The sequence below is a fragment of the Priestia sp. BR_2 genome, from assembly GCF_041954005.1.
Taxonomy (GTDB): Bacteria; Bacillota; Bacilli; order Paenibacillales; family Paenibacillaceae; genus Paenibacillus_AQ; species Paenibacillus_AQ lautus_A.
In genome coordinates, this window is record NZ_JAVFHM010000071.1 from 57,672 (window position 1) to 146,171 (window position 88,500).

At 49.0% G+C, this 88,500-nt stretch carries 82 protein-coding genes, 1 tRNA gene and 1 other annotated feature (1 of these 84 cut by a window edge); of the genes, 20 read left to right on the top strand and 63 right to left on the bottom strand.

The genetic code is table 11. The features are described from left to right. Positions 1-2,141, bottom strand: partial view of a DEAD/DEAH box helicase family protein gene (locus RB298_RS01655; protein ID WP_486045422.1) — the 5' portion only. Its footprint begins 661 nt before the window's first position; only the first 2,141 of its 2,802 coding nucleotides appear in the window; the start codon lies at positions 2,139-2,141; its stop codon lies off the left edge, out of view. A 151-nt stretch (positions 2,142-2,292) separates the two neighbouring features. Continuing rightward, positions 2,293-2,736, bottom strand: coding sequence for a GNAT family N-acetyltransferase (locus RB298_RS01660; protein ID WP_486045424.1), 444 nt, complete (start codon positions 2,734-2,736; stop codon positions 2,293-2,295). 132 nt (positions 2,737-2,868) lie between these two features. Here RB298_RS01660 and RB298_RS01665 point away from each other — a divergent pair, with 132 nt between their 5' ends. From RB298_RS01665 to RB298_RS01675, 3 genes are all read left to right on the top strand, one after another. Then, positions 2,869-3,297 (top strand): EamA family transporter, encoded by a 429-nt coding sequence (locus RB298_RS01665; protein WP_486045426.1) that lies wholly within the window; start codon positions 2,869-2,871, stop codon positions 3,295-3,297. Between the two features lie 144 nt (positions 3,298-3,441). Beyond that, a complete protein-coding gene (locus tag RB298_RS01670; RefSeq protein WP_486045428.1) occupies positions 3,442-4,206 on the top strand; it encodes a class I SAM-dependent methyltransferase in 765 nt (254 codons plus the stop codon). A gap of 58 nt (positions 4,207-4,264) precedes the next feature. Then, positions 4,265-4,489, top strand: a binding site (T-box leader). Positions 4,490-4,547: 58 nt separating this feature from the next. Then, entirely contained in the window at positions 4,548-6,410 is a 1,863-nt protein-coding gene (locus RB298_RS01675) for an arginine--tRNA ligase (protein ID WP_192569337.1), read from the top strand. 84 nt (positions 6,411-6,494) lie between these two features. Here RB298_RS01675 and RB298_RS01680 read toward each other — a convergent pair whose 3' ends face one another. The 3 genes from RB298_RS01680 to RB298_RS01690 form a co-directional block, all read right to left on the bottom strand. Continuing rightward, on the bottom strand, positions 6,495-6,935 hold the full coding sequence (locus tag RB298_RS01680; protein ID WP_096775385.1) for a hypothetical protein: 441 nt from the start codon (positions 6,933-6,935) through the stop codon (positions 6,495-6,497). Positions 6,936-6,996: 61 nt separating this feature from the next. After that, the gene (locus RB298_RS01685; protein ID WP_096775384.1) at positions 6,997-7,461 is read right to left on the bottom strand and encodes a GNAT family N-acetyltransferase; all 465 of its coding nucleotides are present in this window, start codon (positions 7,459-7,461) and stop codon (positions 6,997-6,999) included. 272 nt (positions 7,462-7,733) lie between these two features. Beyond that, positions 7,734-7,807: transfer RNA gene (locus RB298_RS01690), tRNA-Arg, on the bottom strand. 159 nt (positions 7,808-7,966) lie between these two features. Here RB298_RS01690 and RB298_RS01695 point away from each other — a divergent pair. Continuing rightward, entirely contained in the window at positions 7,967-8,263 is a 297-nt protein-coding gene (locus RB298_RS01695; protein ID WP_015733988.1) for a magnetosome magnetite crystal formation protein family, read from the top strand. 50 nt (positions 8,264-8,313) lie between these two features. Here the strand turns inward: RB298_RS01695 and RB298_RS01700 are convergent, their stop codons facing one another. The 3 genes from RB298_RS01700 to RB298_RS01710 all read right to left on the bottom strand — a co-directional run bounded on the left by RB298_RS01700 (position 8,314) and on the right by RB298_RS01710 (position 10,825). Next, complete coding sequence (locus tag RB298_RS01700) at positions 8,314-9,795, bottom strand: copper amine oxidase N-terminal domain-containing protein (RefSeq protein WP_375120617.1); 1,482 nt, start codon at positions 9,793-9,795, stop codon at positions 8,314-8,316. Positions 9,796-10,092: 297 nt separating this feature from the next. Next, entirely contained in the window at positions 10,093-10,458 is a 366-nt protein-coding gene (locus tag RB298_RS01705) for a hypothetical protein (protein ID WP_036662602.1), read from the bottom strand. Between the two features lie 52 nt (positions 10,459-10,510). Beyond that, a complete protein-coding gene (locus RB298_RS01710) occupies positions 10,511-10,825 on the bottom strand; it encodes a hypothetical protein (protein ID WP_096775382.1) in 315 nt (104 codons plus the stop codon). A 162-nt stretch (positions 10,826-10,987) separates the two neighbouring features. Here RB298_RS01710 and asnB point away from each other — a divergent pair, with 162 nt between their 5' ends. Continuing rightward, the gene (asnB, locus tag RB298_RS01715) at positions 10,988-12,832 is read left to right on the top strand and encodes an asparagine synthase (glutamine-hydrolyzing) (protein WP_096775381.1); all 1,845 of its coding nucleotides are present in this window, start codon (positions 10,988-10,990) and stop codon (positions 12,830-12,832) included. 74 nt (positions 12,833-12,906) lie between these two features. Here asnB and RB298_RS01720 read toward each other — a convergent pair whose 3' ends face one another. From RB298_RS01720 to RB298_RS01730, 3 genes are all read right to left on the bottom strand, one after another. Further along, complete coding sequence (locus tag RB298_RS01720) at positions 12,907-13,539, bottom strand: XTP/dITP diphosphatase (RefSeq protein ID WP_015733983.1); 633 nt, start codon at positions 13,537-13,539, stop codon at positions 12,907-12,909. A 4-nt stretch (positions 13,540-13,543) separates the two neighbouring features. Continuing rightward, on the bottom strand, positions 13,544-14,302 hold the full coding sequence (rph, locus tag RB298_RS01725) for a ribonuclease PH (protein WP_015733982.1): 759 nt from the start codon (positions 14,300-14,302) through the stop codon (positions 13,544-13,546). Positions 14,303-14,417: 115 nt separating this feature from the next. Next, entirely contained in the window at positions 14,418-15,476 is a 1,059-nt protein-coding gene (locus RB298_RS01730) for a GerMN domain-containing protein (protein WP_486045433.1), read from the bottom strand. Between the two features lie 166 nt (positions 15,477-15,642). Here RB298_RS01730 and RB298_RS01735 point away from each other — a divergent pair, with 166 nt between their 5' ends. Then, on the top strand, positions 15,643-16,206 hold the full coding sequence (locus RB298_RS01735) for a phosphatidylglycerophosphatase A family protein (RefSeq protein ID WP_015733980.1): 564 nt from the start codon (positions 15,643-15,645) through the stop codon (positions 16,204-16,206). A gap of 368 nt (positions 16,207-16,574) precedes the next feature. Here RB298_RS01735 and RB298_RS01740 read toward each other — a convergent pair whose 3' ends face one another. The 7 genes from RB298_RS01740 to RB298_RS01770 form a co-directional block, all read right to left on the bottom strand. Then, complete coding sequence (locus tag RB298_RS01740) at positions 16,575-19,019, bottom strand: glycogen/starch/alpha-glucan phosphorylase (protein WP_096775378.1); 2,445 nt, start codon at positions 19,017-19,019, stop codon at positions 16,575-16,577. A gap of 37 nt (positions 19,020-19,056) precedes the next feature. Next, positions 19,057-20,160, bottom strand: a complete 1,104-nt coding sequence (gene glgD / locus RB298_RS01745; protein ID WP_486045436.1) for a glucose-1-phosphate adenylyltransferase subunit GlgD — start codon at positions 20,158-20,160, stop codon at positions 19,057-19,059. A gap of 13 nt (positions 20,161-20,173) precedes the next feature. After that, the gene (locus RB298_RS01750) at positions 20,174-21,355 is read right to left on the bottom strand and encodes a glucose-1-phosphate adenylyltransferase (RefSeq protein ID WP_096775376.1); all 1,182 of its coding nucleotides are present in this window, start codon (positions 21,353-21,355) and stop codon (positions 20,174-20,176) included. Between the two features lie 442 nt (positions 21,356-21,797). After that, positions 21,798-22,820 (bottom strand): MBL fold metallo-hydrolase, encoded by a 1,023-nt coding sequence (locus RB298_RS01755; RefSeq protein ID WP_486045438.1) that lies wholly within the window; start codon positions 22,818-22,820, stop codon positions 21,798-21,800. A 632-nt stretch (positions 22,821-23,452) separates the two neighbouring features. Next, complete coding sequence (locus RB298_RS01760; RefSeq protein WP_486045440.1) at positions 23,453-25,180, bottom strand: proline--tRNA ligase; 1,728 nt, start codon at positions 25,178-25,180, stop codon at positions 23,453-23,455. 372 nt (positions 25,181-25,552) lie between these two features. After that, positions 25,553-25,858, bottom strand: a complete 306-nt coding sequence (locus RB298_RS01765) for an ArsR/SmtB family transcription factor (RefSeq protein ID WP_009591630.1) — start codon at positions 25,856-25,858, stop codon at positions 25,553-25,555. 4 nt (positions 25,859-25,862) lie between these two features. After that, positions 25,863-26,909 (bottom strand): flavin-containing monooxygenase, encoded by a 1,047-nt coding sequence (locus tag RB298_RS01770; protein ID WP_486045442.1) that lies wholly within the window; start codon positions 26,907-26,909, stop codon positions 25,863-25,865. 245 nt (positions 26,910-27,154) lie between these two features. Here RB298_RS01770 and RB298_RS01775 point away from each other — a divergent pair, with 245 nt between their 5' ends. From RB298_RS01775 to RB298_RS01785, 3 genes are read left to right on the top strand one after another with little or no spacing between them, the layout of a single operon-like run. Further along, positions 27,155-27,406, top strand: coding sequence for a FeoA family protein (locus RB298_RS01775; protein ID WP_015733973.1), 252 nt, complete (start codon positions 27,155-27,157; stop codon positions 27,404-27,406). Then, positions 27,403-28,149 carry a FeoB small GTPase domain-containing protein gene (locus RB298_RS01780; protein ID WP_096775371.1) on the top strand — a complete coding sequence of 249 codons (747 nt, stop codon included), beginning with the start codon at positions 27,403-27,405 and terminating at the stop codon, positions 28,147-28,149. The genes RB298_RS01775 and RB298_RS01780 overlap by 4 nt, the downstream gene beginning before the upstream one ends. Beyond that, the gene (locus RB298_RS01785; RefSeq protein ID WP_009591592.1) at positions 28,100-29,485 is read left to right on the top strand and encodes a nucleoside recognition domain-containing protein; all 1,386 of its coding nucleotides are present in this window, start codon (positions 28,100-28,102) and stop codon (positions 29,483-29,485) included. Before RB298_RS01780 ends, RB298_RS01785 begins: the two co-directional genes overlap by 50 nt. 195 nt (positions 29,486-29,680) lie before the next feature. Here the strand turns inward: RB298_RS01785 and RB298_RS01790 are convergent, their stop codons facing one another. The 7 genes from RB298_RS01790 to RB298_RS01820 form a co-directional block, all read right to left on the bottom strand. Continuing rightward, complete coding sequence (locus RB298_RS01790; RefSeq protein WP_096775370.1) at positions 29,681-30,565, bottom strand: carbohydrate ABC transporter permease; 885 nt, start codon at positions 30,563-30,565, stop codon at positions 29,681-29,683. Positions 30,566-30,578: 13 nt separating this feature from the next. Further along, positions 30,579-31,460, bottom strand: a complete 882-nt coding sequence (locus RB298_RS01795) for a carbohydrate ABC transporter permease (protein ID WP_090910779.1) — start codon at positions 31,458-31,460, stop codon at positions 30,579-30,581. Between the two features lie 95 nt (positions 31,461-31,555). Beyond that, positions 31,556-32,875 (bottom strand): extracellular solute-binding protein, encoded by a 1,320-nt coding sequence (locus RB298_RS01800; protein WP_096775369.1) that lies wholly within the window; start codon positions 32,873-32,875, stop codon positions 31,556-31,558. Positions 32,876-32,987: 112 nt separating this feature from the next. Further along, a complete protein-coding gene (locus tag RB298_RS01805; protein WP_096775368.1) occupies positions 32,988-33,776 on the bottom strand; it encodes a response regulator transcription factor in 789 nt (262 codons plus the stop codon). After that, a complete protein-coding gene (locus tag RB298_RS01810) occupies positions 33,751-35,544 on the bottom strand; it encodes a cache domain-containing sensor histidine kinase (RefSeq protein WP_486045447.1) in 1,794 nt (597 codons plus the stop codon). Before RB298_RS01810 ends, RB298_RS01805 begins: the two co-directional genes overlap by 26 nt. Positions 35,545-35,723: 179 nt before the next feature. Then, positions 35,724-35,996 carry a hypothetical protein gene (locus tag RB298_RS01815; protein ID WP_096775366.1) on the bottom strand — a complete coding sequence of 91 codons (273 nt, stop codon included), beginning with the start codon at positions 35,994-35,996 and terminating at the stop codon, positions 35,724-35,726. Between the two features lie 278 nt (positions 35,997-36,274). Beyond that, complete coding sequence (locus RB298_RS01820) at positions 36,275-36,499, bottom strand: helix-turn-helix domain-containing protein (protein WP_006208732.1); 225 nt, start codon at positions 36,497-36,499, stop codon at positions 36,275-36,277. A gap of 289 nt (positions 36,500-36,788) precedes the next feature. Here RB298_RS01820 and RB298_RS01825 point away from each other — a divergent pair, with 289 nt between their 5' ends. From RB298_RS01825 to nagA, 3 genes are read left to right on the top strand one after another with little or no spacing between them, the layout of a single operon-like run. Next, a complete protein-coding gene (locus RB298_RS01825) occupies positions 36,789-37,664 on the top strand; it encodes a MurR/RpiR family transcriptional regulator (protein ID WP_096775365.1) in 876 nt (291 codons plus the stop codon). A gap of 3 nt (positions 37,665-37,667) precedes the next feature. Further along, on the top strand, positions 37,668-38,396 hold the full coding sequence (nagB, locus tag RB298_RS01830; protein WP_096775364.1) for a glucosamine-6-phosphate deaminase: 729 nt from the start codon (positions 37,668-37,670) through the stop codon (positions 38,394-38,396). Continuing rightward, entirely contained in the window at positions 38,393-39,580 is a 1,188-nt protein-coding gene (gene nagA / locus RB298_RS01835) for an N-acetylglucosamine-6-phosphate deacetylase (RefSeq protein ID WP_486045450.1), read from the top strand. Before nagB ends, nagA begins: the two co-directional genes overlap by 4 nt. Before the next feature lie 95 nt (positions 39,581-39,675). Here nagA and RB298_RS01840 read toward each other — a convergent pair whose 3' ends face one another. From RB298_RS01840 to RB298_RS01910, 15 genes are all read right to left on the bottom strand, one after another. Next, complete coding sequence (locus RB298_RS01840) at positions 39,676-40,746, bottom strand: sporulation protein (protein WP_375120633.1); 1,071 nt, start codon at positions 40,744-40,746, stop codon at positions 39,676-39,678. Between the two features lie 183 nt (positions 40,747-40,929). Further along, the gene (gene rfbB / locus RB298_RS01845) at positions 40,930-41,916 is read right to left on the bottom strand and encodes a dTDP-glucose 4,6-dehydratase (protein WP_096775361.1); all 987 of its coding nucleotides are present in this window, start codon (positions 41,914-41,916) and stop codon (positions 40,930-40,932) included. 6 nt (positions 41,917-41,922) lie between these two features. After that, the gene (gene rfbC / locus RB298_RS01850; protein WP_096775360.1) at positions 41,923-42,480 is read right to left on the bottom strand and encodes a dTDP-4-dehydrorhamnose 3,5-epimerase; all 558 of its coding nucleotides are present in this window, start codon (positions 42,478-42,480) and stop codon (positions 41,923-41,925) included. Between the two features lie 171 nt (positions 42,481-42,651). After that, positions 42,652-43,827 (bottom strand): ATP-grasp domain-containing protein, encoded by a 1,176-nt coding sequence (locus tag RB298_RS01855; protein ID WP_096775359.1) that lies wholly within the window; start codon positions 43,825-43,827, stop codon positions 42,652-42,654. Beyond that, positions 43,824-44,975 carry a DegT/DnrJ/EryC1/StrS family aminotransferase gene (locus RB298_RS01860; RefSeq protein WP_375120635.1) on the bottom strand — a complete coding sequence of 384 codons (1,152 nt, stop codon included), beginning with the start codon at positions 44,973-44,975 and terminating at the stop codon, positions 43,824-43,826. Before RB298_RS01860 ends, RB298_RS01855 begins: the two co-directional genes overlap by 4 nt. Before the next feature lie 9 nt (positions 44,976-44,984). Beyond that, the gene (locus RB298_RS01865; RefSeq protein WP_096775357.1) at positions 44,985-46,022 is read right to left on the bottom strand and encodes a glycosyltransferase family protein; all 1,038 of its coding nucleotides are present in this window, start codon (positions 46,020-46,022) and stop codon (positions 44,985-44,987) included. Between the two features lie 22 nt (positions 46,023-46,044). After that, the gene (locus tag RB298_RS01870; protein ID WP_096775356.1) at positions 46,045-47,247 is read right to left on the bottom strand and encodes a glycosyltransferase; all 1,203 of its coding nucleotides are present in this window, start codon (positions 47,245-47,247) and stop codon (positions 46,045-46,047) included. A 1-nt stretch (position 47,248) separates the two neighbouring features. Further along, positions 47,249-47,512, bottom strand: coding sequence for a hypothetical protein (locus RB298_RS01875; RefSeq protein WP_041621943.1), 264 nt, complete (start codon positions 47,510-47,512; stop codon positions 47,249-47,251). 22 nt (positions 47,513-47,534) lie between these two features. Beyond that, positions 47,535-48,869: a glycosyltransferase family 2 protein gene (locus tag RB298_RS01880; RefSeq protein ID WP_096775355.1), complete on the bottom strand. Its 1,335-nt coding sequence runs from the start codon at positions 48,867-48,869 to the stop codon at positions 47,535-47,537. Beyond that, positions 48,866-49,630, bottom strand: coding sequence for a GT-D fold domain-containing protein (locus RB298_RS01885; RefSeq protein ID WP_255250584.1), 765 nt, complete (start codon positions 49,628-49,630; stop codon positions 48,866-48,868). The genes RB298_RS01880 and RB298_RS01885 overlap by 4 nt, the downstream gene beginning before the upstream one ends. 346 nt (positions 49,631-49,976) lie before the next feature. Beyond that, the gene (locus RB298_RS01890; protein WP_096775353.1) at positions 49,977-51,104 is read right to left on the bottom strand and encodes a CgeB family protein; all 1,128 of its coding nucleotides are present in this window, start codon (positions 51,102-51,104) and stop codon (positions 49,977-49,979) included. 40 nt (positions 51,105-51,144) lie between these two features. After that, complete coding sequence (locus RB298_RS01895) at positions 51,145-51,852, bottom strand: sugar phosphate nucleotidyltransferase (protein ID WP_375120638.1); 708 nt, start codon at positions 51,850-51,852, stop codon at positions 51,145-51,147. Positions 51,853-51,880: 28 nt separating this feature from the next. Further along, a complete protein-coding gene (locus RB298_RS01900; RefSeq protein ID WP_096775351.1) occupies positions 51,881-52,609 on the bottom strand; it encodes a glycosyltransferase family 2 protein in 729 nt (242 codons plus the stop codon). A gap of 12 nt (positions 52,610-52,621) precedes the next feature. Continuing rightward, a complete protein-coding gene (locus tag RB298_RS01905; RefSeq protein ID WP_255250583.1) occupies positions 52,622-53,638 on the bottom strand; it encodes a glycosyltransferase family 2 protein in 1,017 nt (338 codons plus the stop codon). 118 nt (positions 53,639-53,756) lie between these two features. Then, entirely contained in the window at positions 53,757-54,563 is an 807-nt protein-coding gene (locus RB298_RS01910; protein WP_375120639.1) for a glycosyltransferase family 2 protein, read from the bottom strand. 186 nt (positions 54,564-54,749) lie between these two features. On the opposite strand from RB298_RS01910, the gene RB298_RS01915 reads away from it, so the two are divergent. Next, positions 54,750-55,151 (top strand): CHRD domain-containing protein, encoded by a 402-nt coding sequence (locus RB298_RS01915; RefSeq protein WP_096775348.1) that lies wholly within the window; start codon positions 54,750-54,752, stop codon positions 55,149-55,151. Between the two features lie 130 nt (positions 55,152-55,281). On the opposite strand, the gene RB298_RS01920 is transcribed toward RB298_RS01915, so the two are convergent. The 3 genes from RB298_RS01920 to RB298_RS01930 form a co-directional block, all read right to left on the bottom strand. Continuing rightward, positions 55,282-56,307, bottom strand: coding sequence for a glycosyltransferase family 4 protein (locus RB298_RS01920; RefSeq protein ID WP_096775347.1), 1,026 nt, complete (start codon positions 56,305-56,307; stop codon positions 55,282-55,284). A gap of 186 nt (positions 56,308-56,493) precedes the next feature. Further along, entirely contained in the window at positions 56,494-57,402 is a 909-nt protein-coding gene (locus tag RB298_RS01925; RefSeq protein ID WP_096775346.1) for a glycosyltransferase family 4 protein, read from the bottom strand. Between the two features lie 15 nt (positions 57,403-57,417). Beyond that, positions 57,418-58,383, bottom strand: coding sequence for an NAD-dependent epimerase (locus tag RB298_RS01930; RefSeq protein WP_096775345.1), 966 nt, complete (start codon positions 58,381-58,383; stop codon positions 57,418-57,420). A gap of 179 nt (positions 58,384-58,562) precedes the next feature. On the opposite strand from RB298_RS01930, the gene RB298_RS01935 reads away from it, so the two are divergent. Together RB298_RS01935 and RB298_RS01940 are read left to right on the top strand one after the other, a co-directional pair. Next, positions 58,563-59,576, top strand: coding sequence for a glycosyltransferase family protein (locus RB298_RS01935; protein WP_096775344.1), 1,014 nt, complete (start codon positions 58,563-58,565; stop codon positions 59,574-59,576). A gap of 116 nt (positions 59,577-59,692) precedes the next feature. After that, positions 59,693-60,970, top strand: coding sequence for a nucleotide sugar dehydrogenase (locus tag RB298_RS01940; RefSeq protein WP_096775343.1), 1,278 nt, complete (start codon positions 59,693-59,695; stop codon positions 60,968-60,970). Positions 60,971-61,238: 268 nt separating this feature from the next. Here RB298_RS01940 and RB298_RS01945 read toward each other — a convergent pair whose 3' ends face one another. From RB298_RS01945 to RB298_RS01990, 10 genes are all read right to left on the bottom strand, one after another. Beyond that, on the bottom strand, positions 61,239-62,540 hold the full coding sequence (locus RB298_RS01945) for a UDP-glucose dehydrogenase family protein (RefSeq protein ID WP_096775342.1): 1,302 nt from the start codon (positions 62,538-62,540) through the stop codon (positions 61,239-61,241). 42 nt (positions 62,541-62,582) lie between these two features. Next, positions 62,583-63,290 (bottom strand): glycosyltransferase family 2 protein, encoded by a 708-nt coding sequence (locus RB298_RS01950; protein ID WP_255250582.1) that lies wholly within the window; start codon positions 63,288-63,290, stop codon positions 62,583-62,585. 233 nt (positions 63,291-63,523) lie between these two features. Then, complete coding sequence (locus RB298_RS01955) at positions 63,524-64,207, bottom strand: PIG-L deacetylase family protein (protein ID WP_096775340.1); 684 nt, start codon at positions 64,205-64,207, stop codon at positions 63,524-63,526. Positions 64,208-64,424: 217 nt separating this feature from the next. Continuing rightward, positions 64,425-65,009, bottom strand: coding sequence for a GNAT family N-acetyltransferase (locus tag RB298_RS01960; protein WP_375120643.1), 585 nt, complete (start codon positions 65,007-65,009; stop codon positions 64,425-64,427). Further along, positions 65,006-65,236, bottom strand: a complete 231-nt coding sequence (locus RB298_RS01965; protein ID WP_009591683.1) for an acyl carrier protein — start codon at positions 65,234-65,236, stop codon at positions 65,006-65,008. The genes RB298_RS01960 and RB298_RS01965 overlap by 4 nt, the downstream gene beginning before the upstream one ends. After that, the gene (locus RB298_RS01970; RefSeq protein ID WP_375120644.1) at positions 65,233-66,648 is read right to left on the bottom strand and encodes an HAD-IIIC family phosphatase; all 1,416 of its coding nucleotides are present in this window, start codon (positions 66,646-66,648) and stop codon (positions 65,233-65,235) included. Before RB298_RS01970 ends, RB298_RS01965 begins: the two co-directional genes overlap by 4 nt. A 392-nt stretch (positions 66,649-67,040) precedes the next feature. Next, positions 67,041-68,222, bottom strand: coding sequence for a phosphotransferase (locus RB298_RS01975; RefSeq protein ID WP_096775336.1), 1,182 nt, complete (start codon positions 68,220-68,222; stop codon positions 67,041-67,043). A 221-nt stretch (positions 68,223-68,443) separates the two neighbouring features. Further along, positions 68,444-69,169 (bottom strand): WbqC family protein, encoded by a 726-nt coding sequence (locus RB298_RS01980; RefSeq protein WP_096775335.1) that lies wholly within the window; start codon positions 69,167-69,169, stop codon positions 68,444-68,446. Positions 69,170-69,195: 26 nt separating this feature from the next. Continuing rightward, entirely contained in the window at positions 69,196-69,747 is a 552-nt protein-coding gene (locus RB298_RS01985) for a GNAT family N-acetyltransferase (protein WP_096775334.1), read from the bottom strand. Position 69,748: 1 nt separating this feature from the next. Beyond that, positions 69,749-70,966 carry a glycosyltransferase family 4 protein gene (locus RB298_RS01990; protein WP_096775333.1) on the bottom strand — a complete coding sequence of 406 codons (1,218 nt, stop codon included), beginning with the start codon at positions 70,964-70,966 and terminating at the stop codon, positions 69,749-69,751. 246 nt (positions 70,967-71,212) lie between these two features. Between RB298_RS01990 and RB298_RS01995 the strand changes: the two genes are divergently transcribed. From RB298_RS01995 to RB298_RS02010, 4 genes are all read left to right on the top strand, one after another. Continuing rightward, the gene (locus RB298_RS01995) at positions 71,213-72,061 is read left to right on the top strand and encodes a hypothetical protein (RefSeq protein ID WP_096775332.1); all 849 of its coding nucleotides are present in this window, start codon (positions 71,213-71,215) and stop codon (positions 72,059-72,061) included. Beyond that, on the top strand, positions 72,049-73,665 hold the full coding sequence (locus RB298_RS02000) for an adenine nucleotide alpha hydrolase family protein (RefSeq protein WP_486045463.1): 1,617 nt from the start codon (positions 72,049-72,051) through the stop codon (positions 73,663-73,665). The genes RB298_RS01995 and RB298_RS02000 overlap by 13 nt, the downstream gene beginning before the upstream one ends. Before the next feature lie 24 nt (positions 73,666-73,689). Further along, the gene (locus RB298_RS02005) at positions 73,690-74,625 is read left to right on the top strand and encodes a glycosyltransferase family 4 protein (RefSeq protein ID WP_486045465.1); all 936 of its coding nucleotides are present in this window, start codon (positions 73,690-73,692) and stop codon (positions 74,623-74,625) included. 296 nt (positions 74,626-74,921) lie between these two features. Further along, positions 74,922-76,538, top strand: a complete 1,617-nt coding sequence (locus RB298_RS02010) for an asparagine synthetase B family protein (RefSeq protein ID WP_486045467.1) — start codon at positions 74,922-74,924, stop codon at positions 76,536-76,538. A 366-nt stretch (positions 76,539-76,904) separates the two neighbouring features. On the opposite strand, the gene RB298_RS02015 is transcribed toward RB298_RS02010, so the two are convergent. The 9 genes from RB298_RS02015 to RB298_RS02055 form a co-directional block, all read right to left on the bottom strand. Continuing rightward, the gene (locus tag RB298_RS02015; protein WP_176502485.1) at positions 76,905-78,077 is read right to left on the bottom strand and encodes a glycosyltransferase family 4 protein; all 1,173 of its coding nucleotides are present in this window, start codon (positions 78,075-78,077) and stop codon (positions 76,905-76,907) included. A gap of 134 nt (positions 78,078-78,211) precedes the next feature. Then, complete coding sequence (locus RB298_RS02020) at positions 78,212-79,300, bottom strand: aminoglycoside phosphotransferase family protein (protein WP_486045469.1); 1,089 nt, start codon at positions 79,298-79,300, stop codon at positions 78,212-78,214. A gap of 185 nt (positions 79,301-79,485) precedes the next feature. After that, positions 79,486-79,782, bottom strand: a complete 297-nt coding sequence (locus RB298_RS02025; RefSeq protein ID WP_096775329.1) for a hypothetical protein — start codon at positions 79,780-79,782, stop codon at positions 79,486-79,488. A gap of 20 nt (positions 79,783-79,802) precedes the next feature. Beyond that, positions 79,803-80,105 carry a hypothetical protein gene (locus RB298_RS02030; protein ID WP_015733940.1) on the bottom strand — a complete coding sequence of 101 codons (303 nt, stop codon included), beginning with the start codon at positions 80,103-80,105 and terminating at the stop codon, positions 79,803-79,805. Further along, a complete protein-coding gene (locus RB298_RS02035) occupies positions 80,102-80,416 on the bottom strand; it encodes an alpha-helical endospore appendage domain-containing protein (protein WP_009591657.1) in 315 nt (104 codons plus the stop codon). The genes RB298_RS02030 and RB298_RS02035 overlap by 4 nt, the downstream gene beginning before the upstream one ends. A 35-nt stretch (positions 80,417-80,451) precedes the next feature. Then, positions 80,452-80,793, bottom strand: a complete 342-nt coding sequence (locus RB298_RS02040) for a nucleoside-diphosphate sugar epimerase (protein ID WP_096775328.1) — start codon at positions 80,791-80,793, stop codon at positions 80,452-80,454. Between the two features lie 84 nt (positions 80,794-80,877). After that, positions 80,878-81,582, bottom strand: coding sequence for a glycosyltransferase family 2 protein (locus RB298_RS02045; protein WP_277748257.1), 705 nt, complete (start codon positions 81,580-81,582; stop codon positions 80,878-80,880). Positions 81,583-81,934: 352 nt separating this feature from the next. Then, positions 81,935-82,516, bottom strand: a complete 582-nt coding sequence (locus RB298_RS02050; protein ID WP_486045473.1) for a WIAG-tail domain — start codon at positions 82,514-82,516, stop codon at positions 81,935-81,937. A 72-nt stretch (positions 82,517-82,588) separates the two neighbouring features. After that, entirely contained in the window at positions 82,589-83,734 is a 1,146-nt protein-coding gene (locus RB298_RS02055) for a glycosyltransferase family 4 protein (RefSeq protein WP_096775325.1), read from the bottom strand. 276 nt (positions 83,735-84,010) lie between these two features. Here RB298_RS02055 and RB298_RS02060 point away from each other — a divergent pair, with 276 nt between their 5' ends. Then, a complete protein-coding gene (locus RB298_RS02060; protein WP_486045475.1) occupies positions 84,011-85,114 on the top strand; it encodes a YheC/YheD family endospore coat-associated protein in 1,104 nt (367 codons plus the stop codon). 52 nt (positions 85,115-85,166) lie between these two features. On the opposite strand, the gene RB298_RS02065 is transcribed toward RB298_RS02060, so the two are convergent. Continuing rightward, positions 85,167-88,406, bottom strand: a complete 3,240-nt coding sequence (locus tag RB298_RS02065) for a DUF5704 domain-containing protein (RefSeq protein ID WP_375120913.1) — start codon at positions 88,404-88,406, stop codon at positions 85,167-85,169. Between the last annotated feature and the right edge of the window lie 94 nt (positions 88,407-88,500).

The window sequence follows — 88,500 nt, forward strand, 5'->3', positions numbered from 1 at the left end:
ATCAAAGGCTTAGGAATACGCTCCCGATCCACCGTCAGTTCCTCCGTCATGGAGCTGTGAAGGGCAATCGCCGAATTCCATCGCTCCTTCAAAAGATGCCGCTGCCTCGCCCGCTCCCATGTGTCGCGGTTATAGGCGCTGATGCTTTCTGCGGTTTGGTTTTTCCGAAGATCAAGTCCCATGCGCTCCATGCCCGACTCTATGGTTTGATGCGAGATCGATAGACCGACGAGAGATCGAAATCTGCGCGCAAGCGAGCTCAAATCCTCGCCCCCATCGATTTGGGCGGTATCGACGCATGCCAGATGCCAGATCGCTCCGGCCTTATACGGGTTCCCGCGTTGGGCCCGAATCGCCCGTCCCCGCATCTGGTTGGACAACATGAACGAGCCTACATACGATGCCATGATCAAGGAATTGATCCCGGGAGCATCCCATCCCTCGCCCAGGAGAGCCGCCGTACCGATCAGCACCTGAATGCCCCCCTCTGAAAACACCTCCGTTATAATGGCGACGATAGCCGAGCGATTTGCATCGCGAACATCCATCGTTACATAACGGCCGTCATGGGCAAGGGGACGTTCCGACAAGCGGAGGCCCCGTCGATCGGCGCAAGCCCTGGCCAAAGGCATAGCCGTCACCGGGAGCACCACAAAGGAGCCTGTCAAAATACCGATGGGCAACTCGCGATCGCCCCGTGACCCGCTTTTCTCCGCTAGCTGCCTGCGGATCAGCTCAAAAATCGGAACAACGCCGAGCCGATTCAGCGGCTTCTCGTCGTCCGCATCCTTCGGCAGGTCCTCCTTGCGGATATAATCGGTCAAGATCACCATCCGCATGCTCTCCCCCAGCATGGAGCGCTCGAATTCAAGAATGCGACCGATGCCGTGCAATTTCGAGACGCTCTGGACCAGCATTTTATCAATCGCAGGCGTCGATCTCATATACACCTTCCGCCGTTCAATCATCCCCAACCGGCTGAGCCTCTTCTGCAACGCCTTTAACTCCGGCAGTCCGCGATCAATATGGGCGTCTTTATACAGCATGCCGCCAAGGAGCTCCTCCAGCCACTCCTCCGTAAAGTCGGGCGCTTCCTTCTCTTCCATGCCGAGCAGCTTCACCCCCTCCTTCCAGATCGGCCGATTGGCCGCTCGCAGATAGAGCACCATGCTGGAGTAATACCCCGGGGAGGACAAAATGTCCTCCATGTACGCCTCGGACCGTGTTATCCAGGGGTGATGTACGATCAAATCCGCCAAAAACTCATCTCGGACCAACTCGTCTTTGACCTGTTGTGCCTGCATTCGAAATTCCCGCAGTTTAGCGGCCTCTTCATGAGTTGGCCTTGTCAGGCTGATATAATCCTGATGGGGACACAACTCCCCATGGCGAACCAGCTCGGGCACGCTGATCTCCTCGTCGATAGGGCCGCAAAGCTCGATATACCGCTGCCACTCCCTCGGATTGACATCGTATGGCGGAGTGGCCGTAAGCGCAATCTTGGTCGGCTCGTCCAGCATCTCGCACAGCTGCATGGCGCTTTGCCACCAAGACATTCGAAGATGATGCGCCTCGTCAAAAATGAGCGTATGATATCCCTGCTGCTTCAACAGTTCCAGAGCTTCTTGAGCCTCGGTGCCGTCCGTGATATCGTCCTCGCGGTCATCGTCCCTCCCGGCCGGTTCAGCCTCAGCGTCTTCCATGCCCGTATCCGAAAACTCCTGATTCTCATCACCGGTTTGGTCCGCTTGCACCATCCCCGCGATGATCTTCTTCTTCGCAGAAGTCGGCTGCCCTGCTGCACTAATCAGGCTGTGTAGGGCTTGGTAGGTCGTAATCGTCACCAATGCCGGTCGCTTGAGCGAGGTCGAGACCCACTCCGGCTGGACATCTTCGTCAAGAAACAGCTCCACCAGACGGCTTGCCCATTGCTGTTTAATGGTGATGGTGGGAGCCAATATTATCGTCGGGCGATTAATCCGAAGCATGACCTCCAGTCCAAGAACGGTCTTCCCCGAACCGGGCGGCGCCACCAGATGCAGTTGGCGATTCTTCAGATGATGGTCAAGCCCGTGAAGCACGCGCTTCTGATAGGAGCGCCAAGGATAGCGAAACGACAGGTTGCTCGGAAAAAACTTCATTGACTCCTCCAGTTTAGCTGCACTCCCTTTTTCATTGGATTGGTTAAAACATACCGTCTATCGATGTTTGTTCTTTCACCCAAAGATAGGCTGTGTTTCGAAAATACTATACTCGCGATTATCGTGGACTCGGCTGGGCCGATCTATGACATTACCGCAGCTGCATATGAATAAGCGGAAACGGCTTTCCGGTACCGTCGAGCTCCGAACGGCCGATCTGCACGAATCCGTATTTTTTATAAAAAGCGTGGGCCTTGGGGTTCTGTTCATTCACATCCACTTGAAGTCCGGGCCCCTTCAGCCGTTCGGCATGCCGGATCAATTTCGTTCCCGTCCCTTGGCCGTGGTGCAGGGGATCCACAAACAGCATCTCGATTTTGGAGCCGTCCAGTCCGATAAATCCAATCGCTTCCTGTTCCGTATTCAAGCATATCCAGATCTCCACGGACCTCAATGCCCCGCTTTGCATCATGCCATAATAGAAACGGATATCTTCCTCCGTCAGAAAATCGTGCGTTTGGGATACGGCACGAAGCCATAATTCCACCAGCTGATCATGGTAAGCTTCTGTATAAGCCGCGATATGATGTGTCATTTTTCATCCAGCCCTTTCCAAGTCGTTCAATCCTTTGAACATTCATGAGATCCTTCAAATTGCTCTATACTATTATAAAGGAATCCGCTACATTAATCAGAAACTTTATCTTGTCGAAAAGGAGAGGTACGCATGCCATTATGGCTTGTATACGCATTGCTGTCGGCAGTCACGGCGGCACTTGTGGCCATTCTCGGAAAAATAGGCCTGCAAAACATCGATGCCAATTCGGCAACGGCCATTCGCTCCGTCATTATGGCCCTGTTTCTGCTGGGGGTCGTAGCGGTTCAGGGGAAATTCTCGGAGCTCGGAGAAATTCTGGTTCAGAAAAAAGCACTCAGCTTTATTGTGCTCAGCGGCATCGCGGGCGCGTTGTCCTGGCTGTTTTATTTTCTGGCGTTAAAATACGGCAAAGTATCGCAGGTAGGTCCTATCGATAAATTGAGCGTGGTTATTGCCGTGATCCTGGCCTTTGTGTTTCTGGGTGAGAAGATCTCCTGGATTAACGCAGCCGGCGTTGCACTCATTGCCGTTGGCGCGCTTCTTGTTGCCGTTAAATAGTCCTCTACATAAAACCGCTGACAAAGCGGCTTTTTGTCCTCTCTCTTATTAGCTAAACCTATCAGCGTTATCGAATTTATATATTTCTAATTATAAGCCGATCATGTCACAATGAGGATAAATCATGCATGGAGGGGTGTTGTTATGTCAGAGCAAGTATGGAAACCTTACGATTACGATCGACAGCTATCGTTTGTATCTGCTTATGGAAAAGGAGCTGCAGAGCTGCTGGCGCCTCAACCCGGAGAACGGATTCTCGATCTGGGCTGCGGAACCGGCGACTTGACTCATGAAATATCCAAATCGGGCGCACATGTAACCGGCATGGATTATTCCAGCGAGATGATTGAGCGGGCCAAAAGCAAATATCCTGGACTTCCGTTTCTGACCGGGGATGGCGAGAACTTCGAAACCGAAACGCCATACGATGCCGTCTTCTCAAACGCGGCCCTGCACTGGATGAGGGATGCTGAAGGCGTGGTACGCTCCGTACATGGAGCCCTTAAGCCCGGCGGCCGATTCGTTGCCGAGTTCGGAGGCAAAGGGAATATTGACGGCATCTACCAAGCCTTGAAAACCGTGTTCGCCGATCATTATGGAATCGATGCGGACGCCCGGAATCCGTGGTATTTTCCTAGTCTTGGGCAGTATGCCAGCCTGCTTGAAGCCCAAGGGTTCCGCGTGCATCTCGCCCATCATTTCGACCGTCCCACGCGATTGTCCGAAGGCAAGGACGGCATAAAGCATTGGCTGCTGCATTTTGGCGATTGCTTTTTTGCCGGATTCTCGGCTGAATCGAAGGACGAAGCGATCGCTCGCATCAGCCTAGCTGCTCAATCGACGCTATGGCAAGAGGATGCTTTCTGCGCGGATTACCGGCGCCTGCGAGTATTTGCAGAAAAGATTTAGCCATTGGGGGGTTGCTTTTCTAAATAGAATGGTTATAATATGAAAAAACTTGAGAATATTATTTTCGTTGATTGGGAGAGTAACTGCACTGACTTTAGTCCAAGCGAGCCGGGAGGGTGGAAACCGGTACAAAGTCGGCCGTGAAGCGGACCCAGGAGATGGCCTTCCGAAGCACCATGCTGTAGGGAGCCCCGGCTTACGCCGTTATCGTATGAAGGTGGTTAGACCCTTGCGGGGTTTAACAACAAGAGTGGTACCGCGAGCACAAGTCCTCGTCTCTTTTGGAGATGAGGGCTTTTTTGGTTTTCCGAGTCGTTTTATTTTTTAAAGGGGGATTTACCGTGTTAAGTCATAAGATTATTTCGAGCCTTCAACAAGCCGTGAACCAGGTCTGCGAAGCTTACGGCACCAAACTGCCGGAGTCCACTCCGATCCGGATCGAGCAGCCTGCCAGCATGGAGCATGGGGATTACGCAACCAACGTTGCGATGCAGCTTGCGAAGGTGCTCCGCAAGGCTCCCCTGCAAATCGCCGAGCTGATCCAAGCCGAGCTCGAGCAGGACGCATCCTACAAACAGCTCGTCCGCTCGACTGAGATTGTCGCTCCGGGCTTTATGAATCTGCGCATCGATTGGGAGTATTGGGCGAGCCACCATTTTGAACTCCCCCCGGCAGCTAACGAAAAGATCGTCATTGAGCACACGTCCATCAACCCGAATAAGTCCGCCCATATCGGGCATCTTCGAAATTCCTGTATCGGAGATACGCTCGTGAGATTGATGAGGAAGCTGGGTTATGAGGTCGAGGTGCATAATTATATCGACGACCTGGGCAATCAGCTGGCGGATACGGTGGTCGGCTTGCTCCACACGCCGCTGACGAAGGAGCATGCCCGGTTCGGCGATTACTGCTGGGACGTGTATTCAAGCACCAATAAAGCCTACGAAAGGGAGCCGGGGCTGGTTCAGCATCGGACCGAGGTTCTGCACGCATTGGAAGAGGGCAATCAGAACCTTTCCTGGATCGGACTGCTCGTTGCCGAGCGAATCGTTAAGGAGCATCTTGAGGAGATGAAGCAGTTCGGCATTGAATACGATCTGCTTGTATGGGAGAGCAGCATTGTTAGGGAGGGATTCTGGGCGTCCGCGTTCGAGCTGTTGAAGAATACCCCGCTTTTCCATCAGGAAACCGAGGGTAAACTTGCAGGCTGCTGGGTGCTCAAGCAATCAGGAACCGAAGCCGGAGACGAGGCGGAGTCGGACCACAGCATCGATAAAGTGCTGGTGCGCTCCAATGGCATCCTGACTTACACCGCCAAGGACATCGCCTACCACTTGTGGAAATACGGCGTGCTTTCCAATGATTTTGTATATAAAAAATTCACCGACGAGGTTTGGACGACGAGTTCGCACGGCGAGGAGCGTTCTTACGGCAAAGCGGACATGGTCATCAACGTCATTGATTACAGGCAGCAGTACCCGCAGGCGATGGTGAAGCAGGCTTTGGAAGGCCTGGGCTTCCAACAAGAGGCTGAGAAACTGCGCCATGTCAGTTACGGCGTCGTCTCGTTAAGCCCTTCCGCTGCAGCGGATCTCGGCATCGATACTTCCGACGGTAAGGCATCCTATGCGATGTCCGGACGTCAGGGAATCGGGATCAAAATCACCGAGCTTATTCATCAAGTAGCCAAGGTCATCGAGGACACCCGATCCGATAAAAACGGTTTGTCCAGCCATGCGATCGCAACCGCCTCCATCCGTTACTACCTGCTTCGCTTTGCACTGCAAACAGAGGTAGTGTTCGATCTGAAGCAGGCCACTGAAATATCGGGGAATACGGGGGTGTATTTGCTCTATTCCTACGCGCGTGCACTCAGCGTGCTTAATAAGGCTCAAGAAGCCGAGGTTACGCCGTCTGTGCCTGCCCGGTTCCCTGCCATGGAAAAAGCGGAACATGCGCTGCTGCGGCATATCAGCACCTGGCATGATACCTTATATGCCGCCGGACGGGATCTATCTCCTAGTGCCATTTGCAACTTCACCTATGAGCTGTGCTCCCTGTTCAACAATTTTTACTCGGCATGCCCGATTCTGAAGGCGAAGGAGGAAGTGCTCCAATTCCGCGTATGGCTCACTTCCTTATTCAAGAACACCCTTGGCGAAGCGCTGGAGGTGCTGGGTTTGCCTACTCCGAGCCGGATGTAAATTCACTCTGATGAATGAGCGGATCATGCCTAATAAAAAAGCCACCGTACTATTATGTTGATCAAGTACGGTGGCTATCTTATTTTATTGCAATCCTCTGACGGTCAATCTGACCTGAACGCCGTCTGACGCCGGCTCTTCCTGCAGGGTCCAGTTGACAGCCAGCGCTTCCTTCAAGCGAGCCAACTGCTCCTTCTGGAGCTTCAATCCTTCAATGATGCCCTCGCCCACGCTGAAATCGGATTCCGAGCTGATGCGGAAGGCTTCCTCCAGCCAGATCTTCAACCCGTTCCGGGTATTAAACGTAATTTGGTACCCCTCGCTAACGGCTTTCTCCAAATCTTCCCCATGCTCTTTTGCGTAAGAGAATAATTCCTCATAGTGAAAATGACCGTTATTGGCGATCTGGAATCTCTCTGCGTCTCCTGAGCGCACAGCCTCCAGCAGATCGGAAGAAGTCAGCCCCGATTTTCTGGCATGCTCCAATAGAATGGCGGTATTCTGTGATATTTTAGTAAGCTGCATGCTCGATGCCTCCTCGATAGGGTTCGTAAAATATTTTTTCTTCTATTATAAGACCAAATGGCTAGGATGTCAGACTCTTCTCAAAACATAAACTATATTCGCACCCGATGTATTCGCCAAACGGTTCAATCTGGGCATACCCCAGCTTCTTGTAAAAATGAACGGATTCCTTCTGCGGTTCGCCTGTTTCCAGGCGCGAGAAACGATAGCCCCGCGTCTTCGCTTGTTCTTCCAGAAAGAGCAGGATCCGGGAAGCTACTCCCCTATTTCGATACGGGACATCCACGAAAAACCGTTTAATTTCAACCGATTCTGCATCCAGCGGCCGGATGGCTCCGCAGCCGACAGGCTGGCCATCATGGTAAGCCACCACGAATAGCGTTTCGTTTACTTTGGGATCGGCCAGATCCAGCCCGAATATCCCTTCCGCCGGGTATAACGTCGATAAGTAATCGTCCAGCTTCGCGATGAGCTCCTGAAGATCCTTGTGAGTCTCTCTTACCAAAGTCATAGTGATGTCATTCATCCCATGTATCCCTCCACTGTTCTAATCGTGTCACGAATACCTTTCTTTTTGCAAGAAAACCTTCAGGCCGACATCCTAACGAAGCATAGGCGCAGGCGAACCCCCAATTGGGGTTCTCATCCTCACGGGACGTTTCGTCCCAGTCGGGATGCGGCCTTCCAGGCCGACTGCGAAGTATTCCTACCGAAGCGTATGCGCAGGCGAACCCCAACTCGGGGTTCTCATCCTCACGGGACGTAAAAAACACCGTCATATGACGGTGTCTTTTTTTACGTCCCAGAAGGGATTCGAACCCCTGACCGACGGCTTAGAAGGCCGTTGCTCTATCCAGCTGAGCTACTGGGACATGTATGTATGAAAATGTTTTAAACAGTAACGAAGTATATTATATCGCATCTTTTGTTTTTTTCAAAGTACTTTTTTTCGGGTTGATCTCCTAACCGAATCAGGAGCCTGCTTACTGGGTAATATGTAAACATGAGAATGACTTCAGGAGCGTGATACCATGAGACAGCTTTTATCCTCTTTATCGTATTTCAGCATCTTCTTTGCACCGTTTATCCTCCCTGTCCTTGTATGGATTCTATCTCCGGACGCCTATGTGGCCAAGCACGCACGCCGCGCCCTGTTCTCCCATCTGTTCCCCGTTATAGCAGCGATCCCGTTAATCTACATGGCCGTGACCTCGGGCTCCTTCGGTTCCGTCATCGGATACCTCATTCTGTTCGGCATCATCTATTTCGGGGCTTTTGTGTATAACGTGATCATGGGCATTCAGGTGCTGAGGGAGCACGCTTATTGAACTTACCCCATAAAAAAGGACCATGCGCTTACCGCATGGTCCTTTTCGCATTATTTGGTCGTAATCAATACCATTTTCTCATTGCCGTCCCATTTCACTTCACAGCCCAGCGCGGATGCCACGAAACGCAGCGGTACCATCGTGGTGCCCTTCACCATCCGTGGCGCCGAATCCAGCGTGACGGTCTTCCCGTTAACGACCGCTTGCTTGGAGCCCATCTTCAGCTTGATTTGGGTCGAGTCTTTGGAGGAGGATACGCTTTGCGTCTTTTGGTCCCATTTGACCGAAGCATCGAGGGATTCGAAGATCGGACGCATAGGCACAAGAACGCTTCCTCCGACCATCACCGGCGACTGCGCATAAGATTGGAGCTGGCCGTTGATTTTGATGCGGATCGGCGCTTCTCCGATTTCTCTGCCGGATTGGTCATAATATTTCAGCTTCACACTTTTGACCCGAGTATCGTAATCAATGCGCAAGGTCGTCGTTTCATTGGCGGTCATGAACATGGAGTCCGTATCGGTTCCCAAGGAGCGTCCCTTCGCATCGTACGCCGTCGATTTCACGGTAATCCGTTGCGACACATCCCCGTTCTCCACGCCGATCGTAATGACAAGCTTGTTGTTGATGGTCGTTCTGCCCTCGGCTATGATTTTAGGCGTCTGGCTGTTGCCTGTCAGGAACACCTTCAGGTCGCTGATGGCTTTGCCGCCTTCCAGCTCGGCCTGGAAATTCGCGATTTCGTTGGATGAAAGATACCCGGACGTCGTGTTGACCTCCAGAACCTTGCCGCCGGCGTTGCTGCCGACAACGATGACGCCGGCCTGCCCGCCTTTATTCCGGTTTTGAATCGAACCGGTAACGATAAGCTTTCCGTTCTCCAGGCGGCTGCCGGATTGCAGCAGCTTCACGGCATCTTCAACCGGATCAACGACCGATACCTTTACGCTCTTGATCAGCTTCGCTGCTTTAAGCTCTACGACGAAGGTGCCGACATCGCTGCCGCCAAAGTAGCTGTCCGCCGATGTCACTTCGACCGCTTTGCCGGAAGCATCATACCCTACGGCGAGCATACCCACATTGTGCCCGACCGTAGAATTCTGCACGACGCCAGAAACGTTGACCACGCCGTTGCTCGTATAGTATCCGGATGCCAGCAGCCGCGCCTGATCACCAGCCGGTCCTGCCGGGAGCACTTCCACCCGCTTGACGCTGCTGCCGCTGTCAAGGTCCACTTCATATGTACCGATTTCGTCGCTCATCATATATTCGGAATCACCGACTGCCTCGAGCGCTTGGCCGTTTGCATCGTAACCGACAACATAGAATCCCGCTTCCGCTCCGGTTCCTCCGTTGCGAATGTCCGCCGTCACGCGCATCTTGCCGTTCACGAGCTCATGAGACGATTCAAGAACCGTAACGTTCTGCGTTGCTTCGGCGCTTGCCGGCATTTGCACGGATCCCAAGGTAAGCGACAACGCAAGGAATCCCGCTCCCCATAGCTTGACGATATGTTTATTCCATCTGCCCAATTCCAATCTCCCCTTGTTCATTATGTTAGTAGATGACACTAATCCAACATTATAGGGAGGATTCTCCAGTAATCATATAGAGGAAAAGCCCTATTTGTATCTATTTCGTAAACAAGGATACCGGATGGTCCATACTCCCTACCGCAGCGAAATCGAAATCGACAAGAAACCTATCTTTGTTCGACCTTTTTTGCAGAACTGCGTAAAAACCCCATGCAATCTTTCATAGATGAACCTGCACATGCAAAAAGAGATCTGCCGATGGTATCCGGTCAGATCTCTTCGTTCGTCAAAGCTCTAGAAATATTGAGGGCCTTCGCTGAGCCGCTGGTTCAGCTGCTCATATAGCTGGCCTGTCGAAAGCAGCTGCTGCTTGAATGCATCGCGGTCTTCCTCTGCCGTGGACTGAACGTTGTTCTCGAATGCTTCGTCCGTGGCATCCACAAAAGCATCATGCATGCTGTTGTCGAACCAGTCCACCTCCATGCTGGCGTTGCTGCGGACAATTTTCACCAGCTCGTAGCCTCCCAATGGGGAAGATGGCGTCAGATAAGCCAGCAATGCGCTTTCTCCTTCCGCGGCAGGATAGACTTCTACCTCTGCGCACGGGGCGCCGTTTACTTCCGTAATCCGGCGGATTTTTGCATCTCTGATTGCATACATCATACATTCTCCTTCATCAAGATGTACTGGGACAGCACGATCCTTCATATTTTCATGTCAAATCGGAGAGCAGCCGCAGCTCTTCCATTTGCTGGCGCGTAGCCGGCGTACCCAATTGATAAATGGTTCGATACACCTTGTCCAAGGAAGATTGAAACAGGGCGTTGGCGCTTTGTTGCGGCGTATCCGGCCAAGGAAACATGTAGCCTGTAGCTTCTTCGTCCTTCTCCTGCATCATATCCAGTTCAATCCGAACTTGATCGGCCTCTTCAGGCGTTGCTTCGATCTCCCATTCATAAGCGCTCGCTCCCTGCTCGGTCAGCACGGACCGGCTCTGCACGGAAACATAATAGGTTGACTTCTCCATGGACGCATCTCTCCTTCTCTTTGATATTCGTCCTCTTTCTTAGTTTTCGTAAAAGGACAGACATTTTATGCCTTCCTTCGGCATATATCTGTATCACTTTGGCGACGTAGGATGAAAAAGAGTGGACAGCGTATGACAAAGACAAAGAGAGGATGAACCGTCATGTGCGGAATAACCGGTTTTATACAATGGAGCGGCGATTTGACGCAGGACTCGCAGCTGCTGGTAAAAATGACAGAAAGTTTGGCTCACCGCGGACCTGACGGATCCGGCACCTGGATTTCCAACCCGTGCGCATTCGGTCACCGAAGACTCAGCGTGATCGACCCCGAAAATGGCGCTCAGCCGATGATCATTCATCAGGAAGAGGAAGTCTATGCCATTGTATATAACGGGGAATTATATAATGCTGCGGAGCTTAAAGACGAATTGGTACGACGCGGTCATCGTTTCAATACCAAATGTGACACGGAAGTTTTGTTAGTCTCCTATATCGAATGGGGCCCCGAGTGTTTGGAGCGCCTCAATGGAATATTTGCTTTCGCTATTTGGGACAGCGTCCGGGAACAGGTATTTTTGGCTCGGGACCGGGTGGGAGTGAAACCCCTGTTCTACAGCTATATTGACGGAACGCTTGTATTCGGCTCGGAACCGAAAGCGTTGCTGCAGCATCCGAAGGTGGAGCCCGTCGTAGGGGCCGAAGGGCTTGCGGAAGTATTTATTATCGGCCCGGCGCGTACCCCTGGACATGGCGTCTACAAGGACATATCGGAGCTCCGGCCCGGCATGGCCATGATCTTTAACCGGGAAGGCTTGCGCAAGTATACTTATTGGAAGCTGGAAAGCAAACCCCACGAGGATGATGCCGACCAAACGGCAAGCTTCCTTCGCGATCTTCTCCGCGACACCGTGGAGCGTCAGCTGGTCTCCGACGTACCGGTCTGCTCCCTGTTATCCGGCGGGCTCGATTCCAGCGCGCTTTCCTCGCTGGCCGTCGATTACTACAAGCGGACGGGCCAAGGACAAGTGCACACCTACTCCGTGGATTATGTGGACAACAACAAACACTTTAAGTCCCATTCCTTCCAGCCGGGAGCGGATGCGCCATGGATTAAACGGATGCACGAGGAACTGGGCACGAACCACCATTGGATCGAATTCGACACGCCCGAACTGGTAGAAGCACTGGATGTCTCCACGCAAAAACGGGATCTTCCGGGCATGGCCGACGTGGATGCTTCCTTGCTTCTCTTCTGCCGCGAGATTAAAAAAGGCGCAACCGTCGCCATATCCGGTGAAGCCGCTGATGAAATATTCGGCGGTTACCCTTGGTTCCACCGGGAAGAAATGCTCAATTCCGGTACCTTTCCGTGGTCCGTCGCGCCGGATATGAGAGCCGGGCTGCTGTCTGCCGAAATCCGGGACTGGATCAAGCCGCTGGAATACCTCGGGGACCGCTACTCCGATGCGGTAGCCGAAGTGCCTAAGCTGGACGGGGAGACCGGGCAGCAGGCCAAAATGCGGATCATGTCTTACCTCAATATCACCCGCTTCATGCCAACCCTGCTTGACCGCAAGGACCGGATGAGCATGGGCGTTGGACTGGAAGTCCGGGTACCCTATACCGATCACCGCCTAATCGATTACGTGTGGAACATCCCTTGGAGCATCAAAACGACAGGTGACCGGGAGAAGGGCATTCTGCGCAAGGCCCTTGAAGGCGTGCTGCCGGATGACGTCCTGTACCGCAAAAAAAGCCCGTATCCGAAAACCCATAATCCGAACTATCTGGCGGCCGTCAAAGCGCAGGTGCTGTCCATTCTGGATGACTCTTCTTCGCCGCTCCTGCCGCTCATCGATACCGCCCGGATCCGGGAGCTGGCATCTTCGCCTGATGCTTCCTCCAATCTGCCTTGGTTCGGCCAATTGATGTCAGGTCCGCAGCTGTTTGCCTACCTGGCCCAGGTTCATTTCTGGCTCAAAGAATATAACGTATCCATCCGTTAAGTCCTTATGGACTGCGACAAATCAAAAAAAACCATACCGGCACATGCCGGTATGGTTTTTTCGCGAATGGTATATCAATTAAGCGCCTGCAGGTCCGCTACAAGCTTTCGCAGCGCTTTTCCCCTGTGGCTGATCTCCTGCTTCTCCTCCAGGGAAAGCTCGGCCATCGTCTTCTCATGGCTTGGCAAATAGAAGAGCGGGTCATACCCAAAACCACCCGCTCCGGCAGGATCCGAAGTGATCCAGCCTTCAACGTTCCCCTCCGCCTCGAGCTTTTCTCCCGAGACCGGATCATACAGCACCAGAACACAGACGAACCGGGCCGGACTTAGCAGGGGCTGCTCAGTGTCCTCGCCGAGCCTTAACCGTTCGAGCTCGCCGAGCAGCTTCTCGTTATTGTCCTCGTCCGCGCCATGCTCACCCGCATACCTGGCGGAATAAACGCCGGGCGCGCCGTTCAGCGCATCCACACACAATCCGGAATCATCGGCCAGCACAGGCAATCCCAGTGCGTCACCGACTTCCTTGGCTTTTTTGAATGCATTGGCTGCGAAGGTTGCTCCATCCTCAACGACGTCAGGCAGATCAGGGTAATCGTACATGCTCTTTACATCCGTGCCGAAAGCAGCAAAAGCATGCGCGAATTCCTTGACTTTCCCCTGATTGCGTGTAGCTACAATGAGTGTATCTCCAAGTGTCAGTTTCATGGAATCAGACTCCGGTGCTCGCATTCACGGAACCGATCTTGGCCGCAATCGGGCCAAGCGCCTCCTGCTGACGCTCGATAAGCTCGCGGATCCCCTGTTCTCCCAGCTCCAGGATCTGATCCAGCTCCTCGCGGGAAAACGGGCTCTCTTCGCCGGTTCCCTGAACCTCAACGAATTTGCCGCTTCCGGTCATGACCAGGTTCATGTCCACCTTCGCCTTGGAATCCTCTTCATAGTTCAGATCCAGCAGCGCCTGTCCGCCGGCAATGCCCACGCTAATGGATGCCAGGTAGTCCGTGATCGGGAATACCGCTAATTTATGTTGTTCTGCAATTTTATTTACAGCTATGGCTAAAGCTACAAATGCTCCTGTAATGGAGGTGGTCCGCGTTCCGCCATCCGCCTGGATTACATCGCAGTCCAGCGTAATCGTCCGCTCGCCAAGAGCATGCAGATTCACAACAGACCTGAGCGCTCTGCCGATCAGCCGCTGAATTTCCATCGTCCGGCCACTGAGTTTACCGCGATTGGCTTCCCGTTGGTTGCGGGATTGTGTTGCGCGGGGCAGCATTGAATATTCAGCCGTCACCCAGCCCTTTCCTTGTCCTTTCAGAAACGGGGGAACTTTCTCGTCCACGGTTGCCGTAATCAGCACCTTGGTGTCTCCCATCTCGATGTACACGGAGCCTTCCGCATATTTATTCACATGGGTCGATAAATTCATCGGTCGGAGCTCATCGCTCTTACGTCCGTTAGATCTCATGTTTTCTGCCTCCTACTTCTTATCGCAATCCTGATTAGCATTCCCTATTCTACCAAAGTGCAGGCACAAAAGCACCTTTTGCGGGGGAAATTTCCCAAAGCTGGCGGAGAATCGGTCAGATCGAGATTTCGTTGATGAACTCCGGACGGCTGACGGGCTCGCTATAATTTCGGCTATCCGTTCCAACCACCTCCGTGAGATCGTTCATCCGGATTTTCACTTTGGCATCATCCGCATTCTCGGCTACGGTAAGCACGACGGCCTGCAGCAGCTCGGTCGGAACCTGCTCTCCCTGTTCAAACATGCTGTCCTGAAGCGATACGGTTACGGCTCCGTCCTCCCCTTTTTCAACCGCCGCAACGGTGGTGTCATCCGGGATGACCTCAACCAGTCCGTCGCCATACTGCGGTCCGCGAATCAGCTCGTTTAAGGCCGCCTTCACCGCGTCTTGTCCGGTTGGAACAAGTCTTGTGACCGGCACGTAGTACTGAATGCCTTCCGGCGTCACCGACGAGAAATAGACCGTGACCGGTGAAGAGTTCGTGTACAAGGCATCATCCGCTTTTTGAAGATTGATTCCCATCGAACGTGAAAGCGGACGGTCCAGCGGCGTGTGATTGACCGGCATTTCCGTCAGTTTGACGCCGTCCACCCATACCTGCATCTGCTCGATGCCTTCATGTCCTGTCAGCGTCCACGTCAACGCCTCCAGGATTCTCCGTTCATCTGCCGCTTTATATTCCGCAAATGATTTATTGAATTCGACGACCGCCAATTTGCTCTCCGGATCGACTGTCACGTTATGGACCTGCGTACCGGCAGGCAATACCGCCTGGAAGCCCTGTGGAACATAGCCCGCGTAACGGCCTCCGTTCACCAGCACTTCAAGGGATTCCTTCACCACGCTGGCGCCCTCCACCTTCGGAATGCCCAAGGTTACAGGTGCCAGCATCCCCCGTGCATCCGCAAGATATACCGTTGTCTGCATGCCGATGTCTCCTTGAGCCGCCGTGGATCCGGCCGTGTTCAGCATCTGCTTCTCCACTTGCGCAGGCGGCGGGTCAATCGCTTCCGATTGCTTCCCGGATAACATGCCGCAGCCGGACATCACGATCGGAACAGCAAGCAGCCCGGCGGCGGAAAGCCTGCGAAAAGTACGTGGATTACGTTTCATGTATTGTTCCTCCCTAACATTTTTTTGTACAGGTTGTACTCCTATGTATACGAGCCCTTTCCAAAAAAATAACTCTCAGTTTTGCCCTTTCTGGACAAAGGGGTGCGGAAAAAGTACAATCGTCGTAAGCATCTTCATCAACCACGAAAATGAGGTGAGTTCCATCATGGCAGAAAACGATTCAAACATTCCATACAGCCTGAACAGCAAGAAGGTAGCGGAAGCGACACGGAGCCTGCTGCATAAGCGTGGAATCAAGTTGGAGGAAATCGCGGAGCTGGTGATGATCCTTCAGAAAAAATACTACCCGAATTTGACGATGGAAGAGTGCATCGAGAACGTGGATGCCGTACTCAGCAAACGTGAAGTGCAAAACGCGGTGTTAACCGGCATTCAATTGGACATTTTAGCCGAGGAAGGCAATCTCATATCCCCGCTTCAAGAAATGCTCGCCAATGACGAAGGGTTATACGGCGTGGATGAAGTCCTGGCATTTTCCATCGTTAACGTGTACGGAAGCATCGGCTTCACCAATTACGGGTATATCGACAAACTCAAACCCGGCATTCTTGAGCAATTGAATGATAAATCAAGCGGCCGCGTACATACCTTTCTCGACGACATCGTCGGCGCGGTTGCCGCAGCCGCCAGCAGCCGGATCGCCCATCGCAAGCAAGCCGACCGGGAGATCGAGCTGTACGGTACGACCGAAGAGCTTCCAAAAGAATAAACCACTTCAAAAAGGGAGATTCGCTCAGCGTGCGAATCTCCCTTTTCCTGCCTTCCGGAAGAGTGCGGCTTATCCGCAACCGCAACCTACCATTTTCGAACCGACGGGCTGATTTCAAAGAATCATAGACGATAGCAGGTAGAAGCGCAGCCGGGATTCGGACCCGAAAGCTGAGTTTCTTCCTTTATAAGAAGGCTGGTCACCGCATGTAAAATCGGGCTGCCCCTTCACATCAATCGGTAAAATCTATCTAGTCATTTTTACGAGTCTCGATCATATGTTATGTTGAAGCACAATCCAATAGAGCACCTATGGAAAGCCCCGCCATTTCTATGACGAGGTTCTTTTATATGCATCGATATCGTAGACTATCCCTTCAGGCCAACCTTCACAGGCGAAACATTCCAGATGTCGGATGCATAGCGGTGAATCGTATTATCGCTCGAGAAATGTCCCGAGTGCGCGATATTGACGATCGACTTCTCGGTCCAGGACCGGGCATTCAAATAAGCATCATCAATGGCCGACTGGGTTGCGACATAACTGGCAAAGTCCTCTAACACAAAAAACTCGTCATTATGGTCCAGCAGGGACTGCAGGATCTGCCCAAACTCCAGCTCGTGGCAGCAGAACGGGCCCGAGGAAATCAACTGATTCAGCACGCGGGCGATTCTCGGGTCCTGCTCATACCGCTCCCTGGATACATAAGCTCCCGTCCTGTAATACGCTAACACGTCCTCCAGCTCCAATCCGAAGAGGAACATATTCTCTCTGCCGAGCAGCTCGAACATCTCCACGTTAGCCCCATCCAGCGTTCCGATGGTCAACGCGCCGTTCATCATGAACTTCATGTTTCCCGTGCCGGAGGCTTCCTTGCCGGCCGTGGAAATCTGCTCGCTTACGTCGGCTGCCGGAATAATCTTCTCCGCGAGTGAGACCGAATAATTTTCAAGAAACAGCACCTGAAGTTTGTCATTGACCTGCGGATCCTTATTCACGACATCCGCAACGACGTTAATGAGTTTGATGATGCTTTTGGCCAAATAGTAACCCGGTGCTGCCTTGGCGCCAAAAATAACGGTACGGGGAACGCGATCCATGCCCGGCTGATCCTTAATCTCGTTATACACATGCATGACGCGTAAAATATTCAGCAATTGCCGCTTATAGCCGTGCAGCCGCTTCACGTGCACATCGAATATGGAATCGGGATTGACCGCGATCCCTTGTTTATTCGCGATATAATCGGCAAGCCGCTCTTTATTGCTCCGTTTGATCCGCTGAATGCCCTGCTGGAAGGCGGAGTCGTTCCTCAGTCCCTTGAGCTGAATTAACCGACGCGGATCCGTAATCCATGAATCGCCGATACCATCGCAGATCCATTGACTCAGGCCGGGGTTGCTGTGCATCAGCCAGCGCCGGTGGGTAATCCCGTTCGTTTTGTTGCTGAAACGCTCCGGATACAGCTCATAGAATGGTTTCATGACCTGCGTCTTCAGCAGCTCCGTGTGCAGCGCGGCCACGCCGTTCACGTGATAGCTGCCCACGATCGCCAAATTGGCCATGCGGATCTGGTCGCTTTCCAAGATGGCGAGCTGGGAGATGCGCTCATGATCGCCAGGATAACGGTCCAGCAGCATGCCGCAGAAGCGCTTGTTGATCTCTTCGATGATCATGTAAATGCGCGGCAGCAGCTCACGGACCATGCCGGCAGGCCATTTCTCCAACGCTTCGCTAAGCAGCGTATGGTTCGTATAGGATACGGTACGGCTCGTGATGTCCCACGCCTCATCCCAGCCGAAGCCCTTGTCGTCGATCAGAATTCGCATCAGCTCCGGAATCACTAAGGTCGGGTGGGTATCATTGATATGAATGGCAACATGTTCGGGAAGCTCATGATAGGTTTTGCCCAGCTTGTCGAACGTTCTAAGAATGCTCTGAACGCCGGCCGAACAGAGGAAGTACTGCTGCTTGAGGCGAAGGAGCTTGCCTTCGTATGCCGAATCATCCGGGTACAAAAACTCCGATATCGATTCGACCGAACGGTTGTATTCCAAAAATTTATAATAGCTGTTATGATGATGGGCCGAACGGATTCTGGATATATCCGAGGCGGACTCGGCGCTCCACAGCCGCAGCGTGTTCACCTGCCCCTCGCAGTAACCGATGACCGGCACGTCATAAGGCACGGCCAGGACCCGTTCGTAGTCCGCCGTGCGAAACACGGTCCGCCCCTCCTGCACGTCCACCTCCACGCGGCCCCAGAAGCGAACTTCCACCGCCTTGTCTGCCCGACGTTCTTCCCAGACGTTCCCCCGCTGGAGCCAGTTGTCGGGCAGCTCCACTTGATGGCCGTCGATGATCTTCTGTTCGAACAGGCCGTACTTATACCGGATGCCGCAGCCATGGCCTGCATAGCTAAGCGATGCCAACGAATCGAGAAAACACGCTGCAAGGCGTCCGAGCCCCCCGTTGCCTAGGCCCGCGTCCGGCTCCTGCTCCTCGATCTCATTCAAATTCCATCCCAGTTCCATAAGGCCGCTGCGGACCATATCCAGCACGCCCAGGTTCAGCAGATTGTTGCCCATCAGCCGGCCGATCAAAAATTCAAGCGAGAAATAATACACCTGCTTCTGCCCGGTATCCCGGTATATCCGGTTGGCATCGGCCCATTCCCGTCCGACATATTCCCGGATCATGCCGCCGATGATTTTGTAAACATCCTCAGCCGTTGCTTCCTCAAGTCCCTTCCCCAACCGACTCACCAATTGCTCCATAAAGACCTGCTTGAATGTTTCCTTGTTGTTAAACAAAAGAAAGTTCCTCCTGACGGATCGTTTTATTTTAGGATCAGATCGAAATGTCCTTGGCAATGACAAAAGGTTTGCGAAAATCGCCTTGGAGCTTATGATCGCGAGAGATGAACACATCTTTATCGAGTATGACGTTCTCGAGCCTTACGTTTTCGCCGATGACGCATTTTTGCATAATGATGGAGTTATGGATGCTTGCGCCCCGCTTCACCTGGACCCCGCGGAACAGAATGCTGTTCTTCACTTCCCCGTCGATCTGGCATCCGTTGGCAACCAGCGCATTGCTTACATCGGCCGAATTCAGGTATTTGGCGGGAACCTCGTACTTGATCTTGGTGTGGACCGCCTGCTTGCGGAACAAGCTGTTATACGCCTTCGGATTCAGGAGGTTCATGCTCGTGCGGTAATAGCTTTCCAGGGAGTTGATCACTGCGTGATATCCGAGGTATTCATATCCCGCAATGTTCAGCTTGTGCCGGTTTTGCATGATCGCGTCCCGAAAAAAGTTGTTGCCGCCATGGGCGATGCAATGATCGGCCATCTCGAGAAAGCGCGATTTCTCCATCACGAACATCTCCATGTATACCGCATCATGCTTGTGTTCATAATGAATGTCCGTGACCATGCCGTCCTCGTCAACTTCCAGGCGGGCGCAGGAACGATGCTCCTCCCTCGGTGCATTCACCCTGGTATACACGAGCGTTACGTCGGCGCCTTGCTCCAGATGGTACTCGTACACCTCGTTCAAATCCACCGTGCTGATATGCTGGCTGCCGGAATGCATGATAAACTTCGCCGCCCCCCGCTCAAAAAAATCGAGATTGTTATAAATATGCCGCAGCTCGCCGGCGGACACATCCGTTTCATCGTTCCAATCCGGCGGAAGTATGAACAGGCCGCCCCGTTTGCGATGCATATCCCACGGCCGGCCTTCGCCCAGATGATCCATCAAGGAGCGGTATTTCCTGCGAACGAACAGGGCGATATCCTCAATGCCCGCGTGCATCATATTGGACATCACAAAGTCGATCAGACGATACCTTCCCGCGAAAGGGACGGCGGCCCCGCACCGGTAATACGTCAATTCACTCAGCACATCCCGTTCATGCTCCAAATTTATAATACCCATGAGTTCTCTCATCTGCGCACCCGTCCTAACCTTGATTATTGTGGGACGAAGACGATTGAAGCAGCTTCAGGACGTCTTCATCATGACCGCTTACAAGCACAATCTGGGATGGATCTTCCGGCGGCGGACCGATCCGGGCATGATCTTGAATGACCATGTCCTCGGTCACGATCGCCCGGTGAATGCGAACATGGCTGCCGATGCGTACCTTGGGCATGATGACGGAATCGGTAATGACGCTGCCTTCCCCCACCTCCACGCCATAAAAGAGGACCGAATGCTCGACCTCGCCGCACACGGTGCAGCCTTCGTTGATCATGCTGTTCCGGACGACGCCGTTCGGAGAAATATACTCTGCCGGCTGATTCGGATTCCGGGTGTATATGCGCCACAGCGGATCGTTCAGATCCAGCTTGGGCTGCTCGCTCAGCAGATCCATATTGGCTTCCCACAAGCTCTCGATGGTGCCGACGTCCTTCCAGTACCCTTCGAACGGATAAGCATACAGCGTTTTGCCGTCCGCGAGCATCCTCGGCAGAATGTCGTTGCCGAAATCATGGCTCGTATCCGGAAGGTCCGCATTGTGCAGTAAATAAGAACGCAGCAGCTTCCAGCGAAACAGATAAACGCCCATGGAAGCCGTTGTGCTCTTCGGATGCGCCGGCTTCTCCTCGAACTCGAAAATCCGGTAGTCCTCATCCGTGTTCACCATGCCGAACCGTTTCGCTTCGTCCAGGCTTACTTCGATGACGGAGATGGTGCAATCGGCATCTTTCTCCTTGTGGTAAGCCAGCATGCGGTCGTAATCCATCTTATAGATGTGATCACCCGACAAAATCAAAACGTGCTCGGGATCGTACTGGTCGATAAACTTGAGATTCCGGAAGATCGCATCCGCCGTCCCGCGGTACCAGGTCGTCCCGTCCTCGCGTTCATGCGGCGGGAGCACGAAAACGCCCCCATTCAGCCGATCCATATCCCAATCGCTTCCTACGCCAATGTAGGAATGCAGAACCAGAGGCTCATACTGGGTGAGTACCCCGACCGTGTCGATTCCCGAATGGGAGCAGTTACTCAGCGGAAAATCAATGATCCGGTATGTACCCCCAAAATAAACGGCCGGTTTGGCCAGCGTCTTGGTCAGGCCCTTCAGCCGTTTGCCTTGACCTCCTGCGAGCAGCATCGCGACTACTTCTTTTTTCTTCATGACAGATTCTCCTTTGAGGGGCTTAATGAGATACGAATCCTATAACATGAAAATTGCAGAGTGAACCAAGGGAACGCTTCGATACGAAAAATGGCGGGTGGATCATGGTGATCAGTGTTAAAGAAAAAAGCGCTTGAGGGAATGCCTTGCCAAACAGCAAAGGTACATCAACTATATGCGGGGTAGAGAGAAACTCTGACTCGAATGAGGGAAGGCCGCCCCCATCTTAGGTATCGCCTGCCTTCTCTTCTCTAAAAAAGGCCCTGGCGACACTTGCCAAGCATCCTGATCGCGGCCGTTACGCCAGCAGCCTAAGGGCCACTTCAAAATATCGGATGCTCCATTATGTAGCCTTCTGAATCTATTAAACAAAAAACCGCCCTTTCTACGCATGATGGAAGCCAACGTACAAGCAGACGGTTTTATTCATGTCTTGATTATATCAGGAATGCGGCGGTTTCCGTACAGAAAAATAGCACATTCCGTCCCCGGTTTCGATCATCGCGGCTTCTCCGCGCCGGGCCAGCTCGGCGAGATGGGCCAGCGCTTCGCACATGGCGAAGCGCAGCTGGTGGATGCCGAGCTTATCGCCGAAGAGGGCGGTGCAGACCTCGTAGGCGGTGAGCCGTCCGGCAGCGCTCAGCATGCCGGCGATGGTGGTCAGGCGCTCCTCGTGATGGAGGAGGAGCGCGTCGATCCGTTCACGGAAATGCGTGAACGGGTGGCGGTGTCCGGGATAAGCCGTCCGGACATGCAGTTCCCGCAGGCGGCGCAGTCCTGCAAGAAAGAGTGCCAGCGGCTCGGCGTCGCTGCCGGGCACCAGGCTCACGTTAGGCGAGATTTGCGGCAGCACAGCATCGCCGCATAACAGGACGCCGCTGTCCGCATGGAAGAATGACAGATGCCCCGGAGCATGGCCGGCCGTTTGCACCGGCATCCAGATCCGGTTCCCCATCCGGAACGGCAGGTCCTCCCCGATGAACGAGATCTCCGGCTGCGGCGTGACTTGGGGAAAGAAGCTGTTCAGATGCTCCGGCAGCAGGGCAAGCTTGGTTTCCGGCATGCCATGCTGCCGAAAGAACGCGGGGAGCGCACGATCCATCGAGGAATCCGCTCCCCACATCAGCATCGCTTCCCGATGCGCCCGCTCTGACATCCACACCTTCGCGCCCGAGCGTTCCTGAAACCACCCGGCAAGCCCGTAGTGGTCCGGGTGATGATGGGTCAGCACGACGGAGACGATGTCGCTGAACTCCATCTCCAACTGCTCCATCGCCGCCAACCATTCCCGCTCCGAGGAAGCCGTGCGCGGCCCCGGATCGATGACGGTCACCCCGTCATCTCCCCGCAGCACATAGCTGTTCACCCATCGTAACGGGTTGGACAGTGCAATTTTCACCTGACTGAGCTGATGCTCTTCTATATAATGAATATCCGGGCTGGAGCCCTTCTCTTCCTGATTCATCGTAGATGTAACCTCCGTCCGCAGTATGACTTATTATCCGACTCCTTCATCATAAGCTTGTAATCGGGATATGTATAGAAGGCTGCGGTGGTTTGTTTGCTCGCCTTGCCGAAGTGTCGGTTTCACGGAAAGATAAGGTGTCAGGGTAGCAGCAATGTTAGTACAAGGATTCAATGATTGATGTGAGCGGGTTACTATGTCTCATTAAAGGACGCTGCGCGTACGTATCGTTCCTCCAATCGCTGTTGCCCTCGGATTTTTCTTACTGTATATATCTATTGTAAAAATCCGATGGCAAAGGCGACCGCTGCCGCTTTTCCGGAATCGATTCGTCCGCTCCGCTGCTTCGTGCTACTTCATCATAATGCGTTAAACATCTGGTCGGCTCCTTATGGCTTATTAGCAAACGAACCATCTTCATAAACGAAAAATCATCCCCTAAGGTCATACAACCTTGGGGATGCCTTCTCCATTTACGGAAACCGTAGGTTCTCTAGAGCTAGCTGCGTACGCTCCATTATCCATCCTGTAAGTCGTTATTAGAGACTTGAAAGATGTGCACAAGTTCATTCCTTCTCATCATCCTTCAATTTCATGAATACTTGGCCTCATACTTAGAGGCTCCACAGCATTCACTTCAGCTGACGGTCTGCCTCCTCGCGGGAACGCTGGATTGCTTCCTCGGCAGGCAAACTGATCTTGATTCCATCCTCGCCCATCCATTCAACCTCCCCCGAAGCCGCACCGCGCCCGACGATGATGCGCAGCGGAGCGCCCGCAAGGTCGGCATCCTTAAACTTGACCCCGGCCCGTTCGTCCCGGTCGTCCAAAAGAGGCTCAAGACCAGCACCGCTCAGCTCGCGGTAGATGTGCTCGGCCAGTTGCATCTGGGTCTCATCCTTCACCGCAACCGGGATGATGTGGACCCTGAACGGAGCGACGGACATCGGCCAGACCAAACGTCCATCCGAAATTCGCTGTTCGGCAATGGCCGCCATGACGCGGGAAACGCCGATACCGTAACATCCCATGATCAGAGGTTTTTCCCGGCCGTCGGCATCCAGGTACTTGCCGTGCATGGCGTCACTATATTTGGTTCCCAGCTTAAAAACATGCCCGAGCTCAATCCCGCGATGAAACTGCAGCGGTGCTCCACAGCGCGGGCAAGGCTCTCCTTCCGTCACATTCCGGAAATCGCCGACGTAATCCAGCGAGAAATCAAGTCCCGGGCGGACCCCCTTCAGATGGGTGTCCTCCAGGTTCGCACCGGTAATGCCCTCCGCCATGGCGGCCACTTCATGATCGACCATAATCTTTAGTTGTAAGCCAACCGGTCCCGCAAACCCGACAGGTGCTCCTGTCGCCTGTTTGACCTCTTCGGCACTCGCCATTTCCGCAGCTTCTGCTCCCAAGTAGGACTTCACCTTGGTCTCGTTTGCTTCCCTGTCCCCACGGACAAGCACTGTAACCAGTTCACCGTCCACGCGGTAAATCAGCGTCTTCATCAATTGCTCCGCACCGACCTGGAGGAAATCCGTCAGTTCCTGAATGCTCTTCACTCCAGGAGTGAATATGCGCTCCATAGCTGAGCTGCCGCCGGTTTTTACGGAATCCCGCATGGCATCAGGCTCTCCCGGAGCCGCAGACTCCGCACGTTCCAAATTCGCCGCATAACGGCAATCGCTGCAGGATACAACGGTATCCTCCCCTATGTCGGCCAGTGCCATGAATTCATGGGTCTCCCCTTGTCCGCCAATCGCGCCGGCATCGGCTTCCACCGCCCGGAACATCAGACCGCAGCGGCTAAAGATTCGCTCATACGTGTCATACATGTTCCGGTAGGACGCGTCCAGTCCCTCCCAGTCCCGATCGAAGGAATACGCGTCCTTCATCAGGAATTCCCGGCCCCGGAGCAGACCAAAACGAGGGCGTCGCTCATCCCGGTATTTGCTCTGAATCTGGTACAGGTTGACCGGCAGCTTCCGGTACGAGGAAATCTCCTGGCGTACGATGGACGTAATCACTTCTTCATGGGTTGGTCCAAGCACGAATTCACGGTCATGGCGGTCATAGAGCCTGATCAGCTCCGCGCCGTATACGTCGTATCTGCCCGATTCCTTCCACAGCTCGGCGGGCTGGACAGCGGGCATGAGAAGCTCCTGCCCGCCTGCTGCGTCCATTTCCTGCCGGATGATCGCTTCGATCTTCCGCAAGACCCGCCAGCCCAGCGGCAGGTACGAATAGATCCCTGCCGCCGTTTGACGGATATATCCGCCGCGGAGCATCCATTGATGGCTCAGTGCTTCCGCCTCGGACGGCACATCGCGCATCGTGGTCATCAATAATTGGCTTTGCCGCATCTTCCTCATACTCCTTCTTCTACTATCCATGAATAAGCACCAGCCGCACGCAAAAAAAGCACATTCGCCTCCTAGGGACGAATGTGCTCGTGGTACCACCCTGATTCCATCTTGCAGACCGTCTGGACGCTTCTAGCAAGATGCTTCATGCGGCGGTAACGGGCCAAACCGGCGCCGCTTGGTTACGGCGGGCAACTACAAGGTAGGAAGAATGCAGCCTGGCGGGGAGAAGCCTTTCAGCCGTGGGCTTCCTCTCTGTCTCGCCGAATCTTGCATTCTCATGTCCTTGATGATGGTTATTCACGGAATTTCATTTTCCAATACATTACAGCCGTGCGGCCGGAATGTCAAGCCTCAATAGGACGGGATGTTCTAATGAGCGATATGGTCCAGCACCTGCTGCAAAATCCCGATAACATGCTCATCTTCATACGTGTAATAATATATATTTCCGTCCCTTCGGTATTTGACCAGTCTCAAACTGCGCAGATAGCCAAGCTGATGGGATACCGCCGACTGACTCATGCCAAGCACCTCGGCAATATGACCGACAGGGCATTCTTCCTGTGAGAGCAAATGAAGAATCCGGATCCGCGTCGGATCCGAAATGGCCTTCAGGAGTCGTGACGCTTCCATGGCCTGGTCTTCGTGCAGCAGCTCATGGTGTTCTTTTTCCATAAACTTATCCCCTCTTCTCCATAATGGCTTGAACGATTTGGCGGGCATCCCGTGAAACTCCTGCCAGCAGCGCGGAGCCCCGATGCGTCTGCCAAGGCAAGCCTACATAATACAGCCCCTTCACCGGACTGATGCCGCGTGTATGAATAAGTGCCTTCTTGCGATCCAACGCTTGCTCTATATGAAGCCAATCATAGCCGGCAGCAAAGCCGGTAGCCCAGACGATGTTCCGGACCTTTAACGCCGTCCCATCCTCGAATCGCATGCCGGAAGCGCCGGCACCAACGGCTCTCGTTTTCAACACCACTTTACCGCACTTGACCGCTTGTTTCAATTCATATCCGAAAATCGGGTCCCCCATGCCCCTCAGCTTGCGTCCCACCCAGGAGGAACTGCTGGCTGAGAGAACGCCGAGCCTGTCCAGCCACCAGAACATCCCCTTCCCCCAAAGAGCCATTGGCAAATACCGCGGCGGCTGCCCAAGCGCCAAATACGTCTCCCGGTCCCCGGACAATTCCACCGCGATCTGCGCCCCGCTGTTTCCGCCGCCAACGACAAGCACATCGCCCTCTTGAAGCTGGGAAGGCCTCTTGTACTCGGACGAGTGCAGCTGGAGAACATCCCCCGGAACAGAGGCTGCAAACGCAGGGATTCTAGGCTGCTGAAACGGTCCGGTTGCGATAATAAGCGCCTTGGTATGGAAGCTTTTGCGATCGGTATCGACGATAAACATTCCACCTTCCTTGCGGACCGATGTTACATTCGTCGCGAACTGAATGGGCAGCCTGAACCGTGCCGCATAGGATTTCAAATAGGAAGCCACTTCATCTTTATCCGGGAACCCGTGCGGTTCCCCCTCTAAAGTCATCCCATATAGCGCGCTATGCGTTCTGGGCGTGAACAATTTCAGGGAATCATACCGCGTCTTCCAAACCTCCCCCGCCTCCGATCCCCGATCCAGCATCAGAAACTTCATCCCCGCCTGCTGCAGCCAATAGCCGGATGCCAATCCCGCCTGTCCCGCTCCGATTACGATAACATCCCAAACCATATAGGAATCCCCCTTATTTATATGAGTAATTGCTCATATATAAATATTAAACGCATCTTGCTTCCCTTTCAAGCATAAAATGGAAGTTCCAAGGGAAGCTGCATGGGGACCATCCGCATGAAACCGGAATAAATATCTGATGAATCCAGTTGACAATACACTCATTCGGTCATACTATAGGCATAAAGTTGCTTCAAGGAAACAATATATGCTCGGCCCAATTTATTAGGGAGAGGTTAAACTTTATGGATGAGACAAAACATCGGCAGCATCTGCATCAGGCAGCTCTCGGAGAGCGATTTTTGATTGAACAGGTGGATATCCGCGGCGAACATAAACGGCGGCTTCTGGACCTCGGTTTCGTTCCGGGTTCCGTCATCGAAGTGTTGAAGGCCAGCCCGCTCGGAGATCCTACCTCTTATAGAGTAGCAGGCACCGTCATTGCGTTAAGAAAAGAAGAGAGCCAGTTAATATGGGGTAAGGTGATATCATCATGAGAACGTATACCGTCGCGCTGGCGGGCAACCCGAACACGGGAAAAAGCACGCTTTTCAATGCGCTCACCGGCTTGAAGCAGCATACCGGCAACTGGTCCGGCAAAACGGTCAGTCTCGCGAGCGGCCATTACGAATACAAAGACGCCCGCTTCCAGTTCATCGATCTGCCCGGGACGTACTCCTTGTTCTCCAACTCAGCCGATGAAGAAGTGGCGCGCGATTATATTATTTTCGAGAAACCGGACGTCACCCTTCTGGTCCTGGATGCAACCGCGCTGGAGCGCAGCCTTAACCTGGCCCTTCAAGTGCTGGAAATGACCGACCGCGTCATCGTTTGCCTGAATCTGATGGACGAAGCGAAGAAAAAAGGAATTCAGGTTAACGCGCGCAAGCTGGCGGATCAGCTCGGCGTTCCCGTCATTCCCATATCGGCCAGAAACAACGAGGGGCTGGACGTATTGTCCGAACAGCTGCTGCTGATGTCCTCGGGACAGACTCCGACCAAGCCCTACCGGATGAAATACAACGAACAGCTGGAGGCGCAAATTTCGGGATTAGAGTCCCAATTACGAGACGTTGTCGGGGACGAATATCCGGCCAGATGGCTAGCCATCCGCTTTCTCGACGGAGACCGCAAGCTGATTGCGACGTTGAAAGAGAGATTAAAGGCCGCGGATAAAGGGGGGATTTCACTTGGAACAGCTAAAGCGCTTGGAAGCTCTAACAGCGGCCATTCCTTCTGATCAGGTTGAGGATGTCCGGGAAGACATCGTGGGCGAGTTATTCAAAAAATCCCGGGAGCTGTGCAGCGACGCCGTCACCGTGACCAACCGGGAGCTGCTGTACCGTTCCGAGCGGCTGGACCGCATCTTCACCTCCAAGCTGTGGGGATTCCCGATCATGCTGGCCATGCTCGGCGTTATTTTTTACTTGACGATCGCCGGGGCAAACGTGCCCTCTTCCATGCTGGCCAGTTTCTTTGGCTGGGTTGAAGGATACCTGACCATGGCTTTTCAGGCCATCCATGCTCCCGACTGGCTCCATGGCGTGCTGATACTCGGGTTGTTCCGGGGAACCGCTTGGGTTGTCAGCGTGATGCTGCCACCCATGGCCATCTTCTTCCCGGCCTTCGCGCTTCTCGAGAACTACGGCTATTTGCCGCGGGTAGCCTTTAACCTGGACCGACTGTTCAAAAAAACGGGAGCGCACGGCAAGCAGTCCCTCACCATGGCGATGGGATTCGGCTGTAATGCGGCCGCCATTATGTCGACCCGGATTATCGAATCGCCGCGGGAGCGGATGCTCGCCATTCTGACCAACAACTTCGTGCCCTGCAACGGTCGTTGGCCGACTTTGATCCTGCTGGCTTCCTTGTTCATGGCGGCCGGCTTTTCGGGAGGAGCCCAGACGCTCGTGACCGCCTCCGTTGTCATGGGCATGGTGTTGATCGGCGTCGTTGTCACGCTTACGGTGTCATGGGGATTATCGAAGACGGCATTGAAAGGCGTTCCTTCCCACTACACGCTGGAGCTGCCGCCATACCGCAAACCGAAAATCCTGAATACCATACTCCGGTCTACGCTCGACAAAACGATTTATGTCCTGCGCAGAGCCATCATCGTCGCAGCGCCCGCAGGCGTGCTGACCTGGATTTTGGCCAATATCTACGTCGGGGATTCCAGCATCCTGATTCACTTTGTAAGCTTCCTTGACCCGTTTGCACGCGCGCTCGGACTTGACGGCTTCATTCTGATGGCCTTTATCATCGGGCTTCCCGCGAACGAGATCGTGCTGCCGATCCTGCTGATGGGATATTTGGCAACAGGCTCCCTGACGGAGGTGGAGGATATGTTTGCCCTCAAGCAAATCTTCCTGGACCAAGGCTGGACCTGGCTGACCGCGCTGAACATGATGCTGTTCTCGCTGCTCCATTACCCCTGCGGAACCACGCTCGTCAACATCTGGAAGGAAACGAAAAGCGCGAAGTGGACGTTCCTGTCCTTTGCCATTCCGACGGCCATCGCCATCGGCGTGACCTTCCTGGTCGCCCAGGCGGCGCGGGCATTGGGATGGGTTTAAACGACAGGCTTCGGCAGGCAAAAGTTAGTTTCATCATGTACGGGGCATCCGCAAGGTTAATCCAACCTTGCGATGCTTTTTTTATGGCAAGCGGCCCTGCAAGCCAATCATTATGCAATAGAAAACGAGCCGCTCCAAGAAATCCCTTGAAACGGCTCGTTTTTTTTATCCGAATATTAATGAGTTCGATGAATCTTAACCTTTAACAGAACCCGCTGCAATGCCCTCCACGATACGATCGCTAAGGAAAAGGAACATCAGCAGGATCGGCAAAATGCTGATCATCAGGGTTGCGCCGATAGCGCCCCAATCGGTCGTGTACTGACCGATAAAGTTCTGGACGCCGACGGTCAGCGTCTTGAACATATCCGAGCTGATGAACGTGTTCACGAAGATAAATTCGTTCCAGTTATAAATCATGTTAATGATGGCAGTCGTCGCCAGCACCGAGCCCGTCATCGGAAGCACGATCCGGAAGAAGACCCGGTGTACCGAACAGCCGTCCATGACCGCCGCCTCTTCCACTTCCTTCGGCAGCGTGTAATAGAATCCGAGCAGAATCATGATCGTGATCGGCATATTGAAAGCCACGTACGACAATATCAAAGAAACCGGATGATCGGTCAAACCGACCTTGTTAAAAATGCTGAACAGCGGAATCAATGTGGAGTGAACCGGAATCATCATGGCCACCATAAACAACCCGAGCACGAATGAGCTGCCCTTCCATTTCATTCTCGTAATCGCGAAGGTGACGAGACTTCCCAGAATGACCGTAAGCGCAGTCGCGACAACGGTGATCCACACGCTGTTCAGAAAATAAACGCTGATGTTGCCGGCGCTCCATACCTTCTCGTAATTCTCCCAGCGCGGATTCATCGGAAGGGACAGAGGCGGAAGATCGAATACTTCCTGATTGTTTTTCAAAGAGAACAGCAGCAGCCATACGAGCGGGAACAGCTGGAATACGGCTACGCCGATCAGCACGATGTACAACAGCGCGTATCCAATCCTGCCTCCAGCTCCGTTTCCGGAACGGGCGCGCCCTTCTTGGAGCTGTCCTGTGGCTCCGGATATCATGAAGCATCCCTCCTTATGAATATTGGATCGTTTCTTTCGATGCCGTTAATTTCCGAATGACCCACGTTACGATCAGACAGATCACAAGCAGGAAGAACCCGATCGCGCTGCCGTAACCGAAATCATAAGCGCGGAAAGCCGTATGATACATGTAGGACGCCATGACTTCACTCGCGCCGTTAGGCCCCCCGTCCGTCATGACGAAGATGAGGTCGAAGTATTTCAAAGAACCTACCACCGCCAGCACGATCGTTACCTTGATCACTTCCATGATGAGCGGAAGCTTGATTCGGAACGCTATTTGGAAGGAGGTTGCCCCATCGATTTTAGCTGCTTCAACCAGCGAAGCCGGGATATTCTTCAAGGCTGCATAATAGATCAAGATATAAAAACCGGCATACTGCCACAAAATCGGAATAAACAATGCAAATAATACAAGCGACGGTTCGGCAAGCCATGCGGGCGGGTTCGTGATCCCGATGGACTCCAGGAAGCTGTTCACGATCCCGTTCGTCGGGTGATAGATGCGCAGCCAAAGCTGCGCGATGGCAACGGAGGACAGCAGCATCGGAATGAGATAGATTTTGCGGAACAGGTTGGCGCCTTTGATCTTGGAGGCCAGCACCATCGCCACGGCCAGGTAAATCATCAGGCTTGCAGCCGAGAATACGGCTAACAGCAGGGAGTGCCATGCACTGTCCCAGAACTTGCCGTCCGAGAGCAGGGCCTGGTAATTATCCAGCCCGATAAAGGTCATCGCACCGATTCCGTTCCATTCGTTCAGTCCGTAATAGGCGGTTAGCATGATCGGAATATACACGACAGCCATGATCACAAGCAGTGCAGGCAGAACATACAGCGCGATGATTTTTTTGTTGGACATCACTTTATCCAAAGTGTCCGACTCCTTTCTTCCTATGGTCTTGAGGAAAGATTTACCCGGCATCGCTGCCGGATAAATCGCATCCTGTTTCATCGTTGTCCCGAGTCTTAGTTCCCTTTGGATATCGCTGCGTCATGCTCTTCGGAGAATTTCTCAGGTGTGACGGCTTTGCCGAAGAGCGCCTGGATCATGTTCAGATGCGTTTCGGCGGCATTCGCCTGCATTTGAACATCCGCGAACAAGGTAATGCTGCTAGCTTTGTTCATTTCATCGAACAGATCGATGTACAGCTGTGGAAGCTCAAGCGCCGAGGTATCCACCTTGGTTGCCGGGATGACGCCGGCACCCGTTACCGACTGCTCGCCCCACTTGGTCACGAAATACTCCACGAATTTCTTGGACTCTTCCTTCACCTTCGAGTTTTCGCCGATGAACAAGCCGACGCCCGGTCCGCCTACCCAGCTGTTAATATCGCCCTTGCCGCCTTCGACGGTCGGGAATTTGAAGAATCCGACGCTGTCGCGGAATTCTTGCGGAATCTCTTCATTCGTCGTGAAGTTCGGCAGCTCCCAGGTACCCATCATGTACATGGCCGCTTTGCCGTTCAGGAATTCCGACTTCGCTTCCTCGTTGGACAAGCCGTTGAAGCCTTTGACAAACGCGTTGCCATCGACCAGCGATTGAACTTCGGCGGCTGCCTTGACGAGCGATTCGTCCTTAAACGAGCCAGAGCCGCTGATTGCACCGGCCAGCGTTTCTTGTCCGCCGATCCGGTCTGCCAGGTACATGTACCAGAGCGAACCGGTCCAGCGATCCTTGTTGCCGAGCGCGATCGGAGCAATTCCGTTATCGGACAGCGTTTTCACGACCGTCTTGAATTCTTCGTAGGTTTGCGGAATCTCCAGGTTGTGTTGTTCGAATATCGCCTTGTTGTAGTAAACCGGAGCGATATTGAACTCGAGTGGAAGCGCATACGTTTTGCCGTCAATCGCATAAGCCTCGGTCGTGCCCGCCACGAACTTGTCGCCCAGCTGGCCGTCCAGCAAATCGTCGACCGGTGCAAACAGGTTGCCTTCCACGTACGGCTTCAGGAATCCGGCTGCCCAGGTCACGCCTACGTCCGGAAGCTCGTTCGATGCGGAAAGCACCTTCAGTTTGTTTTTGTATTGCTCATTATCCAGAACTTCCTGTTTGATCGTCACGTTTGGATTCTCTTTTTGATATTCTTCGATGATCTGATTCACGATTTTGTTCTGTCCCGCGGAGACGCCCGCCGGCCACAAGTGCATGAAGTTTACCGTAACTTTATCGCCTTCGCTAGCGCCGCTGCCCGATTCTCCCGTGCTGCTGCTGTTCGATCCGCAGCCGGCTGCAACCAGAGCGAGACACAATGTCAAAAGCAGAACCGTCCATTTTTTATTGAACACGTTTACAACCCCTTTTCTAGTATGCTGTTCGCGTTATGAAACCGCTTTAATCAAATTTTATCAGTGAGGGGAAGATTGTATAAGGTCATAATGATTGGGACTAATTCCACTTTTATTGGATTTCCTCTCCGTTATCGGATACGCTTTGGCGATATTGGCTCGGGCTTACTTCCTCAAGGTCCCGGAACACTTTCACGAAATATTTCGCCGTCTGGTATCCGACCTTCTCCGCAATTTCCGAGATCGGCAGCGGCGTCCCCGCCAGCAGTTCCTTGGCCCGCTGCACCCTGCGGCGCGTCAGATACTCGCTGAACGTGAGCCCGGTCTGCTCTTTGAACAGCACGCTGAAATAACTGGAATTCAGATGAAGCACCTCCGCCACTTCCTTCAGCGATACCGGTTCCTGAAGATGCTGATCCACGTACTTCAGAGCTTCCTGCACCTGGACGCTGTATCCCTTATCCTGCTGTGCCGCCTCCAGCAGCTTGGGGTCGACCAGTTTCTCCATCCGCTCAATCCGATCGATCTTTTCCCGCCGTTCCAGCGCCGATTCAACCGCGGTTACCAGCTTCCGCTTATCCAGCGGCTTCAGCAGATAATCCACGACCCCGTATTGCAGCGCTTTGCGGGCATAGTCGAACTCCGAGTAGCCGGATATGACGATAATGACTGGCGGATGCTCCAGTTCATGCAATCGCTCAATCAGCTCCAGCCCCCCGATTTCCGGCATGCGGATATCCGTTACCACCAGATGCGCCACCTGCTCCTGCAGCCACTCCAGCGCGTCTACGCCGCTTGCAGCCGTCACGATTTTGCATCGGCCGGACGACCACGCCTCCAGGGTCTTTCTTACCCCTTCCCTCGTTCTTGGTTCATCATCCACGATCAGTATCGTTTTCATGCTTTTCCCCCTCCCCGTCGATAGCCGGGAAATCGTTCGGTATTTGAAATGAAATGGTCGTCCCCTGACCGACCACGCTGTGAATGCGCAGGCCGGCCTGCTCGGAAGCGTAATACAGCCGGATTCTCTGCTCGACATTGGCTATGCCGACGCCGCTTTTTTTAGCGGATTCCGCATACCCTTTTTCCATGGAGGAATATAACGAGGCTACGGTCTCCTCGTCCATCCCGGGCCCGTCGTCGGCAATCGAAACAACCGTGTAGCCCGGTTGATCGGAGGCTTGCGCGCGCACAATGACGGTGCCTGGCCCCAGTCGCTGCTCAACGCCGTGCAGGATCGCATTTTCCACGATCGGCTGGATCAGCAGCTTCGGAATCGGCACGTTCTTGCTGGCTTCGTCCGCCTCGATTCTCCAGGATAACCGGTCGAGCATCCGCATTTTCATAATCATCAAATAACGTTCGGCATGATCCAGCTCGTCCCGCACCGATACCCATTCATCCTCGTCTTTGCGGTTGATGACGTAGCGGAATAATCCCGACATGGCGACCACGATCTGGGCCAGCTCTTCTTCGCCTTGATCGTCGAGCGCCCAGTAAAACGCTTCCAAGGTGTTAAAAAGAAAGTGCGGATTGATCTGAGCCTGCAGCGCTTTAAGCTCCGTCCGGCTCTGTATGATCTCCTTCTGGTACACGACCTCGATTAATTCGTTCAGGGAATCCACCATCTGGTTATACGAATTGTTAAGCTCATTGATCTCCATCGTCTTCGAGGTGACGGCAATGGGCTTCAGCGTTCCCAGCCTCACGCCGCGCATGGCTTTGATCAAATTCAGAATCGGCCGGATGATCATCGTCGTCAGAATAAAGCTCAAGATCAGAAACAGCAGCGCACCGACGGCTCCGGATACGATAATCGCGGTCCGCAGCACCGATATCCCTTCGGTCGTATAGTCTACTGGCGTCAGGATGACCAAATTCCAGTCCGTTGCCGCAGACTGCCTCTGTACGGCGATATAGTCCTCGTCGCCGACCGTAACGGTCTCTCCTTCGCGGTGCAGAACCGCCTTCGAATCCACCGCCGTCGCAAAATCCGACGAGATTTCATGGCCCGCCTGATCAAACAGCCCCATCGTTTCACGCGAATCGCCGCCCATGCCGCCGGCAGAATCCGTCAGCGCAAAATAGTCCTTCTCCAGCTTCACGAGGAGGTACCCGCCATGCACAAAAGAATGGTCGATCAGCCGGATTCGGCGTACCGCTACCACCACGTCCGGATCCCGGGGATCTTGGCCGAACCATACCAGCTTCCCCATGCCCTTGTCAGCCGCTATAATCCAATCGACCCCGACCCGGCTGGTCAAACTGCCTTCGTCGAGCGGGAACAGCCGCCGATAATCCGTTGTATACAATTCAAGCGACCGGATGCCCGTAGCGTATGCCTCATACTTGCGCACTTCCTGCTGCAGGGACTGCCGTTCTCCGAACGTAATCGGATGACCTGCGGTCTCCTGCGCGAGATAACGCTGAACCGTTGCGTTCGTGGACACTTGGGCCGTCAGCGTATCCACCTGCTTAAGCAGCGCATCCAACTTGCCCGTGGCCTGCACGGCCGTCTGCTGGATATGCTTTTCGGCGCTGTTGCGCAGAAGGGCGGAAACCTGGTCATATACAAAAACCCCGACTAATGCCAACACGATGATCATCACCAGCATAAACCCGAGGAAGATTTGATTCCGCAGCGTATTCAGCCTGCCAAACCTGTTCACGTTCTTACCCTCCCTTTCGCTTGGAACTGTAATTCACTATACACAATCTTGAAGAAGTTAGGGAGTCCTCGCTCATCTGCAGGGGCGGAAGCCATATGTACTTTATTACTATAAAAAGAGGAAGTGCGGGCAGGTTATTTTTCCCTCGCACTTCCTCTTATATACCGCTGAAACTTCCGCTATACGGGATACAATTCCTGATGACGACCCAGCTCCTTTTTGCAATCGGTGCACAGCCCTCTTACGGCACCGGAATCATCCGCATAAAAGGTCAACGGGCGCTTGCGGCGGCACTTGCTGCATGCTTGTCCACGCTGCCCGCTGCTCGTTCGCGTTTTGGATTTCAGCTGGATGACATTGCCCTTTCTTCCGCTGCTTCGCTTGCGTCCAAACCCAATCAATACCAAGAGGACCAAAACGGCCCCGGCCGTAATCCCGATCATCCACCCCATGTTTATTCCACCTCCGACATGTGCAGGCTATTTGTACAAAACAGCTACAAAACGAAATGCAGGTTTGCATTCCAAGCTCGACCCAAACGATCGTACTGCCTCCAATACCAACTGCGAACATTTTACCATATCTTCATTGTTAATAGAGGTTCCTGCTCATTATCCGTCACCATCGATAACCGGATTCTTGGAGCCAAAACACAAAAAAGCCTTCTCACTCCCGAGCTAACGGGAAGGAAGGCTTTCGCTGTGCTTTCGTTCATGCAACCGGCATGGTGTCAGATCTTCAACTCACCGAGTTTTATCAACTCAACGACAGCTTGCGAACGGCCCTTGACGTTTAATTTCTGCATGACATTGGAGATGTGGTTACGCACCGTCTTTTCGCTAATAAACAACTGCCCGGCGATATCGCGAGTCGTTTTGTCCTGCACAAGCAATTCAAACACTTCGCGTTCACGGTGGGTTAACAAGAACTTGCTGTTATGGTCGGTCCCCTTCAATGGTGTCACCCCTCCTTGCCCGGGTATGTGTGGTCTAACAAGGTTAAGGGATACAGTCAACTCATCTTATGTCAGATCAGGGGGGAAGGTGCGAAAGAGGCGAATAAATTGGGCGTTTGGCCCGTATCAGCGATTTTTATCCTTGCTTCCCACCGCTTGTTGGTCTATGATGGGGGTGTAAAAATTATTTTCTTCATTTTTTCATATTTTTAAAAATAATTTTCAGAACGGAATCCCATTCGTTATGCCCAGGCAATAAGCTCACCGGGAACCTTGAAGGAGGCTTGTGATGACACCAATCTTGCATATTATTTCTGTCGAAAAGGAAGGTCTGCCCCGTCAGGAACGACGGCTCGCGGAATTCATTTTGACAGCCCCATCCGAGATTGTGCATATGGGCATTAAGGATCTTGCCGATCAGTGCGAGGTCAGCGCTGCCACCGTAACCCGTTTTTGTAAGAATTTTCAGTGTAAGGGGTATCCTGATTTTAAGCTCAAGCTTGCGGCCGAGATCGCTCATGCCGAAATGGCCTCGCGCACGGGAAACACTCGCTATCAGGACATCGTGGCGGGCAACCCGCTGGCAGGGATCGTCGAGGCGATCGAATCCAATCATCTGACTTCCATCCGGGATACGACGGAGCTGCTTGATCTGGGTCAGCTGGAGCGCGCCGTGGATGCCCTGTGCCGCGCGAAACGCATCGATCTGTACGGCGTGGCGACCTCTTCCATCGTGGCGCAGGACTTTTACCAGAAGCTGATCCGGATCGGAAAAAACTGCACCGCTTTTGCGGATTCCCATATGCAGATCACGTCAGCCTCCACACTGACCTCAAGCGATGTGGCCGTTGCCGTTTCTTACTCCGGCGAAACGCCGGAGACCATCGATGCATTGGCCTGTGCCAAAGACGCCGGCGCCTTCACGATCAGCATCACCTCTTACCGGAGCAGCGCGATCTCCGCCCTCGCGGATATTACGCTGTATTCATCGTCGCTCGAGGAAGGAATGCGCCGGGGTGATATGGCTTCGCGTATCGCTCAGCTTCACATTATAGACATCCTGTTCATGGGAATGGCCAGCCGGGACTTCTCCACGTATGTCCCCCGACTGGAGCAATCATATCTTAATGTTCAAAATTATCGCAAAAGCCGAGGAGGACAATAACCAATGAATATTTACACATTCCGCGACGAAGAACAATTCGTGCAAACAGGCGCTAACCTGATTTCCAGCCTGCTGCACACCAATCCGCGCGCAACGCTGGGACTGGCTACGGGAAGCACGCCGGTTGGGCTCTATGCCAAGCTGATTGAAATGAACCGTCAGGGGCTGGTCAGCTTCGCCCAAACCACGACATATAATCTGGACGAATATGTTGGCCTTCCGGAGAATCATCCCGAGAGCTACCGCACTTTCATGAATGAGAAGTTCTTCAATCATGTCGACATCCAGTTGGATCGCACCCATGTGCCGAACGGCAATGCTGCCGATCCGGAAGCAGAATGTCTGAATTACGACAAAATGCTCGAAGAATACGGCCCGGTTGATCTTCAGCTCCTCGGCCTTGGACATAACGGACATATCGGTTTCAACGAGCCTGGCGAATCCTTAAGCGGCGGTACCCATGTGGTTGAGCTGCAAGAAAAAACACGCAACGCGAATGCAAGATTCTTCCCAACCCTGGACGATGTCCCGACGCACGCGATTACCATGGGCGTTGCTACCATCATGAAGGCCCGCCAAATTCTCCTGCTCGTTCGAGGAGAGGATAAAGCGGAAATTGTACACCGCGCATTGACGGGGCCGATTACCACAGAGTGTCCGGCATCGCTGCTTCAATGTCATCCGAACGTTGTCGTCCTTCTGGATCAAGGCGCAGGGAGACTGCTGGTATGAGCAGCGAACGCAAAGATTCGGTCCAATTGTTGTACGGTCAAGTCTTGACGCCAGACGGCTTCTGTTCAGACGGCGTGCTGGCGATCCAAGGTGAGGACATTGCTTACGCCGGCGATGTTTCCGGGCTTCCCGCCGAGCTTAAACAGGCTGCAGCGGAAGTGATCAAACAACCCGACGGCTACATTATTCCCGGATTTATTGATATCCACGTGCACGGCGGCAACGGCGAAGATTTCATGGATGCAAGTAAGGATGTCCTGGATAAAATCACGTCGTTCCACAGCTCCCAGGGAACCACGTCCATGCTCGCCACCACGATGACGGCGCCGAAGGCAGCCATCGACCACGTTCTTCGGGAAGTTAACGACTACCGCAGCCAAGGCATGCCTTATACCAAACTGGTAGGCGCACATCTGGAAGGCCCTTTCATCAGTCCGAAATGGCCAGGCGCACAAAATCCGGAGCATATCGTCCATGCCAATATCGACTGGCTGGAAGAATGGGTGTCCACATACCCGGATCTGATCCGCCAGGTGACCCTGGCACCGGAACGCGAAGGAGCGCTGGAGGCCATCTCCTGGCTCAGCAGCCACGGGATCGTGGCCGCACTGGGTCATACGGATGCCACCTACGAGGAAGTGGAGGCGGCCGTTGAGGCAGGACTGAGCCATGGCGTGCATACGTTTAATGCGATGACAGGACTGCATCACCGCAAGCCTGGCGTGGTGGGTGCGATGCTGGGCGATGATCGCCTAAGCTGCGAAATCATCGCCGACGGCATCCATGTTCACCCGGCTGCCATTCGGATTCTGGCCCGCATGAAACAGGACGGCAACCTGATTCTGATCACCGATGCGATGTCCGCTACCGGAATGGCTGACGGCGAATATACGCTTGGCGATTTGCCGGTCGTTGTCGAGAACGGCATCGCCACGCTTAAGAGCAACAGGGATAGCCTGGCTGGGAGTACGCTGACGATGATCAAAGGATTCCAGCTGCTGGTCCGAGAGGTCGGTTTGAGCATTGAGCAGGCCTCCCGGGTCGGAAGCCTGAATCCTGCCAGAAAAATCGGCATCGATGACTGCACCGGATCCCTTGAGTCCGGCAAACTTGCCGACGTCCTGGTGCTCTCCAGCGACCTGGAGCTGCAAGGCGTTTGGATTCAAGGAGTACGCAAGCATTAATCCGCTACCTTAACACGCATTTCAAATAAGCAAAGGAGCTGCCTTAGTTAGGATGACTTCAATCCTAATGGGCAGCTCCTTTTGGTATAAGGGTTTTACCGGCTGTTACGATTGCCGCCAAACCAGCCGTCGTCCGTATCGTTCTTCATCAAGTTGCCGCGGGTATCGTTCATGCCGTCGCGACCGCCGAGATTCAACGGGAAAACGCGGTTGATCCAAGAGCCGAAATCGCGCGAAAGCGTTCCAACCGTGTTCGCCGCATTCCCGTCCGTTCCAAATCGATTGGCATGCTGATAAAATTCCTCATCGGAGGAAACATAAACTTGGCTGATATGCGGAGCGGTCTTGCGAATTTTGCTCGTAATTTCCTGACGAAGGTGCTGAGGCACTTCTTCACGATTGTTGCTCATGATGCCCATATTATTATTGTAGGTCCCATAAGGAACGCCATTGATGCCTGTTCCCATGTACGTGTCGTTGGTTGCGCCGTTTGTTCCGGTAAAGGTATTGGTACGCGTGCCGTTCGTTCCCATAAGACCGTTCGTGCGCGTGCCGTTTAACGTATTATAATTGCTTCCGCCAAAGCCGCCATTGGTTGTCGTTCCGTTCACCCCGAAGCCGCGGTTATCGGCATTGCGGCCGAGGCCTGTCGTATTGTCTACCGCACGTCTGGTGTCATTGGCCATACCACGGAGAAGACCGACGCTGCCCGTGCTCGAAGTGCCGAAGGTACGGTTTCTGACATTCGTTGTATTTGTGCCGTTCATCGTGCGGTTCGTACCGTTCATCATGCCGTCAGCGGAACGATTCGCCCCAGTGCTCATGCCTGTCACGCGACCGTTGATGTTGTTGGTGTTCATGCCGTCCCTGGACAGCGAAACATAGGCATTGCGGTTCGTTACGAATACATGGGCAGATCCTACGCCGCTGATATCCGAGACTTTTTTCGACAGCGCCTTGCTGTATTTCAGGTTGGACAAGTCATGCTGCTGCGTGCTGCCGACGTTCTGGTTGTTACGTACGGAATTCACGCCGATACGGCCACCGTCCACATTGTTCGTACGAGTCGTGTTGCCGTCGTTGGCGTTACCGCACCCTGCTACTGCAGCCATACTGAGCAGCAGTGCCGTGGAGACGGTCAGGTTGAGGGCTTTGGATTTAATCATGATTCATCCTCCATCTCTATAATGAATGTAATAACATCGTATAGGATGACCTCGGGACAAAGGCGGTATGCTGAAAGGTTTTAACATGGAGAAAAATGCGCTACAGGCCATTTATGCACAAAAAACGCCGATGGAATCATCGGCGATCATTTTAACTAATCCATTCAATTAAAGAAGTCCTTCTTAATGACCGCTGTCTGCTGACTTTTCAAGCACTTGTTCCACCCAAGCCAGGTTCTTCTGATACCATCGAATCGTCTCACGAATGCCGCTTTCGTAATGATATTGCGGAGTCCAACCGAGTTCCTTCCTTATCTTATCTGCATTTATCGCATAGCGGCGATCATGTCCGGGACGATCTTGGATATGCCGAATCAAGGTTTCGGGTTTGTTCAGTTCAGACAGGATCGTTCGAATAACCTGCAAATTATTCCGTTCATTATGTCCTCCGATATTATATATTTCGCCGGCGGCTCCATGACGCAATACCAGATCAACAGCTCGACAATGATCTTCCACGTACAGCCAATCGCGAACGTTCAAACCGTCGCCGTATACCGGAAGGGGCTTGTTATGCAAAGCATTGTAAATGATTAGCGGTATTAGCTTTTCAGGATACTGATATGGGCCGTAATTGTTTGAACAGCGCGTGATATTGATCGGCAATCCAAACGTCTCATAATAAGCTCGAACCATCAAATCGGCGCCTGCTTTGCTTGCAGAATACGGACTGTTCGGTTGAAGCGTTGATTCTTCGGTAAATAGGCCAGTGGCTCCCAGCGTTCCATAGACTTCATCAGTAGAGACCTGGACAAACTTGCCGACTCCATACTGCCTCGACAGGTCGAGGAGCGTCTGAGTTCCTGCCACATTCGTCAAGACAAACAATTCAGGCTGCAAAATGCTGCGGTCGACATGGGATTCAGCCGCAAAATTAACGACCGCATCAACCCCCTCCTTAAAGAGAGGTTCTAAAGCTGCACGGTCTCTGATATCCGCTTTCACAAAACGATATTTAGGATTCGTCCGTACTTCGCTCAGATTTCCTGAATTGCCGGCATACGTTAGTTTATCCACATTAATAAATTCGTCATTCGGATGTTGAGACAGCATATATCGTATAAAGTTACTGCCTATAAATCCCGCACCGCCTGTGACAACGATCTTCATGCGATCTCACCCCTCGTATATATAGTTATTTTCTGCCAAAGCCAATCGAGGATGCTTTGAATCTTTGTCTGAGAGAACAGGTTTGTTCACAGGCCAATCGATATTGAGATCCGGATCGTTCCAGGCTATTCCTCGATCATGCTCTGGCGAATAATAGGCATCGACCTTGTATATGACCTCCGTATCGTGAACAAGGGTACAAAAACCATGAGCAAATCCTTTGGGAACGAGAAGTTGAATGAAATTGGCTGCGGATAAGATAAAACCTTGCCATTGTCCATAGGTAGGGGAGCCCGACCGAATATCAACGACCACATCATAGATCGCCCCGCTTACAACGCGGATCAATTTGGTCTGTCCCTCGGGAGACAGTTGGTAATGCAGCCCTCTAATAACACCTGCCTCACGTGACATCGAGTGATTGTCCTGAATAAAATGGTCGTTAATGCCGCATCCTTTAAGAACTCGATCATTGAAACTTTCCATAAAAAATCCCCGATGGTCTTGGTGAACGGTCGGTTCAATCCGTTTCACGCCTTGGAGCTTTGTATCCGTGATTTTCATCTGCTGCCTCCGGTACATGGATTTGAGAGAGCTTTACCGAAAAGATCGGTTGCCGCTCTCTCGATTATTTATATGTCTAATCCCCAATTAGGTTATAGGCAATAACGCTCCCCAATGCAAAAATCCCGATCGCCGCTGCAGATCGAGATTTCGCAATGATATATATAAGATCTAACCTAAATCGATTCTTATCTTCTCTTTAACTTCTTCCAGCAGGCTCAGCACTTCTTCCAAACGGTCCCCTTTCACGATGATCTGGCCGATTCGGTCAGTGCCAACCCTGAATTTATTTACCTTCTCACCTATATGATAATCAAATGATATTTGAATAATATTCTCATGCAGTTCATTCCCGTTCTCAAGTCCAGTAATATCCCCATCTTTATCGGAGATCAGTAATTCACACGCACAAGGCTGTGAAGTATGAGAGGGAAATGACGGATTCATGCGAAGAGCAGCCTTGATGATCTGCTCATAGTAATCGAATCCATAGAAAGTGGACACCAGTTCGGGCAAACATGTAGCTCCTGCTCTGCCTCCGATTTCAAGTACATACACATGCCCGTCTTTCAAAATAAAATCCGCATTGATTGCGCAATGATTTAATTCCAGCGCTTCGATACTTTGTTTCAACTGGGAAAACAGATCTTGCTGCACTTCTTCGGGCAATTCATATGGGACATAATGACCGATGGGAACACCGGTATCCCCATAAAAGACGAAATCCCCGTGCGGCATGATGAATTGAATTTGGTTATCGTAGACGAATGCCTGTGCGCCAAACTCGGTTCCTTCAATAAACTCTTCAACGATGAAAAAATCCAGTTTCGTATCCTTGCGCACGGTTTCAAATGCGTATTCCACATGGGCCATATCGGCAACCTTCACAATGCCCTTGCTTGCTCCCCCGTCCACTGCCTTAAAGATAAGCGGCGGCGACAATACTTCGAAAGCGCTGTAAGCTTCCTGCAAGGTTTGGACTTTCAGAAATCGTGCCGTTCGTACGCCATGTTTCATAAAAGCCTGTTTCATCTTCCATTTATTGGAGGAGAGTAGAGCGGATTCATAACTCAATCCGCTTACTCCCAATTCATCCACGACTCTGCCGATCGACTTGACGGCCACGTCCGTACCCGTTGTACAGATTCCATGAATTCCTTCATGCCGGGCGATTTCGACAATCCTATCCATATGGGTCGTATCCTCGTAGTAAACCTTGTCTGCCTTGGCAAACCCGGGATAGTTTCCTTGACGGCTCACCACAATAACGTATAATCCCATTCTTTTCGCGGTTTCAATTAATGGGAGCTGGGAGATTCCCGCACCTAGAACCAACAGTTTTCTCATGGCTTAAACTCCCTTATACGGGTTATGATCCGATCCAAGTCCTCCTCCGTAATGTTCGGATGAATAGGAAGGGTCAGAATTCTTTTCCAGATCTCCGAGGAGAGCGGCACGATCGCTTTGAGATGCAGGTAGCTCGGATGCAGATGGCACGGATAATAATGGACGCCCGTCGCGATATTGTGTTCCTGCAAGTGTCCAATCATACGGTCCCTCTGGCTTTCCTTGCTGAATTTAACCTGGAACAAATGCCAGGAGCTTTGAGCATACGGCTGTTCATGAGGAAGTTCCAGCCATTCCAAATCCTTCAGTTCGGATTGGTAACGGGCCGCTATTTCTTTTCGTCTCCCGTTCAATTGGCTTAGCTTATTTAACTGAACGAGCCCGATGGCAGCCTGCATGTCGTTCATATGATATTTGTATCCTACGTCATCAACGAAATACTGCCATGCATACACCTTCTCATGTGACGATCGTATCCACGTATCGCGGGAAATGCCTACCCACCTCTTCTCACGCAGCTTACGGTTCATCCACTCGGTATTGCAGGTGATTGCGCCGCCTTCACCACTCGTCAAATTTTTGACGGCATGAAAGCTGAAGCAGGTAATATCGCTGATGGAGCCGATCTTTTTGCCTTTATATTCCGCGCCGCATGCATGCGCAGCATCTTCTACTACCTTGATTCCATTGGCATGCGCCAACTCATGGATGGTATCCATATCGCAGGGATGCCCGCCCATGTGAACGACGATAATTGCCTTGGTTTTATCTGTTATCTTCCGCTTGATATCTTCCGGCGATATGTTCATCGTATCGGGTTCAATATCCGCAAAAACCGGCGTTGCTCCCACATAGCTAACCGCATGGACAGTGGATATGAACGTGATGGAAGGCACGATGACCTCGTCACCCGGCCCAATACCCAAAATGTCCATGGCCAGATGGAGCGCGGCCGTACCAGAATTGAGCGCAACCGCGAAACGGCTGCCGACATACTTGGCAAATTCCTGCTCGAACTGTTCCGTTTTGGGGCCAAGTCCAAGCCATCCTGACCGTAAAACATCTGCCACCGCGTCGATCTCCTCTTGACCTATACTCGGTTGAAGAACGGGTATCAGCTTATGGTCCAAGTGAACCTCTCCTTTCATAATCCCACGTTATTCCGACATTAGAATTTGTGAACGCCATCGTTCGGCGCAAGCTTCCACTGAAAAATTCGCCCATGCTACTTGTTCCGCACGCTCCGCGATGCTCTGCCGTAGTTCCGGCTGTTCGATCAGTTGGACCATGGCTTCGTACCAATCATCGCTCTCACCGGATACAATCAGGCCGTTTTCCTTTCCGGCAACCCATTCATCGTAGGCCGGAGAAGATGTATAGATGCCCGGAATCCTGCAAGCGGAATATTCGCGAAATTTATTGTTGCTTTTGCAATCATGCAGCAGCGTTCGCTCCAACGGCGCTAACCCGATATCCCAGTTGGAACGGTAAAGGCGCTTCAGAAAGTTTTTATAGTTCTCATCGTAGGATTCCGTAAACACCTGCGGCTTCTCCCTGAGTTCATCGGGAACATACCCGCAGAACTCGATTCTGAGTTTATCCCCGTACTTCCCAATGATTTTATGCAATGCCCCGATAACAGGTTCAAAAGCCACTTGTTTTTTTCCGCCTTCATACCCGATTACGACTTTCCCTTCTTCTTTCCGGTTCTTTTTCAAACCGGAAAAAACGGAGAAATCAACGCTTCCCGGAAAATAGATTATTTTTTGGGGACTAAAATGCGTTTCAAGATGTTTGGCAAAAAAACTGGAAGCAACCTTTACGCTTTGGGCGTTTTTCAGAAATTTAACATACGTCTTTCTTCGTGAAGAATCATGGTAATATCGTCCCATATCCGAGCCCGGAGACATCGCGATAAAATGGTCGTCGATCACGTACACCGTTCTTTTTCCCATCTCCCGGGCCATCTCCAGATACTTATAAGCTTCGGGCTGAACCGTTCGGAAGAAGAGGACGATATCCGCTTCAGCCAGCCTTGATCTGTCCATCTCATCATCGGATCTGACGTCAAAGTCGCAAACTCCCATCTTCTCCAGATGGCGGAGGGGCTGCTCAATGCCGATTTTATAGGAAGCGATTTTTTCCGATCCGACGATGAGTACGTTTATATCCCCTCTTTTCCCTCTTTTCCCCATGTTCCCGCTCTCTCCCCCGATTTTACGTTTTGAATATAAATTTCTTCCAATTATCGATGCATGTCTGTAGCGAAAAATGCTGCCGGGCTGCCCTATGCGCATTCTCCTTGATTCTCTGCCGCATCGTCGGATCTTCAATCATGGCCTTGATTCCCTCATACCAATGCTGCTCGGTATGCTCAACCAAGTAGCCGGTTTCGCCCTGCTCGACCCAATGCGTATAAACAGGAGACTTCGAGTATATGCCCGGGATGCCGCAGGCACCGTATTCACGGAATTTGGTATTCGTTTTCCCCTTGTTAAATGAATTGTTGGCAAGCGGCGCTATCCCGATGTTCCAGTTGCTCTTATTAAGCTTTTTCATAAACTCCTTGTATTCCATCCCCCCGCCTTCATATTTGACGCTTGGATGATCAGCCAGCGAAGGCGGAAGGTAGCCGTAAAATTCCAATCTCACGAATCCCCCGTAATAATCCAAAATTTTGTTCAACGCTGAAATGACGGGAACGAAATCTTCCTCTTTGTCCCCTCCTGCATAACCGATAACCACTTGCCCCTGATCCTTAACCGACTTCTCGTTCCGGTCCAGCCACTCGAAATCGATGCTGGCAGGGAAGTAAATCACGTGTCTATTGTACCGCTCATGAATATAGGTGCCGAGATCAGGTGCATCGACTTTAATGATTTGCGTGTTTTTCAAAAACTTAATAAACGTCTCTCGACGGATCGGATCGTTATAATATTCGCCCACCGGAGTTGTTGGCTGAATCTCCAGGAAATTATCGTCAATAACATAGACCGTCCTTTTATTCAGCTGATGAGCCAGCTCTAGTAATGCATAGGCCGCCGGTTCCACATTACGAACGAATACAATCGTGTTCGCGGCCGCAATCATTTCGTGGGTCACGTCGGTTTCCAGTTTCACGTCGAATTGCAGGTTCTCTTGTTTATTCAGCGTTTGGAGGGGCTGGATAACGCCGATTTCAAGCGACGGTATCATGCCTGCCGCGATAACCAGAACGTCCATCTTGGGCAGGGCCGTCTCGATGACGGCAACAGCGTGTTGGGACCTTTTCTGGGCATCGGCGCGCCCTTGAGCGAGCCCTTCCTCTTTTCCCCGCTGGAAACCGTCTAAACTGCCCTTTTGATATGCGCTAAGACGAACAGGATGGTGTTTTCGTTTTCCAGCTCGCTTTCGAGGCCTTATTTTTTTTCTTAAAGCCATCTTATCCTTCTCCTTTATAAGCTTCTTGATGACCGGCCTCCATACCCTCCGCATAACCAACGTTAAATCCTTCGTTATACGCTTTATCAAACCCCGCATCATAGGATTGATTGTATTCGGCAGCCGTTTGTCGAGGAGCTATTCTTCCTGGACCTTTTCTTCTCTTTCCCCCAAAAACTCGATTCGCCCCCTTCCCTCTTAAGCCTCTTCCACGGATTCCTTTTCTCTTCAACGCAGCACCGCCATTTTTTTTCCTTGCTCTCATCCGTCTCACCCTTTTCTCTTAATTAAATGTTATCCGCCTTGATCACCGGAGGAGAAATGATTGGAATTTCCTCCCCATGTTGCTGGATTTCGTGCTCGTTCACTAGCAGCGGCTCGTAAAAATCAAGGCGCCAAGCCGCTAAGACGAGCCGATTCAGGAATCGCTGCAGCCGATTCCCCTTGTACTGATAAACGCTGCCGTTCTTATGCTTGATCAGTTTGCCTTCTTGCTCCCAAGATTCCGTGGATGGAAAATACACAGTCCTCATACGCCCAACGGCTTCCTCCGCAGCCATGGGATCCCCAAGCGGCCAGCAGCGGAGATCAACCTGTGAAACCCGTACTGCCTGAATGCCGACGGCTCCATGAACCGGGTGCCTGATTCCGTTCTCAATCCAATAGATTACCGAGTCTGCCCCTGTCACGAAGACACACGTCGGATACATATCAACGGTCCGCAGCTTCATGTCCCGGTTCAAGCTCCGCTGCCACTTCAGGGACAACATCTCATGAGGATCTTCCCACTTGCTGGAGTAGAAAGTAAGATTATTCGCATACACTTGTTCGAATCTGGAATTTAACGTCTTCATGCTGACGCTGCCATAATGGTGAATAAACGTATCCTTGGCGATAATGAGCTGCATTCCAAGAAGACGGGCACGCAGCCCATAATCGTCATCTTCACAGTTGCCGATCTCAAAGCCCTCGTCAAAAAAACCCAATCGGTAAAAATCATCACGCCGGATCAACATGCAAAAACCTGTCAAGCGTTCTGTAACGGTCCAGCTGTGCGCATTAGAGTGATTGTATGATTTGGAGAATTGCTGCATCTCGGCGATATCGTGGTAGCTGACATGAATAAGTTGCTCTCCGCTGATATAATTTGTCACCGGACCGACAATCCCGAACTGCGGGTCGCTGTGCAGACAGACGAGCAAATTCGAGAGCCAGTTGGTCGTTACAACGGAATCATTATTTAAGATCATCAACGTTGTTCCTTTTGCCATCATCAGTCCCTGATTTACAGCCCCTGCAAAGCCTAAATTTTCTTCATTGATTCGATAGCGGAGCCCTTGGGAAGATTTGAGGAATTCCGCAGTTCCGTCATCGGATGCATTATCAATAATAATGAGTTCATACGGGGTGCCGGTATATTGAGCGATACTTTCAATGCATTCTTTTAAATAAGGAAGCTGATTATAGGTCGGTATAATGATACTTGTACCCTCAAAAACATTCCTGAATTGGGATATTCCCATATGCCGCCCCCGGCTGTATCCATCCTTGTAGCCGGAATGGAAGCCTTTGTTAAACCCGTCGTTGTAACCGTCCGTTTTATGATGGCTGATGCGGTTCATAAGGTTGCTTCCCCGCTTGCTAAGGAATCAGCCAGATGCCCGAAATCGATAGCGACCTTTCCGAGCTCGGAGGCAATTCGCTCTGTAATGATAACAGCCGGAATGCCGGCACCCACCAGCGCGATGTCGAATGGATGCCCTCGAATTTCATCCATGATTCTGGGAATATCGTGGATTCCTTCCACGGGGGCGACCGTGCCCGCCACCTTGATTCCGCGGCCTGACAGCACCCGTGAAAGACCGGGAGCGGAATTGCCCACCACGAGAACTCGACGTCCTGCAAGGATCCCTCCCAGTAAACCTTCCAAATGCAATGCATAGTTGACCGTCGATAACGTTAGTTGCAACTTTCGATAATCAATGCCATGGGCTCTAAAAACAGAAAAGCCCAGTGGTTGAAAGTTCGGCAATCTTAGTTTGGGAATGCCAACGATATCGGCCTTTCTCACGGAGGCTGCCAACATATCTCTTGCTTTTAGATCAGGTAAACGAACACCGGCATAACTTAAAAAATGTCCTTCTTTGCGCACTTCGTCCATGTTCAAAACCAACTCCTGCGCAAGCGTAAGCAGTTCCCCATCCCCTAAGCGGATAACGGACAACGGGGAGCTTGAATCCAAAGCTTCGTTAAGCCTCCTTGCGACCTCCGCCGCGCTTAGAAGACGATAATACCGAGAACTCATTTGCTCCATACCAGCTTCGATAATCTGGCGAACCGAAATTTCAGGAAGAATCTCTAGCTCCGGGAGTATCGAGTCCACGATCCCTTCTCCTCCTTCATATAATCCCTTCGAGTAGTCCTCTCCCGAGCTTGGTTTTGCCATCGTTTCGGGTTCCGAATGCTGCGACCTCATCATCGCCTGGTCGTAGCCGGTATCAAAGCCTTCATTAAACGAAGCTGCCGCTTGCTCCAGCAATTTCTGGGTACAGTCGCTTGGCGTTTGGCCTTTTGTTCTCTGAAGAATAACTTTTCGCTTATGTCGCCTCTTTACCGGCCTGTGTCTTCTTTTCTCTAAGTGCTGCCGTATGATGATCACCCCGTCTTACGCACAATATATTCTTTGGAACTCATTAGGAAACGGGTATAACAATCCAATTTGGCTTGACTCAAGGAAAAATGATACGAAGCATCGTGCTCAATCGTTTATGGTAGGTATGATCCTTTCTCGTTCTCATCAAGCCGTTTAAAGCAATTCGCTGTCGCTCTTCCTCATGACGCAAGTAATAGTCGATTTTATCCATCAGTTCATCATAAGAGCCGTAGGTTTCTATTTCCGTACCAGGGGAATATAACTGATCCATATCGTGGCGGATATCCGATAACTGAAGCGTGCCGCAGCCGGATATTTCAAACGTGCGGGGATTGACGGAAAGCGCCTTTACCTTTCTGCTGTTGGCGTTGATTGTATCGTCATCGGAAGAACGGTGATGGTTGATGACGATCTTGGCTCCATTGTAGTACGTTGCCGTGTCCTCCGGCGTCATCCAATCGCCGAGCTTAATCTTGTCGGACAGCTGGGCGTAATGTTTCATCCGGTCCCACCACCATCCGGAAATGACGACTTTTTTATTATTCAATATCGGGGCCAGATGATCCATTAACTCCACTCTGTTCCAATAGGCCGTTCCGATAAAACAAATATCGGTCTGATTGGAGGTCGGCACATGCTTCGGATAAAATACGTTCGGATTGACTGCAAAAGGCAAGTAATACACATGCTGACAACCTAAATCGCGATAAAATGATACGCAGTTGGATTCAAGCGTAAAGATATAATCGTAACGGAGAGCGATCGAAACCGTCCAGTCCGTATAGTACGGGTCATCCGTAAACCAAATGGCCGTTTTAAATCCGCTATCCCGGAGCGATTTGAGCGTATCGGCTTCCAAAACGACACCGTTTAAAGCAAGTACTAGGTCCGGCTGGAATTTCTTAGCCAAAAGGACGATATCTTCTGAAGGGCTCGCAACCGAGAGACTTCGAACCAGTCCCTTTAATGCGTCAGTCACCGCCTGATCCAGCGCAGGATAAGGAACGCCAATGCCTGCAGTGACATAAAGAATACGGAGATCGCGGACCTGCTCCTCTTCCTTGGGTAAGGACCTTATTACCGCATCGGAAAAACCGAGCCTGTATCCCTCTCTCCGTCCCACTGAATAACCTTTTCTGTATCCTTCCAGCTGGGCGGATTGCTCTCCCCCCTGAAGCAGCAAATGCTCATTCATTGTTCTCATGCGGTCAGGCCTCCGGATTTATTCATTCCCGAAATAGGGTTCACCACAATCGCCCACTGGCTTGGTACAGGGACTGGAAGGTTCCGGCGTCCGTCCACCATCCGTCTAATATGTCATAGGTAAGCTGCCCCTTCGATGCATACACATTGTTCACGTCGGTGATTTCCAATTCGCCTCGTGCCGATGGTTTTATGGTTCGGATCGTTTCAAACACCGTCGAATCATACATATAAATACCGGTTACGCAATAATCGGATTTAGGCTCCTCCGGCTTCTCTTCGATCATGACGATGTTGTCTTTCTCCAAGACGGGAACACCGTATCTCTTCGGATCATGAACTTTCTTCAGAAGCACGCGCGCCCCAGTGGCCTGTTTTTCAAAAGCTTGCACAAAGGTGATTAGTTGATCCTCAAACAGATTATCGCCAAGAAGCACAACGAACTTTTCGCCAGGTGTTATGAACGGTTCGGCAAGGTACAATGCTTGGGCAATTCCCCCGGCTTCTTCCTGGACTTTAAATGTGACGCTGACTCCCCATTCTTTTCCGCTGCCGATCAGGTCTATATATAAACCTGCCGATTGCTTGCCGATCACGATGAGAATTTCCTCGATGCCCGCTTTTTTGAATTTCTCGATTCCATGACATATCATCGGAACCTTCCCGACAGGCAGCAGATGTTTATTTATGACTTTGGTCAATGGATAAAGCCGGGTACCCGTACCTCCTGCCAGAATGACGCCCTTCATATAATCCTTCCTTTCGCAAAATAGATGATTATACATAGATCGTTGGATCGACGCCCCATTTATCCATGAATTTTTGTTTGTTTGTATCGATAAGATGCTTCACTTGACTCATGTCCTGCTTGGCAAAACTGGCACTCCCATGATGAAAAACGAAAACATCGCCCGCGATCCTGAACGTATATCCCGCATTCCTGGCCCGGTAACAATAGTCATCGTCTTCAAAATGACCTGGTGAATATCGTTCGTCCAGCAGTCCGATGCGATCCATCAATTCCCGTTTAAACAGGAAACATAAGCCTACGATTCGATCCACTTGAAGCCACTTACTGGCATCCGGCTCATTCAGCTGGTTCGACATCTCTTCTAAGCTGGTATAAGGCATATCGATCTGTTGTTTTCCGCTTGCATAGTTGGTAAGCGGCCCGACGATTCCGATCTTGGTTTCGCTGTTCAAACAATTCAACATATTCTGCAACCAGTTGCGGGTGACGATGACATCATTATTCAGCAGGAGCAGCGTATCGCCGGTTGCAATTTTCAAACCCTTGTTGCATGCAGCTGGAAAGCCAATGTTGTTTGCCAATGAAATGAAGGTAATCCCCTCCTGACGGCAGATGTCAACGGTACCGTCGGAGGAACCATTATCAACAACGATGATCTCGTAAGGCTCATTCGTATGGCGTTTAATCGAATAAATGCAATCCTTTAGCAGCTCCCTGCCATTGAAAGTCGGAATAATGATGCTTGTTTTTTTCATAGCTACCACCTTCTAAACCTTGGTTAGCTGCCTTTGTCTAATCTGATCCATAAAAGATAGCCGCGGCCCCTTTATGTCGAATACCGTTTTGAGAGCTTCGATGTGGTCTCCGATGATCAAATCGGCAACTGCATTTTGTTGTCCGACATTTCGAGCTCGGAGCCGATTTTTCGTAATGACGTCTACGCTGGCCGGTGCATTTATTTTCAAACCCTTTTCAAGGGCAATGACTTGCGCTTTCGGTGGGACAGATAAATTGGCGTATCCGATGATTTGGGCAGCCTCCTTCCTCATCGCGTGAGGTACCGCGGTAAGCGAATTGGCTTCGAGATCCGCCCTGCCCATGGATCGGTTAATAAACTCCTTCACTATGGTTACGTAGTCTCTGTTGGTAAACATTCCGATCAATGGAGAAATATCATTTAAGGCAATATCGCTACCCTGTTCAATGGCATCAATGAAAGGTACGAGATGCTCTGCTAATATCGGAACATCTCCATCAAGGAACAGCAGAATTTCAGAATCGGCTAACTTCGCCCCGACCGCTCTGCCAACATCGTGTCCCAAAGCTTGTTGGTAGTGTACAATGATGGCTTTCGATTGGTTTCGGATCATTTCAAAGCTTTCATCGGTGGATCCGTTCACCACAAAAATGATTTCATGAAGCGGCAGCCGATGAAGCTGCTCCAGCAATTTTATAATCGTGTCTTTCTCGTTCATCACCAAGACGATCGCCGCTACCCTTTTGTCCGTCGGCAGGAGAACGGCATTTCCTAGAAATATTCCGGAATGCTTACTGTGTCCTTCCACAAATTTGGACGCCGCTGCGTGGTAAACCGTCCATGGCAGCGGTTTGACTGAATGGTACCAGCGATTCCAGCTCTCGTTCACTTTGATATGGGGGGGGGTATCCGCCGTTGTTGAAGCTTCATGGGCCGCTTGCTGATAACCGGCAGCATAAGCTCTCTCTTTCCAATTGTCGACCGCTTCGTTTGAAATCCGACGATTCTTGAAAATAAGAGCCCCCAATTTATGACCGCTCCGTTTTCTCTTGGTCCTAGCTCTTTTATTTATGGGTTTCATTGCTCTCCTTAAAGAACTTGAGGCGGGTATCATACCTCGTCTCCGCTTTCTTCGCACCATCTCATCACCACACGCTTTCTCTTTTTCGTGCGAGATCTGATCGATTCCCCCGCATGCCGGATTGAGAGATTAACCAATTTATTGCCTCCAAATGGTCCCCCACAATCAGGGTTTCAAGGGGATCATTCCCTCTGGTTCTACCCCTCCTGGGATTTCTTTTTCCTACATCCACGTAATGAATCCCCCGTACCTTCAAGCCATTATAAATGGCCATGGCTTGAGCTTTCGGAGGAACGGCCAAATTGTCGATACCAATCAGATTTACCGCTTTTCGGCTCATTGCATGTGGAATGGTTGTAAGTGAAGCTCCTTTCAAATCGGGATTGGATACCAAAATGTTTAACGTATGCTTAGCAAGGATAACGCTGTGAACGTGATGTTTATCGGTCGGACCCAAATACTTGTTCAAAGCCACGTCCACCCCCTCTTCTACGGCTTTTGTCAAAGGGGTCATATCACTTGCTTTGATTACGATGTCTGCATCGGTAAACAGCAAGATGTCTCCTCTAGCCGCTGCAGCGCCGATACTTCGTCCCACGTCATGACCGAGCGGAAACGGCAGGTGGATCACCCTCGCTCCGGTGCTCTGAGCAATTTCTGCCGTACCGTCCGTTGAACCATTGGCAACAACGATAACCTCTGTGTTGGCGTGCACTTGGCTGGCTTGCCGAATGACTGCCGCAATGGTCTTCGCTTCGTTCATGGCAGGAATGATGACGGATACCTTAGGAAACTCGGCATTTATGATCGGGGACAAGGATCCTCTCCTCTTTTTTCTGTTAAAGGGACTCGCAGGACTTCGTTTCGACATGTTTCTCACCTGCCAAGTTGGGATTAAGAACACTTCCTCCTCATTTTATGTATAGGTTTATTTACTGTAACGGCGTTCGTACCTTACACCGAAATAAAATTGGGTTGAGCTAATGGACCAATAAACATACCAACTCTATCGAAATTGAATAAACTAGAGCATCAAAAAGGAAGGAAGTGAAGACCTATCAGAACATTCAGGGCATCATTATTAGGTAGAAACGAGGTACCACCTGTTAGAACGATAGCCTTTGGAAATACGGTTTTTCGGGTCAACAGAACGGGTACCCAACTTCGGTTCAGACTTGTGGTCAATAATATTAGCCGTGTTACCCAAGCTCATATTCATCTCGGAAGAGTCGGAGAAAACGGTCCCATTGTCGCCTTTTTGTTCGGGCCATCAAAATTCGGTATCACCGTAAGACGGGGAGTCGTCCAGGGAATATTGACGAATCAGGATTTGATCGGTCCTCTGCAAGGCAGAACGATTCGAGATCTGATCCGTGAATTCGAGCGTGGCAATGCCTATGTGAATGTTCATACGATCCAAAATCCGGATGGTGAAATTCGCGGGCAAGTCCGCCGATAGGTTAATAGTGTAAGAGTATTGCCCTGTGAACAACAGCTCCATTATGAAACATGTAATTCACAAGCCAAGCATATTCATGTGGTATAATAACAGGCCGAGCAGTTTAACTGCCCGGCTTGGTTTATGAAACTTATGAAAGTTTGGATAATATCTTCAAGTAACGATTTGCATATTTCTCTTCATTAAATTCCTTTCTTATTTTTCGTAGACCATTTTTTTGGAGCGTATCACGTAAACGTTGGTCAGTTATTACTTCTTTGACATACCGAACAGAATTGTCAATATCTCCAAGTTGGTAAAGCAAACCATTTTGTCTATGCGTAATGATCTCATTTTTCCCAGGTACATTGGAGCTTACAATTGGAAGCGCACACGCCATTGGCTCAAGTATGTGATTACCTAATCCTTCTCTAGTAGATGTCGATAGTATGCAACCTCCTGTATCTCTTATCATAGAGTAAACTTCCGGCATATAATGATTTGGTACATGGCTAATTACTTTAAGAACATTCTCCAGTCCTTTCCGAGAGCTTTTTCTGAGTAATCTCGGATATTCTCTAGTTGTATCTCTATTGCAAATGATCCAAGGCTCTATAATTTCTGTTTTTCTCAACTTTGCACAAATTCGTACAAATTCCCGCCAGTTTTTACTGCGTTCAATCCTTCCAACATATGCGATAACTTTATGGTCTTTTTGAGGAGCAGGGCATTCCTTCCAACTTCTGTCCGATGGCTTGCGATAATGAAACATCGGATGTACCGTATTGCCATCCACAAAGACCGGAATATTCGGCGCTAACCGCCTAACCATCGGTTTCAAATACTCGGCGATACATAGAATGCCGTCCACTCTTCCGTATTGATTGAGATTGCTGATGTACTGAGCAATGCGTGTATTCCATCCGCGCACTTCATATATAATTTTTCCGGCAAAACGATCAGGTACATGCGGAAGATATTCTAGGGAGTAGATAAATGACAAATAATTGTAGTTCCCGTCATTAATCTTTCGTTTAAAGTGATCCACGGATTCTATGAAGCAATGGGGGATATCGTTGAAGATATATTCACCATCACCTCGAGCAAAAAAAGCGACCTCCGATTTGACGCCATATTTTTGGAGTGCGAGAATTCGGTTTCGCAGCGTTGTCTGCAATCCTCCTACATTTGGCCTTGGTACAAGATATAGTACTCTAATTTGATCTCACCCCTAGTTGTATCGATTCTGTGTTCCTGAAACGTTCGGATTTTATTCCCCTATCTAGCACTTCTCGATAGAAACAAGGAAGCTATGCCCGCTTCCTTGTTTGAAATTCGGCTTCTATCCCTCCTTTCTTTTTCACTAAACGACTGACTTAAAGAATGCCTCCCAGTCTTTTTTACAAATGTCCCATGTCCAGTTATTAACGATCGTTTCCCTGATATTTGTCCCGAACTTTTTACACTCCTCTGGATGTTTCATCAAATATTTAATTTGCTTTCTCATTGCTTCAGCTGTTCTCGGAATAATAATCCCATTCTTTTTGTGTTCAATCAATTCAGGAACAATTCCTACCTTTGTCGTGATGATAGGCACACCGCAAGCGGCTGCTTCCAGAACGGGATTCGGAAGACCTTCAGATCGGCTTGAACATATGAAACAATCAATATCCTGATAGAAGTCTACCATCTTGACCCGCGGCACGTAATGCTCTTTATAGGATCTTATTTCAAGCTTTGCATCCAATCCTTTCAGTGCCTTAAGCACGAGGTCATATCCTTTCAGTTCTCGATGCTTGGCTTCATCTATCCGGCCTACCCAGCCTACCTTGAACGTATCGGAATCCTTTTTTCTTCTACGCCTTGGTTTAAATAAATTTGTATCAATACCTATCCGAGTTTTGTATATGGGGGTATGAGGTTTAAATGTTCGAACGATCTCGTCTGACCAGGCATTAATCCCACGCATTTTGTTTATAAATTGCAAAAATTCCGGTTTGAACATTCCCTTGTCAATCAATTGCTTTTCATAAACTCTAATTGACGTTATCCCTGTTGCCATCTTGTTAAACGGGACGCCTCCACGATTCAACTTTCGGGCAATCGTCAAAGAGAGCGGATAGATCAGATCATAATTTTTGTGATCAATGGACTTGATTTCGCATTGATACTTTAAATCAAATCGAATCCCCTTCCACTTGAGCGCCATTAGATCCTTCGCCCGGTTATCGAAAGCCCATCCAGGATCATTAGGCACCAAAAGTATTTTCATTCTCGTCACGCTCACTTAAATAGGGTAATATGCCTTATACCAATCTATAAAATTTCCGATGCCAATCTCAATTGGCGTATCCGGTTTAAAACCGGTATCCTTCATTAGGTCCGAAACATCTGCATAAGTTACCGGGACATCCCCGGGTTGAAGCGGCATGAAACGCTTGTCTCCCACTTTGCCCAGCTTCTTTTCGATGATTTCTATGAATGCGATCAAGTCGACAGGGCTATGGTTACCGATATTGTAAACCTTATAAGGAGTCGGATTCGGTTTAGGATTCAAGGGAATCAAACGAACGATCCCTTCGACAATATCATCAATGTAGGTAAAATCCCGTTTCATCTTCCCGTTATTGTAGATGTGGATCGGCGAACCTTCAAGGATCGCTTTCGTGAAAATAAACAGGGCCATGTCGGGTCTACCCCACGGACCGTACACTGTAAAAAATCGTAATCCCGTCGTAGGCAAACCGAAAAGGTGGCTATACGTATGCGCGAGAAGCTCGTTTGCTTTCTTAGTTGCGGCATATAGGCTAATGGGACGATCAACCGTATCTGCCGTCGAATAAGGCAAGGATGTATTTAACCCATAAACCGAGCTGGACGAAGCATAGATCAAATGTTCAATTTTATGATGGCGACAAGCTTCTAAAATGTTCGTAAATCCGACGATGTTTGAATCGATATAGGTATGCGGGTTTTCCAAACTATACCGAACACCTGCCTGTGCAGCCAGGTTTATTACGATCTTAGGCTCCCATTGCTTAAACAGTCGCTCAATCCCGTCACGATCCTCTAAATTCCCCTTCTGAAAAATAAAGTTCGGACGTTTTAATAACTCGAGCCTGCTTTTCTTCAAGGTAACATCATAGTAGTCATTCAAATTATCCAGTCCGATAACTAGATGTCCTTCTTTCAGAAGCCTAGCAGTAACATGTGAACCAATAAAGCCGGCACAACCCGTGACAAGGATAGACATATTTTCACCTCCCCATGACAAATCATAGGATAATATATGTCCCCGCGTTCCTAGTGAAACGGCGTATGTATATATATCGCCGATTTAACGCTTGCCCAATCGTGTATTCGTTAATAAACATAAACTATTGAAGCAATTAGCCTTAATGGCATTTATCAATATGAAGAGGAGGAATCCGGGTGAAAGTGCTTCACCTGCCGGTTGGCAGGCAGATGATCGAGATGTGCGCTGCATTGCGTGATATCGGTGTCGATGCTACTTCTTGCCATTTCAGGGAGCGAAGTATTCTTCAACAGCCTGATCAATGCCTGCACTTGGAACGGTTAAGCGGTGCCGAAAGAAAAAAGCAACGGGAAGAGTTTCTGGCTGAAGCAATTGAGCAATACGATGTGTTTCATTTTCATTTTGGTGAGACGTTCTTCAAGGACAGGTCGGACTTAGCCATTCTTAAAAACCACGGCAAGAAATTAGTGGTTCAGCACCGGGGCTCAGACGTACGCATGTTCTCCGTCGCCAGCAGCTTCGGCAATCCGTTTGTACGTGTGAAAGGTGGGCGGCGCAGGGAGGAGAACAAAATTAGACATAAACTAGAGGAGTTGTCGGAGTACATCGACCACGCAGTTGTTGCTGATTATGAACTTTATCCTTATATCGAAAAATATTACAAATATGTCCACGTTCTCCGACAGTTCATCACGCTGGATAAATTCATCCCCGTTTATCCATCCAAAGATAGCGAAAGTCCGTTAATTATACATGCACCGACAAACCCCTATTTGAAGGGCACTGAATATGTTTTAGAAGCCGTTGAACGTCTTCGAAGAAATAACATACAGTTCGACTTTCAATTGGTAGAGAATATGACACATGACAATGCGATTCAATGCTACCGCAAGGCAGATATTATCATCGATCAGCTTCTTCAAGGCTCGTTCGGCGTGTTTGGACTAGAAGGAATGGCGCTTGGTAAACCTGTGCTGTGCTATATTCGCGAAGAGCTGAGGGATAAATACCCGCCTCTGCTGCCCATTGTCAATGTGGATCCGAACAACCTTTATCGTGTGCTTGAGCAGCTTATCCTGAAACCACGGTTGCGTCATCTCATTGGATTGGCTAGCAGGGAGTATATAGAGGATTATTACGACTCTCGTTCGCTGGCAAAGGATCTAAAACAAATTTATATGAATTTGTAAACGATTAAATCACTTTTATTTATCCACTCATTGGTAAATAGTGATATATATCCCATATCAAGTATATTTAACACCGCATACTATAGCATTATTCGAACAGTGAAGGTGGGATAAACTTGAATCGTAAAATTGCCGTAATCGGCCTTGGATATGTAGGACTTCCTCTCGCGCTGACGTTCTCGAGGGAAGGCTACCAAGTGAGCGGAATCGATCTTGACCTCAATAAGATTCATTCAATAAAGATAGGCAAGAGCTATTTGCTTGATATATCAGACGATATCCTTCATTCCGAGGTGATCTCGGGAAATTTATCCGCCACGAATGATTTCAGTGTTGTTGCCGATGTTGATGCCATCATCATTTGCGTACCGACACCATTAAATGAAGAACACGTTCCTGATCTTAGTTTCTTAATAAGTGCCGGGAATATGTTAAATGAGCACATTCAAAAAGGACAAACGATCATTCTGGAGAGCTCTACTTATCCGGGCACTACAAAAGATGTATTGAAACCATTGCTGGAGAAAAAAGGCCTTAAGGCAGGCATAGATTTTTATCTTGGCTACTCCCCTGAACGCATTGATCCCGGCAACCAGCAATTTACGTTCCAGGCCATACCAAAGCTGATCAGCGGCATCACGGAAATGTGTGCGCAAAAAGTTTATGAACTGTATAGCTTGGTCTTTGACCAAGTCATAAAAGTATCTTCGACAGAAGCGGCAGAGCTGACAAAGTTATTAGAAAACACATATCGTTATGTTAATATATCGTTTATTAACGAATTTGCGACGCTATGTGATCATCTAAAAATTGATGCATGGGAAGTTATCGATGCTGCCGGTACGAAGCCCTACGGTTTTACGAAGTTTTTTCCGAGTCCTGGAGCAGGAGGCCACTGTATCCCCGTAGATCCATTGTATCTTCAATGGAAGGTGAAGGAAGCAGGGCTGCATAGTTCCTTCATCGAATCGTCCGCAGTAATAAATCAGAAAATGCCTGCTTATATTGTGAATCAAGTTAAAGCGCAAATTCATTCCAATTGGAAGGAAGCCAGGATTCTTGTTATCGGCATTACCTACAAGAAGGATGTCAATGATATACGCGAATCCGCGGCAATTGAAATCATGCGTCTATTAACTCAGGAAGGATGTTATCTGGAATATCATGATCCTCTAATATCACGCATGACATTGGATGGTGTAACCTATCAAAGCATCGATCTCACCGAGGGAAATCTCGCAAACGCGGATTGCGTTATCATCGCGACCGATCATTCCCAGCTGCCGGTGGAGTTTATTGTGAAACATGCATCACTAATCTATGATGCACGAAATATTACAAGAGGCCTTACCGGAAGAGGTAAAATCATCCGCTTAGGGGGAGGCGGGAATTGAATAACATAGTTGCCATTTAAATGTCAGCCAATCTAGAATATGACCGCTCGTATAGAATGCGAGCGGTCTTTTTATCTTAAAGACTCTCTTATTTAAAGTCTATATTTTGGATATAATCCCCATTATAAGCATAGTTCAAAAGAATCCGATATATTGCTCGAAATCTATTGCCCGATGCTGATTTATAGTAAAGTCTTGTTGTAATTTTCACTCAAACAAATAGACCTTCCTGACTCCTCAGAAAGGTCTATCTTGACTCCACTATCATTCAATTTCTTCCTACACCCCAATATTGAAAACCAACACTCTTCAGCATTTCTCTATCTAGAGCGTTACGGCCGTCATAAATCAGGGTTCCTTTCATTAAAGACTTTATTTTCCGCCAATCCAGATGTAAAAACTCCTTCCATTCCGTACAAATCGCAACTGCATCTGCATCCTCGACTGCTTGATAAGCATCATTCGCGATAGAAATATCGAGAACCTGCTCTTCTACTTTATGGTTGGCGACAGGATCAAATCCAACTACTATCGCCTCTTCTTCTAGCAACCTTCGACATAACCTTAACGAAGGCGCCTCCCTGATATCATCGGTGTCGGGTTTAAAGGCTAAACCCAGTAACGCAATCCGTTTTCCTTTCAAATCCATCATCGTTTCTTTAATCTTGTTCATAAACCAGTCCGTTTGCGTTTGATTGATCTCTTGGACGATTTTTAAGAGATTCATTTCCACACCGGCTTCGCGCCCCATCATGATAAGGGAGGAGATATCTTTAGGGAAACAGGATCCTCCATAACCAAGTCCCGCCGACAAAAAATAGTCCCCTATCCTTTTGTCCGCACCAACCCCTTTGGCTACTTCGGTTACATCTACCTCCAGACGATCGCATAACCTAGCTATTTCATTGATAAACGTAATTTTCGTGGCTAGAAACCCATTCGAAGCATACTTTATCATTTCCGCTTCTCGCGGACTCGTAATTTGCTTAGGCACATCGATTTTTTGATACAGCTTTAGCATAACCTCGGTAGCCTTAAGCGACTGGCAGCCGAGAATAATTCGATACGGATTCCTCGCACCCTGTAAAGCCATTCCTTCCTGTAAAAACTCGGGATTAGATACCACATCAAACGTTACTGTATAATCTCTCGTAATTAATTGATCGTTAATGATGGATTCTATGCGGCCCGTAGTGCCGACTGGCGCAGTGCTTTTATTGACTATGACTCTATGTTCTTTAATATGTCGGCCAATCTCCATAGCTACGGCATCAATGTATTTCATATTCGTACGGCCATCTGTCACGGAAGGAGTGCCAACCGTAATGAATAATACCTCCGCTTTATCCACAGCTTCTTCCACCCTATTAGTGAATTCAAGGGTTTGCTGTTTTAATAACGACTGTATAACAGATTCCACACCGGGTTCATAGATTGGAAGCCTACCTTTTTTCAATTGATCTATTTTTTTATCATCCTGATCCACACCTATGAGCTGATAGCCTAATTCTCCAAGCGAAGCGATTGTAGTGATCCCGACATATCCTGTACCTATCACCGCAATTTTCATATATCACCTTACCTTAGACCATCTTTCGTAGCGATACCCTAGCTAAACGACATCATCACGGGTAATTCTCGGGATAAAATTGTTGGTATACCTGACTAATTTACATCTGGCCATGTAGTTCCCCGTACTCGTTTTTTGCGTATGCGAATGAATATCTTTTCTCCTTATACACACATAATTGTGTTTAGACACCGAGTAAATTTTATACCCCTTTCTCTTACACCTTCTTAAAAAATCCGAATCGCTCCCATTTACTTGCTTCTCATCGAATTTAATCTTATTCCATACATCCTTCTTAAATACAAGAGTTCCTCCCTTAACCTTTCTTCGGTACTTCCTTTCGCCTCCATCTCTAAATAGCATTAGGGCTTTTTTCTCCTCAAAATAAATAAAAGCCGTATGCTTCCCGACAATAGACGCTTTACTGCGAGCAAGAGCATCAAGTGATTCCTTTAAATAGCACGGAGCATAATAATCATCATCATCAAATTTTGCAATGACATTGTATTTTGCTTTCTTGATACCATAATTCAAGCAGGCACCTAAGTTATACTTCTCTGACACCTTATAAACGGTTACGCTCTTATGTTTACCAGCCATCTTCCTCCAATATTTAATATCCATATCATCTCGATTTAAAATGATAATCATTTCTTTGTTTTTTACTTTCTGGCGTACATAATTTTGGAATATATTATTCATAAAATCAGGTCTCATGGTACTAACTATGATTGAAACTATCGGACTCACCCCTTTGTCGTGTCGGCTTTCCTCTTATTGTTAGATTATGAATCATATCTTAAGTGGTGAACGGCGAATGCATTAGATCATTCACATAATATCTATGCAACTATGATTCATTTTGCTTGCATTTATAAAAAACCTTTTCAATGTGGCTAGCATATGTAGTGGGGCACACGACCAAGAGCCTGAACCATGGGTACGGTTCAAGCTATTTACCTTGATCATTTCCTTCCCTAGAATTAAAATAACAAAGCTCTTATCAAATGGTATTTCTCTGCGTAATCAAATCCTACTTCCATTCCTCGTTTAGCTGCCCATTCCCGTACAGATTCCGGAGAAATCAAATGACGGGGTTCCCGCAGCTGTGATTTGTGTTTACGTAATGCTTCTATCTTCTTGTCTATCGTATCACTTATATCCAAGTACAATTCTCCAACGTCAGCTAACTTTGGATACTGCCAAACAATAAGAGGGTATTCGTACATGGCAATAACTTTATAGTGCCGATCAGGAATCGGCCGCAGGCCTGTCAGACAAGCTTCAGATAGTACCTTGTGATCTTGATTGAAGCTGGGATAAGGCAGGAATACCATAGTAGGATTAAATCCTGTTAAATATTTATCAATTTTTGTTACAATTTCTTTTTTAGGAACTGTATCCAGAATACTCTCTTTATCATCATACATGATGTCCCAGTCATGGCATCCTAGGTATTTCAACGCTGCAAAAAACTCCTTCTTACGTGAATTTTTACTCACTGGCTTCTCTCTGTGCCAAAAAAATGTGTTTCCAACCGATGCCAAAACAACCTTGACAGTGTTATTATATCTGCAAGCCTTTTCTATCAATCCACCGCATCCCAATACTTCATCATCAGCATGTGGTACAAATATGAGAATTCTCTCATTTCCTGATTCGAGCATAATCTCACCCTCCCTTTAACTAGATGTTAGCGGAAAGCCTGTCCTTTCACTTCCTATTAATATTTATATGAAACTCTTAAAAAATGTTCTTGGACTTTAGAAAGATTATGCTAAATACCCGCCATCCGAATCTAAAAAAGGACTGATCAACAACGAAATGACAGCGAGTGTATCGCTGTCATCAACTGGTATTATGCGATTTTTTTCGTAACGAACGTTATCCTTCCGAATTCTCCCCGAGCAGACGCTCCGCTAAAATGGCGGGCTTCTCTAAACGTTGTTGTACCGTTGGCCAGTTCTCCTTCGTAGCCGTATGAATAACCATATCGTAAGGGACCCCCCTGATCGTCAGGCCATTGCGTTCGATTCCGGTTCGCGGCAGCCCGCAGTGATCATGAAAAGAAACGACGCTCGCATTCTCGATAACCGTATTGGAAAACACACTGGACAAACCCAGAATATCGAACGCAACGTGAAAAATAAGCCATACGCTGGCAGGAGCGGCTGGGATCGAATCGGAAATGATCCATCTTCCCCAATTGCCGGCTTGACCATCAATATCATAGATCGCGATGGTTCCGATCGGCACTCCCGAGAGAAGCTCAATGCAGAAGTAATAATCGCCCTCTCTATGAAAATATTCTTTCAACCATGCTTCATGCACAGCATAACGGGAGTCGATTTCTCCGATGTACTTCGATAACTCAGGGGACCTTCTTAGCTTGAAAATAAATTCGGCGTCGTCCATCGTAATCGGTCTTAATCGAATGCCGAAACGTTCAACGGTGATGTTGTGGTTCACGACTTCACCTCAATGATCCTGGCGATGTCATCCAAGCTTTGAATACCCGCTACTTCCCTGATGGAAAAGCGAACATCGAACTGCTCTTCAAGGCGAAGAATGAGCTCCATATGCTTTAAAGAATCCCAATTCGGCAATTCTTCCCGCTTTGGATTACCATGAGGCGGTATCGGGGTGTTCAACACCTCGGATAAGATCGACCCAATTTGTTTGCGTATTTCCGTCATCGATTTACCTCCACTCTGGCAGGATGGTTCCCGCAAGCAGCTTTTACACGTGCATAGAGATCCCTAAGCGGCAGCTGTTCCGGCGAGCCCTCAACAAAACGCTTTATCCAGTCCAAGGCGGGGGCATTCCGCGGCCCCTGGGACATCTCAATGTGGATACGCTGCACTCCGCGATCCATCAATTTCTCCAAGGTCCAGGCAAAGGTTACCGTTTCAATGTCACGTCCAAGCGCCCTGCAGCTAAAAAGCGTCTCGATTAGATGCGCTTGTTCGCCATCCAACCTGCATACAAAGGTGCCGATAATTCCGCTGTCTGACAGTATATCCGATAGGCCAACCGTAATCGTAACGTATTTGGAGGCGTCCATAACGTCATTTGCTTCATTTTCTGTCATACGCCTTAAAGCCAGGTTAAACTGATTTGTTTTATGACTTAGATCATACAGCCGCTTGACATGGGAAGCTTCATTCTCATAAATGGTAATGACCATGTTCAAGCTGTCTAAATAGGAATGGTAATCCGATGCTGTTTGCCTGATCTTCTCTCTTGCCTGATTGGCCTGGATATCCGTTGTTCGGGATACGGCAATGTCATCCCGGTGAAGTTGATACAATCCGGGAAAATGACATAAACCCAGCATCGTTTCTTCACCGTTTCGTTTGGCACGGAGAAGGCGCACCTCCGGTAATTCTGCAGCCATCTTCACCAATTCCGCCGGATTGTCATCCACAAACAAGAAGGCAGACGGATCGATATTCAGTATTTGAGAGAGCCGATTCAGATTTTCTGCTTTTGTCTGCCAATTTGCACGAACAGCGGCAAAATCGTCCCATCTCAGCGGAAAATCGGTGCGCGCATCGAACAGTGCTTTAACATCTTCCTCCTCATTTCGGCTGCATAAGGTAAGCATAATTCCTGATTGTTTTAGTTGAAGCAGCAGCCTTTGCAACCGATGATGGCCTTCCGTTAACGTTACCCCTTCAGCTCCTTCTTCTCCCAGGACTCCGTGATATAGCGTATCATCTAGATCCAGTGCAATCGCTTTAAGCCTTGGAACCAAGGAAGCGGGCAAGAGTTGGACGCCAAGGTGACGGGAAATCATCGTTGTTGCCTGATTGGAAAATGGGTAGTTGCTGATTTCTTCGTTCCGATAATCATAGAAGGATTCGGTGCCTTCATGGGCCAATTGGGCTAAATCGATCAGAACACAGCCCGTGTTGTTCTCAACCGCCTCCAACAAAAACGAATTTAACTTCCGGAACCATCCACGGTCGCTGGCACGGAAGCTGAGCACCCTATCGGCATCTTCCAAGGACTCCGGCCAGTTATTTATCCAGATCGGTTTATCCGTTACCATTCGCAGTTTAACGATCCGTTCATTCAGCCATTGTCCAGCTTCTTGTGCACTCATAGAGCGGGCGTAAATCCGCCAATCTAACCAGATGATATATACATCCGCCTGAGCTTCCCCTCCAATACCGGACAGAGCGCTATCATAATCCGAGTAATCAAAACAGACATCAGCCTCCCATAATCCGCAAAACGGAGACATCAAATTGGCAACAAACTCAAAGGGCATCGTTCTGTCAACTCGTATTCGGAAGGTTCGAATGCTTGGAAGCTTCGGGCTTCCTGCAATCCGACTCCTGGAGGGAAGGGAGCACAGTAGAGAATCCGCTAAATCTAAACGGGTTAACACATGATTCATTCCTATACCTCCCTCCTGTTTTCAGAGCTTTGACCTGGCCATCATGCCAATGTTTCTGATACTCCCGGATCCCTATCCCGCTAAAACCATTGGCATTAATATAACCCGAGCTCCTTACCCCACACATTGATTCTTTCTAGATAATGATCCAATAAATGAACCGTCTTCAGATCCTCCACGCCCCAAAAAAGCTGCTGGAACAAGCTGCGTTCCAAAACGCGCTGCAAATAAGCCATTTTGTACAACGTAACCGGGTCGGTATCGAACCGAATTCCATATTTGAGCATTTCTGCGGCATATAAAGGCGCACAGCGTTCAATTACGGCATATTCGTCGCCTCTCCAGTCCTTGCGGTATGCAAAAAACACACCCATTAAATTAAACATATCGAACCAGCAAGGTGAGAAACGTGCACCTTCCCAATCGATAAACTTAATGTTCCAGTTCTCTTCGGCTACATTGTGGCAGCCGATATTCGGTGTTTGCAGATCATTGTGAATGATGCTTTTACCTGCCTGCAGAAGCTCGGGAAAATAAATAGGTCCCTTTTGTAACATGGTACGGACATTAACGTAGCTAGACTCCAGCCTCGCCTTTAATTCGGGACGTTCCATTGCCTTATCCAGATATTCTATAGTTCTTTGATGCGTTTTCTGGCGTTCTTGCGTTGAGGCGGGGGAATCGTAAAGCGGGAGCCATTCCTCGAATGTTTCCCAATGACTATAAAAATTGTCGTTATAGGTTAACGCGTGAAGTTTCGCCAAGGAAGGGATAATCCGGTCGAAATAATCAGGTGTAAAGATAACCTGACCCTTTACTTGAGGGACGAACTCCATGAATACCCATACATCATCACCATTCATACCTTCCACGATCAGATATATGTTAGGTATCAGATCCGATAAAATATGGGTTGCTTTTCGGTACATGTTTAACTCGATAAGTTTCTGTTCGTTCACGGGTGCTTTGAATATCTTTAAAATCATTGGATATTTTTGTCCGTTTGCCGTAATTTCGAGTTTCCAGATTGCACTCTTGAATGTTTCTTTCAAACACTCCATATTTCCGTCGTTCAAAACAACGGAAGAACCGAAATGGCTTGCAATCTGATCAGCGCATCCAAGCTCCCGCCACTTCAGACTTATATCGTTAAGAGGCGGGTTTGCCAATAAGGCTTGTGCATCCTCAAGCCCTTTATTATATCCATCTTCTTTTCCCTTTTTAAATCCATCCGTACGACCTTGCTCGAACCCTTCCGAATTTCCTGTTTTCACCATATCCGCGATCCTCCACTCCGTATTCCTTTTATATCCTATGTGGAGGACCTCCGACATGACATTAAAAAAACGCGATTTAACATTCCGTATACACGATTTAACATTCTGCGAATAAATGAATCACGATTGACAACCATTTTAGCTGATCTCCGTAGATTGGCCTTCTACTATCTGATTCTAAAAAAAAATCACGAGCATCGATCTCGTGATTTCTAGCGCATTTATTCATACCTCTTCCAGCCGGTTGTTCCCCCAGCCAGAAGCAGTTCTTTCGCGTCATCCAGACTCACATTGGAAATGAGATCCAAAATGGATAGATTCCCTACAAAGTTCCCTTTGCCCTGAGGATACTCAGGGCATTTCCAGTCTTGTACGATAACGCTCAGATTACGACTCCGAAAATGATTGAGGTCAACGTATAGCTCAAAACCGATCCCACCACCAATATACTGACTCCCTTCCAGTTTAGAAACAATCTCCGCGATGCGCTCGGAAGCTTTAAACTCAGTTGCTAGGCCTGCAGAGCCAATGATCTCCCCATGCCACCCCAATTTTCGCAGCATATCCACCGTGAATTGTTCGCAGAACATCTGAAAACTGGAATTTAGTCTTTGATGATGATGAATATATTCAATGGCAGCTGACCAGAGCATCTCAAAATATGGGCTTTTGCGATAAGCATGGTGAAGTGTCGTTTGCAGCCTCTGGATCCAATCATGGTGGTATGCAATGGAGGCTGCATTGATTTTCACCCGATTTCCGCCAGGTATCGGTATCGTAAACAAATGCTCGCATCCGTTTATTTTCAAAGAAAACCGAGTCTGCCCCACCTTCTTATTAAGCTGGACATCATCCAGCATAACCCAGATGTCACTGTTCATGATTCTATTGAAGTAGTGAAGGGGGGGAAAGACATTGGGTTGATAAACGCATATCCTCTTTGACATCTCGTCCTCCTCCCATCATGATGATCTTACTTGTCTAAATAAATCAATGCATACTTGATCCCGTAATCATCCTGAAAATGATCATCAAATATGTGGACATTCGACCTCCCCATTTCGCTAAAATGGCAGGTCATATAGGCTTTGTCGGCAATTTTTGCCCCCAGCAGCTTGGCAAAGGGTAACGATATTTTATGATCCGTTCGAATAATGGCCGTAAACGTCTTATATTGGGGCATTATCTTCCAATCCTGATAAGCTCTATACATGAGCTTCCTGCCTATATTATGACCGGCATGCTGGGGATGCACAGCGACCCGATGTACGTGAGAAACGCCTGGAATCGGTTCGGAGCAAATCAGGAAGGCCGTGAGTTTATCGATATCACTCTTCACAACGCTATAGCTTAAATCATATTTCCCCGGCAGATCAGCAAGGAATTGACGTTCTCCCCATTCTTCGGTTGAGTATAAGTGTCCTCGCTTTAAATAAACCAGATGCTCCACTTCAATTAAGTCTGATAAATAATGTTGCATATTGTTCCTATCCAGCTTTACGATAGAAAGTCCTTTGTCCAGCATATCATTGCCCACTCCTTGTCGCCGACTTCATACTCATGGCACGGGTATACACATTTAATACCCGCTTGGTCATCGTGCTTAGCGAACAATGTTTCAAGCTCCATGATTCGGAATTGCTGCTTAGTCGTTTACGCACTCCCCGATTCTCAAGCAGCTTCTTCATTTCTCGATAAAGCGCTTGACTGTTGCCTGGAGGGACCAAGAGTCCGTTCTCTGAGTGATCCACCATTTCAGTGATCCCCCCAGCCTTGGAGCCTATTATCGCTTTACCGGCTACTTGAGCTTCGATTAATGAGTAAGGATAGTTATCTTCGAGGCTAGGAATTACAAAAATATCTGCCTGTTTTAATAGGGCGGGAATATCGTCGCGCCGTCCCAAAAATTTAACATATTTCCCCAGACCATGCCGTTTGGATTTTTTCTTAAGCGCTTTTTCCATGCCTCCTTTTCCGACAATCCAGCAGACCCAATCGCTCCGTTTCTTTTTCAACTGTGCCAAGGAATCAAGCAATACATGCTGACCTTTGACTTTTTCAAGCCGTCCGGTACATATAATAATCTTTTTATTTGATGGACTGCTGAGTCCAGTATTTTTGTTCATCTGACGCTTAAAGGCCGGAATATCGATTCCATTGGAAATGACCTGGATATTCTCTGTAGGGATCCCGCATCTTAGGCACACATTCAATAGCCATCTCGAAGGTACAATGGTTTTATCGCTTCGCTGAATAACCTCTGATTCGAAGGAGGATAATAGATTCCATCCCGTAGAGCCGGGTTTTATGAGTCCGTAATAATAGTATTCGGCCGTAACGCAGCCGTGCAAAGTGAGTATTACTGGAGTTGAGCGGGGGTTGTAGACATCCAGTACGCTGGCAGAGATGATTTCCTGAGCATGAATAACCTGGTATTGTTCCAAATCTATGGATCGAACTGCATCGAAATATTTCTTAGCCTCATCCTGAATTTTATCAAGAAACTTCCATACTCTTTTGCCTACCCAACCTGAAGACAATAATGGATGGCTTCTACCGCTGGACTTTTTTCTTTTTATAAGATAACGCCCGTTCGATGTTGTGAGATAGTATTCACCATGATGCCTAGCTAATATCTCTACTTCATGGCCGTTTTTTTCAAGTCCCGCCTTTAACTCGTGCATGTATTTCCCGAGTCCGCCTCTCGGCGGATAGGCATATATTGTTGTAAGAAGTATTTTCATAGAGTGTCACCCTCCTTAAATCTAGTAAAGTTTGATATATGTTATGCAGTGTTGTTAAGGTTTGAAGGGTATATATGAACTATTTATTTGAGCATTCTCATAATTCCGTTTTTGACTTAATGACAGAATCAGGATAATCCTGCTCTTTCGTTTTGAGTCACTCCTATTCATTTTTGGGTTTAAGCCGTTTCCATTTCATCATGAGCAGCATTAAATGTATAAACGATGTGAATAGGAGGTTCAGCTTTGAAAAAACCGCTCTGCGTCTCCGTATTCGTATTTGGGAGCTACACAAGATTCATACCTTATTATGTATATAGCGTACTCAAGAGTTACCCCGAGTATTATGTGAAAGTATTTACCAATAAACCTCTCTCCCGCAATGAAAATAAGTGTCTTCACCTCATTAGAAGAAATTTGTCCGACCATTTTGAAATAAAGGAACATTATTTTAGCGATCATCATATAACGGATGCCAAAGTCGGGAAAGCGATGAGATTTTTGATTCCTCGTAGTGAATACAAGGATTATGAAAATGCGTATATTGGCGATGTCGATTTTTTAATTGTCAAAGAATCACCCACACTATTAGAAGGACATCTAGCGCATTGTGATAAGATCAACTTGCCTTTCAGCAACCAAATTAGACCCAATTCCAAGAGGTTAACAGGATTACATTTCTTCCGAGTGAAACCATATTATAAGACCATGCAGTCGATGATCAAATATTACCGAAAAGAAAAAGAAATTTTAAATAAAGTGCTTCAACCGATGGGAACGAACGAAGAGTTCCTGTATCAATTAATGAAGGATGGTTTCGGTTTCGGGAAAATAGAGGATCACCCCTATAGACCGCATCATGGCTTCCACTTGGGTATTTTCCGAACTGGCGATCACGAGAAAAAATTCAACATATATCTAAAAAGGGGAAGCACGGAGCAAATTGTAGAAACACCACCGTATCCCCTATTAAGAAATCAATTGCTAGACTTCTATTCGGACCCCTTGTTCCGAAAGATCCGAGAATACAATCCTATTATGGAACTTAAAGTATTACACCGACTATTGAGGAGGTACAAGGATTGTCCAAAGTAATTTACGTTTGTTTAAGAAACCCATCGTCGATGGCGGTAGAGAAGGATCGGGTCAAGCGCGTCTGTGACAATCTCACTCCAGATAACCTTGATCCCCACCCTGCCATCGTGACGGCTAATGATAACGTGATCATCGGAATATTCAATCCAGTCCCCTCGATTATGCTCAAAGCAGCTAGTGTCTGCTTGGGCAATCTTCTTGGATCGCCATCAGAGTGGCATCAACCCGGGAGCAAAATTCCCGATGGCACTTACGCGTTAATTCGTGGCAATTCAAATGAAATGGAAGCCATTGCCGATTATGTTGGATCACGTACAATATGGTATGTACACACCAAAGATTTGTTTATCGCATCCACCTCTCAACGAATGATTATTGCTTACTTGGGTAGTTACCGTCCCGACAGAAATGTCTACTCTTGGATATTATCGACAGGTTCTCTGGGGCCAGGATTATCATGGGATAAGAGAATTAAATGCTTACCGGGGAATAGCAGGTTTATATTAAACAGAGAATCATGGACAGCAAGACTGGAGCAGGGAACCGTTCGATTCCAAGAATCCAATCTTCGTTATCAGGATCATTATGAACGGCTGAAAAAGGCGATAGAGGTCACCATGAATTCGATGCGGATCGATTATGCCCAGTGGGCACTCCTCCTGTCCGGAGGACAGGATAGCAGGACGATCTTGTTGCATCTACCGAACCCTAAGAAAATCAATACCCTTACTTGGGGGCTGAAAAGTTCGATCAAGGTGAAAAATTCAGATGCCTATATCGCCAAAAAAATCGCCGATTACATTGGCTGTCCGCATCAATATTATCCGACAGACATATCAGCTCATCTGTCCCTCAGAACGTTGTTCGACCGTTTTCTTTCCATTGGAGAAGGGAGAATTGATCACTTTTCAGGTTATGCGGATGGTTTTAATCTTTGGAACAAACTACACGCCCAAGGGGTGTCAGGAGTCATCAGAGGGGATGGAGGATTTGGTTATGTGCCCTGCAAAGACGAACAAGATGTTCGATTCAGGGTGGGTATGCCGCTTCTCACTGACTTTGTCAATCTGACCGACCGTTTGCATCAAATCGGAATAGCACCGAATTTGCTACCGCACCATTTAAATAGAAAGAAGACGGAATCGATCCCCTTATGGCGTGATCGGTTGTTCCATCAATACAGAATTCCTTCGATACACGCAGCTCTGAATGACCTTAAACTGTCTCATGTAGAAATTGCTAACCCTTATCTGTCTAGAAGAATCATTTTAGAAGCAAGGAAATTACCCGACCACCTGCGAACAAGCAAGAAATTGTTTAAGGATATTGCCAATGCCGTCAATCCAGGGATTGATTATGCACAATACCGCTCTACAGCAAGAACCAAAGATCTTCTGAACCAGAACGAAACGATCGCTTTTCTCAAGAAAGAAATCCGACATTCGAAAGTGCTGCCGAATTCATTAAAGAACTTGCTGGATAAGGAAATGGCCCCCCACCCCAACAAAATCCGGCACCATATGAACATAAATGTGCTAGGATTTCGTGCATTCATCATTGCTAGCATGAATACGATTCTCACAAAGGACGCAAGTCTCTTATAACCATTGACGACTGGAGGGCGGACGTTGGGTAAAAATAAAGTACGATCCGTATTGTTGGGGGCGGACCGCCCCTTCTGTGCTTTCGATCACAGGGCTAACGATATAATGAATGTGCCTATGGAGCAAATTCAATTTCACTTAAAATATTTCCCTCAAGTCACACTAAGCGATCGCAACCGATTTGATCTTATTTATGCGATGTCGCTTGATATCGCACTCAAAATTCATAAAATGGATGTCCCTTTAAATAAAATAGCTGCAGGGATTACCTCAAGACGAATATTCGAAAAACACATGACCGATCAAAAAAAGTTCAAACCCGAATTCATCACCTTCATCAGAGAGTTGCGGGGGGTAAACTCGGCATCTTCAGAATTTATACATGAATTCCAACACATTCGCACCGTTCATAAAACCCCCGTAGGTGTGAATGAGAAGCTATTTACCCCAATGAAGAAGAACAACCATACTCCCCAACTGCTTAAAGTTGGCTGGGTCGGTCGAATTGATCGGATTGACAATCGAGAGCTCAAAGGATATGACATGGTCATCTCAGCTCTCAAGGGATTACCTGTTCAATTGGAAGTTCGTTCTCTGTTTGATAACTATGCACCCCGAGATAAAATGGTGGAGTTCTATCAGAGTTTAGACCTATTCATCTGTTCCAGTCGTTCGGAGCATATCCCCATGCCGATTCTTGAAGCTGCTTCTTCCGGTATTCCGATTATTACAACTAAGGTTGGAATTGTACCCGAATTAATTAAATCTCATCGTAACGGTATTATCGTTAAACGCAGACGTTCAGCCATACGGAAGGCTGTACAGTATATGATTGACCATCCTGATGAACGAAAAGCGATGGGCGCCAACGTTCGTCAGTCTGTTCTAAAGTGTTGGAAATGGACAGATTGTGCAAAAGTTTGGGAACAATTCTTCATGAGTCTAATGGAGAAGGAGTAAGAGAACAGAAACTAACCCGTAATAATAAGATAGGGGAACCACTCTAATGGCTCCCTTTATCGAACCGCACGTGCCCTACTAAGGCATACGACTCACCAACGTGATTCACTTTATAATCAATACGTCGCTAAACGTTGTGTAATATGCATCTTTCAACGCGGTCGGGAGCGTAGTACTCTTGTCCGCGTTCTTTTGCTTTTTTTGCTCTCTTCGGAACTTCGCTTGATAAGTCAGAGAATACAGCCCACATATATAGAGATCAAAGTATTACACCGACTATTGAGGAGGTACCATGATTGTCCAAAATAATATACGTTTGTTTAAGAAACCCATCGTCGATGGCGGTAGAGAAGGATCGAGTCAAGCGCGTCTGTGACAACCTCACTCCAGATAACCTTGACCCCCACCCTGCCATCGTGACGGCTAAGGATAACGTGATCATCGGAATATTCAATCCAGTCCCCACGATTATGCTCAAAGCATCTAGTGTCTGCTTGGGCAATCTTCTTGGATCGCCATCAGAGTGGCATCAACCCAGGAGCAAAATCCCCGATGGCACTTACGCATTAATTCGTGGCAATTCAAATGAAATTGAAGCCATTGCCGATTATGTTGGATCACGTACGATATGGTATGTACACACCAAAGATTTGTTTATCGCATCCACCTCTCAACGAATGATTATTGCTTACTTGGGGAGTTACCATCCCGACAGAAATGTCTACTCTTGGATATTATCGACAGGTTCTCTGGGGCCAGGATTATCATGGGATCAGAGAATTAAATGCTTACCGGGGAATAGCAGGTTTATATTAAACAGAGAATCATGGACAGCAAGACTGGTGCAGAGAACCGTTCGATTCCAAGAATCCAATCTTAGTTATCAGGATCATTATGAACGACTGAAAAAGGCGATTGAGGTCACTATGAGTTTAATGCGGATCGATTATGCAGAGTGGGTACTTACCCTATCCGGAGGCTATGATAGCAGGACGATCTTGTTGCATCTTCCGAACCCCAAAAAGATCAACACCCTTACTTGGGGGCTGAAACATTCGATCAAGGAGAAAAATTCAGATGCCTACATCGCCAAAAAAATCGCCGATTACATTGGCTGTCCGCATCAATATTATCCAACGGACTTATCTGCTCATCTGTCCCTCAGAACGTTGTTCGACCGTTTTCTTTCTATTGGAGAAGGGAGAATTGATCACTTTTCAGGTTATGCGGATGGTTTTTATATTTGGAACAAACTACACGCCCATGGTGTGTCCGGAGTCATTAGAGGGGATGAAGGATTTGGTTGGGTGTCCTGCAAAGACGAACAAGATGTTCGATTCAGGGTGGGTATGCCGCTTCTCACTGACTTTGTCAATCTGACGGACCCTCTACATCAAATCGGAATAGCACCGAATTCGCTACCGCCTCATTTGAATAGAAAGAAGACGGAATCGATCCCCTTATGGCGTGATCGGTTGTACCATCAATACAGAATTCCTTCGATTCTCGCAGCTCTGAACGACCTTAAACTTTCTCATGTAGAAATTGCTAATCCTTTTCTGTCTAGAAGAATCATTTTAGAAGCAAGGAAATTACCCGACCACCTGCGAACAAGCAAGAAATTGTATAAGGATATTGCCAATAACGTCAATCCTGGGATCGATTATGCACAATACCGCGCTACAGCAAGAACCAAAGATCTTCTGAACCAGAACGAAACGATCGCTTTTCTCAAGAAAGAAATCCGACATTCGAAAGTGCTGCCGAATTCATTAAAGAACTTGCTGGATAAGGAAATGGCCCCCCGCCCCAACAAAATCCGGCACCATATGAACATCAATGTGCTAGGATTTCGTGCATTCATCATTGCTAGAATGAATACGATTCTCACGAAGGACGCAGGTCTCTTATAACCATTCCGAATGGAGGGCGGACGTTGGGTAAAAATAAAGTACGATCCGTATTGTTGGTGGCGTACGCCCTTTCTGGGCTTTCGATCACAGGGCTAAAGATATGATGAATGTGCCTATGGAGCAGGTCACACTAAGCGATAGCAACCGATTTGATCTTATTTATGCGAAGTCGCTTCTGCTTAAGAACGAAAAGCGATGGGCGCCAACGTTCGTCAGTCTGTTCTAAAGCGTTGGAAAGACAGATTGTGCAAAAGTTTGGGAACAATTCTTCATGAGCCCGTAATAATAAGATAGGGGAGCCACTCTCATGGCTCCCCCTTAGACGTCCGTCGCACATATAAAGCAGGGCATATGCCCTGCTTTATTTTAATTTGGGTTTTGTTCATAAATTTTCAAGACTTCTTTGCAGCGATTATCCCACGTATACTTCTGCACTTTCCTGAACGCATGCTTGGATAACTGCACGCCCAGTTCCTTGTCCGATAATAAACGTCGGATATGATTGCAGAAGCCTGATATATCATCTCTCTTAACAAGCAGAGCATCGTGCTGATGCTTTAGAATTCTACTGACAGCCGGAATATCAGTCGCCACGATGGGTCTTCGGGACGCCATGTAATCAAATAGTTTTAACGGTGAAGCGATGCGATATCGCACATCCTCTAGAGAGTAAGGCAGAAGCAGACAATCAGCTACCTTCAAGTACTTCGGGACATGAATATTGGAGACAAACCCCGTGAACTGCACGTTCCTGATTTTTCTTTCCTCACAATATTTCTCCCAGTGTAGACGATCCCGTTCGTACCCGCCAACAAGTAAGAAGACCAAATTCTTCATATGCTGCATTCTCTCAGCTGCCTTTAAGATCTGATCAATCCCTCGATCAGGGTAAAGATTTCCGCAATATACCGCATATTGCTTATTCGAATCGAATCCCAATTCCTTTCTCCATTTCAATTGATTATTAGAAATGTCGAAGTTTTTTAAGTCCGTACCATCCTCCATAACAAATATTTTATCTGCTGGGAACCCCCTCTTCAGATGTTCTTTTTTAATTTCTTTATGAATGGTAACCATCCCTTTGAATGCTTTGAGATGGGCGATTTTGTATAACTGTTGCAGTTTGGGCAGATCGTACTTCCAGTCGTGTGATTCTACGAAGGTGGGGATTCCTTCTCTCGCCGTATAATAAGGAATAATCAGATTGCGGCAATAGACGAAATCGTACTTCATCCGCTTTGCATGTTTATAAGCTCTCTGCACGAATGTTGGATCATTGCGTGTTTTGCCGCTCTTATAAGCTTCAGGAGAAGGAGAAAGATACTTAATTTTTAAATCACGATCTACGCCATAATGCGAATATATATTGTCCATATTTAATTTGAACTTGGTGACATTCTCACTGTCCGCTGTGATGACTTCCACTTTGCAGCCCATATTTTTAAACCCCTGTGCCATTTTCATCACATTAATGCTATGGGCCTGATACGAAGGTAGATTTTGACCGAGGAATACCCCAACATGAAGTCCTTTACTCAACATTTCTCCTCCTATGGTTTGAGATAATTACGCTTGACTATAAACAGTATATGAACTGCAAATGCTTTTGTAACGGCATCTGAGCAGGCACATGAAGATTAGCGAAAACACCCGATGAGCGAACGCTCCTGACACTAATAAAGCTCCAACTTTTTTCCTAAAACTTTAATTTTTTCTAAATACACTGGCAGCAGCTTCGCCTCTTTTTTTCCGGTAACAGCCCAATTCAGCTGCAGATACAGCCCCTTCTCGAGTACTCGTTTTAGAAATGCCATCTGATACAGTTTTAAAGGATCCGTTTTAAAGATAACTCCGTGCTTTCTCATCTCATTTGAATATAATTGAATGCAACGGCGAGTTATAGCCTCTTCCTGGTCTGCCCAATCTCGGCGGTATGCCAAGAAAACTCCGATCAAATTGACGAGATCAAACCAGCACGGGGCATATTTTGCGCCTTCCCAATCGATAAACTTGATGTTCCACGACTTGTCCTTAACATTGTTGGTCGCTATGTTTGCAGTGTGAAGATCTCCGTGGATAATGCTGCAGCCTTCATGAGTTACCTCCGGGAAATACTCTGGCCCTATCTGCAGCAGGTCCTTCACGAGTGAGTAATATGGATTAATCATTTCTTTCAGATTGTTGTTTTTCATCGCTTCATCTAAATAAAACAAGGTTAACTTATTTATGTTTTTTCTTTCTTCTCTCATAACAAAAGAGTTAAATTGAGGCAGCCAATCATCGAATAGTCGCTCATGTTGTTTAAAGCGTTCATTCATCGTAGACGAGTGAAGCTTCGCCAATGTCGGAATGATTTTGTCAAAGTGATCCGGATTATACCGCACCCGCCCTTCAAGAGGTTCAACATATTCCATGAACACCCATAACTCTCGTCCATTCACATTTCTTTTGCACTTATAAACTTGTGGCATGAACGGCTGAAGTACTTTTTTTGCTTTACGGTATATATTTTTCTCGACCGTGCTTTCCGGTCGGTCTCTTTTGAGCGGTTTCGAAATTTTAAGAATGATGGGAAAGCGCTTTTGTTCATGTTCGATTTCCAGCCTCCATATGCTGCTTTTGTATGAATCTTTTAGGCATTCCATTTTCCGATGATTAAGCGTTACTCTCTTGCCAAAATATGGTTTGAATGATTCGGCAAATCCCATCTTACGCCATGTTCTTCGAATGTATCGCTTGTCTATGTTATGCGTTTGACCCACTTGCCCTCACTCCATTTTCATTTTTAACCATACTATGTCGAAAATAGATACTTGTCACTTTCATACGCCTACCAACAGAAAGTATCACGATCTATATTGTTTGAAAGATTATAAAAGTGAATAACAAAGAGCGGTCCTCTTAGCAATATGTGTGATTATGCACGCGAAGATCGCCCTATCTGTAATCATGGAGCTGTAGCGACAATATTCCCATCTTCATAACCTTTCGCAAATCCGGCTTTAAAATCTTCCATGTAGGAATGATCATACCCTTTGTCATGGATTTGATGGGATAAAGGCCGGGATCTGCCGGCCTCAGACCTGGAGCTGTATCGGCCACCGGCTCGATGGCGCTTGATTGGCTTGCCATGGCGGCGTTTAATACCTGATGACTTCAGGCTTCTCAGCCCTTTTGCGAATGACTTCTTCCGTGCCATGGGTGAAGCCTTACGATGATTCCTAACCGTTAATGCCGTGTTCATGCCGAATCCTCCTGCAAGGGTCAATTCGTAGCTTCTAACCCGGCCTCATTGTAAAATAGCTGGCACTCGGATGTTATCCAGGGCGATGCCGGACTGCCTAATTTGTACCGATTTAACGGAATGCCTGTCAACATTTCAGCCATCACGGATTGATAGCCGACAAGCAGCCGAATATTCTCCGCAAGCGTGCGCGCGGTTGTTTCAGAATGTGCCGTAACCTCTGCGATACTTTCCAAAATACTTGCCAGCGCTTGCTGACTTCTAGCAATGGATGATACCATAGCAATCTTGGCCTCGTGTTCCCGTTGTATGCGCGCGATCATGAGTCCGTATCTCCGAAATCGAATGCATCAAATCCCATGGCATCATCTTGTTCAGCGTCCGTTCCGAGAATAATCCGCAGATTCCGGCACAGACCGGAGCCTATTTTCGTCAAGCCCTCGATTTGCTCGACAATTTGCTCGTGAATGGATAACGAATCCTTCAACTCTCCCTTGGAACGAGGATATTGAGTCAAGACCCATTGACAAACCTTTTCGGCTTCTACCGCTTTCCCTTGAAGAATGAGATAGGTATTATATTGAATAGTCACGGATGCATCGAGAATCCGCATGAACGATTCCTCTTTACTCACATACATTCCCCCTTAACCAACGAAGTCGGATCCCATTATTCTTCGCCTTGCTCGTTCGCTCTAAGCTCTTTCATTACGATTTCCAAACTGTCTGCCGATGTTTGTTGCAGGTCGGCCATGGCGTTCAAATAAGCAGCAATGCTGCCATTGACTTGTTCCACCTGGGATCCTGACGACCGGCCTCCTAATAATTGTCCCCCTAATGATGATCCTCCTCGTGAATTCGGTTCTTCGGAGGCTTGGATTTCATGATTCGGTAAGGAATGTATAATTTGAGCCATGCGGACTGCTGCATGACGCTGAGCTTCTAGAATGCGCGCTATTTGCTGCTGGGACTGCGATAGGTATTCGACCATGTCATCAATTTTTTTCTCCACGACATAACTCTCCTTCGCTCATCATATTTTTCAACATATGCTTCGACAAGCTTCCTGGTGCCATGAATAATGCCGTCTTTCGAATCAGGTGAATAGATCCTTAGCTGGCAGCATCGTTCTATATTGCTGCGGAACTCGCCCTAACCATTCGCTTATGCTTTCCTGTAATGATGGAAGCCCCTCATCTAGTCCTCCAACCTCCGTTAACAGCTCGGGGCGGAACAGAGCACAGCACGCATTTAACCGGTTATGGATATCCGCTTCGTTCCCGGGAAGTACGGGGGTTCCTGACTGTGCAAAACTAACGCAAACCGTTTTGATAGCGGGTGCATGTTCCAGCTCATCCATCAGACCGCCGATCCAGTTATCCATAACAGGTGTACAGCCATATAGAATAACTAACTTCTTCCCGTGTGCAGCACGAAGTGCCTTATTAAGAACAACCGCTATGCCTTGACCACTTCTCCCCGTAATGTGTCGTACCGCTCCGATCCGGCCGCGCACATATTGCCTGGTTCCTTCTGAGGAGCCGGCATCCGCTATGAGCAGCTCATATGGATGCGGCGTTAAGGCTTCGATTCTTCTAATCTTGCCAATGGCATCTTCGTTTGGTTCATGAATGGGGATGATGATGCTGATGCCCTCAAATGAGGCTTCTCCGTTTTTTTGTCCGTGTTGGACGCCATAAGAATAGCCAACGATAAATCCATCCTTCCGTCCTTCAACCGGATCAGCTTTGGGAAGAGTCGCCGATAAAGATGTCCGTAAGCGAGTGCCGCGTCTCTTCATCGTAAAAAGTCCTTCATATACATTCCGCCTCCCGTTTCTCATCACTGCGTGAGGACCGAATAATCATTTGGCAATTCATTTCTATTGTATGTTGACTTTCTCACTTCGTGACGGCATCCACAGGGACCATTCCATTCTCTAAACGTATGATCATCTTCCATATGTAAACAACACTTGATTGGAGTAACATGTTCGTAAATGAGAGTCATTCGGGGAACTCCTTAGTATTCACTTCTGCGGATGATCGCACTAAGGCTCTTCCGGAACGGCATCTCCATCATGTTGACGAATGGGATCCCCCTGGTTACAAAAAGGATGGGTGGAATCTCGCTTCCCCCATCCTTCTCCTTCATTATGTTGCCATCCGGCCTATTGAGATCCAGTACAGCCAGCCTTCCGAGATCACAGTGCCTGCCGGCCGCGTAATTCCGATGGCTACCTCCGCATGCTCCCGTTTTCGAATGCCAGCCTGAAACACCGGATCACTGCACGATGCCACCACTACATAATGTTCATCTTGATAGGAGGTCTGAAGCGGTATTGTAATTTCGATCGTTTCTTGTTCATCAGAAAAGATGAAGGGGAAATATCCAAACTGCTGAAGTAAAGGCATATCAGGAATCCCTTGAACCGGATTAAAGGAAAGATGACTCGGTTGAACCGATTCGAGTGCCAGTTTGGAAGAAATAATGGATTCGGATGACAGATGAATACTGTGTACGGCATAATCCTCAATCGCTTCACTTCTTACGCTGCGATGCTGCAGATGGGAAGCACTGATTACATCATCAGCCAACGCGTGATCCATCACTTCATTCTCTAAATCTGACCACTTGCCGGAAGTTCCTCTGATGGCTATCTTCTTATTAAAGCCATCGTACCGCCGAAAGGGCCTTCCCCTTCTTATCCTGGTGATCCTTCTGGCTTTGTTCACTGTCAGCTCTCTCCTCTGCTTCTAATCGTTACCTTCATCCTATTCAAGAGAAGGGGCTACTGCCACAGTCGGTTAGATGGTTTGCATCAGGTTAGCCCATCGTTCTGCCGTATGATCCCATCTGAAACGCTGACGCACCGTTTCACGACCAGCCATCCCGATTCGGGTACGCAGATTCTCGTCCTGAAGCAATCCGTTAATCCGTTCGGCAAGCCCGCCAGGAAAATCATCCCTTTGAACCAGGTAGCCCGTCACGCCGTTCTCCACGATCTCCGGGATACCGCCTGCATTCGCAGCGATGACGGGAACTCCTGCAGCCATGGCTTCCACGTTCACGAGCCCAAAGGCTTCCCTCGGCGCTGAGGGAACAACCACAATATCGGCAAGCGAGTACCAGTCTGCAATTGCGGGATAAGGGATAAAGGGGCGGAAAAATACCCATTGGGTATAAGGTCCGGCCGTTCTTTTCAGTTCCCGTACATATGCGGTTTCCCGATCGGATCCGTAGGCTGCACTCCCGATGATAAGCATAAGAACATCCGGATGCTTGTCAATGATATGAGGCAATGCGGCAATCAGATGGTGAACCCCTTTGTCAGGGATGAGCCGTCCCGCAAACAGAATGATTCGCCGTCCGCTCCAGCCGTAATGAGCAAGCTTTGCCTCTCTTAGTGCCTTGGCAGCAGGACTGAAAGCAGGAGTAAAATGATCAAGACTCACACCAAGATGATTAATCGTGATCTTTTCCAGAAGCCCAGCATGTTTTGAAGTGATATCCTCCAGCAGGAAACGGCTGTTCACCACAATGCCGTCCATCCAGCGAGCAATGGCCCCAAAACGCTGCTCGCTCATATACGGAGGCGAAATAAATGTATTGGAGTGAAGATTCAATACGATTTTCACATCCGGCAGATGCATTTTGAGGCGCTGCGCCAGCAGCGGCCGATTGTGAACTTCGATAATATCCGGTCTCCACTTCTGAAGCCTCCGCAGCAAGGAAGGATAATAATTCGTTCCAGATGGCAGGCGGTAGCACGGAACGCCGTTGATCGTGTCTTTTGAAGGGAGCCCTTTTCCCAGTACTCCGAATATGCGCACATCCATGGCGCCCTGCGCTAATGGAATGGTCTGCTCTACTACCCGCTCGACGGAGCTGCTCCTCCCCGATGGAATGACAAACGATCCCGGCGTCACGACCGCCACCTTCCGCAAACCCATAACTCCACATCCTTCTCACATCTTATCTATATGAAAAACACCTACTGATATATCAAAGGTTCCCCCTTGACACGTAGTGTTTCGTTGCCATATGCGCATACCTGTTCATTTGTATGGTTAGATACCTTAACATATACCGAATCAGGGCCTGTTGGTGACTAATTCCCGACAAAGAATAGGCCAACCACGGGCGACACCCGTCCATCCGGGACAATCATCCTCACGCATACGATATGGTACAAAGACTACAGGATTATGGTGACAAGGAGGGTGACCATGCATCTGGAATATGTCGGCATTCTGCTCAACAACAATACGTATCGCAGAATTTCCAGCGGGAGAATCGGCACGGAATCACTGGCCAACTACGAAGAAGCTGCTGCCATGAATGGGTTGGTTCCTTGTTTTTTTGCAATCCATCATATTTCACTAGAGACTGGAAAGGTGACTGGTTTTGTTCCGGCTCCAGCTGGATATTCGCAAGTGCATATTCCCATCCCACGCGTTATTCATATGCGGGCTATTTATCATAAAAAACAGGAGCAGGCGCTGATTGATCAACTGATCAAGCGCGGGGTATTCGTTTATAACGGGCGTACGCGTTACGGTAAAAACGTTATACAGCATATGCTGGAGCAGGACCAGGGGATATTACCATCCCTGCCTCATACGGTAAAAGCTACCCCTGCCTCGATTCGCTCCATGCTGAGCCAGCACGGGGATCTCGTTCTAAAACCATGCAATGGAAGCATCGGGGTTGGTATTATGCGCTTAAAAGGTAACTCTTTACGCAGTCAATTCACTTACTCCCGTTCATCCCCATCGGCCAAGGGCTGGAGAACGGTTACCTTGCCGCCCGGAAAGCTCCATCCTCTGATCTATCAGCGGATTAGGCAAGCTCCATTCGTTGTACAGCAGCGCATACCGCTTGCCGAATATGATGACCGCCCCTTTGATATCCGAGTTACCGTTCAGCGCGGGGGAAGCGGACGCTGGGAAGTCGCCGGCATGTTCGCCAAAACATCGGCTCCACGAACGTTTGTCTCCAACATTGCTCAAGGCGGCTCAGCCTATCGGGTCCCGGACATACTCGCCCGCTGCATGCCTGACTTGCCTGTAGGACTTACCATCGAACGAATTGCTGAGTTTTCCCTCCATGTCGCCAAGACGCTGTCCTTGTATATTCCGTACGCAGCTGATTTTGGAATGGATGTCGGCATTACCGAGAATGGAAAGATCTATTTCATTGAATGTAATGGCTGCGATCAACGTTATGGATTTCGGGAAGCCGGAATGGAGGAAGTTTGGAAATACTCATACTACAATCCGATGGCTTTTGCCCGGTATCTTTATGATAACGGGGTCTGGCCGCATTATTGAATGAAAAAACCAGCCTCCCCCTGAGAACGGGAGAGGCTGGTTCATGACGATTTTAATGGGGAACCTGGGAGTTGAAATCCCCTTTACTGGATTGATCCGCATGGTAAAATACGACATCCCCATCCAGCAGGGTAAATCTTTTGCCATACGGATCGGTATAGGTTCGGCTGTACCCTTCAAGCTGCCACTGATTCATGAGCGGTGCATGAATGTATTGCAGATGGGGCTTGGCCGTATTGCCCTCCCGGATCGTCTCGATGTTGAAATTGACCACGATATACCCCTTCTTCAGAAATACAGAGGACTTCTCGTCCAATCGGTTACTCCGCCCATAAGCCGCCAGATCCGTTCCTTTCTTCACCACGTAGACGTCGGCGGGAAGGCTGTATTCACCGTACCAGCGCTGAACAGCGGCGTTGGCCCGCTCTCCGTCAACGGAGGTTGGCAGCCCCGACTTTGGCCCAATCAATGTTCGAATGCCGGATGGCAGCAGCATCCAGTCGAGCCGGCCTACCCAGGTCTTGCTCTTGCTGATCTTCTCCATATACTGCTTCGCGTAGGCCGCCGGGGACATTCCCGCCGGTGCCCCACCGTGGTTGTATAGATACGAAGCGGTATCCTGCAGTTCCACTTGGGGTACATTGCGCAGCCTTTCATTCAGAATGACGTAACGCTTCTCCGTATCCTGCGGGGAACCGATTCGAATGAACTTCCGGTTTCCACTGTGGTAATACAGATCGACAGGCTGACGTCCGCTGCCGTCTTTATTCACGAAATAAAAGCTCGGCGTAACCGAAATGCCGTCCTGCGCCCCGAACATATTGCCCTTAGTCTTCAAATCGAATTTGAAGTGGTATCCTGTCTTCACGGCCGCATTCTTATACCCCTGTGCCGGATGCTTGCCCGGAGCGATGGGAAGCGTATAAGGCAGCGCGTTCCCCCGGGCCTCGCCGTCAATGCCGCGGAGTCCTGTCCAATAGGACGCCCCGCTTGGTGACGCATTCCCTTTTTGTTTGCGGAAGACCGTCTCCCAGTTATAATCGGCAATATCCGTGATATGAAAATCATACACGCGCCCGATCACTTCCACAGGTTCTATATCCGTAGCCACATGGTGGGATAAATTCGTGTTGGCATCGGGCTGCGTCGTATAGTCGGGCGGCGCGTTCTCCGCAATCGTACGGAAGTACACCTGGTAATCGCCCTCGTCTACCCACACCGGCAGAAAAAACTCCGTGTCCAGCTGTGCCGTCGGGATCGTGATCCAGGTGTCTTTTGGATAGAAGGTGCGCTTGTCGCTGCTGTACACATCGAACGGAAAATAAACCTGCTTCGATCTTACATACTTCGCATAGTCCCGGTTTCCGTATCCCTGAATGTTCCGATGCTGGCCTGAGGTAGGGATGCGTACCGTAAACGGCCGATCCAAGATGAAGGCGGACCGATTCGGATTGGGGGTCGTCTTCTGGTTGTGGGCCTGATCATCCGTTACGGAGGAATAGTTGACGACCGGGGTGTGGACCGTGACGGTGTTTATGGAATGAATTAGAAACTCCTTATTGCTCCCACCGTTAATATTCCCTGGTAATAAACCATAATGGATTGTACCTGCACTCGTTGTATTAGCTCTGTTAACCTTATCCTTGCTGATCACATTATTGGGCTTGTACAGCACATTGTCACTAATATGTGTAGGAGCTGGGATACTGCCCGGAGTAGGCCCTTTTTCCGATGTTCGATTCGAATTCATTATGATAAATCCGTTAAAAACCAAAGAGTCATTAGTGACCTCAACTTTTTCCACAGCATCCTCAGCTACACTTTGCAGATTTTCATTTGGCGGTGAGGGCTTTGTTTTATATGAATTTCCTCCGTAAGAATCTGATGGGGCTACAATGGGATTAGGTGGGGATGGAGGATAAAACATTCCAGATGCACTAGTTGTAAACTGGGGTGGTTGATACCCTTGTGGATAAATTGTAATCTGTTCACCTGGTAGTGCGTAATTCTTTAGAATCCCCTGATCGATTTTATAAACCTCAAGGTTATCAATCACCCAATAAGAATATGGCCGTTCCACTGTATATCGTTCGGTGACTTTCTCTTCAGCTTGTTGTGGATCAGGTACCGTTGTAGGATTTCCACTCGGGTCATTTGGACCTGGTTTTCCTGGATCCCAATGCAACGTCCATGTTTTCTCAACGTTGACTTTAAAGGAACAGACACCTGTCATGTTTACAAATGTATTCTGATAAAGGTAATTACGAGCCAAGATATTACCATATAGACTTTCAGACGTCGGTATTCCTTGCAAAACATCAAAAAGTTCACTTCCCCGCTGATCGGCAAGAATCTTAGCTGTAACCACTGGATCCATGTAACGACCATTCATTTTCGTCCCTGGAGAAGGTCTCGTACAGGATACCTCAGGTGGGTCAGGGTCGGGAGGAGGCGGTGTATCGGTCTCATAGTAAAAAAACAGGTAATATGTCGGAAATGAGCCATCATAAGTAAACCGGCCAGGGTCACCAGGTGTTATTGATCCACCACTTGGGGCAGAGACAGTGCTTTTCTTATGTCCAATATATTTGTAGTCTGCATTCCCAAGGGTATGAGTAAAAGAGTATGGAACGTTTTTTTCTAATACTTCTTCACGATCAGTAAAACCCGGGGTGCCGTTCAGAGAACGACCAGTAGTCGTGTAATGTTTTATAATTGCGTTACCAACTTCGGGTTCTAGTTCAATTGTAAAAAGTATCGGAAAGTAATAACGGAGTCCTTTGACATTCACATTTTGATCTTCTTTAGTTGTCTCGAGAGGATCATCTGCTCTTAAATCTCCTATGACATGTACATTAAAAGATACGCTTTCCGTTCCTAGTCCTTGAATATTTCCTCTAATAGTAGGAGTATATTTTTTACTGACGTTTGGGATCCTCTGATCCCATGTTTCTTGTTGATAACGAGAACGAAAATATAAATCTCTACCATCTGGATCCGTCATATCAGGGTTGAATTTTTCTACTGACACACTTTTTATCTTACGGTTAGGAATATCGAATGAATACGGAAAATCCATAGATTTATTTGGTTGATTCTCGTATCCTTCCGGCGTCCAACTTTGCCCGTCTGAGTAACGCCAGATCTCGTAAGTAAACATTCCAACAAAATAATGTATATTACGATTACTTGGCTTTGGTGTTGTAGGCAGGGCAGCATATACACTTTGAATTATGAGAACGTATATAGACAACATAATTATTAGTATATAAAGAATCCTCTTTTTTTTCATTTTGTTACCATTCACTTAAATGGATTCTACAGCAAAGTTAATGATTCCGTCCCCATCTGGAAGCCAATATATTCAGCTTTATTTAGTTTGAATT

Coding starts and splice junctions, on each gene's coding strand:
- rph (WP_015733982.1), bottom strand. CDS start 14,302: ATGAGATCTAACGGACGTAAGAGCGATGAGCTCCGACCGATGAATTTA.
- nagB (WP_096775364.1), top strand. CDS start 37,668: ATGAATATTTACACATTCCGCGACGAAGAACAATTCGTGCAAACAGGC.
- RB298_RS01750 (WP_096775376.1), bottom strand. CDS start 21,355: ATGAAGAAAAAAGAAGTAGTCGCGATGCTGCTCGCAGGAGGTCAAGGC.
- RB298_RS01985 (WP_096775334.1), bottom strand. CDS start 69,747: ATGCTGGACAAAGGACTTTCTATCGTAAAGCTGGATAGGAACAATATG.
- RB298_RS01665 (WP_486045426.1), top strand. CDS start 2,869: ATGCCATTATGGCTTGTATACGCATTGCTGTCGGCAGTCACGGCGGCA.
- RB298_RS01720 (WP_015733983.1), bottom strand. CDS start 13,539: ATGAAACTGACACTTGGAGATACACTCATTGTAGCTACACGCAATCAG.
- RB298_RS01815 (WP_096775366.1), bottom strand. CDS start 35,996: ATGGGGTGGATGATCGGGATTACGGCCGGGGCCGTTTTGGTCCTCTTG.
- rfbC (WP_096775360.1), bottom strand. CDS start 42,480: ATGAAAATCACGGATACAAAGCTCCAAGGCGTGAAACGGATTGAACCG.
- RB298_RS01975 (WP_096775336.1), bottom strand. CDS start 68,222: ATGGTGAAAACAGGAAATTCGGAAGGGTTCGAGCAAGGTCGTACGGAT.
- RB298_RS01865 (WP_096775357.1), bottom strand. CDS start 46,022: ATGGGGAAAAGAGGGAAAAGAGGGGATATAAACGTACTCATCGTCGGA.
- RB298_RS01805 (WP_096775368.1), bottom strand. CDS start 33,776: ATGAAAACGATACTGATCGTGGATGATGAACCAAGAACGAGGGAAGGG.
- RB298_RS01760 (WP_486045440.1), bottom strand. CDS start 25,180: ATGCGGCAAAGCCAATTATTGATGACCACGATGCGCGATGTGCCGTCC.
- RB298_RS01730 (WP_486045433.1), bottom strand. CDS start 15,476: ATGAAACGTAATCCACGTACTTTTCGCAGGCTTTCCGCCGCCGGGCTG.
- RB298_RS01895 (WP_375120638.1), bottom strand. CDS start 51,852: ATGAAGGGCGTCATTCTGGCAGGAGGTACGGGTACCCGGCTTTATCCA.
- RB298_RS01880 (WP_096775355.1), bottom strand. CDS start 48,869: ATGAACCGCATCAGCCATCATAAAACGGACGGTTACAACGACGGGTTT.
- RB298_RS01855 (WP_096775359.1), bottom strand. CDS start 43,827: ATGAGAAAACTGTTGGTTCTAGGTGCGGGAATCTCCCAGCTCCCATTA.
- RB298_RS01705 (WP_036662602.1), bottom strand. CDS start 10,458: ATGTATGCAATCAGAGATGCAAAAATCCGCCGGATTACGGAAGTAAAC.
- RB298_RS01860 (WP_375120635.1), bottom strand. CDS start 44,975: ATGAAAGGAGAGGTTCACTTGGACCATAAGCTGATACCCGTTCTTCAA.
- RB298_RS01790 (WP_096775370.1), bottom strand. CDS start 30,565: ATGATATCCGGAGCCACAGGACAGCTCCAAGAAGGGCGCGCCCGTTCC.
- RB298_RS02025 (WP_096775329.1), bottom strand. CDS start 79,782: ATGAACACGGCATTAACGGTTAGGAATCATCGTAAGGCTTCACCCATG.
- RB298_RS01910 (WP_375120639.1), bottom strand. CDS start 54,563: ATGTCGAAACGAAGTCCTGCGAGTCCCTTTAACAGAAAAAAGAGGAGA.
- asnB (WP_096775381.1), top strand. CDS start 10,988: ATGTGCGGAATAACCGGTTTTATACAATGGAGCGGCGATTTGACGCAG.
- RB298_RS01955 (WP_096775340.1), bottom strand. CDS start 64,207: ATGCTCGAATCAGGAAATGAGAGAATTCTCATATTTGTACCACATGCT.
- nagA (WP_486045450.1), top strand. CDS start 38,393: ATGAGCAGCGAACGCAAAGATTCGGTCCAATTGTTGTACGGTCAAGTC.
- RB298_RS01735 (WP_015733980.1), top strand. CDS start 15,643: ATGGCAGAAAACGATTCAAACATTCCATACAGCCTGAACAGCAAGAAG.
- RB298_RS01775 (WP_015733973.1), top strand. CDS start 27,155: ATGGATGAGACAAAACATCGGCAGCATCTGCATCAGGCAGCTCTCGGA.
- RB298_RS01965 (WP_009591683.1), bottom strand. CDS start 65,236: ATGACGGAAATACGCAAACAAATTGGGTCGATCTTATCCGAGGTGTTG.
- RB298_RS02065 (WP_375120913.1), bottom strand. CDS start 88,406: ATGAAAAAAAAGAGGATTCTTTATATACTAATAATTATGTTGTCTATA.
- RB298_RS01870 (WP_096775356.1), bottom strand. CDS start 47,247: ATGGCTTTAAGAAAAAAAATAAGGCCTCGAAAGCGAGCTGGAAAACGA.
- RB298_RS01755 (WP_486045438.1), bottom strand. CDS start 22,820: ATGAATCAGGAAGAGAAGGGCTCCAGCCCGGATATTCATTATATAGAA.
- RB298_RS01900 (WP_096775351.1), bottom strand. CDS start 52,609: ATGAAAAAAACAAGCATCATTATTCCGACTTTCAATGGCAGGGAGCTG.
- RB298_RS01660 (WP_486045424.1), bottom strand. CDS start 2,736: ATGACACATCATATCGCGGCTTATACAGAAGCTTACCATGATCAGCTG.
- RB298_RS01780 (WP_096775371.1), top strand. CDS start 27,403: ATGAGAACGTATACCGTCGCGCTGGCGGGCAACCCGAACACGGGAAAA.
- RB298_RS01875 (WP_041621943.1), bottom strand. CDS start 47,512: ATGAGAGCAAGGAAAAAAAATGGCGGTGCTGCGTTGAAGAGAAAAGGA.
- RB298_RS01970 (WP_375120644.1), bottom strand. CDS start 66,648: ATGAGTGCACAAGAAGCTGGACAATGGCTGAATGAACGGATCGTTAAA.
- RB298_RS02055 (WP_096775325.1), bottom strand. CDS start 83,734: ATGGGTTTGCGGAAGGTGGCGGTCGTGACGCCGGGATCGTTTGTCATT.
- RB298_RS01695 (WP_015733988.1), top strand. CDS start 7,967: ATGAGACAGCTTTTATCCTCTTTATCGTATTTCAGCATCTTCTTTGCA.
- RB298_RS01680 (WP_096775385.1), bottom strand. CDS start 6,935: ATGCAGCTTACTAAAATATCACAGAATACCGCCATTCTATTGGAGCAT.
- RB298_RS01990 (WP_096775333.1), bottom strand. CDS start 70,966: ATGAAAATACTTCTTACAACAATATATGCCTATCCGCCGAGAGGCGGA.
- RB298_RS02045 (WP_277748257.1), bottom strand. CDS start 81,582: ATGAAGAGACGCGGCACTCGCTTACGGACATCTTTATCGGCGACTCTT.
- glgD (WP_486045436.1), bottom strand. CDS start 20,160: ATGAGAGAACTCATGGGTATTATAAATTTGGAGCATGAACGGGATGTG.
- RB298_RS01825 (WP_096775365.1), top strand. CDS start 36,789: ATGACACCAATCTTGCATATTATTTCTGTCGAAAAGGAAGGTCTGCCC.
- RB298_RS02060 (WP_486045475.1), top strand. CDS start 84,011: ATGCATCTGGAATATGTCGGCATTCTGCTCAACAACAATACGTATCGC.
- RB298_RS01840 (WP_375120633.1), bottom strand. CDS start 40,746: ATGATTAAATCCAAAGCCCTCAACCTGACCGTCTCCACGGCACTGCTG.
- RB298_RS01930 (WP_096775345.1), bottom strand. CDS start 58,383: ATGTCTATCCTTGTCACGGGTTGTGCCGGCTTTATTGGTTCACATGTT.
- RB298_RS01770 (WP_486045442.1), bottom strand. CDS start 26,909: ATGGTTTGGGATGTTATCGTAATCGGAGCGGGACAGGCGGGATTGGCA.
- RB298_RS01765 (WP_009591630.1), bottom strand. CDS start 25,858: ATGGAAAAAGAACACCATGAGCTGCTGCACGAAGACCAGGCCATGGAA.
- RB298_RS02030 (WP_015733940.1), bottom strand. CDS start 80,105: ATGATCGCGCGCATACAACGGGAACACGAGGCCAAGATTGCTATGGTA.
- rfbB (WP_096775361.1), bottom strand. CDS start 41,916: ATGAAGATCGTTGTCACAGGCGGTGCGGGATTTATAGGCAGTAACTTT.
- RB298_RS01890 (WP_096775353.1), bottom strand. CDS start 51,104: ATGAGAACAATGAATGAGCATTTGCTGCTTCAGGGGGGAGAGCAATCC.
- RB298_RS01710 (WP_096775382.1), bottom strand. CDS start 10,825: ATGGAGAAGTCAACCTATTATGTTTCCGTGCAGAGCCGGTCCGTGCTG.
- RB298_RS01945 (WP_096775342.1), bottom strand. CDS start 62,540: ATGAAAATTGCGGTGATAGGTACAGGATATGTCGGGATCACTACAATC.
- RB298_RS01685 (WP_096775384.1), bottom strand. CDS start 7,461: ATGAATGACATCACTATGACTTTGGTAAGAGAGACTCACAAGGATCTT.
- RB298_RS01925 (WP_096775346.1), bottom strand. CDS start 57,402: ATGAAAATACTTTTGGTGCCTAATGATCCTGGATGGGCTTTCGATAAC.
- RB298_RS01980 (WP_096775335.1), bottom strand. CDS start 69,169: ATGTCAAAGAGGATATGCGTTTATCAACCCAATGTCTTTCCCCCCCTT.
- RB298_RS01670 (WP_486045428.1), top strand. CDS start 3,442: ATGTCAGAGCAAGTATGGAAACCTTACGATTACGATCGACAGCTATCG.